Raw genomic sequence first — 100822 nt, forward strand, 5'->3', positions numbered from 1 at the left:
CCACGCCGTATACTTCTTCGGTAACACCGTGCTCAACTTGTAGGCGGGTGTTTACTTCGAGGAAATAAAACTTATCGTCTAATGAATCGTAAATAAATTCTACGGTGCCTGCGTTGCGATAATTAACCGAGGCGAGTAATTGTTCGGCTGTGCGTTGCATGGCTTCGCGTTGCGTGTCCGATAAATTAGGGGCAGGGCATTCTTCCACTACTTTTTGATTGCGGCGCTGACTGGAGCAGTCGCGCTCACCAATCGCCACCGCTGTACCTTTGCCATCACCAAAAACTTGCACTTCAATATGACGCGCCGCGGCGATAAATTTTTCCAAAAATACGCCGTCATCGGCGAAGTTATTTTTTCCCAAACGTTTTACCGAATCAAAGGCACCCATTAAATCCGCTTCGCAATTGCACAGCTGCATGCCAATGCCGCCACCACCTGCAGTACTTTTTAGCATGACAGGGTAGCCAATAGTGGCCGCCGCTCGTTTGGCATCATCTATATTAATTAATAAATCGGTGCCGGGGCAGAGTGGCACATTGGCTGCCTGTGCCAATTCGCGCGCTTTGTGTTTTAAACCAAAGGTAATCATTTGTTCCGCAGTCGGGCCGATAAACACCACGCCTGCCGCTTCACATTCCGCCACAAAGTTGGCGTTTTCGCTTAAAAAACCATAACCGGGGTGAATTGCTTGGGCGCCAGTTTGCTGCGCAATCGCGATAATTTTTTGGCGATCCAAATAAGTCTGGGCAGCAGCGCCCTCACCCAAACAATAGGCTTCATCCGCCAGGCGTACATGCAGCGAGTCCGCATCTGATTCTGCATACACCGCAACGGAAATAATATTGAGTTTTTTGAGGGTGCGAATGATGCGGGTAGCAATGGCGCCGCGGTTGGCAATAAGCACTTTGGTAAACATGATTTGCTCCGGCAGGTCGTCCTGCTGGGATTAGTTACGACAATGGTCGTCCATTGAAGATATTTGAATGTATTTATTTACTCTTTCAAAAATCTAATTTAATTCCACACAATCACTTCAATCGGTGTTGGGTTGTAACGGTTGCAAGGGTTGTTTAATTGTGGACAATTGGAAATTAGCATCACAATGTCCATTTTCGCTTGCAGCTCCACATATTTTCCCGGTGCGGAAATGCCATCGGCAAAGGTGAGGCCGCCATCACTGGTAACGGGTACATTCATAAAAAAATTAATGTTGTGGGTGATGTCGCGTTTGCCAATACCAAACTCCGGGTGTTCGGCAACGGCGAGCATCCAGCTGTCGCGACAGGCGTGCATGCAGCGTTTTTCCAAGCTGTAGCGCACGGTATTGCTTTCGGTGGCGCAAGCACCGCCGAGGGTGTCGTGGCGGCCGCAGGTGTCAGCAACAATTTCCAGTAATTCATTGTTAGCGTTGGATATGAGTTTGGTGCCTGCACTTAAATATAAATTGCCTTGGCTACGAATGGTATCCATCGCGCTGTAGCGCTCGCTTGGGTCTTTGGCGTTATAAAATAAAACGTCTGCTGCCTGGTTGCCTTCCAAATCCACAATGCGAAAGGTTTGGCCTTGTTTTATTTCACCTAAAAAATAATCACCGGCTTTGACGTGATGGCGCGCGCTGGCCGTTTCCGGGTGTAAATGACTTTGTTTGAGAGAAGCGTTGTGTTTGAGTGAAGTGCTGTGTGTGAGTGACATGCTGGGCCCCTTAATTCTTCGCTGCCAAATAATACAGTGCGTTGTTTTGGAATCCGCGTTGGTTTTCCGGGCGGAAATTTTTGCAGTAGTCGTCATCGCCCACGGGATCGGCTTCGCCCAATTCAATTTGCACTGAGGTAAAGGGGTAGCTGCTAGATTTATTGAGCGGATGTGGGCAGGCGTGCATTACCACCAGCGTATCCATTTCAAAACGCAACGTAACGCTATTGCCTGCGGCTTGGTTATTGGTGTCGAGGTGGATATTGCCATTATCATCGGCGATGACTTTGCTAAACCAATTAATGTTGGATGCCATATCCGCGCGTCCTAAACCGTATTTAGCCAACTCCACTAAAAAGGCGTCGTAACCGTTTTGCAGCCATTGATTGCGATCGGTTTGATAATCACGTTTTCCAAATTGCTGCGCAATAATCTCTGCGGTGCTATTGCCGCAAACTGTGTCGTGCCAGTTGCCTGCGCCATTCACCGAATAATCTTCAACAATCGAGGCGAAAATTCGCCCCATGTCCGAATACAAACAATTGCCGCGTTGCAATTTAAAAGTGTGTTGGCATTTGAGGGTATCGGGTGCGTTGTAGCGCTCCAATAAATTGCGTGGGTTGTAAAATAACATACCGACGTTCGCGCCGCCGGTTAGATCGGTAATTTTCATCAAGCTGCCGCGGCGCAATTCCAGTGACCAGTGGCCATTGCCGGGCAGTGTAGTGGTGTAAAGAATGTTGCTCATGCGTAAACCTTAACCTTCGTTGTGCTCTTGGGCGATTGATTTCAGTTCTGCCGGAATTTCTGTACTGCGCTTGGTGATCGGTAAATCGTAAGTGATATTTGCACCGTAGGCGGTGGGCGCTTGATTGTCGCGACGCAGCTTGTCAAATACCCACAGCCGCGTGCCTAAATAAAAACCTTCACTTAAATCGTGAGTCACCATAAATACAGTAAGCTGATGTTCCTGCCAGAGTTTTAAAATTAATTGATGCATATCGGCGCGAATGCCGGGGTCGAGTGCCCCGAATGGTTCATCCAACAACAAAATACGTGGCTTGCGAATTAAGGCTTGGGCGATGGCAAGGCGCTGTTTCATGCCACCGGATAATTCGTGCGGGTAGTGGTTCAGTGAGTGACTGAGACCGACGGAATCCAGTAATGCTTTTGCTTCGTCGATAACAACACGTTTTTGTTTGCCGAATAATTTCCCCAGCAGCGGTGAACGTTCAAATTCACGCGCGATGATGACATTCTCCAATACGCTTAAATGGGGGAAAACTGAATACTGTTGAAAGACTATACCGCGCGATTGATCCGGTTCGCTGCGAATGGTTTTACCATCCAGTAACAACTCACCCGAGCTGGGTACTTCCATGCCCAACAACATTTTTAAAAAAGTACTTTTACCGCAGCCGGAGGTGCCGACCATGGTAATAAACTCGCCAGCCTTAACACTGATATTTAAACGCTCCAGCACTACATTGTCGCCGTAGGTTTTCCACAAGTTTTTTGCCTGAATCATGGGTGCTGGCATCTGCTGGGCTCTTTTTTCTTCAAGAATGGTTTTATCAAAAGGAAGAATTGTCATAGTGCTGTTCGCCTAGTGTTTGCTGCTTGGCTTAATGTTTACTGTTTGGACTGTGCCAGGGAAAACACCAGAGATTTATTTTTGCCAGAAGCCAATCCACCAAAAAGGCGAGCAGGGTGATCCAGGCAACGTAAGGCAAAATCACATCCATCGACATATAACGACGCACCAGAAATATGCGATAACCCAAACCGTCGGTAGAGGCGATGGCTTCGGCGGCAATTAAAAATAACCAGCCAGCTCCAAGCGATAAACGTACGGCATTAATTAAACGCGGCATTAATTGTGGTGTTAGTACACGCACAATAATTTGCCAGGTAGATGCACCCAGTGTTTGTGCTTTGACGAGTTGTTCGAGTGGAATTTCCTGTGTGCAGCGCTGCATGTCGCGCGCGATAAACGGGGCAACGCCGATCACAATTAATGCAACTTTGGATAACTCGCCCAAACCAAACACAATAAATAACACTGGCAGTAACGCCATGGGCGGCACGAGTGAAATCACTGTCAACAGCGGAGCAATCGGTGAATAAATCGTGGGAATCGCACCGGTTAATAAACCGATGGTAAAACCCAAAATGGCAGCGATAAAAATTCCCAGCGCTAAACGATGCAGGCTGCTGAGTGTGTCCTGCCAAAATAAATACTCACCGCTACGTTTGCTGGGTTCAAACGCGAGGCTTTGCATGGCCGAACCCATTTGCGCAAAACTTGGCAAGAGTTTGTCATTGGCATTTTCGGCCAAGCGCGCATCGGAGGCGACCAGATAAATCACCAGCAATAACGCAAAGGGCAGAATGCCCAATAATAATTTCAGCGGTTTTGATGGTGTTAAATTAATTAATCGTTTCATGGCGCTCTTCTTTTTTGTTTGACGTCACTCCCGCGTACGCGGGAGTCCAGTATTGTCTCTGGATCCCCGCTGGCGCGAGGATGACGGCTCTCGTGGTAATTAACCCAAGGAGTTAAAGTTTTTTGTCGGCAGCCATTTGCATGTAGGTGGTATCAAAACGCAGTTTCACGTTTTGTTTGTTGCCATAAATTCCTTTGGGGCCTGCGACGCCGATGAATTCGGCATCGGGTGCACCTTCGCCTAACAGGCCGTGGTCAAAAGAAAATTCAGCGACTTTTTGCATGGTGCTCAAGAGTGCGTCGCTGTTGACGAGTTCCAGCGCGGCTTGCGGGGTGTAAAACATTTTGGTGCTGGCGAGTTGTGCTTCAAAACCGGCGAGGTCAGTGCCTGATGCCACGGCCATTGCTGTTTTGGCTTCCGTTGCGGCTTTGTCGCTACCGCTCATGGTGGTCATGATTTCATACCAGGCGCCAACGAGCGCTTTGCCCAAGGCCGGATTTTTTTGCAGGGTGGCGGTGTTCACTATCATCAAATCCATAATTTCGCCGGGGATTTGTGAGGAGTCAAATACCTTGGTGCTGTTGGGTTGTGCGAGGATTTCGCTGAGCAGCGGGTTCCAGGTGGTCACTGCAGTAACGTCTTTGGTGCCGTAAACCGCAACCATATCAGCATCGGAGGTGTTCACCACTTTCACATCGGCTTCTTTCATACCGACCGATTCCAAGGCGCGGGCGAGCAAGTAGTGCGACACACTCAACTCAACCAAATTCACTTGTTGGCCTTTGATGTCCTTGAGGGTTTTGTTGGTGCCTTTCAGCACAACACCGTCGTTGCCGTTGGAGAAGTCACCCACGATCAGCGCCGTTGAATCCACGCCGCCCGCCGCTGGAATGGTGAGCGCATCCATATTGGTCATCACGCAGCCATCAAATTGGCCGGCGGTATATTGGTTAATTGACTCGACGTAATCGTTGATTTGTACCACTTCGATTTCAATGCCGTATTTCTCGGCCCATTTATCGACAATTTTTTGCTCGGCACCATAGCCCCAAGGCATCCAGCCTACATAGATGGACCAGCAGACTTTGAAGGGTTCAGCGGCACTGGCGAGGTTGGCGGAAAGGCCAAGTGTAAGGGCGAGTAATAGTTTTTTCAGACGGGAATGACGCAACATGAACAACCTCCAAGGGTATGGGTATACATCGGCGCAAGCATTAAGAGACCACTCTGGCGATTAGGCCAATCATCTCCCGGGCTTTTGTCCCGCCGTGTAACCCATGACCTGCCAGAAGGTCTGGCGGCAGAGGTCGAAAGCTCTCGGACCAGACATCATTGGATGATTAATCGAATGACCGGAACCCTAGCTCTCTATTTAACAAATTGTGTGAATAGCCAGATCGCCCAGAGTGCGAATCAGTTATTTCGAAGTTCATATCGCAATATGAGTGCCAATTGTGGCAATTGGCGCGTGCAAGCGGTAATGGCGCGACTTGCCGCGTTTCACGCGCGGTAGAAGTTGGGTTAAGGATTGTAGTGGTGTGCTCATTTGGTGCACATGGGGTTATAGGTAAGTCTAGTTGTGCGCCTTTTTGGTGCTATTTGTTTGCTGGCAGTGGGTGATTATTTTTTGCTCGCTGAGGGGCTAAAGCCGAGCTATTCTGTGAAACATCCACTGCAAGCTGCTAAGATTGTCGTTCAGGACAACCTTTTTGCCCATAACAGCGGTGGTTTCTTGTTTGGTTTTTAGGTTCGCACAGGCCCCTGATCTGGGTCTTCACAGGCAGGGTCTAAGGAATATGAATCTCACGGACTTATTATGCAAAACTCAGGTATGCAAAACTCTGGTGTACAAGCTTCAGGTTTACCCGGTGCCGATACTCCCAAATCGTCTCAATACACGACTGTCGCTATGTCAGAGCAATTAATTATTGAACATTTAAAACATTGTCGCGATTTAACGCGCGGCTTTGCGTATCGTGTTTTCCCCAATTTTTGGCGCGAGTGGTGTAAACAGATCCTTGAAATTGCCGAGCAGGCGAAATCGAATAAAGATCAGGTTGCGCTCTATGAAATCCAGAACTTGCTGAGCGCTGTGCAACAGGCGGCGGAGCAGGAGTTTTGCCAGCACTTGGCCAATGGCTTTGTAAAGTTCAAAAACAAATCGCTTAATACCCTGACCGGCGAGGAGCGCTTTAGTGGCGACATTCTCTCGCTAGTCGAGCATTCGGATCTGGAAGAGACGATTGCCATCACCTCAATTACCCATCGCGCGGACAATTTTTTTGCCGAAAACCTCTGGGCATTGCAACAGCGTTTAGCCCTGCTCAATGACGGCGAAAAAATTGATGAGCGCACCAACCCTGCCAGCCCGGTACAGTTTTGCGAGGCGCTGCGCAAGGTATTAACGAATCTGGATGTGGATGTAAAAACCAAAATCATCGGCTACAAGCTGTTTGATCAGGACGTGATCGGCATGCTCGGCGAGCTGTATGACGAGCTTAACGACTATTTGATCCGCCAGAATTTACTGCCCAATCTGCGTTTTGTGGTAGCACAGGATAAAGCTGACGCAGCTCGTGAGGACGCCATCCAGGATGATCCTTCCGAGCGAAACAGAACGGATGCTGAGCTGCAGCAACAAACCCTGGATGCCCAACAGCATCAGCGCCGCGCTAGCGATAAACTGCTAACCGGTGCGCTCAATCCCAACGATATTCAATATCAAAACAGTTTGCTGAATGCGATTCGCTTGTTGCAAACCCATGTCACCCAATTAATGCCCGCTGTTCAGGCTAGTGGCTTTACGGGGGCGGAGCAGCAGGACAATCGCGGGGCGAATAACGTACCAGCGCCTGCCACTACAATGCCGGGCGCCACGGCGGTTGCCGCTGTGGCCAATACGCCGCCAGCGCAACTGCAGATATACAGCAGCAATCAATTGGTGAATGTGCTGGAGCAGATGCAGGGCAAGGCTTATCACCTGAGCCAGCAAGCCTTGGCTGATCGTGACGCTGGCCCGGTTGTTATTCCGGTGCAAACCGTGGCCGCTGTCAGCCAGCAAATGATGCAGCAGATTGCCAGCGAAAATGAAAATGGCGCGGTAGAAGCGGGTGATATGCAAACCATCGACCTGGTCGGCATGTTGTTTGAGTACATGCTCTCCGACGATCACTTGCCCGATTCAGTCAAAGCGCTGCTCAGTTATTTACACACGCCGTTTCTCAAAATCGCTTTTATCGATAAAGGCTTTTTTGAGCAACCGGAACACCCGGCGCGGGTGTTGCTCAACAGCCTTGCCGAAGCGGGTGTGCGTTGGGTGAGTAATGACGGTAGCGACCAATACGATATTTTCACCAAAATCAAAACCACGGTGTTCCGGCTGTTGCATGAGTTCAAGAACGATGTGCGCATTTTTGCCGAGCTGCTGATTGAATTTAATGGCTACACCAACAATGTGGCGCGCCGTCAGGAATTGATGGAGCGGCGCGCGCTGGAGAAAGCCCAGGGTGAAGAAAAGCTGCGCGAAGCCAAATTGCAGGTGAATCACGAGGTGCGTAGTCGCACCGATAACCGTGAAATGCCTTCTGCAATCCTCCTGTTATTGCTTCAGCCCTGGTCGGATTACTTGTCCTTTGTGCTACTGCGCTACGGCGAAAAATCCGAGAGCTGGACGCGTGCGCTCAAAGTAATTGACGATTTGCTCTGGTCGCTGGAACCCAAAACCAGCCAGCAGGACAAGGTCAAACAAATGGAGCTGCAGGATAATCTGCATGCGGCGCTCGAGCGCGGTTTTGAAACCATTGGCTACGAGCAAGCCAAGGGCCGCAAATTGTTGGATGCGGTAGCGTCCCTGCAGCGCATGGCGTTGCTCAGCCGTAAAGCCGAGCCAGCTCCGGCACCAATGCGCAGCAAACTGGAATTACTCGCGGCGGAAAAAGCCGGGCATGCCAACGTTCAGCAGCAGCCTGTTTCTACCGAAGAAGCCAAGATTGTCGACAGCCTGAAAATGGTGGAGTTTGGTACCTGGTTTGAGTTTGATGGCGGCAAGCGTCTGAAAGTGGCTTGGTACAACAAAAAGACCCAGCACTACATGCTGGTGGATCAGCAGGGGCGCAAAGTATCGCTGGCGGCAGGTTTACAGCTGGCGCGGGATATGATCGCCGGGCGCGCCAAAATTATTGCGGGCAGTACCAAACCCTTCTTTGAACGAGCGCTGGAAAATATTTATCACACACTCAACGAGCGTGCCGATCACCTCAAAACGGGGGCTGCATCATGACGCATAATTGTTCCAAGGAGCATGATCGCGAACTGGAGCGGCATATCATCAACGGTGATGTGGATGTTTATGACAGTTTGCGCGATATGTATGTTGGCCGCTTGGTAAATATCCATACCCAAGGATTGATGGTGATGGGGGATTTGTCACTGGAAGAGGATCGCCTTTACACCCTGGACTTGCATTTGCCCGAGCCAGTTAATGACCAAATGGTGATTCATTTGGGGGTGGATTGTTTGTGGACGCGGGAGGCTGATCTGGCAGGTAAATACTGGATTGGTTTTTCCATTATCGATGCCTCTTCACAGGCGTTGCAGTCTATTCAGGCGTTGGTGGAGCGATTGGGCGAGTCTTATTAGTTTGTGATTGCCACCCTTATCCCGTTAAAAAGGCGCCGCGTTGGTAACGCGGCGCCTTTTTGCATTTCAGGCAAGCCAGTAGGCGGCATTTAAAACAGGTCAGTAAATACTATGCCCAGCGCAAATACTTCCAGGTCGACGTTGTAGTCAATCAGGCTGTGGCCATAGCCCTTAAAGTATTTCAATTGGCCGCGCAGGTTGCTGCTGATTGGGAAACTCCAGCCCAGTTCAAGGGCGCCGCGATTGTCGCCATCCAGCGCGTTGCGCAGCATAACGCTGTAAATGTCGTCCTTACGCTGATAGGCCGCGTTAAATTCAAATTTCCCCATGTAATCAGTGATATCCGGATTATCGTCGCCATCGGGATCGCCGGGGTATTCCTGTGCGGATTCCGGCAGGCGATACCAGGGGTTGAGTGCAAAGGCAAAGTTGCCTCGCTCGAACACGCTATTGAGCATCACCCGGTTCCAGCTGCGCGATAACAGGCCGCCCTGGCCGTTGGATTGATGGTTGAGAATTACGTCGTTGAGCACATTGCGAAAACCCAAAAACTCCCAGTCATTGGTAAAACTGAGAATTAACTCTGGTTGGTGATTGGTTTCGCGAAAGGGGGCTGAGTCGGCATCGCTGTAAAGCTGCCAGAGCGAGTGGTTGGTATAACCCAGGTAGAGGTGGCCATTATCGCCAAAAATATCCTCGCGCAGCAGTATTTTGATGCTCAGCTGGAAGTCCGCTTCGGCTTTGCTTAGGTCGCTCAGGGATTCATTGTCATTGTCGCGATAGGGTGACTCGTTGGGAGTGCGGGTGTAGCTGGCGGGGAAAAAGTAATTAATTTTGTGCGGGGTGAGCATAAACCGGTTGGAGCGGTTAAGTGCCTCCAGCGTCATGCGCCGTTTGAGCAGGCGCTCACCGCTATCGCCAGTGGTGTCTTCGCGGCTGACCTGTTGCTCTTGTAATTCGCTTTCGCCCGCGCTCTGCAATTGTTGTTCATAGAGTAACTGGCACCCCTGACGCAACTCAGCGACGGTCATGGTCGCAGCCGCACTGGGGATGGAGGCTTGCAGGCAGCTATTCATCGCCTCGGTTGGCATCTCGGGCGCAGATGTGGCGGGGGTGGTCTCTGTGGGCTGCGCGCTAAGGTTAGCGCTGAGCAGGGCGGAGCAAACCGGTAACACCAAAGGCCAGACGGAACGCATGGGCAGCTTCTCTCGGGGTGAGGTTGAGCGACAGTTGGCCGTTATTCTAGGCGTTGTCGCTCAGGAGGCAAGCAGTCTACCCTGCACTGTGCGGCATCGGTAAAGTGATTCACAGATTGCCAGCACATTTGCTCGCTCAACAAGTCTCCAGCCAGAGTTCTATATCCTGTTCGTGCCAATCGGTGAGCAGGTGTACACCCTCATCAACCACTTTCAAATACATGTCGATTATGTCGGAGGCCAGCACAAACAAGCGATGGCTGTCGGCATTGATCTGGTGCGGGTTAACCACATCGCTCTCCACCATGGTAAGCAGGAAATCGAGTTTGATTTCATAGCTTTTCAGTTGCGAGAGCATAATCAGGTCTTTATCCAGCAAACCTTCCAGACGTTTGGTTTGATGGCGCAATTTTTCGTTGTTCACGCGGGTGCATTGAATGGCGTAGCGCAGTTTGCTGGTCACGTCTTTATCGCAGTAGCCCAGTGCCGAGGCGTAGGTAGACAGGGCGCGAATACGGCCAATTTGCTCCGCCACGGCGGGCATTAAGCGCGTGGAAAAGTGCAGCACCTCCAGGTATTTAAAACGATTGGGGTAGCTACTACCTTCGGTGGGCGGCGCGCTGGGTTCGGCGCTGTTGCGCTCGGTTTGGCTAAGCGCTTGCGATGTGGGCTGCTCCAGCTGTTTGCCCAGCGCGGCAACCATGCTCAGTAACTGTTCGATCAGGTGACAGTGCAGCTCATAGTTATCGACCACGGCGTCCTGTTGCCAATCGCGGCTGATGGTCAGCCAGGCGTTGCTCAGGTTTTCCCGATCCCGGGCGCTGAGCAGATTAAGGCTGCGGGCGGCAAACGCCTGCACCAACTCCAAACGGCGCTCCAGTTGTACTTGCAGTTGGGTCAATTCCGCGCGGAATAATGCATTGCCCCCCAGGGCTCCCATCGACATACCGCGGTGTCGCTGCACTGCTTTAATCATCTGGATCAATTGCTTCACCAGTGTCAGGGCATCCAGTCGCTGCTGGTACTCTTCGCAAAACAGGGCAAATTGGGGTGACCCTTTGCTACCTGATGGTGCACCAAATGAAGGGTTGTGCATGTTGATAGTGCCTGTTCCCATTTTCTCTACCGCTCTATTCGTGAAATTGCCTGTATTCCGGTGCATTTTGGCGCATCAGAAAACCTACAAATCGCTATTACCTGTCTATTGCCTAAATCTTGGCAACAGGCGTGCCAGTTACAAAATAATGGTTTTGCATGGATGATAAATATTGTGCCAATAAAAATAGGGGCTTAATATCAATCATTTGGTCTTAATGACAATAATAAGTTGGGCCACTAGCGATCGTGCTAGCAGCTTGGGAGTTGTGTTGATGTCAAACAAACCTGTTAACCATATAGTCATTGCTGGCGGCGGTACCGCCGGCTGGATGACGGCAGCCTATTTAGCGCGCTGGCTGGAACCCACCAATATCCAGGTCACGCTAGTCGAGTCTGAGTTAATTGGCACAGTGGGGGTGGGGGAGGCCACGGTGCCGGGCATCCATCAATTCATCAAACACTTAGGCGTAAAAGAGAGTGAGTTTATCGCCGCCACCCATGCCACCTTTAAGCTCGGCATCGAATTCGAAGGCTGGGTTGCACCGGAACAGACGTTTTTCCACCCGTTTGCCGGGTACGGCGTACCGATTGAGGATCGTCCCTTTCACAAGACCTGGTGGTCAGCCAAACAGCAGGGTTACAGCGCCAGTTTGGCAGAGTTTTGCCTATGCACCCAGCTGGCCGGTGCAGGCAAATTTGCGCAGCCGAGCTTTGATCCCGACAGCCGTTTAGCCTGGTACAACTACGCCTATCACTTTGACGCCTCACTGTTTGCCAAATACCTACGCGGCTACGCCGAACAGCGCCGGGTCACGCGGATAGAGGGAAAAATCCAGCAGGTTACACTCGATCCCGACAGCGGTTTTATCCAGTCATTACAGTTGGAGTCAGGGCAGGTTATTGGCGGCGATTTATTTGTGGATTGCTCGGGCATGAGTGCATTGCTCATCGAAAAAGCCTTGGGTGTGGGCTATGAGGATTGGAGCCAGTGGCTGCTGAGCGATTCGGCGCTGGCAGTGCAGACCCGAACCGTGGCCGAGCCAGATCCATTCACTCGCTCAACCGCACGTAGCGCAGGCTGGCAGTGGCATATTCCGCTGCAGCATCGGGTGGGCAATGGGTATGTCTATTCCAGCCAATTTATCAGTGAGGATCAGGCGCGCGCGGAGCTGCTAGCCAACATCGAGGGCGAAAGGCTCACCGAGCCGAGGTTGATCCGTTTTACTACCGGCATGCGCGACCATTTCTGGCATAAAAACTGTGTGGCGATTGGTCTCTCCAGTGGTTTTCTGGAGCCTTTGGAATCCACCAGTATTTCCCTTATCCAGACTGGTATCAGCAAGCTCGCCGCGTTTTTGGTGAACTTTGAGATTAATGACCAGCATGTGACTGAGGCCAACCGCCTCAATCGCCTGGAGTACGAGCGCATCCGCGATTTTATTATCCTGCACTACAAGTTAAACGGTCGCCCGGAGCCCTTGTGGCAGCATGTACAGGCGATGGATATCCCTGCCAGCCTTACGGAAAAAATTGCCCGCTTTAAGGCGACAGGCGATATCCAGTTGCTGGAGCAGGAATCCTTTGTTGAGGAGAGCTGGATCAGCATGTTTGCGGGATTTGGCCTCAGTCCAGCTGCGCTAACACCATCCCGCGACTCCGCCAAAATGCACACCGTCATGGACAAAATGCGTGCGGCGATCGTTAAAGGGCGCGAGTACGCCCCTTCTCATGCCGATTTTCTGCGGACTCTGGGTTCATAAAGTAGCCACGTTGTTTCCTTTGGTAGCATGAAAACGGTGCCATTATTGTTATAGGTGATAAAGCTTGCGCCAATAAAAACATTGCCTTAACATTGCTCCATATAGTCATATATACCATATACATCTGACCCATTCTGAGGTAAGCCGCTTGCGCTGTTATTCTTCGCTTACATCTTCCTTTTACCCCCTGCGTGGCATTTGTGCGGCGGCGGTGATGCTGGTTGGCGTTGCCTCATCAGTGCAGGCCGCTGGTGGTGAGTCTATTTGGTTTGATGCGCCGGCTGCCGATTGGGAGCGTGAAGGTCTACCGATTGGCAACGGTGCTTTGGGTGCCGTTATTGCCGGCGATGTGACGCGTGACCGTATCCAGTTCAACGAAAAAACCTTATGGACTGGCGGCCCAGGTGCGCAAGGTTACGATTTTGGTTGGCCACAACAAGCACAGGGCGATGCGGTCGCGCAGGTCAGAACGACCATCAATGAACAGGGTTCAATTACCCCGGAAGACGCCGCCAAACTGTTGGGTCACAAGATCACCGCCTACGGCGATTACCAGACTTTTGGCGATCTTATAATTGATTCGAATAAAAATGACAGCGATGTCAAAAGTGTTTTCACTAATTACCGCCGCGAGTTATCGCTCAGCGATGCGCAAATTAATGTGAGTTACGAACAGGGCGGTGTGCGCTATCGCCGCGAGTATCTCGCCAGTTACCCGGATGGCGTGATTGCAATTAAATATTCCGCCGATCAGCCGGCGAGCATTTCCTTCACCGCCAGTGTGCAAGTGCCAGACAATCGCAGTTTGGCTGTGGCCATCGACCAAGGTCGCATCACTGCCAGTGGCAAATTGCACAGCAACGGTTTGCAGTTTGAAACCCAAATCCAACTGCTCAACCAGGGTGGTGAATTAGCGGTAATCGACGGCAATAAACTTCAAGTCACCGCTGCTGACTCGGTTGTGATTCTGCTCGCGGCAGGTACTGATTACGCCCAGTCCTATCCAAAATATCGCGGTGCGCATCCCCACAAGCGTTTGCATAAACAACTTAACAAGGCGAGCAAAAAATCTTTTGAGCAATTACAGGCCACCCATCGCGCGGATTATCAAACCCTGTTCAACCGTGTTGCGCTGGATATAGGTCAAAAACCACAATCGCTCACCACACCAAAGTTGCTTGCCGGTTATAAAAAAGGTGATGCCGTATTGGATCGCACTTTGGAGGCAACCTATTTCCAATTTGGTCGCTACTTGTTGATCTCCTCGTCGCGTCCCGGTTCACTGCCCGCGAATTTGCAAGGTGTGTGGAATAACTCCATCACCCCGCCGTGGAATGCCGATTACCACGTCAATATTAATTTGCAAATGAATTACTGGCTGGCAGAGACCACCAATTTACCGGAGTTAACCGCACCACTGTTTGATTTTGTCGACAGCCTTGTGGTACCGGGCACTATTGCCGCGCAAAAAGTAGCGGGCGTAGATAAAGGTTGGACGCTTTTTCTCAACACCAATATTTGGGGCTTTACCGGTGTTATCGATTGGCCCACCGCTTTTTGGCAGCCTGAAGCGGCAGCCTGGCTCGCACAGCATTATTACGAGCACTATTTATTTTCCGGTGATAAAAAATTTCTGCGTAACCGCGCTTATCCATTAATGAAAAGCGCGAGTGAATTCTGGTTGGAGTTTTTAGTAAAAGATCCGCGCGATGGCCAGTGGATCGTATCACCCAGCTTCTCACCCGAGCACGGCCCTTTCACTCGCGCGGCTGCTATGTCACAACAAATTGTGTTTGATTTACTGCGCAATACCCACGAAGCCGCACTGCTGACGGGCGACAAAAAATTTGCCCAAGCTGTGCAAGAAAAATTGGCGAACCTGGATCGCGGAATGCGCATTGGCAAATGGGGTCAGCTACAAGAGTGGAAGGAAGATATTGACGATCCAAAAAATGAACATCGCCATATTTCCCATTTATATGCACTGCATCCGGGGCGCGATATCAACCCGCGCAATACACCGGAATTACTTGCGGCAGCACGCACCACACTTAATGCGCGTGGCGATGGCGGCACCGGTTGGTCGCAAGCCTGGAAGGTCAATATGTGGGCGCGTTTGTTAGACGGCAATCGCGCGCACAAAGTATTGGGCGAACAATTACAACGCAGCACACTTAGTAATTTGTGGGACAACCATCCACCATTTCAAATTGATGGCAATTTTGGCGCGAGCGCCGGTATTGCAGAAATGTTATTGCAAAGTCACGGCGACGAATTACATTTTTTGCCCGCATTACCTGCAAGTTGGCCAAGCGGTTCGGTGACTGGTTTGCGCGCACGCGGCGGCATTACTGTAGATCTGCAATGGCACAAGGGCGAATTAACCCAAGCGCGCATTCACACGCAACACGCACAAAAAATCAATATCAGAACTTCACGTCCTGCAGCAGAATTTACGTTGCAGGACGTAAAGCACGGGAAATCCCTTGGCATAAAAGCTGAGGGCAATTCAGGGAGTTTTGCAGCGCAAGGAACGGGGACATATCTCTTATCCAGCAGCGGGAGATAGCTCAAGGGGTAGTTTAAATAATATTAACTGGAGAAAATCATGACAACTAACAATAAGCACAACCTCGGAAAAACATTCCTAAAAAAACAATTGCCGGCTTATATCAAACTTGCATCCAGCGTATCTCTGGTTGTGGGCGCGATGGGTGTGGCACCTTATTCGTTTGCGCAAGATAGCGCAGATGCTTTGGAAGAGGTTGTAGTAACAGGTCAGCGCGCAAGTATTCAGTCTGCGCAAGACATCAAGCGAAACTCATCCACTATTGTGGATTCAATTGTTGCAGAAGATATTGGTAAGTTGCCAGACCGCAGTGTTACCGAAGCGTTGCAGCGCGTTCCCGGTGTAACCGTCGGCCGCTATACCAATAACGACGCGGAGCACCCTGCTGCAGAGGGGAGCGGTGTCGCTGTCCGTGGTTTATCGCAAGTTCGTTCAGAGCTAAATGGACGTGATGTGTTTTCGGCGGCTAGTGGTCGTGGCTTGAGCTTTGAGGATGTCCCTGCGGAATTAATGTATGCCGTTGATACTTACAAAAGCCCTTCAGCCGATATGATCGAAGGTGGTTTGGGCGGCACCGTAAACCTGCGTACCCGTATGCCATTTGATTCCGATGGTCAAATGGTTAGTGTTTCTGCAAAAGCCAACTATGGCGATCAATTAAAAGAAACTAACGGCGAATATTCTGGTTTATATAGCAATCGCTGGGAAACTGATTTAGGGGAGTTCGGCATTTTAGTGAATGCGTCAACTTCTGATCTTTCCAGTCGTTCGGATCAAGTTTACACACGTGCTTATTTGCCGCGTGAAATTAACGGCCAAGACGTATGGGTTTCCAAGGGGGTGGACTGGCGTCGTAACGATTATGAAAGCACTCGACAAGGTGGTTACCTCGCTTTGCAATGGGCGCCAAATGATAGAACAGAACTTTACTTTACTGTTTTCCAAAGTAAGCACGATACTACTTATGATGAGAATGCTTTCTTCTTGGAAGGTGCTAATGGCGATCAAGCGTTGGTTCCAACGGCAGATAATGATTGGATGTATAGCGAAAATAATGCCCTTGAATCGGGTACTGTGACTGTTAATAATCCGGCACAATGGGGACTTGATTTCGGTACTAGTACTCGTTGGGCAAATAATGTTTCAACTACTACTGATTACTCAACAGGTATTAAGTGGAGTCCAGATGATTACTGGAAATTCTCAGCCGATGTGCAATATGTAAAATCAGAGTTGACCATTAATGATTACACTCTAGGTTTAAAAGTTATTCCAGAAGAAGCCTATATGAATGGTATAGGTACAAAAACTCCATCTATTTTACTTGATCCTGAATACATGGCTAATTATGCCAACTACAGTTTAGGTCAAGAGATGACGCACTTCGAACGTAACGATGCCGATGCTAAGACAGGTCGTTTCGATGCTGAATATAATTTTGATGGTGCAGTAATTAAATCAGTAAAAGCTGGTGTGAGATATTCCGAGAAAAAAGCGGATAACATCAACACTGAGTATGATTGGAATACACGTTATGCCACTTGGTTTACTCAGCTCGACTGGAATGGCTATGATAAAAATACTTTGCCTAAGGTAACTGAAGCGCAAGCGTCACAATATTTGAATCTGTATAGCTTCGATGATTTCCAGCGTGGTGATGTTGCTGTTCCTGCAGCAGGATATTTGTATTCCAGCGCTGCAGTAAAAGACTTCAGGGCTACAACAGATGCCATTAATGGTGATCGTGCAACTACCTGTGCTCCTTATCAATCATGGATTTGTGATTCTATTTATCCTGAGTGGAATCGCCTAACTGATCCTCAATATCGTAATCAACAAAGTGAAACCAACTTTGCCGCTTACATGATGGCTAATTTTGGCTTTGATGATTTGGCGATGCCGGTAGATGGTAATGTTGGTGTTCGTGTAGTTCAAATTGATAACGAAGCTGAAGGTTATGAAGGTTGGAATAACTTAGATGCTCCGCCTGGGGTAGGTTTCGCTTCAAAAACTAACCCTTACACGACTAAACATAGTCGCAGTTATGTATTGCCAAGCTTAAATCTTCGTATACAAACAACCGATGACTTGTTTATTCGTTTTGCTGCTTCCAAAGCAATTTGGGCACCAAGCTTTTCTGATTTGCAAGCTAAACGCGTTATTGGTAACAGTAATAAGGAAGGGGTACAAACTGTAACAAGTTTGGATGATGTTGAGTTTGCTCAAGATCAATTTACCAATCCTGATTTGGCGCCGATGACTGCAAATCAGTTTGACATTACTGCTGAGTGGTATTTCGATGATAACGGCGGGATGGCTCACGCAGCATTTTTTAGTAAGCAAGTTGATGATTTTTTCCGTAGAGAAAATGTTGTTTATCAGTTGCCAAATCCAAATGGCGTTGTTGTGCCTGTCAATACAACAGTGCTGAAAAATATTGGCTCTGGTGATATTAAAGGTGCTGAAATTGGTGTCAGTAAGTTCTTTGATGCCTTGCCGGCCCCCTTTGATGGTTTAGGTATTCAGGCGAGTTATACCTACATTGATAGTAAAGCGGAAATTCCTGCAAATGCTGAGGGAGTTAGCCCAATTGATACAGACCGTTCTCCCTTCGGGCAAATGCCAATTGATCAGCTATCGAAGAATTCTTACAACCTTATTGGTATGTATGAAAAAGATGGTTTCTCTGCGCGTTTGGCTTATTCTTGGAGAAGCAAGTATCTGATTACATGGGGTGGTAATGGATTTGATCCTGATTTCAACTTTGGAGCGGAAGGTAAGGCTCGTATTCCAGTCTACAATGATGATTACGGTCAATTAGATGCTTCAATCAGTTACACCTTCCTTGATAACTATACAGTTACCGCAGAAGCAACTAATCTGCTGAAAGAGAAAACTGTTGGCATTATGGAGCAGAATGGTGCTGGCGATCATATTGCCTACTCCTACGCACAAGATGCTCGTTTTGCAGTTGGTATCCGCGCCAAGTTTTAATTAGCGCGTGTTAAAAACCTTGCCCCAACCGGGGCAAGGTTTTTTTGTTTTTGCCTTTTTAGTTTTCTGTTTTTTCCGCAAGTCTTACACCGATCTTTAGCGTGAAAAACGCATCCTCCCATAAACACATCTGCATTACCGCAAGAGGATTTATGCAAATCGCCACTTTCTTTAGTTCATATTTGTTTTGTTCGCGTTTATTGCGCTACTTGAGTGCAAGTATTTTATGCTTGGTGGCGCTGCCGCTTTGTGCCGCGCCCTTGCCCGAGCTGGTGAGTAAAAATGGCCGTCATGCATTATTAGTGGATGGTGCACCTTATTTAATGTTGGGTGCGCAAACCAATAACTCCAGCAATTACCCGGATGCATTAAAAGACGTATGGCCTTCGGTAGAAAAAATGCACGCGAATACCTTGAGTATTCCGGTGGCCTGGGAGCAGATTGAACCAACAGAAGGTGCGTTTGATTTTTCGTATGTGGATGTATTAATTAAACAAGCGCGTGAGCGCGATGTAAAAGTGGTGCTGCTGTGGTTTGCCACCTGGAAAAATAATGCACCGCACTACGCGCCAGCTTGGGTGAAGTTGGATAACCAGCGCTTCCCCCGTGTAGTGAAACAAGACGGTGATACCTTAAATTCCCTCTCTCCACTTGGCAAAAACACCTTGGCAGCCGATAAAAAAGCCTTTGTGGAGTTGATGAAGCACCTGAAAAAAATCGATAAAGATCACACCGTGATTATGGTGCAAGTGCAGAACGAAGTTGGCACCTACCAATCAGTGCGCGATTTTTCTGCGCTGGCGCAACAACACTTCACTGCGCAAGTGCCGGCAGACTTAATTCAACAATTGAAACTAAAAAGCGGTACCTGGATGCAGGTGTTTGGTAACGATGCCGATGAATTTTTTCACGCCTATTACATCGCTAAATACTGCAATGAAATTGCCCAAGCGGGTAAAGCGATAAAAAATCTGCCTATGTATGTGAACGTGGCATTGCGCAACCCATTTAATCCCGGCTTGCCCGGTCAATATTCCAGTGGTGGTGCAACCGACAATGTGTTGCATATTTGGAAAGCCGCCGCGCCCGCGATTGATTTAATTGGCCCGGATATTTATTTCCGCGATCACAAAACCGTGAGTAAAGTATTGGAGCTATACGCTCGCCCGGACAATGCATTGTTTGTGGCAGAAATTGGCAACGACCAACCCTACGCGCGCTATTTTTATTCTACGCTCGGGTTGGGCGGCATTGGCTTCTCACCCTTTGGTATGGATGATACGGGCTACACTAACTACCCCTTGGGCGCCAAAGAATATAACGCTGAAACCATCGAACATTTTGCGCAACACTATCGCGCGATTGAACCCATGATGCGCGACTGGGCAAAACTCTTATTTGAAAATAATAGCTGGGGTTTTGCTGAGCCATTGGATACCACAGGCGATACACAAAAAATCTGGAATGCCGAAGCAACTCCGGCAGAAAAAGAACAGCATGCAAAAGATAAAGCCGCTGCGCTCACACAATTAGTAGATGGAGGCTTGTGGGATATCGAAGTGACCTACGGCCGCCCCATGTTCTGGATCGCACCACCCGAAGGTAATACTCCCGCTGCTGGCGGTGCCTTGGTAGTGCAATTAAGCGATAATGAATATTTGGTAACCGCACATAAAGCGCGCGTGGAATTTAAACCTTCCACAGAGCTTGCCAGTAAAAAATTTATGATCGATCGCGTAGAAGAGGGGCGTTACGAAAACGGCAAATGGATACTGTCGCGTGTATGGAATGGTGACCAAACTGACTGGGGCTTAAATTTTAGTGACCGCCCGGTAGTGTTAAAAGTGAAAATGGCGGCTTATACAACTAATTAAAATCTATAAATAAACCGTGCAAATAAAAACCCCAGCGTTGCAAAACGGATGGGGTTTTTATTTGTATTTTTTTATTTAAATGATCTTTAGTGGATCGCTTAAAAAACAACGCTATTCACATGCGGGTTTTCTACGCACACATCCAGCTGCATTAATTCGCTTAGCACTATCAGGTGTTCGTGGCCGTCGGCGGTAATTTTTATACATTCATCGCGATTGTCATTGCGTTGCGTGTCTTGCGCTATACCCTGAATAACTGCGCCCGATTTCATGGCTAAGCGCACCGGGTAGTGATACATGCAAACAATCTCTATGTAATCGTGTTGGTTGCAGCTGATCATTTTGATATACCCTACAACAGATATTTGTGTTTATTTCACCATTATTCCCAGCAATTTCAGTACTTCGCGGTTTGGAAAACCGTCGGCGATCATACCTTGTTGCTGCTGGAATTCGCTCAGTGCGCGGCGAGTGCCGGGGCCAAAAATACCGTCGGGTGTGCCCGCATCAATGCCTTTGGTATTGAGTTGTGTTTGCAGTGCGATTACCTGGTCGCGATGTAAACGCGGTGCATTTTCCGGTGGCGATTGCAGCAGCTTTCCGCCACCCGCAATTTGATCGGCCAATTGGCCAACGGCAATGGCGTAAAACTCCGAGCGGTTCCAGCGCATAATCACGTTAAAATTGTCATACACCAAAAACGCCGGGCCTTGGTGGCCAGCGGGAACGAGTAGTGCGGCTTGCATCTCATCCGCAGGTAGCGGTGAATTGTCAGCGCGAGTTACGCCCAGCTGGCGCCATTCGCTGAGTGATTTAGTATTTTTTAAACCTGCTTCCAGAAACGGAAAATCTTTTGGCAATTTAACTTCGCGCCCCCAGCGTGCCTTGGATTGCCAACCGAGATTACGCAAAAAGTTTGCACCGGATGCCATAGCATCCGCTTTGCTTTTCCACAAATCGCGTTTGTTATCGCCATCGTAATCCACTGCGTGTTTTAAAAATGCCGAGGGCATAAATTGCACGTGGCCCATAGCACCCGCCCATGAACCGACCATCTGCGCGGGCGTAATTGAACCTTCATCCAATATGCGCAGCGCATTTATTAATTCGATGGTAAAAAACTCACTGCGGCGCGTATCACATGCCAGGGTCGCGAGTGAATCCACCACATTGATGTTGCCAAAAAAACTGCCGTAATTAGTTTCCAGCCCCCAAAATGCCAACAAGTAGGGCGCGGGCACACCGTATTCTTGCTCAACACGTTCAAGCAATGCGCGGTGCTCAACCCACAAGCTGCGCCCTTGCGCTACCCGTTGCTCAGTAACACGGCGATTAAAATAATCAGCAAAAGTGGTCGTAAATTCCGGTTGCTGTTTATCCAATTCCAATACGCGTTGGTTTAAGTTTGCTTTGGCCAAACTGTTGTTGATGGTATTGGCAGAAATGCCCTGCGTTTTGGCAAGGCTGGAAAAGTGATTAATACAGGCAGAAAAATCCGCGGCGCTCATTGTCGCGGCTACGGGTTTGGGGGCTGCTGGTTGTAGCGCTTGTCTGCCGGTGGCGGGGTTGTTGTTAATTGCCGCTGCGGGCGTTACAGCGGATTGCTCAGCGGGAGCGGGCGCCTGCGCACAGGAAAGTAAACTGCTACAGCACGCAATGGTTAAAAAGTGACGCAAGGTATTCATCATAATCCGGGGCTTCCCTTGGGGATTCGGGGGTTTAATGCCGTTATTGTAAGCGCTTTGGTCGGTAAACGTCATTGACTCATCTACCTTGTGGCAATAGCATCCGCGATAAGTTTCCCAATCGTTGCGGCACAGGCGCTGCTCCTGCGCATCCTCCCTCACCTAGGTGCAATTCATGAATAGCCTTACCCGTATTTCCCTTGCAGCATTAACCCTTGCTCTGGCTGTGAAACCCCCCGTGTTGTGCGCCCAACCGGCTGGCAATAAAACTGCGGCGGAATTTAATACCCCAGCCTATTGGTATGAATCCGGTCAGGCTGCATTGCACGCGGCAAAACAAAATACTTATGTCGGCACAAAAGCCAAAAATGTCATTTTATTTGTAGGCGATGGCATGGGCATTTCCACCGTAACCGCCGCGCGAATTCTTGAGGGGCAAATGCAACAACGCGATGGCGAAAGTAATCGCCTCGCGTTTGAAAAATTTCCCTATTTTGCATTAAGTGTTACGGCAAGCGCGAATCAACAAACATCGGATTCCGCACCCACCGCCACCGCGTTAATGACGGGAATAAAAGCCAATGATGGCGCTATAGCGGTAAACCAAACTTTGGCGCGCACCGAAAGCAATGCCGCCCTGGTTGCGGCCGCGAGTGTAAAAAGTATTTTGCAGCAAGCGGAAGAGCAGGGCTTGGCGACGGGCATTGTCACCACCGCGCGCGTGACTCACGCAACGCCCGCCACCAATTATGCCCATGTGCCCGACCGCGAATGGGAGGCAGATGTAAATTTACCAAACGGTGCAACCGTAAAAGATATTGCGCAACAATTGTTGGAGTTTTCTCATGGCGATGGAATAGAAGTCGTGATGGGCGGAGGGCGCAAACAATTTTATGCACACACCGAAGCCGACCCTGAATACGCTGGTCGCACTGGTATTCGCCGCGATGGGCGCAATTTACATAAAGAGTGGGTGGCAAAACATCCGCGCTCGACCTATGTGTGGAATAAAAAATTATTGGATGAAATCGACCCGAAAAAAACCAAACATTTACTCGCCTTATTTGAACCTTCGCATATGCGCTACGAAGCAGATCGCGCGCAAGATATTGCCGGTGAACCCTCGCTCGCGGAGATGACCACCAAAACACTGCAGATATTGCAACAAAATAAAAACGGATTTTATTTAATGGTGGAAGCAGGGCGCATAGATCACGCACACCACGCCGGTAATGCCTACCGCGCACTGACCGATGCGATTGCATTATCGGATGCAGTAAAAGCAGCGCAGGCCGCAACAGATCCACGCGACACGTTAATTATCGTCACCGCCGATCACAGCCACACTTTCACCATCGCAGGTTACCCTGAGCGCGGTAATCCTATTTTAGGTAAAACGCGCGCAGGCGGTGAATTGTTAACCGACACCATGGGTTTGCCGTACACCACTCTCGGTTACGCCAATGGCCCCGGTTTTACCGGCGGAAAAACGCGTCGCGAATTTAACGGCAAAAGTGAAAGCGCAATTGCTGCCACCTATAAAGGCACGGCTAAACGCCCTGACTTAACTGACGTGGACACCACCAGCCCGGCCTATATGCAAGAAGCTACCGTGCCGCTCGCCTCGGAAACTCATGGCGGTGAAGATGTCGGCATTTACGCGTTGGGGCCAAACGCACATTTATTTCGCGGTGTACAAGAGCAACACATTATTTATCACATCATGGCCGACGCACTCGGTCTGAATAAACAGGCTAAATAATGAAAAATTATTGTGCGGTAATTTTGTGTTGCCTGCTTGGCATTGGTTGCACCTTTCATGGCGATGAACTAAGCGAACCAGTGCCGATAATAAATACCCAAAACCTGCCACCACTCGCGGCAGAATTTGTAACCACTATTTCTGGCGATGATTCCACCGTAAATTCTGCACGCATAGTGCGCACTGCCAGCACCGTGGAATGGATTTATCTCACCACTAATACCAGCGAATTATGGACTAAAACCAGTAACGATTTATGGTTTTACAGCAAAGTTTTTCACGCGGATCGCCAAGTCATTGAATACTCACCGGTGGATATTAATTTGCTCGGCATTCAGCAGCAGTGGCAACAGCTCGCCATCAACCCGGATATTTTGCACGCCGCAACCAGCACCAAACCCGCTGCAGATTTTCGCGGTTGGCAAGGTGTGATTTATACCGGCGAAGTGGAAGGAATAACTTACGAAGTGCTATGGCTACCGCAACTCTCCATCGCGGCGCGGGTAATCGCTAAGCAGGGTAAACAAAAAACCGTAACCGAAATCCGCACGCTTTATGTCAACCAACAAGCACCATTTACCTTTTCAGATATCACTCACTATCGCACCATTGAATACACAGACTTAGGCGATATGGAACGCGACCCGTTTGTAATGAAAATCCAGCATGAGCTGCTGGATCATCATGGGCATTTGCATTGATTTTGGCTGAGGAGTAAAACTCTGAAAGCTAGTCTGCCGTCATACCCGCGAATGCGGGTATCCATAAAACTATTCGAAGTAAATTGATAGGTTGGACAGTCAAACCCAACTTAATTTTTGATCTCTTTCACGTAAGAACCAATATCTATTGAATAAAAATATCCGCCGTCAGATACGGGGGTGGGAAAGTCAATATAGATGTAAGTACGATCCGCTTCGTGCGCTGGGATAATCACCTCATAATATTTTTCTATATCCGGCTCATCTGCCTGCGAAAATATAGGTATTCCATTTGGTCTAAGCGGAATAATAGATTCAATATTCTTTGTGTTTAGGTTGTCACCCCAAAAACGTGTTCTTTGGTTTTGTTCTTTCGGCGATATTGGTTTGGGAGTCACAATTAGCCAAGCTTGCTTTGAAGGAAACGAAATGGCAGGTAGCCGAATCAAGTATGTTGTGTTTTCTTCATTTGTTGGTGAAACGTAAACATTCAAATCATACGCGTTTTCACTTTTTGGCGTTACATGCGCATATCGGCTCCAATTTGCAAGCGTATGGGCTGATAAAGTTAAAGAAATAAAAAGTAATAGAAAATTTTTCATTTTTCATGCTTTTCAAAAAAAGAATACGTTTTTAAGTTGGTAATGGGCCAAAAGTGGAAGTTAGCGTCTGCCTAGACATTTAACGAGTTAGGTAATTTGGCCGGTTTTTTTTCACACCGCTTGTTAAGATTTTTCCCTTAGTTTGATTTGCTAGGTTTTTCGTTTTTCTCAAGCAAGATAAGCATTTCTTTTGCCACTAATGCAGCAGATGGCAGGAACATCGTCGAGACAATACGATCATCAATAATTACATCATGCTTGTCGGGAATATTGTCTTTGTTTACGGTGATCGCGCCTTTTTCTTTAAGTCTCTCTTCAACTAGAAAAGGCAGTAGCCTCCCTTGTTTTGCCCAGTCCTTTTCTTTTTCTGTTGAGTTGGGGAAACCTGCAATGCGTTTACCCTTTACAAGAGGCTGACCACTGGAAAGCATCGCGTTCGCAAAGGCGCCAGCCCCATGGCCAACGCTTCCAATGACTCCGCCACTCTCGTAGATCTTCGCTATGATGCCGAGCAAATCTTTATTAGACGCCACATCAAAAACATTCCCGTAACCCCCGCCGATGAACACTGCAGAGTACTCACTTGCATTCACCTGCTTAGGCGTTAAAGAGTTATTGGCTTTACTCAAAAAGCCCTCATATTTGATGGTATAGCTGCTAATCCCCAACGGGTCTCTCATGAACGGCACGGTGCCACCCAGCGGAGAAGCAAAGTCCACGTCGTAACCATGCGAAACAAATACATGGTATGGCGGTGCGTACTCCCACAGATCGTTTCTGGCCTCGTGCTTCTCCGGGTCTCCCATATCTGTCAAGTTTGAAGCAATGATGAGAACTTTTTTTGCATTGCCTGCATGCGCTGGCATGTTGGATACAACAGTTTGAGAAAAAGCTAACGAGGAGAATAAAAGAGTGATAGCTGTAATAAATAATTTTAGCAACATATATTTCCCATTTTGGCTACTTTAAATTCCGATTTAAAAAATAACTTATCAAGTTGCGACTAGCCTTAGACACACCCAAGGTTCACTTTGGATTCACCGAGCATCACTTTTTTAAATGGCTGTTGATCCGCGTTCAACCCATATCTATTTTGGTGTTTGATGTTGACCCGCAAAAAACTACAGTGTTCGGCCAAAAAGCGGAAGTTCGCGTTTATGTAGGTTGGGCAGTAATGTCCAATCTACGGGCTATTCTTGTTCTCATACCCGCGAACGCGGGTATCTATTTTCCCCACACAACTACAATAGCTTTATTATTCAGAGCAGCATCTTTTAAAAACTCGAACATTGAATCGAAAAGCCAAAAGTCTGCCGAGCAATCAATATCATCAAGTAGTGCTTTGTAATGTGACTTGGATTTTCTTTCAATTTCGTTCACGACTGAATTGACCATTTCTTTATTAACAAAAACAACATCAGGATCGTCGAATTCATTTTCCTGCGCTCTCATTTCACCTTGAAATAACATGCACACAGGTGACCCTTCATTTTTCAACGCCAAGGCCCAAGCAGGTATTGATTCTTCAGCATCACAAGATTCATAATTTTGAATATTGATTCCATCCAAAGCCTCATACCAATCACTTTTTGTAACACATCCCTCAAAATTTGATCGCATTTTATCTTCAACTTTATAAAATACTCCAAAACTCATTTTACCCTCCAAGCGAGTTAAAGAAATCAGAACTATCTTGGTTTGGTGTTGATGGGCTCTGCAATTTTAAAGATACCCCCTCCTTTAAAATCCATCAATATGCGTACCAAAAACATACCCGTAAATAATTAAGGTATACATAATAATAAAAGCCAGTAACAAAGGAATAAAATAAATCAGCCTAACTAAAATCGATTTTTGTGTCGTATTTTTCCAAAACACCAGCGCAGCGAAAATGCCCACAACTCCATGAAGCGAAAACCATAAGGCTTCTGGCAGCCCAAGGTTGTTGGTGTGTCCGGTGTAACTTCTTAATGAAAAATCAATAACCACGATAAGTATTAATCCTACGGAAAACCAGATGATTGGAGTGAGGTGGGTTTTTTTATAGTTCATAATGAGCTCCTACTGGTTGAGCTTGACGCGCGGTTTTGATGGGCAATAGGGAAGAAAATATGTTTCAGGTATTCTGCGGTGGTGGAAAATGTCCAAACCACGCATATTTGAAGGTGCTGCTCCGCGAGCATATTTAATTGCTGATTGTGCCCAGCTGTTGCTATTAAAGCCTGCGCCCGCTGTTGGGTATTGAATGGGATCAAGGATTTGATTTGTTATATAAGCATTGATTAGCGATATTAGCTTTTTCTCTCCGTATGGGGAGATGGCCGTTCCATTAAATCTAACTATATGTAGCTCCGCGTCATAGTCAGACTCATACCACTTTTTTTCAAGTCCGCCAAAAAATTCTCTAGCAGCTAATGTATCAGCCACTTCAAATGCTTCAACGTTGAGTGATTCTCGATTCTGTGCGCCAATTACTATGCCGTAAGTTTTGGGGCCTAGTGTTCTCGCTGAAACAGCTTTTCCACCAAGAATGATTGTTTGAGGGGAATTAAAAGTGATTACAATAAACTGATGGGTTCCAACTGGCAGACCATTAAGGTCTCTTGCTCCTATATATACAGTCATAACATTTCCTTTTCAGTGCTATTTTTCCAGCGGTATGTTGCTTTTGCAGCAGCGTAACTTAAACTCCTTTGCTTTATTTTGCTAAAACCAATTCACATACTTTGTTTTAGGTGGATATCCCGGCTTAATTTTTGATGTTTTAACGGGAGGAGTTAAGTGCGTTGCCAGCTGCAAAGCAGCACTCTTTTGTGGGTCAGGTATAGCACCCAGTTTGTTGTTTGCAATCAATACCGTCGAATATGCTTGCCAATATAATAAGCTAAAAATATGCAACCTATTCCCGCTAAAATCATCCAAAACCCGTCCGCAAGTCCAAGTCGAAATGCGGCTTTAATAATAACTACCGTCCCGATTACATAAAGCCATAATTCAAATTTTTTCATTCTGTTTTTTTATTCGATTGGAGCTGGAGTCAGCCAAGAGCTGAAGTTCGCGTTTATGTAGGTTGGGCAGTAATGCCCAACATTTTTGTGATTGAATAGGGTTGTTGGGCATGGCTGCCCAACCTACCGGCTAATACTTGCAGGAGAAATATATTGCTTGCCAAGAACCAACGTTATCTAAGCAGCTATCTATTAAAACCTGTTCTCTAATAAAAGGATAAAAAAAACCCTAAAAATACTAGAAAGATAGATAACCAAAAAAGCCAACTTTTCTTCAGTTTTTCCCAGCTAAATTGAATCACAATAGCCGTTAGGCTTATTGTACATTTACACCCAGCCTTGTAAGGGTAGTTGATAATTCTTGTCGGCTTATTTTTTCAGACAACCCATATATGTGTTGAGTATTTTTAAGTGTGGTAACACTTATAATATTAAATGCTTTTCCCTTTAAATTCATGTTTCCTATGACTACCATCTTGATTTCCTTATAAGGTGTTAATGTCTTTCCAGATCCTATACCATTTTTGTTAATGTAAACCGATTGGGGTATAAAATTTAGTGCCCATGTAAGGATCAGAAAAAATAGCGACATGGCAATAGCGCCAAGAATCGTTGGAATAATGCCATGAACACTTATAAAAAGCCCTAAACTACAGAACATAAATAAGTAAAACAAAAATAGTTTTAAATAACCTTGCGGTGTAATTTTAAATTCTGATGCTCTTGCCTTAGAAAATTCAAATGTCTCTGTCCATTTTATTGTCTTCATTTTCATTTCAGTCTCACAGCATATTAAAAATCCAAAACCGTTATTATTCAGTTTTCTATTGAAGAATATCAATTCAATAGTAGGCTCGCGCCCATTTTAAATGGCTTTTTTATCGTCACACAATAAGTGATAAACGACTTCGGCCTAATTTATCTTTATATTACTTCAGCAGCCGCGTCGGGCACATCGTTGCCTTGTATCTGTTGCGGTTCGTAAACTCAATCTACGCGACCCGCCACAACCTACAGGTGCTCGCATTTCCCCAAATCAATCCAATGATTGAAGCACATATAACCTAAATAACAAATTTCGCGTGCAACGGTAATTACCGCCTATTACACAGGTAAAGAATTAATAAGCTGCTGCAGATAAAGCCATACGCTGATGGTTTAGCCGTAAAATAGCAGCATATTCGTTAGGTGAGGTGGTTATGTCTGTTGAATTCTCTTTGCTCGAACTCGCCTCGGTGCGAGTCAATGAAACTCCTTGCGATACATTTAATCACGCGGTGGCTTATGCCAAGGCGGCGGATGCGTTGGGGTTTAAACGGTTTTGGTTGGCGGAGCATCACAATATGCAGGGCATCGCCAGTTCGGCGACGGCGGTGTTGATTGGGCATATTGCGGGGAATACACAGCGCCTGCGCGTCGGTTCCGGGGGAATTATGTTGCCCAACCATTCGCCGCTGATTGTGGCGGAACAATTTGGCACGCTTGCATCACTGTATGGCGACCGTATCGATTTAGGTTTGGGGCGCGCACCGGGAACTGATCCTGTTACCAGTCGTGCATTAAAACGCGATGATTCAGCGGCAGAAAATTTTGCGCAAGAAGTGCAGGTGATTCAACAATTATTACAACCGAGTCAACCACACCAGCGTTTGCGTGCAGTGCCCGGTGAAGGTACGCAGGTGCCTATCTGGATTTTGGGTTCGAGTCTTTACAGTGCCGGACTCGCTGCGCAATTAGGTTTGCCTTATTCATTTGCGGGGCACTTTGCGCCCGCGTATATGCGCGCTGCACTCAAACGGTATCGCGCAGAATTTCGACCCTCGGCGCACTTGCAAAAACCCTATTTTATTTTGGGTTTGCCAGTGGTGTGGAGTGAGACAGAAGCGCAAGCGATGTTTAATGCAACTACCAGCTTTCAGCGTATTACAGCGTTGTTTCGCGGCGAACCTTTGTGGTTGTGCCCGCCGGTGCAGCCAGAGGAATTAAATTGGTCTGCGGGTGAAAAACACAATGTGGAAGAATTTTTAGCGCTCGCCCAAGTCGGCGATGAATTACAAATTCTGGATGGCTTGCAACAATTACGCGATGAACTCGCGATTGATGAATTTATGTTTACGATTGATGTATACGACCGCGACTTACGTATTCAAACATTGGAAACGCTGGCGCGTATTAAAGAGCACTTGCGTTAAACCTTTTTAAGGCGATGTGAAACAACAATTCCACATTCGCCCGCAATCCGTTGCACTCCTTGCGGGTTACTTGGTCGTACACATCACAGGAATAAATAATGGAAGCTGTTCAATTGTTTGGATCAAGTGTGCCGGTGGTGCCGCTGTTGTTATTGGCGGCAGGGTTGCTTATTGCACTGCTCAGTAAATTACTGCGCGCGCCGTTTGATGTGAGCGATGTTTTTTTAAAGCTGGTGCTGGCAAGTTTTGTCGTGGGGCGTGTGGTGTTTGTGCTGCTGCACCTTGATGCCTATCGCGATAATGGTTGGGCCGTGCTGGATATTCGTGATCGCGGTGTGGATATTTACGCGGCGCTGATTACGGCGGTTGTGTATCTCGCGTGGTTGGTTTATCGGCGCCCTGCACAGCGGAAGTGGTTGTTGCAAATAATATTGCCGGTCGCACTATTATCCGGTGGCAGTTATGTGTTGTTAAAAAGTTATTTGCGCCCGCCGTCTCTCTGGCCGGATTTAACCTTTGTAACATTGGCAAATGAAACCCGTTCATCACAAACCGTCAGTTTGCAAACCGATGCGCAGCGCGAGTTTACGCTAGTGAATTTGTGGGCGACCTGGTGCCCGCCGTGTCACCGCGAAATGCCGGTATTAGCAGCGGCGCAACATGAATTTCCGCAGGGGCGATTTATTTTGCTGAATCAAGGTGAATCGGCTGAAGTGGTGAGTGAATATTTGTTGGAAAATAATTTGCACTTTGATCAGGTGTGGTTGGATGCACAAAGTCAGTTCAGTCAATTTTCCGGTAATCGCGGTTTGCCACTCACGCTGATTTACGATAAGCAGGGAAAATTAGTCGACGGCCATGTTGGTCAGCTGTCGCGCGCGACCTTGATGCAAAAATTAGCGGTTTTTAAATCCAAAAAATAATCTGTCGACAAATACTATTAATCTCCCCCGGCCCCTCTTTTTCAAAGAGGGGAGTTTTATTAAAGAAGGGAGTCCAACTCCTCCCTTTGTAAAAGGGAGGCTGGGAGGGATTCAAAAATATTATGTGCGATACCGCTCTAGCCAATGGGCATAGGGTGCAGGTAAAACCCACGCGGATTTTTCTACGCCCAATTCTTTCGCCGCAAAATATGGCCAGTGCGGGTTGGCCAAATGCGGGCGACCAATCATCACGAGATCCAATTGTTTATTGGCGATGGCCTGCTCAGCCAATTGCGGTGTGCTGAAACCCCAGGCGGAGGCCACGGGCATATCGGCTTGGTTGCGCACTTGCTCGGCGATGGGCGCAAGAAACGCTGGTGCCCAAGGGATGTTGGCATTGGGTGTGGAGAAACCGACACTCACACTCAACATATCCAAACCATTTTTGCGCAATTGTTGGGTGAGTTCGATGGATTCGGCCAGAGTTTCTTCATCGCGACCATCGTATTCGATGACACCAAAACGTGCGGTGAGCGGTAAATTTTGTGGCCAGACGTTGCGTACAGCAGCGAGAGTTTCCAATAAAAAACGGCTGCGGTTTTCCAGGCTGCCGCCGTATTCATCGGTGCGTTGATTGGCGTGGGTGGAGAAAAAGCTTTGCGCCAAATAACCGTGGGCAAAATGCAATTCCAACCATTCAAAACCGGCGGCGCGTGCACGTTGTGCGGCAGCGGCAAAATCGGCAGTCACGCGCTGGATATCGGCCAGCGACATTTCCCGCGGCACTTTGTCTAAATCGCCACCAAAGGCAATTGCCGAGGGCGAAATGGTTTGCCAGCCGCGCGCATCGCCTTCGGCAATATGATCATCACCTTCCCAAGGGCGATTGGCACTGGCTTTGCGGCCAGCGTGAGCAATCTGGATTCCCGGCACTGCACCGGCTTTTTTAATGGCAGCGGCAATTTGTGCAAGGCCCGCGATATGTTCATCGCTCCACAATCCGAGGCAGTTGGGAGAGATACGCCCTTCAGGCGATACACCGGTTGCCTCCACGATCACCAAACCTGCACCGCCGCGCGCAATGCTGCTGTAGTGGGCGAGGTGCCAATCGTTGCTGAAGCCGTCGGTGGCCATGTATTGGCACATGGGCGGTACGGCGATGCGGTTGCGCAATTCAATATCTTTCAGTTTAAAACGGCTAAAAAGAGCGGACATGAGTTTCTCCAGGCTAAAACACGTTCCCCGAATCACGAGGCTTGGCGCCTAGAGTAATGGCTGGCAAGATATAAAAATAATCAGCTTTTATTATCTTCGTCATAAGCTGAGCTTATGAGTGGGGGCCGCTACCGATTTACACCGCAAACAGTTCAAACAATAAATCGCGAATCCAGCGGTGCGCCGGGTCTTTGTGGGTGCGTTCATGCCATGCGGCGACCAGTGTAAAACCTTCAACCGGCAGCGGAGTTTCTTGTGTTGCTAGTCCATCGAGGTGTTCGACCAACCGTTTCGGAACCACGGAAATCAAGTCGCTGGCGCGGACGATATTGGTCATCACCAAAAAGGATTTTACCGAGAGCATTACTTGCCGCTCGCGCCCGATTTTTGCCAAGGCTTCGTCAGTCGCGCCACTAAAGCAGCCGCCGTTGTAGGAGAAAAGCGCGTGTTCGAGGCGGCAGAATTCATCGAGAGATAAGGTTTTTTTTGCGGCGGGATGTTCATTGCGCATTACGCACACATATTCTTCGTCGAACAAGCGGCGTGCATGCAAATCCGGTGGGCTATTTGCCGGGCTCAACAGAACCAGTTGCAGATCGCCGCGTTCCAACTGCGCCTGCAAACTTTCGTTTTCAATGGGGAGTAGTGCCACGCGAATATTGGGTGCGCGCTTTTTCAGCTCCAACACAAAGGGCACAGCAACCGCTTGCAAGGCATAGTCGGTCGCGGCTATCGATAAGGTCAGCCGTGCTGTGAGCGGATCAAATTCGGTGGCTGTGAGCAATACAGCAATTTCCGCTAGCACCTTTTTGACTGGCGCGGCTAATTCCAGCGCACGTTCGGTGGGAACAACACCGCGCTGGGAGCGGACAAATAAGGGGTCATTAAAGCTCTCACGCAAGCGAGTCAGCATGCCGCTCATCGCCGGTTGGGTTAGCGACAGCCTCGCTGCCGCCCGCGTCACATTGCGCTCATCCAGCAGTGCATCCAATGCTTTTAATAAATTCAAATCAACGGTTTTTATATCGCGCATGGGGTTGGTGCTCGTGGGCGTTCGTCGGGTGTGGTTGGCGGGGAAGTGGTTTTGTTATATCCCAGCGCAGAGGTTTATGCAACGTAATAGGGTAGCTGTTGAATTGTTGCTTTGGGTGAGTTCTTGGTAAAAATGTAATTAAATTTGCAACTACGAAATTCTTCGTATATATTCTTACGAAGAGTTACGTAGTTTAATTGTTGAGGCGTTATGATGACTAATCCCACACCTGCTGAGCTGGAGGTATTGCAAGTTCTGTGGAGCCTTGGTGAAGCCAAGGTGAAAGAGGTAAATGATAAGCTCAGTGAAATAAAACCAGTTGGTTACACCACCACCTTAAAGACCATGCAAATCATGGAACAAAAGGGCATGTTAGGGCGCCGGAAGGATGGCAAAAGCCATATTTATTTTCCGCAGTCGGCACAAGCTGATACCCAAAATTCGATGTTGGATAGGCTGCTGGACACAGTGTTTGGTGGCTCCAAATCCCAATTGGTAATGCAATTGCTGGGCAATAAAAAAATATCCAAAAAGGAATTAAATGAAATTAAAGATTTTCTGAAGAAAATGGAGTGATCGCTATGACAACAATACATGAATTTATGCAACAGCCATGGGTGTTCGCCCTTGGTTGGGCGATATTACACTCGCTGTGGCAGTGCGCCCTTATCGCAGGTGGCTGCGCGCTAGTGCTATTTTCCACTCGGCAGTACAGCGCGAATTTTCGTTACTTCATCGCGTTGGTAGCTATGTTGTGTTGTGTGTTGGCGAGTGCGGTTACGTTTTATCGCTACATGTCATTAAGCAGTGAGCTTGTGCCGCTCGTGCTCGATGGTGCACTGCAAACCACTAACGCATTACACCCGGCGGTGTTTGATCCCATCGCTTTGTTGAACAGGTACATTAATACGCTGGTGCTGCTGTGGATCTTGGGATTTAGTGTTTACACGCTTAAAACCCTGCTGGCGTATCGCTACTGTCAGCAGCTCAAACGCGCACAGCTGATTGCAACGCCGGAGCGCTGGCAGCATATTTTTAGCAATTTATGCCAGCGGGTGGGAATTACTAAATCGGTGGAATTGCGCTTCTCTGAACTGGTCTCCTTCCCTTGTGTTATCGGTCATTTGAAGCCCGTAGTGCTCATGCCGGCAGGTTTATTGTTGCGTATGAATCAATTGCAATTAGAAGCGATTTTATTGCATGAGCTGGGGCATGTTCGGCGCAATGATTACGTGTTGTCGCTAATGCAAGCAATATGCAAAACCCTGTTGTTTTTTAACCCTTTCTTTTTATGGATTTCCAGCCAAATGGATAAGGAGCGTGAGCATGCGTGCGACGACATTGCTGTGAGTGTTAATCAAGATCCACTTTTATTCGCCAATACTTTAAAGGAGTTTGCAGATATGAATAACAATCTAAAACCCGCGCTTGGTATTCAGGGAGACAAATTACTGCTGAATCGCATCACCCGTCTTTTTGCCAAGCCACACAAAACCGCCAGTGTAAAAAGTACGTTTCTTGCGATGTTTCTGCTTATCGCCACCGGCGGTGTAGTGAGCGTGTGCGTTAATGCTCAGGGCGGTAGTGAGCCTGCGACACAAGTGAGCGAAGCTGCCAGCGATAAACTAGTCACCCTGGAGATGAACAATAAACCGTTGGCTGACGTTATGGCGGAGGTGAATAAGCAGTGCGGAACCGCGGCGGCCGTGGAGCAGGACGTGCAAGGTGAATTGGTTTCATTGCGATTTGAGGCGGAGTCCTGCGATAAAGTCATTCCACTTATTCAGAGTTTCCGCTGACAAATATGGCTCTGGTCATTCACTGTGGCCGGAGCCTGTTAGTCAAATTGGGCTTTAAAGAAACAGTAACAAATCCTTCATATACTTCTGTGCAACCCATCAACCTGTTTATTGCTGTATCAATTTATTGCTGTAACAATCGGCCTGGATATTGCTGCATAAATTGGGTTGGTTAAACACTATTGCAAATAAGAAGGAAAAAACGTGCCTGAACTTATCGCTCCGCCCGCGAAACATACGCTTGGTGCTTACGGTGTTTGGTTGTTTACCGACAAGCACCCGACCCTGAAGAAGATTAAAAAGCAAGTCACGCCCAGTGTGCACGGTGATCGCCATTGGGATTCCAGTTATCTGTTGATGGATTATTTTACCGAGCATCGCCCGCGCAAAAATACCCGGGTGTTGGATGTGGGCTGCGGCTGGGGGCCAACCTCGATTTTCTTTGCGCGTAAAGGCTGCAAGGTGACGGGCATGGATGTGGATAACGATGTGTTTCCGTTTTTAGAGGCCCAAGCCGATTTGAACGAGGTGAAAATTCAAAAGTTAATCTGCTCCATGAAGCAGATGAAAAAAAGGGATTTGGAAAATTACGATGTGATTGTGGGCGGCGATATTTGTTTTTGGGATGAGCTGGCCGATGAGTGGTTTGCTATGCTCAAACGTGCCGCTGCCGCCGGGGTAAAAAAACTGGTGCTGGCCGACCCTGGCCGTCAGCCATTTTTGGACTTGATTGATAAGTGCGATAAAAAATGGCCCACCGAACATTTGATTTGGCTGGCGCTGCAGCCGAAAAAATTTGAAGGCAGTTTGATGATTGTGACCTTGAACGACTGATGGGGTTACACTGGCGGGGTGGCAGTGCTGCTCCCGTCGCTGGTGAGAAAACTGCCCGCTAGTCAGTTTCTCGCCAGAGGTCATTGCAGCGCAATGCAAGAGTTTTATACCAAAGTATTTATCAGCGGCATGTGTTTGCTATTGCTCAGCCTGCTGCTTGGCTACGCTTGTGTCAGCCGCACCTACCTTTATTTGCCTTTAGTGCCCGCTGGTCAAAGCGAGTTGATCTGGCGGGCGGTTCCACGCACCGATGTGGAGGATGGCGGTGAGTCATCGGTCACTATCAACGATGAACAATTCAGCCTGAGTTTTGATTTCACCGTCGTCAAAAAAGCCCAATACCCCTACGCCGAAGTTGCCCTGGAATTTATCGATGCCGCCGGCGCGCCGACATGGGTTGATCTAACTGCTTATGATTCCCTCTCGTTCAACGTGAGATGTTCGCCCGCCAATACCATGCTGATGAGTGTGTTGACCTTTGAGGAGGGGGTGACGGTTGCCGACGATCTGGTGACTTATCGTGCGCCCTCGGCGTTTTTCTCTTGCAATCAAGCTTGGTCGCGCATTGCGGTGGATCTCACGCACCTTGAAACACCGCAATGGTGGTTTGACTTGCACAAGCTCGACCTGGCACAGCAGGCCTACCGGCTCAACCGGGTGCCGCGTATCGCCTTTGGCAGCACTTTTCAAACTCCTACCGATACCCAGGTGAGCGTGCTGTTAAACAACATCACCCTCTGTGGCCGCGATTGGCGCTACCTGTATTTCTTGGCGGTTTTTTTGCTGTTGGCATGGGGTGGTTATGGTTTCTGGTTGCTCAAGCAATACACCCGCAGTTTGGTGGCGAGCCTGGCCGATAAACAGCAGCGCGACAGACCCTTAATCGCCTATCAACAATTGTCAGTAGAGCCGCTGAGGGATAAAGAAAAAACGGCCATTTTACATTTTATGGCTACCCGCTATGCGGATGCCGAATTGGATTTGGATGCGATGGTGGAGGCAATCACGATCAGTCGCGCCAAGATCAACGATATTCTCAAAGCCGAATTGGGTTATACCTTTACCAGCTATTTGAACAAGCTGCGGTTAACCGAAGCGGCGCGCCTGCTTGCTGAAAAGCCCGAGGCCAATGTGGGCGAGATCGCCAATTCCGTGGGTTATAAAAATGTGTCTTACTTCAACAAGCTGTTCAAGGAAGAGTACGGATGTACCCCCAAAACCTTTAAGAGCGTTTGTAAAAAAACGTAAGTGAGCAGCGGCAAAATTAACAATAAAATAAAAAATATTTCTACTTTTGCTATCCGATAGCAATGTTAGGTAAAGCGTCACCACGCGCTGTAAGCGCTGATTACACTGGGTTTACCTACTGGGCAACCTGATAAGAATTGTAGTTATGCGTGAGCTGCCAGATTGCATTAAACCCCTTCTGCTTAACCATTCGGCCAATCTCTTTTTTGCCATTCGTGTCATTGATTACGAGGCGGGCAGCGTTAGCCTGAACCTGGAGTTGCGCACGGAATTTGCCAAGGCCAGTTACACCACCAGTGCGCTGGGTTGTGCATTGGATTGCATCGCTCGTATGGCCGGTCACGAGGTGCTGGGCTATTGCGCGGCCTCCGAATTTGAAGTCAGTTTTCACGATGGCTCGCTGGCGCAGCAATTTGTGGCGACGGCGACGGTGGAGTCTGTGGATAACCGATATGCCTCCTACAGCGGTCGTATCTATGCCGTGGATAAACAACACAACCGCTTGGTGGCCAATGCCAGCGGCACACTCACTCGCATGAAAAATAACATCGCCTTGATTGCGGATCACCGCGTCTTGCATGGCGCTCACGTCAGTTAAGTTTCCGCGCGCATTTCTGCTGCGCGATTGTTCATTCCGCCATTGTTTATTCCGTCATTTACAGCAATGCGCGGCTCACACCCATTCGCTACTTCTACCAATCCGCTACGCACGGGAGTTACACCATGTTTGATGCAACCCGCAGAGATATTTTCAAAGCCTGTTTGGCCGGTGCTGTGGCATCGCCTTTGGCATTGTTGACCAGTGCCCAAGCTGCTTCGCCGCAAACTACCTCATCACCCGCGCCCTGCGTTCCCTACAAACCGCAATGGGGCCGGGGGATTGAAGGCCAGCGCAAAGCGGATTTGGGCAACGGGACTTATCTCAACCCGATTATTGCGGGTGATCGCCCCGACCCTACCATCCTCAAAGATGGCAATGATTACTACATGACCTTTTCGTCGTTCAATACTTACCCTGGCATTGTGCTTTGGCATTCGACGGATTTAGTGAACTGGGCGCCCATTGGTGCAGCCTTAACGCGCAATATCGGCACCGTGTGGGCCTTGGATATCTGCAAGCATGGCGACCGCTATTACATTTATATTCCCGCGCTCACCGACGGCAAGCCCTGGTCGACCTATGTGATTTGGGCGGACGATATCAATGGCCCCTGGAGCGACCCTATCGACCTGAAGATTGAGGGGTGCATCGACCCCGGCCACATGGTGGGTGAAGACGGCAAACGATATTTGTTTGTGAATGGCATCCGCAAAATCCGCCTGACCGATGACGGCTTGGCGACCGACGGCGAGTTGCAAGCAGCCTATAGCCCTTGGGTCTACCCGGATCACTGGATTGTGGAAAACTTCGCCCCTGAAGGCCCCAAGTTGTTCAAACGCGGCGACTGGTTCTATTTGGTCACGGCGGTGGGCGGCACCGCAGGCCCAGTCACTGGCCATATGGTGATTGCCGCGCGCTCGCGTTCCATTCACGGTCCTTGGGAGCACTGCCCGCACAACCCCTTGGTGCGCAGTTTATCGGAAGCCGAACCCTGGTGGTCGCGCGGCCACGCCACTGTGATTGAAGGGCCTTCTGTGGACGGCAAGAGTGGCGATTGGTGGATGGTATACCACGGCTACGAAAACGGTTTTAGAACCCTTGGTCGCCAAGCCTTGCTTGAACCTATCGAGTGGACGGACGACGGCTGGTTTCACGCCAAAGGCGGTGACTTGTCGCAGCCCATCGCCAAACCGCGCCATGGCAAAACAAGCGCGAGTGGCGCCGCGCTCTCGGACGATTTCTCCCGCAACAAATTTGGCACCCAATGGGCATTTCACAACCCCGGCGCCAATGAATTAGCGCGGGTAGGCTACGGTAAAAAAGTGCTGGAATTAGCCGCGGCCGGTAATTCACCGGTGGATTCCTCACCACTCACTTGCGGTGTGGTAGATCGTGCTTATCAAGTGGAAGTAAGCCTGCAACTGGAAGGCGATGCCGAAGCGGGTTTACTGCTGTTTTACAACCACAAAGCGTTTGTGGGCATGGGGTTTACTGCCGAGGCAATTAAAAGTTTCCAATACGCCGAGGAGCAAAGCTGGGCGCGCATCCCAATAAAAACCCGCAGCCTGCGCATGCGCATCACCAACGATCATCAGGTCATCACCTACGAATATTCACAAGATGCAGGCCGCAGCTGGACACGTCACCCAACGCGTATGGAAGTGTCGGGTTTGAACCACAATGTGTTTGGCGGATTTTTGAGTTTGAGGGTGGGCATTTACTGCGCGGGCAGCGGAAAAGTGCAGCTGCGTGACTTTCAATATCGCGCATTGAGTGAAACCAAAACGGCCTGATTTTTTACGATAGCAAGTATGAAGCAATAACTTGACGGTATTAGGCAAGGTTGCCGCGCTCGGTAGGGATAGATTAACCGTGCAATATCGTTAAGCGCTCAATCAAAAACCAGCGATACAGTTTGCTGATTGTGGGTTGATCCGCGCCAACGAAATCAAAGAGGTATAAGCCTCTTTGGGTTCCTGACTTTGGAGATACCGATGAAAAAGCTAATTCTGTCGCTGGCATTAATGGTCAGCTCATTTACTGCAATAGGAGCTGATATGTCCCATGGTGCAAACAATTTTTATAAAAGTGACAAGGTAACCGAGCAGAAGGTGACCTTCAAAAATCAATACCAGATGACCGTCGCCGGGAATCTTTATCTTCCCAAAAATACTAATCAAAACACCAAAAGCCCCGCGATTATTGTCGGCCACCCGATGGGCGCGGTTAAAGAACAAAGTTCTAATTTGTATGCGCAAAAACTCGCGGAACAGGGCTTTGTAACCTTGTCCCTCGATTTGTCATTTTGGGGTGAAAGTGAAGGGCAGCCGCGCAATGCAGTATCACCCGATATTTACGCCGAAGATTTCAGTGCAGCGGTGGATTTTTTGGGCACCCGCGCGTTTGTTGATCGCAATCGCATTGGGGTAATTGGTATTTGCGGCAGCGGCAGTTTTGTTATCAGTGCCGCTAAAATAGACCCGCGCATGAAAGCCATTGCCACCGTCAGCATGTACGACATGGGTTCGGCCAACCGCAATGCATTAAATCACTCACAAACCCTGGCGCAGCGCAAACAGATTATTGCAGCCGCTGCCGAGCAGCGTTACGTGGAATTTACCGGCGGCGCAATGCAGTACACCGGTGGCACCGTGCTTGAATTAACAGCAGACACCCACCCCATTCAGCGCGAGTTTTATGATTTTTATCGCACACCGCGCGGTGAATTCACACCTGCAGGCGCGTCCGCGCAAACCACCACCCGCCCAACACTCACCAGTAATATCAAGTTCATGAACTTCTACCCGTTCAATGACATAGATACGATTTCACCGCGCCCGATGTTGTTCATCACCGGTGCTGAAGCGCACTCCCGTGAGTTCAGTGAAGCGGCCTATGGGTTGGCGGGTCAGCCCAAAGAGCTGGTCAAAATTCCCGGCGCTGGCCATGTAGATCTTTACGATCGTGTCGAGTTAATTCCATTTGAAAAATTAACCCGTTTCTTCCGCGAAAATTTGCAATAGGTCGGTGATGACTAACTCAACCAAACCTTCATGGAGCGCAGTGTGGGCTATGTCACTCTGCGCGATGGTATTGATCGCGGCAGAATTTTTACCGGTCAGTCTGTTAACACCCATGGCGGCTGATCTTGCGATCACCGAAGGGCAAGCGGGGCAGACTATCGCCATCTCGGGCTTTTTTGCTTTGCTAACCAGCTTGTTATTAACCTCGGTGATCGGCAATACAGATCGGCGCCGCCTGCTGTTATTTTTTACCGCGTTACTCGCCATTTCGGCAGCGCTGGTTGCACTCTCATCCAATGTCTTTTTAATTCTATGTGGGCGCGCCCTGTTGGGAATTTGTATTGGCGGATTCTGGTCGATGTCGGCGGCGGTTGTTATGCGCCTTGTTCCTGAAAATGCCATTCCTAAAGCCTTGGCTATTCTTAATGGGGGCAATGCGCTGGCGATGACCATTGCCGCACCACTGGGCAGTTTTCTCGGCGGGATCATTGGTTGGCGCGGTGCCTTTTTTTGTATTGTACCCATCGCCCTGAGTGCATTTATTTGGCAGTGGTACAGCATGCCTTCGCTGCCACCGCGTGCACAACATAAATCCGCAACTAATGTATTTATGTTGTTAACCCGGTGGCCAATGGTGCTGGGCATGTTGTCGGTGCTGTTATTTTTTATCGGGCAATTTGCGTTGTTTACGTATTTGCGCCCATTTTTGGAAATAGTGACGGGTGTTGATGTCGGGCAATTATCGCTGCTGTTATTAGTCATGGGGTTTTGTGGGCTTATAGGAACCTTGGTGGTAGGGCGGCTGTTAAAAAATCGGCTATACAGCATTTTAGTTGCCACACCTTTTTTTATGATGCTCACCGCGCTTGCATTAATTTTATTGGGCGCGTCGTTGGTGGCTACATTTATGCTGATTGCGCTCTGGGGATTTTTCGCCACCGCCGCTCCAGTCGCCTGGTGGACCTGGCTCAGTAAAACCTTACCTGATTCTGCGGAAGCAGGCGGTGGATTAATGGTGGCAGTGATTCAATTAGCGATCACCTTGGGTGCTGCAACGGGCGGTTGGGTATTTGATGCCTACGGCATTGCCAGCAGTTTTAGCCTGAGTGCAGTGATTCTTTTCAGCGCGAGCCTGATGGCTTTTATTACCTGGAAGCGTGTCACACAAAAAGACGCTCACGCACAACCGGCGCACGCATGAAATCCACTTTTTATTTTTTGTAGTTGAATAAATACAAGAGACGGTCACCTATGAATACCGACAAGACTCCCGATCTGAAGGCAATTGCCCGGCTCGCACAATTGATTGCGACTTATGCACCGCACGACGGCTGCTTTGATTTGCCGATTCCCGGCGTCAGAGTATTCCGTAGCTCAGCGGTGGATGCGGAACCGATTAATGTGATGAGTCAGGCGGGAATTTGTTTGGTTGCACAAGGAGCCAAGCGCGTTATTCTGGGTGATAAAATCTACGAGTATGATCCATCGCGCATGGTGGTTTATTCCATGGCATTACCGGTGGAGGCGCGTGTAGTGGAAGCAAGCAGGCGCGAACCTTATTTGTGTTTGGTGATGGATATGTCGCCACAAAAAATTGCTGGCCTGATGCAAAAAGTATTTCCGCGTGGCCTGCCCAAAACAAGTGATGCCAATGGCATTCACGTCGGCCACTCGGATCAACATATTGTTGCTGCCGCGATTCGCTTGATTGAATTATTGCGCACGCCCAAAGAACTGCAATTGCTGTCTGAATTAGTGTTGGATGAAATTTTTATTCGTTTACTCTGCAGCCCGCTGGGTGCATCAGTTGCGCAAATAGGCGCAGCGGAATCCAAAACCTGGAAAATTGTAAAAGCAATTTCCTGGATCAGAGAAAATTATGCCGAGCTGCTGAACATTGAAGAGCTGGCACGTTTTGTCAACATGAGTGAATCCTCCTTCCATCGCCATTTTAAATCCATCACTTCCATGAGCCCGGTGCAATTCCAAAAAGCCCTGCGCTTACAAGAAGCCAAAAGTCTGATGCTGTCTGAAATGATGGATGCAACCACCGCCAGCTTGCGCGTAGGCTACGCCAGCCCATCACAATTCAGCCGCGAATATTCACGTTATTTTGGCAAGCCGCCCGCACAAGATGTAAAAGCCAGATAAGTTTTTGGAGGCAGTATGAAACTGTTTATAGGTTGGAAAACAACAAGCCTGCTGCTATTAACAGTGCTGTTATTCAGTGTGAACGCGCGGAGTGAAACCATGAAAATTAGTATCACCATTAATGATGGAACCGTAATTAATGCAACCCTGCTCGACAATGACACAACGCGGGATTTTGTAGCGCTACTGCCACTGACTTTAACGCTCACCGATTACAACAACACCGAAAAAATCAGCGACCTCCCGAAAAAACTCAGCCGCAAAGGCACCCCATCAACCATGACACCCAAAGTGGGCGATATTGCCTATTACGCCCCGTGGGGCAACCTCGCAATTTATTACCGCGACTTCGGTGACTCGCCGGGTTTGATCAAACTGGGTGCTATCGACGGCGATGGTATAGCGGCGCTAAAAGTCGCGGGTGACCTTCAAGTTATTATCGAGCGACAACAATAAATCACCGCGGTTGCATTTTTCTGGCATCAATATTTGCATTTTGAACTCCTACTTTTTTCCTTTCCTATACTGACAGGGCTTAACTTTGCTCAGGGAAAATCCAAGTAGGAGGATGTACCGATGAAGTGCCCTGCCAAATTCCCCAATGAATCTGCACGTTTAAACGCTTTAGCTGATTACGGGTTGGATCAAGAGCAGATGCTGCAAAGCCTGGACCCGGTGGTGCGTATTGCATCGCGCATGTTTGATATGCCGGTGGCTGCCGTCAACATGATTGGTAGCGATCACGTTTTTTTCGCCGCCAGTGTGGGCGTGGGTGACGTGGATATGCGCCGCGACGTATCTTTTTGCGCCCATGCTATTACCCAGTCCGATGTGATGGTGGTGCCCGATGCCACTCTCGATGAGCGCTTTCACGATAATCCGCTGGTAGTCGGGGAGGCCAATCTGCGCTTTTATGCCGGTGTGCCCTTGCTCTCGCCCGACGGCTTGGCATTGGGGGCGCTCTGCGTGATCGATGATCGCCCCCATAGCGATTTCTCCCGGGAGGATCGGCAGCGGTTGTTGGAGCTGGCAAAAATGGCGGCGGATCGCTTGGAATTGCGGCGCATTGAAGTCTCCACAGAGCGAAGCCGGCCACCATTTCATGAATATGCGGGCAGCTCGTCCTCGGCGGTTATTTGGTTCGATGAGCAGTTGCAAATTATCGAGTGGAATAATGCGGCGGCAGAGGTGAGTGGTTATAGGTTGGAAGATAAAAATGCCCTGCAATTTGACTTGTTGTTACCCGAGCGCGATCGCGCCCATTTTCGTGCACTCATCACTCAAGCGATTGATGCCTACTCTCTCGACCAAATTAATATTCCCACTGAAGTAACCTGGCTGCGTAAAGACGGCAGCGAATTTCGTTTTAGCTTTGCGCTTTTTGGTTGGCGCGATGGCGGCCATATGAAATTTGAAGCTGTACTCAAAGACCTGAGTGCGCAGCAGCGCGAAGAGGAAGCCTTGCGCCAGCAGGCTAATATCGATGGGCTTACGGGGCTTGCGAATCGCGGAAAATTTTATCGCAGCGTAGAAGAAATATTAATTAGCCCCGCACCGGCTACCGTGCTGATGATTGACCTCGATGGATTTAAAGATGTTAACGATACGCTCGGCCACACTCTGGGCGATGCGATTTTGTGCGAAGTGGCCAACCGTTTATCGCAACTGGTGAGCAGTGAAGATCTGGTGGCGCGAATTGGTGGCGATGAATTTGCGATACTTCTGGCGAATGTGACCGATGCCGCCACTGCTATGCACGTGGCCGATGCCGTGCTTGCCGCCATTGCGCAACCAATTAATGTCGATGGCAATGAGGTTCGGGTAGCGGCGAGTTGCGGTGTAGCGCTCGCACCTACGCAGGCGCAAGAAGCGCTGGAATTGGTCGGTAATGCTGACCTTGCATTATTTAAAGCAAAGAGTAACGGGCGCGGGCGGGTATTCCTGTTTGTGCCCGCCCTGCGCATGGAGGCCATGGCGCGGCGGCTGTATGGGCTTGAATTGCATCGCGCGGTGGATAAAGGCGAATTCCTGTTGTTCTATCAACCACAAATCAATATGGCGGATGGCACCATCACCGGCGCCGAAGCCTTAATTCGCTGGCTTCACCCCGAGCGCGGTTTGTTAACTCCCGCAGCATTTTTACCTGCACTCGAAGGTGGCCCACTGGCGGCCACGGTTGGTTCATGGATTCTGGATGAAGCCTGCGCCCAAGCTGCATATTGGCGTCGCAGTGGCGCGCCGGATTTTCGCATTGGCGTCAACCTGTGCAGTGCACAATTTCGCGTGGGGGATTTAGCCGCAGAGGTGATGGAAACCTTGGCGCGCCACGGGCTGCCGGCGGAAGCGCTTGAACTGGAAGTGACCGAAAATATCGTGCTCGATAACGACGATATTGTGCTGGAAATTTTGCAGCGTTTGCATCAACAGGGGGTGGGCATTGCGTTCGATGATTTTGGAACGGGTTACGCATCCCTCAGCTTGTTAAAAACTTACCCGCTATCGCGCATTAAAATTGACCAATCATTTGTGCGAGGAATTTTAACCTCCAAGCGCGACGCCTCAGTGGTGCGCGCAATTATAGATATGGCGCGCAATTTTGATCTGGAAGTCATCGCCGAAGGTATTGAAACCCAGGCCGAATACAATTACCTGCGCCGTGAACAATGCGATGAAGGTCAGGGCTATCTTTTTGGCGCTCCCATGCCAGTGTCACAATTCGAATTGTTATTGGGGATCGGCAGTTCACTCAAGGCAATTGCCTAGCGGTTTGTAATTTTTATTGGTTAATTATTTTCTGCCAGTAACCCACATCAAGCCACTGGCCAAACTTGCGGCCCACTTCGGAAAAGTGGGCGACTTTTTTAAAGCCAAAAAATTCATGTAGTTGTTCGCTGCTTTCATTGGGTAAGGCGATACAGCCAAGAACAACATGACAATTTAATTGTTTTAACTCATCGAGCAGCGCGGCATAAAGCGCTTTCCCATAACCTTTGCGCGCCAAACCGTTTGCCAAATAAATCGTCACCTCTACGGTGTTCTTGTAGGCCGCGCGCTCTTTCCATTTGGTCGCGTAAGCATAACCCACCACCTCGCCATCGACCTCGCACACCAACCAAGGGTATTCCTGGGTGTACGCGGCTATCCGGCTCGCCATTGTGGAAGTTGTCAGCGGTGTTTCTTCAAACGTAATCACGGTATTGCTGATGTAATAGTTGTAAATCCCACAGATTTTTTCGGCGTCTTTCGGTTCATAGGGGCGAATAAGCATTTTTCTATTCCATAGGGCGACTGTTGTTGAAATCTATGCGAGGACATCTTTTTCTAGTGTTCTTTTATAAATTTTCCACCGCCATTGAAGTCACTTCAATATCTTCTTTATTGACCGCATAACTCACCCATACACGGTTATTCCACACAATACTTTTGGGGTAACTGTAACCGGTGCGTTTGTATTTTCCTGCATATAGCATGAGTGGCAATTCGGATTCGCTGCGCAGCAGGTAGGCTTTATCAAACAGTTGACCGTCGCTGCTTAAAGTAATGGTGAGAGGTGCGCGGTTTTTGGTGCCGCTGGGGTTATTAATTAAAAAAGCGCGGCCATCGGGTAGGTTGCCTGCGCTTTGTTTGGCGCGGGAGTCGGGCATGTTGGTGGCGGTGGGTTTGGTCCAGGTTTTTCCGTTGTCGTTACTGCGCGCTGCCAACAGGGTGAAGCTGCTGCCTTGATCGCGAAATACCATCACTGGTTGCTGTTGTTTTAGCTGTTTGGTTAAAAACCAACTGGGTTCTAACTCGCGGCTTATGCCCGGTTGATGTGGCAAGTTTTCCATCTCGCCTTGCGTCCAGCCACTAAGCCCTGTTGCATCATCCGTATAAAACGGTTTGGCAATTAAACCCGGTTGATGATGAATCGCGGTAAGAATTCTGCCGTTAGGTAATTGTTTTAAATCCTGCTCAATAACACCTGCCACCGGTTTACCAGCGTAATCCAGCAACGGTTTTGGTTTGGACCAATGGCTACCATCGCGGCTGGTAATGTATTCCACATAACCCGCTTTAGGCTGCAAGTCCTGTGGCCACACATTAATAAATGCCACTAATGTATCGCGATAACGCCACCAGCCACCGTTAGTCACCAACGCATCAGTGCGCGCCGCAACTAATTGTTGCGGCTCACTCCAGTCATTGCCGTTGCTACTACGGCTGTACAGAATTTTGGTTTCAGGTGCATCTTCATCCTGCTGCGAACTTTGCCACTGAATAAATAATTCGCCGTTAAATGCAAACAACACCGCGCCGTGATTATATTGCGCGCTGCCGGCTTTGGCTTTAAATACCAAGTGATGTGCTATTTGCGCCGGTTTTTGCAAACCCAAGGTATTTGGCTGGGATTGATCAAATACGTTATTTGCCACTTGCAGTACTGCAATATTTGTTTCGGTATTGTTTGTTTTTGTGTCATTCGTCGCAGTGCTGGATTGCAGTGAGCAAGCAGTAAGCAGAAAAAGTAAAAAACCGGCAACAACATAATTCATTTCGATATTTCCATTGTTTAGCATTAATCAGGCAACAATCAAAACCCCATCCACTTGCACCACCGTTTTCGCTTCTGAGCGCTCGATCATTTTTACAATCGCCGATTGAATAACTTCATCCTCACGTGCATCTATTTTGCTAGAGAAACGTTCCACTTGAGTATCGGCGCCTTCCTCCAATACAAACTCTATCACTACTTCATCGGCATGGCTGGTGGTTTTACCGTAGTAAGTTAATGATATTTTTGGGTAACCTTGAAATCCCATTTTGGCTCTTTTGGCGATACGTTTTTTTGATTTATCTAAATTCATAATCCATTCTCGGGTGATTAAAGTGGCGCAAGGCAGCGCGGGATGTTTTATCGACTAATGCATATACTTTATCTAACGTATCTTTTTCACGCGCTGGTTTATGCCCATCCAGCTTAATAAGCGTGCAGGTGCAGCGATCCATCATCCCATAAAACTGCTGGTACAGGTCGGCATTATTTAGCCGTTTACCCGAGTTTGCACAATAATCCCGCTGCTCCAAACCAGCACGTCGCGCCGGCAAACCCACTATGTTTTGTGAGTCGCTATAAATTATTACCCGCTGTGTTTGTTCGGTATTGGCTAACAGTACCTCATTGATTGCCCACAACAGGGTTTGCAACTCCAGTCTGGTGGACGAGGTATTTTCAAACGGTTTTACCTTCACCGTGGCGAGTAAATCAGAAAGTGGTGAATCGATATTCTCAACCGCAAGGTATGCCCCAAAACCAACCCGGGTTTTGGTATCCACGCTGCCATCGGTAAATAACATTAAGTTGGGCATTTGTGTTGGCTCACTGGCATCAGTAGTTGTTTATCAAGCCTTGCTCACAAATTGCGCTGCACCATTTCTTTAATTTTATGCGCTTTAACGAAGTGATCTAATTTGTGGGTTTTAATCCACCAGGTAGCCGCTTCCATTAGCAACTCAGAGTTGTCATTTTTATTGGCGAAGAACGCATAAAATGAAACACCCACCCCATCACCTTTGCTGGCGATCTTTTTGTCGCACACCTCTATAATTTTGGATCTCAGTTCTGGTCGCATGACGATAAGTTTTCTCGAAGTGGTAAGGGGGTGTTGGAGCCTAAAGGTATGCGGGCTACTTGCTAAGGGGGGCTTTAAATTAATGCATTTATAGTGCTTCTTGAGTTATTTCCATATTGACGCAGATGGTGCCGCTAGATAATACGTCTGCTCTCAATCCACCCTTTTTGACAAAAGCTCTAATAGCTTCATGTTTTTTCATGGACGGGGTTTCAAGAATCTCACCCAAAATGGAACATGGCTCGCATAACTCAATACCCCTGAAACGACATTCACCTATTATAAATGTCTTTCCAACGAGTTCATTTAAGCGAATGCCTCGGGTAATGATATTTCTACGCGTGGACGAAGATTTTATGCTTCTATTAAATGCTCGATTAAAGCTTTCTATTTCCTCAATTTCTATAAACGTAATATTTTGTCCGGGCCAGTTAGATTTATCGAAATTTCGATCACCTATAATTCCCTTTCCTTGCACTAGTTCAGCGATACTCAACTGGAGCTGATCAGCTCCACGAGATGGCGCTATATAGATTTCCTCAATCATCGTTTCCCTCTATGATGTTGTGTTCAATTGTAGTTTGTAAGTGGTATGTTGCGATAAGCTGTGTAGCGCGGGTATTGGTTTTTTACTACATTCGCTTACTATATTTGGTTGCCTTCAAAATTTAAATTAGCTGGATACCCCTTTTTGCTTCTTTCTTTAGTTTCACCTGTTGTTTCAATATCGTAACCAACTTCCTCAAACTTAAAGTCATCAAAGTAAATCTCTCCTTTACCATGTAAACTGATCCCGAAAAGGATTTCCGCACTACGGCTCTGGGGCATATCTAGCACGATAGAAAATTTTTCCCAGTCAGAGTTTTCAGTGGTTTTGTTTAAAGGTTGTATGTCAGATGTTTTATATCCATCACCGTGATCGATACTCATGAAAATATTGGCTGAACCATAGAGTGTTTTAGTGTTAATTAGGGCCGTAAGTCTAATTCTTCGCCCGAGCCATTCTTGTGGCGGGGATACATTCTGTAAAATGTTTCCCTTGCTTGCGTGTTGTGAAATTTCATTTTTTGATTTTAGATAACCGAATTTATTTTTTTGTGCGTCATCCGTTATCAGAACTCCACTTTCGTACAGCTCCAGGTTTGTTTGATACCATGGCTTGGGCAGTGGTTCTGCGCTTGCTAATGCGCAGATAAGCATGCTTGCTAACGCTAATATTATTCTCATAAATGGCTCCATGTTTATAAAATCAAAATTTATCAGACGATTCAGTCGTTTATCTTCCTGCTTCATATCATTGGTTACACATTAGTTGTTTTCTGGTTTTCCAAATTCGCCCTTAGGTTCGGGTTTAACATCCAGCTCCGCTAATACCTTCGCTTTGCTTTTTTTCCAGGAGGGTAGAGCATTTTTATTTATATATTCCATATAGGTTTTTTGCAGATCCGGCTGGGTAAATTGTTTGTGCAGTTGCGCCAGTAATACTGCTGCTTCCAGTGCGGCGGAGTATTCGCCGCTGATATTGGCTTGTTTAAAGGCAGCTTCGGCTTGGGTTTGGGCCAGAGCAAAGTTGTTTTGGTTAAAGTGAATTAAGGCTTGATAAAAAAGTTCGGCGCCCGAAAAGTGAGTTTCTTTGGCAAATACTGCAAAAGCGTCCTGCCAGCGCTGTTGCTCGATATAGAGGTCGACTAAATGCTCCTGCGCGCGCTCTTTTACCCAGGCTTCTTGCTCGGGGCTGAAGCGGTTGAGTGCCTGCCAGAAAAAATATTCCTTTTGGCTTTGGTCACTCGTGAACATGCCTGCAATATCTTCCAGCAGTGCGTAGCTTTCACTGGGGAATTGGTGTTGATCCAAAATAGCGTGCGCGCGTGCAAGATACTCATCGCGTTTGTCGGCGCGGTCTAATTTATAACTAAAAATGGATAGCAGTCGCAGTACCTGTGCTTGCTGTTCCGGTGCTTGTGCGGCCTCGGCCAAGGCCAGGGCCGTCAGTAAATTTTTCTCCATCAAATCAAAATTTTTCATCCGGTGATAAATATAGGTGTAGAACTCCAGTATCTGGCTCTCCAAAATCGGGTCGTTAAATTCTGTCGCCAGAGCGTGGGATTTATCCAGCAGGGCGATGTAGCGGGGCGCATCGATCAGATCCAAATTCGCCAGAGCCTGGGCGCGTATAGCGAGTGCTTGATAGGGCAGGTTCTGGGTAGTCAGTGCTTGCTGTTCCAGTTCCTGGGCGTGCAGGCGGGCTTGATCGACATCGCCTAAATAGAGTGAGTTGTTCATCAGCTGGTAGAGCATGGTCAGGTTGCCGGGGTTTTCGCTGTAGAGTAATTGCAGTTGGGCGTTGATCAACCGTAAATCGCGGCTCTCCCAGAGCACTTTCATAGGTGCAATTTTGTGCAACAGGCTGTGCAACTCAGTCGCTAAAGCAGTGGCATTGCTCGCCATTAAATAACCCCTCCACTGGTTTTGTTGACCCTGTATCACCAGCGACAGAATTAACTGGTTGCCTAGCTGTCGAGTGCGCCCACTCACTAATAGATTAGCGGCGATGGTTTGCTGGTACAGGTGTAAATAATGTGCAGGTTCAGCGGCAATTTGTGCGGGTGAATAATGCGCGGGGGGTAAATGCGCCACCAGCGCCGCTTGACTATTAATTTGTTCAAACACGGCGTCGTGCATTTGCTGGGCAAGGTCGGGTGCGCCGGTGTGCTGAGTGTCGAGCACAAAGGGCTGCACAATGATCGGGATGGGAACCGAGTCGTCTCCCGCCGAGGGATTTAGAAGCAGAGTAAAGAGTAAACCCGGCAGTAGCAGTGCGGTGCACAGCCCGAGCCACCATTGTGGGCGACGATGATGTTCATTGCTGATCGTCGTTGGTTCCGCTGTTGTTAGGGTCGATGCTGTTAGGGGCGATGCTGGATTAGATGTTGGACTTGTAGCTGAGGGCGCCTGCTGCACATCGATTTGCCATTGATAACCTTTTTTGGGAAAGGTTTTGATCGTCTCATCACCAAAGATGCTGCGCAGGTTGCTAATCGCCTGAAACACGGCTTGTTCAGAGACGACTTTGCCCGCCCACACACTTTCAAGAATCGCATCTTTGCTAAATACCTGCTGCGGACTGGCCAAAAAAAACGCGAGCAGTTTTGCTTCGTTATTGCGAACGGCCAGTGCTTGGCCATCTTTTAGTAGCAATAAGCTCTGGTCATTAAATTGAAACTGATTGAATTGGGCGTTAGTAAAGTAATAGTCCACGGGCAATACAACATCTTATTAGTAGGAGTTAGTGCGCGGGAGTTTACACCGGTTTTTGCGCTGGGCGCGGTAGGCGCTGGTGTTAGGCGCAGCTAAAAAATCTATAGTTTTTCTATAAAAGGACAAAATCAGGAAATTAATAGGATTTTGCGCGAGTGCCTTGCTCAAATCGCCAGCAGTGCCGCTGTGTCGGCATGGTCACGCGCTTGCTTGAATGCTTTGCGCTTTCGCAATTAATTTCCCGGTTAAGGATTCGATTTATGTCACTTGTAGGATTTTGTCTTAAACGTCTGCCCGTTTTACTTATCGCCAGCCAGAGCCATTTATTGTGGGCGGCCGATGGTTTGATTGAGCCTATTATGGTGGATATCCCCGCCGGGCAACTCACCCTGCACCCCAAGACTACCACCCAAAAAGATGGCGCGGTGGTGAGTACCGGCACACAAATAGCAACCTTGCCCATCAAACCCTTTCGCATGGGTAAGTACGAAGTCACGGTGAAAGAGTTTGGCCAGTTTATTGCCGCTACTAATTACCCCGCGCCCACCAGCTGCCAGCAAATGGACAGCCAAAAGTGGTTTGCCAAACGCCCCGGCAGCTGGGCCAAAAACAAACATTCAGCGAGTGAGTTTGAACCAGTTACTTGTATCGGTTGGGATGCCGCCCAAGCTTATGTGGAATGGTTGAGCAAAGAGACTGGTAGAAGTTATCGCTTGCCGAGTGAGGTGGAATGGGAATATGCGGCGCGTGCCGGTACAACCAGCACTTACTTCTGGGGTGAAGAGGCAACACAAGCCTGTGCGTTTGCCAATACCGCTGATCAAGCGGCCGAGGCAGCGATCAAGCGCGATTACGATGGTTTGGAATCCAAAGACCATGTGGGGGTCTTGGCCTGCGATGATAAAAGCGGTTATGCCAGTGTGGTGGGTATTTACCAGCCCAATGCCTTTGGCCTGCATGACATGATTGGCAATATCAACGAATTTACCCGCGATTGCGCCAACGAAACGTACCCCGGTGATGCGAAGGATGCCTCAGCACGTATGACGGGCGATTGCACCAAGCGCATGATTCGCGGTGGCTCCTGGCATTGGGCGCCCTTTGCAATGACCCAGCGTTCGCCCTGGAGTATCGATTTTATCGGCGCGCTGGAGGGGTTTCGTATCGCCGAAGATATGCCGAATAAAGATAGCTGCGCAAAGCCCAGCCCCGAACAGCGCAAACGTAACAAACAGTTCAAGCGCGAGCTGAGCAAGGCTCAAAAAGCCCTGCACCAAGCAGCTCGGAGTTAAACAACTACCGCTAGTGCCAGAAGTGCCAGCGCAATTACCGCTGGCACAGTTTGGATAAAAATAATTTTGCGCGCGGCGGTCAGTGCGCCGTAAATACCGGCGATGGCAATACAGAGTAAAAAGAAAATTTTAAGGTGTAGCCCAGCATCGCCCAGCCACAACCCCCAAGCTAATCCCGCCGCTAAAAAGCCGTTGTATAAACCCTGGTTCGCTGCCAGCACGCGGGTGGCGGCTGCTTTTTCGGGGCTGTTGCGAAAGGCGCGCAGGCCGGCGGGTTTTTCCCACAGAAACATTTCCAGCACCAGAATATAAATATGCAGCAGGGCGATGGCGGCGATCAGAATGTTGGCGCTGAGGGCGAGCAATGAGGTCATGGAAACGCTCCGGAACTGTGGGATTCGGGTGTGGTGGTGACTATAACCCTAGCCGATTGCTGATGAAATGCGGTGAATAAATCTGACTAATCTGGCCGCTTCGTTTTGGGGCTGAGATTGCATTCGTATTCATGGAAACCTCGATGGCTTCACATTTTTTGGCGTGATAGTTTGCGGGTTGTTTTTTAAACAAACCAATAACCATAAATTACGGCAAGAGGCTAACGAACAGTTATATGCGTAACACATCCCTTTATTCAGCTTTTATCGCGGCAAGCTTGTCGCTGATCAGCGTGGCGACTCAGGCTTATAGTATTAGCGGCCTGCAGGATGCCAGTACCAACGGCAGTGGTTGGTCGGGGGCGACGGCGGATTATCAGATCATCGCCACTCCCGGTGCGACTCCCGGTACCAATGAATGGTTTTCCCGCTACACCCTCGGCAATGGCGACAGTCGCTTTAATATCGATGAAAGCATTCTCGGGCAATTCAAAAACGCGCCCTTGCAAGACAATGTCGGTGCCGGTTTGGCGGCGGCGTCTGAATCGGTGCGGGTGACGTTTTTAGGTACTGGTGCGGCGCGCAACTCGGTATTGTTTCTGGCGCAACAGGGCAGTGATCTGTTAGATCGCACGGCGTTTTGGGACCCTATCTACGCCACTGGTGGCACCAATAACCTAGGGACTTTTAACCCGGTGAATACCAGCAATCAACTGTTTGAAACCCGTGGCGGCTGTGAATATGCCGAAGCGAAAGCGGGTAATAGCTGTGTGCCCGATAACCTTGGGCAATCGCGGGTGATCTCCGGTTTGGCGGTGGGTGACAGTTTGATTTTTGGCCTGCAGGCGCTGGTACTGCATTACAACGCGGACAATATTCACTACCCCAACACCAACTATTTTTTCAGCGGCGCTGCAGCCAATAATCAGGACAGCAAGGGCTGGAATGACGGGCAAGTGCACACCAAGGTGCTGAACCTGGGCAGCAATCGTTTTCTGGTAGGTTTTGAGGATATCTGGGGCGGTGGCGACCGTGACTTCAACGATAACGTCTTTTTGTTTGAAGGCGTGAGTGTGGATATCCCCCTCCCGCCCGTTGTGGTGAGTGAGCCGGTCAGCCTGCCCCTATTTGGCTTATTGTTGGGCGGGTTGTGGTGGCGTCGTCGTACAGTGCACCGCTTGCCGGTATAAAAGCGCGAAACATCGCAATAAGGTCTACACTAAAACCAGCACAAAAGCTGGTTTTTTTACGCCATCTTTTAGTGTTTAAAATTAAAATATAAATATGATAAATTAAGTTTTCAGGTTCAAACCACTCAACCCGGCAATGGTTTTTTTATGACTAGATTTTTTGTTCGCCAGCTGATCGCTGCCCCCTTGTTTCTTGCTGCGTTTATGGCCGCCCCCCTCAGCGCCCAATCCAATGTTATTCGCGTAAATGGCGCGGCCGACGGCAATGCCAGTTATGTCATGGAAATACTGAATTTAGCGCTGAGCAAAACGGACACCCGCTATGAACTGAAGGTGGATAACACCCCGGTAACCCAGGCACGCAATATGGATGATGTGGCCTCCGGCCGGATGGATTTACTCTGGGCTGCAACCAATATCGAGATGGAGGAAATGTTGCTGCCGATACGTATCCCGCTGTACCGCGGCTTGCTCGGGCACCGCATTTTTATTATCAAACCCGAGTCACAGGCCCGTTTTGATCAGGTGAAAACCTTTGATGACCTGAAAAAGTTTACTTTTGGGCAGGGCACTACCTGGGCGGATTCGGGCATTTTGGAGAGCAATGGCCTCAAGGTCATTCGCACCAACAAGTACCCCAGTTTGTTTTATATGCTGGATGGCGACCGGTTTGATGCCTTCCCACGTGGTGTGCAAGAGCCTTGGGCCGAGCTGGAGACCAATAAAAACCTGCCGCTGACGGTAGAGAAGCGCATCATGCTGGTCTACCGCATGCCGCTGTATTTTTTTACCAAACACGGCAATACCAAGCTGGCAGCAGATTTGGAACTGGGTTTGAATCGTGCGATTGCCGATGGCAGTTTTAACGAAGTGTTTTTCCGTCATCCGATTGTGCGCTCGGCGATCGAGCAGGCAAATTTGCACGACCGCATCGCTTTTATGATCGACAACCCGACCCTGCCCAAAGAGACACCGCTGGATCGGGCCGAGTTGTGGTTTGATATCAATACCTTAAAAAAACCAGCGCCCACGCCTGCTGATGAGGTGGTTGCTGAGCCTGACCTGACAGAATAATTCCGCTCGTTAACTGGCCTGATTCTCGGTGTGGAGTTGGGCCAGCTTTCCTTTCTGTTTGCCGCTAATTTTCCTTTCCCCACGGTTCCGGTTGTATTGATTTTGCTGCAGGCATATCATCGCGTAAAAAGCGTTATGGTTTATTTGACTCTATGCTAGTATGTTTTAAATATGAACTGTGTTTTGCTCGTAAACAGGCTTGTCCGGTTTGCAGCAAACAAACGCCATAGTCACAGTGATAGTCATAACGCGGCTCGGCGAGCCATCTCCATCCTAATAATGAATAAGTGGTTGCACTCAAGTGCCGCCAGTGGAGCAAAGATGAATACAACGCCCAAAGCGGCCCAGGTGCTGCTGCCTTTGGTATTAATTATCAGCCTCTTTTTTTTATGGGGCATGGCGAACAACCTTAACGACATACTCATCACCCATTTCAAAAAGCTGTTTACCCTCTCGGACTTTAAGGCCGGTTTAGTGCAATCCGCGTTTTATACCGGCTATTTTGTGTTTTCCATTCCCGCCGCGCTGTGGATGAAGCGCTTCGGCTACAAAGCCGCTGTCGTTTTTGGCTTGCTGCTGTACGGCATGGGCGCGTTTATGTTTTACCCGGCGGCAGAACTGCGCGAATACAGCCTGTTTTTGCTGGCGCTGTTTGTGATTGCCAGCGGCCTCGCGTTTTTGGAGACCTCCGCCAACCCCTTAATTGTGGCGATGGGCGACCCGGCCACGGCGGAGCGGCGCTTGAATTTTGCCCAGTCATTTAACCCCTTTGGTTGTATTGCGGGGATTTATATTGGCCGCGAGTTTATTTTTTCCGGCCATGAACCCACGGCCGATGAGCTAGCCGCCATGAGCGCGCTGCAGTTGGAGCAGTTTTACAGTAGCGAGGCGCAGGCAGTGCAGGGGCCTTATTTGATATTGGGAGTAGTGGTCGTGCTCTGGGCGCTGCTGGTGTTATTGGTAAAATTCCCACGCCTCGCCACCCAGCGCACGCAAGACGATATTGGCGGTTGGGCGGACTACAAAACCCTGCTGCGCAATGGCCAGTTTATGTTTGGCGTGACCGCCCAGTTTTTTTACGTGGGAGCGCAGGTGTGCATCTGGAGTTTTTTGATTCGCTACGGGCAGGAGACCATGCCCGGCACCGGTGAGAAAACCCTCGCGAATTACCTCATGGCATCGCTGGTGTTGTTTATGATTGGCCGGTTTGTGGCAACGGCGCTGATGTCGCGCTGCCGCGCCGCCTGGTTAATGTGGCTGTACGCCCTCACCAATGTGTTGCTCTGCGCCTACGCCATTTTGGCCCCCGGTTACAGCGGCTTGCTCGCACTGGTGGCGACCAGCTTTTTTATGTCGCTTATGTTCCCCACTATTTTTGCGTTGAGCGTTAAAAATCTGGGAGGATTGGCAAAAGCAGGTTCATCGCTGGTAGTGATGGCCATTATTGGCGGCGCGGTACTGACCGCCGTGATGGGGTTGATCTCAGACCTCAGCTCCATTCATCTGGCGGTGATAATCCCGCTGTTTTGTTTTGTGGTGATCGCCGCTTTTGCGCGCCAGCGCGACCGGCTGGAAGTGGCCGATCAACCCCTGGCAAAACCGGAGCTGGGCCAGTGATTGATGCCCATCATCACCTGTGGCAATTGGGCGCCTATGGCTGTGTTTGGCCAACGCCGGATTTGTCCGCGATTTATCGCGACCACCACCTGCCCGAGTTCGAGGGTATTGCCCGCACGGCAGGGGTTTCGGGGTCGGTGCTGGTGCAGTCCCAAACCTGTGATGCGGATACCGATTACCTGCTGCAACTGGCAACCGGGTCTGGCTTTATCAAGGCCGTTGTGGGCTGGGTGGATTTAGCCTCGCCCACGGCACCGGCCCGCATTGCGCAATTAATGCAGCCATCGGCGACGGGACAGGCTTCCAAATTGCGTAGCCTGCGGCCTATGTTGCAAGCGCTCGCCGAGGACAACTGGATTCTGCGCCCGGAATTGGAACCAGCGCTGGCGGCCATGAAGCAGCACCAACTGGCCCTGGATGCGCTGGTCTATACGCGCCACTTGCCCTTTGTGTACGAGTTTGCGCGGCGCCATCCGGAACTGCCGCTGGTGATAGACCACGCAGCCAAACCGCCTGTTGCGGCCAGTAATCAGCTGGCACCTGATTGGTGTGACGCCATGGCGAAGCTGGCGGCGTTACCAAATGTGTATTGCAAAGTTTCTGGCTTGCCCACCGAGGCGGGGGCTAGCCAGGAGCCTGCACTGCTTGCCCGCTACATCACCTGGCTGTATGCGCAGTTTGGAGCGCAGCGGTTGATGTGGGGCAGCGATTGGCCGGTACTGGGTGTGGCGGCCAATCCCCAATGGGCCAGCTATAGCGGCTGGTTGGCGTTGGTGCGCAGAGCTTTATCCGGTTGCGCACCGGAAGAGTTGGAAAGCATTTTTAGCAGTACCAGCTCGCGTTTTTATCGCCTCAACTAAAAACATAAATCACAAAAAACCATAAATCACTAAAACTAAAAATGGGTAAATCGCTATGACAACAACAATGAGCAACGCGGCAGACCAACTGGAGCACGAATTGGCAGAGGATGCCGAGCGTAAATATCGCGCACCAGCACTGGAAAAGGGACTGGATATTCTGGAGCTGCTGGCGCGCAGCCCGTCCCCACTCACCACTTCACAGATGGCAACCCACTTGGGCCGCTCGGTGAGCGAGCTGTTTCGCATGGTGTTGGCGCTGGAGTATCGCGGCTATATCGCGCAAATGACGGATGGGCGCGATGGCTACATGCTCACCAACAAACTATTCACCTTGGGTATTTCCCAAGGCACGGCAAAAACCCTGCTGGAAGTAGCCTTGCCCGCGATGAAAGAACTCTGCCGCGAGCTGGGGCAGTCTTGTCATTTGGTGGTTCCCTCGGGCGACCAGATTGTGGTTATCGCCCGTCAGGAAAGCCCCATGGATCTGGGGTTTTCGGTGCGTGTGGGCTATCGCCGCCGTTTGATCGATACCAATTCCGGTGCTTTGCTCTACGGTTTTGCCTCCCCCGATGCCCAGGCCAGCTGGTTGCCACAGTTGTCGGCGACAGTGGATCTGGAGCGTATCGAGCGGTTTTTGGCCAAGGCGCGTCGGGGCGTGTCTCAGGGGTATATCCAACTCAGCAGTGATTTTGTGGATGGCGTGACCGATTTCTGCGTTCCGGTGATTGGTGTGCATGGCGCGGTAGCGGTATTGATTATTCCGTTTATCAATATTAAAGCCCAAGCGGTCAGTACCGAACGTGTACTGGAGCGCCTCATGCAAGCAGCCGACAAAATCGCCCAAGCGCTCATGGATTAGTCGCCACGCCCGTTAATCAGCTTGCCAGTCAGGAGGTTGCGGGCGTTTTTACCTGTGAATTGGGTGGCTTCAGGTTGTTTTCACTAATGAATTTTGGGGGAGCGATAGCTGCTATCGCGCTCTTTTTGTTTACTCTTTTTATCAAAAAGTCAGTTTAACCATATGTGATTTTTTTAGCGTATCGGATAAGATATTTTTTATTAGCAGTTTTCATTTCAATTATAAAAATCAGACGGGCACATCTCACCATGGCATTGCCAGATAACATGAGCCAAAACCGCGATAAGCGTAGTTTCGGCAACACCAACTTGCGTCTCTCGTCCCTCGGTTTTGGCGCTGCACCTATTGGCAATCTCTATCAACCCCAGAGCGACGAACAGGCCTACGCTACGGTGGATGCTGTACTCGATTCAGGCATAGGCTACATAGATACCGCTCCCCACTATGGTTTTGGTTTGAGTGAGTCCCGTTTGGGGGCTGCACTGGCGCGTCGAGCAGGGGCTGCGGAAAGCATCATCCTCTCCACCAAAGTGGGGCGTTTGTTAGTGCCAACTAACTCCAAAGAGTCTGTAAGACATGGTTTTGCCAATGCACCTGCACTGGAGCCGGTATTCGATTACAGCTACGACGGTGTGATGCGCTCCTTCGCTGCCAGCCTGAAACGCTTGCAGCGGGAACAGGTAGATATTCTGCTCGCCCACGATTTAGGCCCGCTGACCCACGGCGCTGATCACCCGGTACGCTTCCGCGAGTTTATGGAGGGCGGCTACCGCGCCATGTGCGAGTTAAAGGCGACAGGGCAGGTGACGGCGATCGGGCTTGGCACGAACGAGTGGCAAATTTGTGAAGCGGCATTAACCCACGGCGACTTCGACGGCTTTTTACTCGCCGGGCGCTACACCTTGTTAGAGCAGGGGGCCTGCGAGACTTTTCTGCCGCTGTGCGCGCGGCGCGGTGCCTCCGTTATTCTGGGCGGCCCCTTTAACTCCGGTATTCTCGCCACAGGTGTTACCGCCCCTGCAGTTGCCTCGGGCAAACAGCCGGTTTATTACAACTACGAAACCGCGCCCCAAAGCATTATTGATCGTGTGGCACAACTTGAACGGGTAGGTGCAGAGTTCAATGTGCCGCTCGCTGCCGCCGCGCTGCAATTTCCGGCGGCGCATCCGCAAATTTGTTCTGTGCTTGCCGGGCTTGCCAACCCTGCCGAAGTACAACAGGCGAATGCCTGGATGAACACTCCAATTCCCGTTGAATATTGGCAGCAGTTGCGTCGGCAGGAGCTGATTCACCCCGCAGCCCCCATACCCATTTAATAAGCGATAAACGATTTAACCATGCCGATTTAACCATGCTGATTTAACTACGCGCAGTGAGTACCAGGTGTTATGACACAAAACCGATCAGTAACCGGCGAGAGTGTAGGTTCGCTTTCCCCCGTTATTTTGTTACACCCCAACGACAACATTCTGGTGTGTGTAAAACAAATTCACACCGGCGATGAACTGATTATCGACGGTGAAAAAATTAGCGCCGCAAGCGACATAGCGGTGGGCCATAAAATTGCACGCAATAATTTGGTCGAGGCTGAAAAAGTGTATCGCTACGGCGCACCCATCGGCTCAATGGTTACTGCGGCCGTTAAAGGTGAACATATACATATGCACAATATGAAAAGTGATTACATTCCCAGTCACACCCGCTCGCGCCAGAACAAAGACAGGAGTGAATCATGAGTATCACCCATACCACGCCCCCGGAATTTTTAGCCTGGCAGCGCAGCGATGGTCGCAAGGGTATTCGCAATGTGATTGTGGTGGCTTATCTGGTTGAGTGCGCCCATCACGTGACCCGCAAAATTGTAAATTTCGCCAACGACATGGATGTACATCTCATCGGCTTCCCCGGTTGTTATCCCAATCAATACGCCTATGAAATGATGCGTGCGGTGTGTACCCATCCGAATGTGGGCGGCGCGCTATTGGTGTCGCTCGGTTGCGAAAGTATGAATCGCGAAAAATTATTAAGTGAAATTCTTGCTAGCGGCCGCCCGGCAGAATTATTGGTGATTCAGGAAGTGGGTGGCACCAAAGCGACGATTGATGCGGGGATTGCAGCGGTAAAACGTTTACAAACTGAAGCCGCAAACGTTGCACGTGTGCCCATGCACTTACACGAATTAATTGTGGGAACTATTTGTGGCGGTTCCGATGGCACCAGCGGCATTAGTGCCAACCCTGCCGTTGGCCGTTGCTTCGATGCATTAGTCGCGGCCAATGCCACCTGTATTTTTGAAGAGACCGGTGAATTAATCGGTTGCGAAACCATCATGGCGGAGCGCGCCATTACACCGGAACTGGGTGCGGAAATTGAAGCCTGTGTCGCTAAAGCGGAACACTATTATCGCGTGATGGGGTTTGGCAGTTTTGCGCCGGGCAATGCCGATGGCGGGTTAACCACCATGGAAGAAAAATCCATGGGCGCCTATTCAAAATCCGGTTCATCACCCATTAGCGGTTTAATTAAACCGGGCGATATTCCTCCTGCAGGCGGTTTGTATTTATTGGATGTGGTACCCGATGGCGAGCCGCGTTTTGGTTTTCCGAATATTTCCGATAACGCGGAAATTATCGAATTAATTGCCTGCGGTTCCCACGTTATTTTATTCACTACCGGGCGCGGCTCTGTCGTGGGCTCTGCGATTTCACCGGTGATAAAAGTGTGTGCCAACCCGGAAACCTATCGTCGTTTAGCAGGTGATATGGATGTCAACGCCGGCCGTATTTTGGAAGGTGCAGCAACACTGGACGAGGTGGGTGAAGAAATTTTGCAAAACGTTATTGCGGTGGCGTCGGGTAAACGCAGTGTGTCGGAAGATTTAGGGCATCAGGAATTTATTCTGACTTACAAAGCCTTTGAACCCATAGGGCCGAGTTGTTTGCCTGTACGACAAATGGTGTGAGACAAATACGATGAAAAGACTGGAAGGTAAAACTGCATTAATCACCGCTGCTGCACAGGGCATTGGTCGTGCCAGCGCTGAATTATTTGCCGCCGAAGGTGCGCGCGTTATCGCCACCGATGTGAATGTTGCGGCGCTAAAAGAATTGGTTGGCTGTGAAATTTATGGTTTGGATGTGTTAAAAAAAGACGACATCCAACAGCTCAGTGAACATGTCGGTGGCATCGATATTTTGTTCAACTGCGCCGGTTATGTGCACAGCGGCACTATTTTGGATTGCGATGAAAAAGATTGGAATTTTTCTATCGATTTAAACGTGACTTCCATGTATCGCATGATCCGCACGTTTTTACCGGGCATGCTTGCGCGGGGCGGCGGTTCTATTATCAATATGTCGTCAGTGGCCAGTTCCATTAAAGGCGCACCCAATCGTTTTGCCTACGGCATGACTAAAGCGGCGGTAATTGGTTTAACCAAAGCGGTTGCCGCCGATTTTGTCACCCAGGGTGTGCGCTGTAATGCAATTTGCCCCGGCACAGTACAAACACCATCGCTCGAACAGCGTTTGCACGCGACGGGCGATTACGAAGCAGCTTATAAAAACTTTGTCGCCCGCCAGCCCATGGGACGTTTAGGCACTGCCCGTGAAATGGCAGAGCTGGCGCTTTATTTGGCGAGCGACGCATCGGCATTCACCACTGGCACCATCAATATTATTGATGGTGGTTGGAGTAATTAATTTTTTTTTGGAATTAACACAATGAAACTATTTCGTCACGGTAATCCCGGCCAGGAACAACCCGGTGTAGTTGATAACAATGGCCAACTGCGCGATTTGTCTGGCGTCGTTGCCGATATCCACGGTGCAACAATTAGCGATGCCGCGCTGCAAAAAATTGCCGCGCTGGATTTGTCGTCCCTACCGCTGGTGCCAGAGGGCACACGTTTTGGCCCTTGCGTAAATAACGTCGGTAAATTTATTTGCATCGGTTTGAACTATGCCGACCACGCGGCAGAGTCAGGTGTTGCTGTGCCATCGGAACCGGTGGTGTTTATGAAAGCAACCAGTGCGATTACCGGCCCGAATGACAATGTGATTAAACCGCGCAATTCCACCAAGCTCGATTGGGAAGTGGAGTTGGGCATCGTCATAGGTAAACACGCGAGTTATATCGAGTTGGATGAAGCGCTGGATTATATCGCCGGTTACTGCGTGATTAACGACGTCTCGGAACGCAACTTTCAATTGGAGCGTCCCGGTGGTCAGTGGGACAAGGGCAAAGGCTGCGATAGCTTCGGCCCCATCGGCCCTTATTTGGTAACACGCGATGAAGTTGCTGATCCACTAAATTTAAATCTGTGGCTCACCGTAAATGGCAAAACATTCCAAAACGGTTCCACCGACCAAATGGTATTTGGCCCACAATTTTTAGTGCACTACCTTTCACAATTTATGAGCCTGCAGCCAGGTGATGTTATCAGCACCGGTACACCACCCGGCGTGGGTCTCGGTCAAAAACCGCCCGTGTATTTAAACGCAGGCGATGTGATTGAATTGGGTATTGAAGGTATGGGTGTGCAGAAGCAGGTTGTTGTTAATGCGAAGTGATAAATCCCCCCATGCTCTTTTTTTCTATGGGGCTAAGGGGGGTCTTCTCTTCTTCAACAAATAAAAATCTAAATAAACTCTTTATTAAAAACCATGAGAGCTAATAATGAAAAAATTTCATCAACTCAGCGGCATGTTTTTATTAGTGGGCGCTATTTTTTCCACTTCTGCTAGCGCAGCCAGCGATATTTCGCTCTACAAAAATAAACCCTTAAACGGTTGGCAATTATTTATTGAAAACCCCGAGCAGCAACAAAAATTCACTGGCACCAATGCGGTTACCCCCAAGGGGGATGTGCAATTGCAAGCCGGTGAAAAAGACAAAGTAGCGGACGCACTAATTTTTAACTGGAAAGATTCCTGGCGTGCGGGTATGACGTTGGAGTCGGGTAAGCCGTTAAATCTGGCGGCGATGATGAAAACCGGTGTGCTGGCACTGGATATAAAAATTAATGAATTAGAAAAAGGCGGCGTCTCTTTCAAAATGGAATGCAAGCCGGAAAATTGTGATCGCGTGGTGCCCTTCACCATGGCCGCGCGCGAATTGCGCGGCAAAGGGTGGAGCACGGTGTATGTGCCGCTGAATTGTTTTGCACAAGAACAAGATGACTTCAGTGCAACCACTATGCCCTTTGCGTTAGAGGTCGGTGGTAAAGGTGAAGTAGCTGTTGCCAATGTACAACTGCTGGCGAAGGCCCCTAAAAAAGTTGCTTTGTATGAATGCCCCAATTACAAAACCGCATCGGTTACACCGGGTATGTTAAATGAATGGTGGTCGATTGATTGGTGGTTGCCGCGTCATGAACAAAAACTGGCAGACGCCAAAGCCATTGCCGCTAGCGACGGAAAAATTGATTTGTTGTTCATTGGCGATTCCATTACCCAAGGCTGGGAAAAAGAAGGCGCACCGGTTTGGCAAAAACATTATGCCGAACGCAACGCCTTTGCGATTGGTTTTGGTGGTGACCGCACCGAAAACGTACTCTGGCGTTTACAGCACGGTGCGGTGGAAAATATGGCACCAAAATTGGTGGTAATGATGATTGGTACCAATAATACCGGTCACCGCCATGAAAACCCTGCTTATACCGCAGCGGGCATTAAAAAAATATTAGGTGAATTGCACCAGCGTTTGCCGGAGTCAAAAGTATTGTTGCTGGCCATTTTTCCGCGCGATGAAAATCCGGATGGCAGCTTGCGTCAAATCAATAATGGCGTGAATGCAATCATTAAAGACTACGCCGATAACAAGCGTGTATTTTTTGCGGATATTAACTCGGTGTTTTTAACCAAAGACGGTGTATTGCCCAAAGACATAATGCCGGACTTGTTGCACCCCAATGAAAAAGGCTACAACCTGTGGGCTGAAGCGCTTGAACCCCACCTGCAAAAATTATTGAAATAAGTGCCACAGCGGCGCCTCAGGGCGCCGTTTTTTGTGGAAAAAAATGGTAAATAAAAATTAACAAATAAAAATAATAAATAAATTTGGTAAATAAAAATAATTATCGGCACCAGAAATAATACGACAATCAACTGTATGGGAGTATTTTATGAAGTTCCGCACGGAATGTTTTTTTATCACCCTGATTATCTTCTGTTTTAGTGGGCCAGCATTTGCGTCATCGCAATTGACTTCATCGCCCTCGGTATCACCTCATACGCTCTGGTATGAGCAAGCCGCCCAACATTGGGAGGAAGCGTTACCGCTGGGTAATGGCCGTTTGGGTGCGATGGTTTATGGTGGTGTGACCCGCGACAATATTCAAATCAATGAAAATACGTTTTGGGCCGGTGGCCCGCACAATAATGTAAACCCCAAGGCACTGGAATCGTTACCGGAGATTCGTCGCTTAATCACAGCGGGTGAATATCTCGCGGCAGAGGCGTTGGCAGAAAAAACAATTACCAGCCAAGGTTCCAACGGCATGCCCTATCAAACCGCGGGCAATTTGCATTTGGAGTTTCCTGCGCATAAACAATTCAGTCACTACTATCGCGATCTGGATATAGGCAAAGCTATTGCGACCACGCGCTATCAAGTGGGCGATGTGGTTTATACCCGCGAAGTCTTTAGTTCGTTTGTGGATCAAGTAGTGGTAGTGAAATTATCGGCCAGCAAGCCGGGCCAGCTCAGTTTTACCGCGCATTTATCTCACCCGGCGACTATGCAATTCGCGCAGGAAAATAATCACACCTTGTTAATGCAGGGTATGTCCAAAGATCACGAAGGTATTAAAGGGCAGGTCAAACTCGCAACCTTGGTGGATGTGAATACAAGCGGCGGTAGCCTGAGCCAAAACAATAATCGCATTGCGGTAAGCAATGCCGATTCAGCGTTAATTTTAATCTCCATGGCGACTAATTTTGTCAATTATAAAGACATCAGTGGCGATGCGTTGGCGCGTGCGCGCAATTATCTCGCCAGTGCCAAAAACCAATTCACCCATAATCAGTACACCGCGCGTAAGCATGTACACAGCAATTTTTATAAACAGTATTTTGATCGTGTGGCGTTGCAGTTGGGTAAGAGTGAATTTGCGCAGGAGCCAACCGATCAACGCATTCGTTTATTTGCCAGCCGCCATGATCCGGAGTTGGCAAGTTTGTATTTTCAATTTGGTCGCTACTTGCTGATCTCCGGCTCACAACCCGGCGGCCAACCCACGAACTTGCAAGGTATTTGGAATCATCGCATGGATCCGCCATGGGATAGCAAATACACGCTGAACATTAATGCGGAAATGAATTACTGGCCATCCGAAGTTACGCAATTAAATGAACTAAACGAACCGTTTATTCAAATGGTAAAAGAGTTGGCGCAGACCGGTCAGCAAACTGCAAAAGAAATGTATGGCGCACGGGGCTGGATGGCGCACCACAATACCGATATTTGGCGCATTACCGGCGGCATAGATAAAACTTGGGGCTCCTGGCCTACGAGTAATGCCTGGTTAAGCCAACACCTGTGGGAAAAATATTTGTACAGTGGCGATAAAACCTATTTGGCGGATGTCTACCCGGTAATGAAATCTGCCGTCACGTTTTTTGAGGATTTTTTAATTGAATCACCAGACAAAAAGTGGCTCATAGTCTCGCCCTCCATGTCACCGGAAAATGCACCTACCGCAACCGGCGTTAAAATCGCCGCTGGTGTGACTATGGATAATCAACTGCTGTTCGATTTGCTCTCCAATACCATTGCCGCTGCTGAAATTCTCGGGCAGGACAAAACGCAAATTCCAGTGTGGAAAAAAATCCTGTCGCGCCTGCCGCCTATGCAAATTGGTAAACATCACCAGTTGCAAGAATGGTTGGAAGACTGGGATGAACCGCAGGATAAACATCGCCATGTTTCCCATCTCTATGGGCTTTATCCGAGCAATCAAATTTCACCGCTGACAGCGCCTGAATTGTTTAGCGCGGCGCGTGTGACTATGGAGCAACGCGGGGATCCATCCACCGGTTGGTCGATGAATTGGAAAATTAATTTGTGGGCGCGGTTATTGGACGGTGATCGTGCGCTGAAATTAATGCGCGAACAAATCAGCCCAGCCATGACACTCGATGGCAGTGTGAATGAAAGTGGTGGTACTTACCCGAATATGTTTGATGCGCACCCGCCATTTCAAATTGATGGCAATTTCGGTTTTACCTCCGGCATGGCAGAAATGCTGGCGCAAAGTCACGACGGCGCGGTGCATTTATTGCCGGCGCTGCCGCAAGCCTGGCCCGAAGGTGAGGTAAAAGGGCTGCTAATGCGCGGCGGTTTTGTGGTGGATATGCGCTGGGCTAACGGCCAGATTCGCGAACTAAAAATTCATTCGCGGTTGGGCGGAAACCTGCGTTTGCGCACCCATAGCGAGCTACCTGCCGTCAGTGATTTTAAAACTAAAAAAGTACGCGGTACCAAAGCTAATCCCAATCCCTTTTATGCCCGGGCGAAAATTAAAACGCCGCTTAAAAATACCGGCAAAGTAATGCCATTATTGTCGCTGGCAAACACCTATGTGATAGACGTTCCCACTCAGGCTGGGCGGGATTATTACTGGGCGGTTAAATAACTCTTTACAGGCGCTAGCAATAGCGCCTGTTTTTTTTGGTGGACTATATAAAAAATTATAGGTAGGCGTGGAGTGGTTTTAGTTATGAATAATATATTAATTCGCTGTTTGATTTTACTGGGATTATTGTGGGCTGTTCCGCCCTTTGCCCAGCAAACCCAAATCCAGTATTTAAGTGGTACCGATAAAGACAACACCTTGCCATGGGACTTTAAAGTCAATGGCGGCCGCAACAGTGGCAGTTGGAGCCGTATTCCCGTTCCCTCCAACTGGGAAATGCAAGGTTTTGGTAGTTATCGTTATTTTATTGATTGGGGTGATAATCCAGCGCCCGATACCGAAGGGCTTTATCGCACGCGATTTTCAGTGCCTGAAAACTGGCGCGATCAGCACATTAATATTGTGTTTGGCGGTGTGATGACCGATGCGGAAGTAAAAATTAACGGCCAGCTTGCCGGGCCGGTGCATCGCGGTGGGTTTTATCAATTCAGCTATGACATAAGCCCTTCGCTAAAGCCGGGCGAGGAAAACTTGTTGGAGGTAAAAGTTAACCGTTTCTCAGCGGATGAGTCGGTGAATCGCGCTGAACGCAAAGCCGATTTTTGGTTGTTTAGCGGTATTTATCGTCCCGTATGGCTGGAGGCAAAACCCCGCGAGCATATTCAACGCCTGGCAGTAGATGCGCGCCACACTGGCGACATCCAATTGCAGCTGTGGCTAAACAACGCCGACACTGCCAATAATATTGTTGCGCAGGTTAGTGCAATTGACGGTGAAAAAAGAAAAAAAGTGGGCCAGTTCTCCGCAAAAATAGCGCCGGGTGCGCAACAGCTTAGCGTAGAAAATAAAATCAAAAAGATCATCCCCTGGTCTGCGGAAAATCCGCAGCGCTACCAGTTGCAGGTGCAATTGCGCGCTGACAAAAAAGTCATTCATCAAGTTGAACAAGTGATTGGTTTTCGCAGTGTTGAATTGCGCAAAGGCGATGGTCTGTATGTGAACGAAGTAAAAGTGCGGTTGAAAGGCGCTAATCGCCATTCGTTCTGGCCCGACTCCGGGCGCACTACCAGCAAAACGCTGAGTTATGCCGATGCTCGTTTACTGAAAGAAATGAATATGAATGCGGTGCGTGTGGCGCACTATCCACCGGATCAGCATTTTTTAGACGTGGCTGATGAGTTGGGCCTCTATGTGATTAACGAACTCACCGGTTGGCAAGAGGCTTATAGCACTGAAGCGGGCACGCCCTTGGTAAAAGAATTAATTCTGCGCGATCACAATCATCCCTCAGTAATTATCTGGGCCAATGGTAACGAGGGCGGTTGGAATACCGAGTTGGATGATGACTTTGCCCAGTGGGATACTCAGGCGCGACCGTTGATTCACCCCTGGGGTTTATTTGGTGGCATTAATACCGCCCATTACGAACCGCTGAATTGTTGTGCGGGCCGATTGTTTGACGGTGAGGATGTTTTTATGCCCACGGAATTTTTGCATGGCCTTTACGATGGCGGTGCAGGCGCGGGGTTAAATGACTGGTGGAATAAAATGCTTGCCAATCCACTCAGCGCTGGCGGATTTATTTGGGCCTTTGCCGATGAAGGCATAGTGCGCGCCGATCGCGCCGGAAAAATCGACGTGGCAGGCAATAGTGCACCCGATGGTATTGTCGGCCCTTATCGCCAAAAAGAAGGCAGTTTTTTTGCCATCAAAGAAATTTGGTCGCCAGTTTATTTCCCGCTCGCGGAACAGGAAATTTTACCCGCCAGCTTTAACGGAAAATTGATGGTAGAAAATCGCTATGAATTTACCGGGCTGGATGCGCTGACCTTTCGCTGGCAGTTAGTGGAGTTTCCACTGCCACGTATAAATGGCACCCTGCAAAACCAGGCACAAAATAAAAGTGCGCTGACTAGTGTGGCTGAAGGCGAAATAAAAGCCTCTGCTATTGCGCCGGGCGAACGCGGTTTTATCACTGCGGATTTGCCGGAAAACTGGCAGGCGGCGGATGCGTTTTATTTGACGGCTTACGATAAAACCGGCGCCGAAATTTATCGCTGGTCGTGGATGATTGCATCGCCGCAAATGGTGATTGATTCAATACTGCCTGCAAGTGTTGCCGCCGATGTTGTCGCAAATAAACCGAGTGAAATTGCACAAGCGCAAGGTAAGTTCAATCTGGTGAATGGCGATTTACAAGTGCAGATCGATAGCGCCAGCGGTTTGCTCCATCGTATTGTGCGCGGCACTAACAAATTGTCGTTTAACAATGGCCCGCGCTTGCTCAATGGCACGGGCACACTCACCGGCATTCGCGGTTATGTCGATCAGGGCGATGCCGTCGTCAGCGCAGATTTTAACGGTGAGTTGTGCAAAATAGAGTGGCGTTTGCAAGCCAATGGCTGGCTCAAACTAACCTATGCCTATCAAATGAAAGGCGGCACCAAGGCGGATTATCTGGGGGTAACTTTTGACTACCCGGAAACCCAGGTTAAATCCATGCGCTGGTTAGGCAAGGGGCCGTATCGCGTGTGGAAAAATCGTACCAAGGGTGTTGAATATGGTGTGTGGGAGAAAGCCTATAACGATACGGTTACCGGGCTGGAGTGGAATTATCCGGAATTCAAAGGCTTCCATGATCATGTCTATTGGGCGGAGCTGGCGACCACGGAGTTGCCTTTGGTGATGGTGATCAATGACCCCAACATCAACCTGCGCCTGTTAACCCCGCGCCAGGCCAGCGGCGAAAGCGAGAATCCCATGACAACCAAAGTGACGTTCCCCGAGGGTAATATCTCGCTGTTGCATGGTTTTGCGCCTATCGGCACCAAGTTCCACCAGCCTGCAAACCACGGCGCGGAGGGCGAGTTAAACCAGGTGCCGCGCCTGGGCCAGTGGTATCAAACGGAGGTGTATTTTTATATCGGTCAACCCTAAGCGCGAGGGCCAGCGACCTGCAAAGGGTTGGCTGGCCGCTCATCTATTCAGCAGAGTTAATGTTATATTCAGCACCGGCGACCTATAAGGCTTATTGAGGTTGAACTCACCACTCCAAGGAGACTGAACCATGAAACCTGTGATGAATAAAACAATGAAACCTTCAATGAAACGCGCCTTTTTGCTGGGCGCAGTGATGACATTGGCACTGCCAGCGGTCGCCGAGTCGGTCAAGGTGGATATGGCACCCGGCCTGTGGGAAAACAAAATGCAATATACCGGCGATGGTGCCGCCCAAATGCAACAAATGCAGTCGGCGCAAATGGAAACCGCCATGGCCGAAATGAAAAAACAATTTGCCGCTATGCCGCCCGAACAGCGCAAACAAATGGAAGCGCTGATGGAGCAATCGGGCATGAAAATCAGTGAAGAAGGCATGTCCTTTGAGAATAATCAGGTTAGTGTTTCTGCCGATGGCGCCACCGTAAAAAATTGCGTTACCCAGGCGCAAATCGACAGCGGTGATATGGGCATGGATGACAGTGAGGATTGCACCTCTACACTGACTCAGGTTAGCAGTAACCGTTTCAAATCCGTTCAGGTTTGCACCGGCGAAAATCCGTCGCGCAGTGAGGGCGACATAGTATTTAGTTCACCCAAACGTTACAGCGGTACCGGCATGATGACCCAAACCGTGAATGGCCAGCCGCATAAGGTAACCGTTGCGATAGACGGCACTTGGCTGGGGAGCGATTGTGGCGATATCCAACCGCAATAATCTTTAACTGCACAGTTGTACATGTCCCCATCCTTAACCAAAAGCCGCGCGAGTAGTAATTGTGATTAAACGCTGCATACTTGTCAGTTTGTTATTGCTAATGACCAGCCTTGCGGCCCACGCTCGCGAGCTGGTGGTGGTGTTTGAAAATAGTTTGCAACCTTCTACATCGCTGGATGCTATGGCGCGTTCACAAATGTTAATGCGCAACCTGGCGATGGCGGAGGTGCCGCAGGCGATGTTTTTAATAAAACCGCGCGCGCTCGACAACAAGGATAAAGCGCGTCTGCAGCTTTACAGCGATCGCGGTCATTTATTGGTTAATGCCGGTTACAACCATAGTTTGGTTAGCAAGAGTGACCTGTATGCCTATGAAGTCGGTATCCTTAAAGCCAATCGCCTGCTGTCGCCTTATTCCGGTTACCGGCAGCATTTGCATTTTTCGTATTTACACGAGCAAGGTGATAGCGCAATCCAGCGCAGTTTAATTGGGTTTGTCAAAATGCGCGGTTATCGCCCGGCGTTTACTACCTATAACCCATGGCGCGGTGTGGATGCTTATTTGAACCAGCTGTATCAAGCGCGCATTAAGCTCAATCGCCCGGTCAACATGGCGGCGCTGGAAAGTGCCTATGTGGAATTGTTAGCACAGACGTTGGTCGAGCAGGATGCACTGGCATTTAACCTGCTGGGTTATTCGCCACCGCAAACCCTGGTATTACAGGAAAATGATCTGGCGGCGTATTTTGTAGTGGCATTGCTCGATGAATTAATTGCGCGTGGCTGGCAGTTGATTAGCGCGCAGCGCTTGGTGGATGCACCCATCGCCAACCCTTTATTTAGCAGTGGTTGGGGTGCCAATAGTTTTTGGCCCGCAGTGACTGGCCTGCCCGATATTCGTGTTGCTTACCCTCGCACCCTGGGTGAGCGCAAAACCTACGTAGATAATTTTTTACAGAGCCGGGTTCCCGGTTTACTTGAACACTAATTGTTTTTCTGAGGGAGTTTTATAACTACCATGCAAACTACAGCTGCAAAAAAATGCGCACTGGGTTTTACAAAGTGGACTGCGTTGGCTTTTACCCAATGCACCGCCGTGATGGTCGCCGCGCTGCTCGCGACCAGTGTTTCTGCACAGCAAAAAACGGTTATTTTTAAAAACGGTTTTGAAGCGGGCAATGACAGTAAAAAATGGGCGCTCATGTACGGTGCAAATTTAGTGGAAACCGATGCGCGCACCGGCACAGCGGCGCTGCTGATTGATCAGGGGGAAGCCTCTGTGCGCAGCCGTGTCAGCTTGAGCGAGCAGGGTACGCTGGAGTTGTGGCTTAAAACCTCATCGCCTGCGACGCAATACAAAATTAATGTACTGGTAGCTACTACTCAAAATAGCGATAGCGGTTGGGTAAACGTTGGCAGTATTCGCGGTAATCATGACACCAACGAATATTATGCCAAGCGTGTTTCTATTGATGATCCGGGCAAAAAATTCCTGCGGTTGGATATTGAAGTCACCAACGGCCAGTTGTGGGTCGACGACTTGAGTGTGGAAAAAATTCTGCTGGATACCGCGCTGCAAAAAAATCAGGAAAAAGTTATCGCCGAAGTCTTAGGTAAATTGCGCGACGACAAAAACTATCAAGTGCAAGCAGACGCACTGCGCACGCTCGGCAAGAATTACGCCGCGCAGGTGGATGTACAGCGTCAATATTTGGAATATGCCAATGGCATATACTCCAGCGTCACCTTGGTGCTCGCCACTTCCGAGCGCGGCAAAATGGCCAATCCACTCGGCTATCAAACCTTTAAAGGTGTAGTGAACGATGTGCGCACTGTTGCATCACCCATTCAAAAAGCGCGCATGGATTCTATGCTGCGCCCACTGGGCGATATCGCCACTGCCACGCTGAATATTATGACCAACGGTACCTACGCCGCTTTTGCTGAGCCCTTTAAAACGATTGTCGCCACCGCGTTTGATCGCTCATCCTATGAGAATGCGGGCATTGATCGTAAATCCCGTAAGTTTGCGGAAAAAAATGGTTTGGAAACCTTCAATAAAACCGAAGTGTTTTTGGGTGAAATTGAAAAAGAACTTAATACCGTCACCGCGCTGGACAAAGACCTGCTGGACATCCAGCGCGAGGTGGATAAATTCCGCAAAGACCTGGACAAACATTTAAAAGAATCGCTTATTGCCGGTGGCATGGGGCGCGGGCAGGACAATTACAAACGCGTAATGAGCAAAGACGAACCAGTGCGCGCTGCCGCGCTGCAAGAGATCGACAACTATTTTATGGTGCAAGCGGAAAGCTACCAAAATTACTCCAGCTCCAACACCGAGTTTGTGCAATTTATGATGAAAGCCACCAGCACCATGGAGGGCACACAAGTGTTCAAAGAGCGCTTTAACCAAATCGCCTCCTCGGTAATCACCTTCTACGACAAATTCGACCGCTCTGTCGCCAAGGATCAAAACCCCTTCACCAACGACAAAGACCGTGCTGTGTGGGAATCCCACGCGGTAAAAGTCCGCGCCTACATTCAGGAATCCAAAGCCGCGTTCGCCAAAGCTTATATGTAATTACATGCAGCCATGTTCCACCAAAACGCCCCGCAAGCCGGGGCGTTTTTGTTTCTAAAAGTCCCAGTGTTGAAGCGGTTAGAAACGGTGGTTTATCTTGTGGGGGAAATGTCGTATAAAGTGGTAAATTGTGAGTGCCTGGGTTAATGGCTCATGAGTATTTACTTAGTTTTTGTCGACATCTTGTTTAATGCATTGCTCTTCAATCAGGATGGCATTTTTATCAAAAGAGGTTTCTATGCTGTGGGACTTATTACAACAAACACAAATTAGCAGTGCACAACGATCAGCTAATGAAGCAAGTTTAAAGGCAAGTATTACTGAGATAAATATATTGGAGCTTCAGGGGCAAGTGCAGACTTTGGCACTTGCTAGTCAAGCGATGTGGGAGCTTTTGTCTCATCAATTTGGAATAACTGAAACAGATTTGCTAAATAAAATGTCCGAGATAGATATGCGTGACGGTGTGGCTGACGGTAAGGTATCAGTCAAATCTTTATCCAGGTGTCCTGATTGTGGCAAGGATGTTAAAAAAGTTCGTCCAAACTGTTATTGGTGTGGAGCAAAGCTCTCGCTGGCAATGCCGTTCATCAAATAAAGCGACTTTTGACTCAAAGCAGTGAAGTGTTTGCTTTGTATGGAAAATCAATGCAGCTAAATTTCTTCTGCATTGCAGCATTCAGCTGTTTAAAAACCTATTCATAATAAATAGAAGTAACTTATGCGTTTATTCCTTGGGCTTTTCCGGCTTGTTATCTGTGTTAGCTGCCTTGTGTTGCTCGCACCGCGCCTGTGGGCGCAGCCGTTGGAAGAGCAGAAAATTGTCGCTTCTTACCTTTATAACTTTGCCAAAAATATTGAATGGCCGCAGGTTAAAACTCTGCGCTCTTTTGATATTGCGCTTTATGGCGATGCTGACCCTGCGCTCTTGAGTGCGCTGCAGGGCTTGCGTGAGCGAGTGAAGGTTCATGGGTTGGCGGTGAATTACCGGCAGGTGAAAACACCCGCGGAGTTGGCAGCATTTCAAATGGTTTATATGGAAAGCGCCGATAAAAAAACCATGACCGATGTGTACGATGCATTGGATGGTAAGCCGGTGTTGTTGGTGACGCGCGATTACAGCAACCAGCAATTGGTGATGATCAATTTAATCAGCACAGGGCGCAGCCTAAAGTTTGAAGTAAACAAATCCAATATTCTCAACCAAGGGTTGGGAGTACAGTCTGAATTGATTTTAAGTGGCGGCACCGAGATTGATGTGGCGCGCCTGTATCGCGAAGGGCAGGCGTCGCTGGTTGCCTTGCAAAAGCAATTGCGCAATCGTGAAAAGACATTAAAAGAATTGACCGCCTCTATTGATAACCAACAGGCGATTAACCACAACCTGCAGCAACAAATGGCGGATTTGGCCGAGAATATTGATGCCAGCGATGCATTGATTGCCCAGCAAAAGCACCAATTGCAATTGCAGCAAACGCAAATAGACGCCAGCCTGCGCGAGCGCGAAAAATTAATGCAGGAAGTGCAGTCGCGCACGGCAGAGTTGGATGAGCAGCAAGCCTATTTACAAAAAATCCTTAGTGAAATTGATGCGCGTGAAAAACGCCTTGCGGATTTGAATAAAAATACCCGCTCACTGGAAAGCACTATTCTTGAACAAAAAAATGCCATAGTGGGCCTGGATGAGATGGTGGATTCGCAGCAAGTAGCACTGCGTTACTTGTGGGGCTCGGTGGTATTGGGTGCGCTGTTAATTATCACCGTCTTTATTGCCTACATTATTAAACAGCGCGATAACCGGCGCCTCGCTGCGCGCAGTGAGGATTTGCAATTGGCGCAGGAGCGGTTGGCAATTGCCAAGCGCAAAGCAGAGGACGCGAGTCAAGCTAAAGGCGAGTTTCTTTCGCTGATGAGCCACGAATTGCGCACGCCATTACAGTCGATCATCGGTTATACCGAATTAGTAATTGAAGAATTAAAACTGGTTGAAGATGAAGCCCATGTGCAGGATTTACAGCGCGTGATTAATAACGGCGAGCGCTTGCTGAAATTAATTAATGGTGTGTTGGACATGGCCAAAATTGAAGCCGGTGGTATGGAGTTGGATTTAACCCACGTAAAACTTTCTCGGTTAGTGGATGAGGCGTTAAGTGCGGTGGTGCCACTGTTGGAAAAAAACGCCATTCGCTTGCGTGTGGATGTGGAGGACGGCGAGACGCTGCCCATTGCCGACCCTGAAAAATTGCTGCATATACTGATTAATTTACTGAGTAACGCCGTTAAATTTGCGCCCCATGGCGAGGTGGAAGTGCAGGCATTTCATCGCCCGGAGGAAATATTTATCAGTGTGGCGGACACTGGTATTGGTATTCCACTTGAACAGCAAAACAGTATTTTTGATCCCTTTAAACAAGCCGACTCCAGCGCGACACGCAAATATCAGGGCAGTGGTTTGGGCTTGTCTATTAGTCGCCAGTTGTGTGAATTAATGGGCGGCACTATTCGGGTGGAAAGTGAATTGGGCAAGGGCGCGCGTTTTATTGTGGAGCTGCCCCTGCCGATTCAAACAACCGCAGTGGGTAAGGTTGCGGCTCCAGCATAATTTCCTGTGCGGGTTTGGGAGCACCCAAGTGGTAGCCCTGCACAAAGTCCACGCCCATTTCTTGTAGAATATTTAAAATTGCTTGGCTTTCAACGTATTCAGCAACCGCTTTTTTGCCCAAGGTTTGAATTACCTGAATCATTGATTTCACCAGCGTTTGATCAATTTCATCGCAATCCAGATTTTGGATAAATGAGCCATCCAACTTAATGTAATCCGCTGGCAAATCTTTCAAGTAAGCAAAGCTGCTAAAGCCGGAACCAAAATCATCCACCGAAAAACTGCAACCCAATTTGTGCAATTCGGCAATCACGCGCTGGGTAATATGCAGGTTAAACAAACTTGCACTCTCGGTTAATTCAAAGGTGATGCGGCTCGGGTCTACACCGGTTTCGTCCAGGCTGGCGAGAATGGTGGCCATCAGCTGTTCGTCTTTAAATGCCTGTGCGGAGAGGTTGATCGCAATATGATTCAGTGCGGGGTAATCGCGCAGGTGACGAATGGCTAATTTAATAATCCAGCGATCCAGCAAATGCATTTCGCCCGACGCTTCCAGTGCGGGAATAAAACTGCAGGGGCCGATAACTTTTCCATCCAGATCGTGCAGGCGCACCAGTGCTTCGTAGTAAGAAACTTTTTTCGCTTTCACATCAAAAATGGGTTGGAAGTAGAGCATCATGCGGTCTTCCACAATCGCCTTGCGCACTTTTTGCGACATGTTGATGGAGTGACGCAACTCATCGCTTTCGCTGTCTTGTGGGTTGTACAAGTGAATCAAATTGCGCCCGCGCCCCTTGGCGACATAGAGTGCAATATCGGCGCGCATTAAATGTTCTTCCGGGTTATTGGTGCTGCCGTCAATCAGGCTCATACCAATACTGCTGCCGAGATTAATTTGTTGTTCCTGCAACGGGAAACCAAATGCGGCCACAATGGCCTGCACGCTCAGCGCAAATTCCCGCGCTTCACTGCTGCTGGTATCGCGCATTAAAATTGCAAATTCATCGCCACCCAAGCGGCATAAAATATCGGTGCTGCGCACTTGTTGGCTGAGCAGGCGCGACATATCGCGCAGTATTTCATCGCCTTTTTGATGACCAAAGGTATCGTTAATAACTTTGAAATGATCCAGGTCCATGTACACCAGCGCGTGTTGGGTATTGGTGCGCACGGAATCGGCGGTGAGTTGTGCGAGGGTCGTTTCAAAAAAGTGGCGATTGTATAAACCAGTGAGCGAGTCGTGCATTGCCAGATATTTTAATTGCGCTTGCGATTCGCGTCGCTCGGTCACATTGTCCAGACAGACTGTGAGCGTGGTTTGGTCTGCAACTTTTGTCGAGCGGCTGATTTTCAATTGCGCCCACAGGCGCTGGTGGCGACTGGTGCTAAAACAAAGTTCAATTTCCGGGAAGGTTTTTTTCTGTTGCAAGGCTTTGCGAATTTTGCTTTTGAACAGTGCAAATTGGCTGATGTCTTCCGGGGCGATAAAGTGATCCAGTTTTTTCCCAATACAATCGCCCACCGCAAAACCCAGCAGGGTTTCCCACGCGTGATTTAAATAGTGAATGCGAAAATCCAAATCCAGTTCCATCACCACCGATTGCAAATCATTGAGCAATTGGTGATGGCTTTCATAGAGCTGACGAAACGCCAGCTCGCGCGCTTCCAGTGATTTTACCCGCGCCGCAAATTGTGCGTTGCTGACGAGAAAATCCTCGCGGTGAATCGCGATGTCGCACACGCGACGCAAGTGATCGGCGCGAAAAGGTTTGGGTAAAAAATCCACTGCGCCGAGCAGCATTAATTCTTCTGCCTGATCGATAGTGGTGTGCGCAGTCATAATCACTACCGGCTGATTGGGATCAGTAGCTTGAATATCGATCAAAATATCGCGCCCGGACAATTTGGGCAGCATCACATCCAACAGCACCAGATCGTGGCGGCGCTCGCGCCAGGCATTAAGACCAGTATCACCTTGATCGGCTATTTCAATTTCAAAATTGGTGGCCAGCACCCGTTTAATCAGGTCGGCGGTATCGGGCTCATCTTCAATGACCAACAGGCGTGGTTTGCGTGTGTTCTGCGGCATAGCGTCGCTGAGCTGTGCAATCGCAGGCGCTAAACGGTGCAGGTGATCCAGAGGAATAAGTTCATTGATGCCGTATTCGCGCGCGGTGACTTCGGCAATACGCTCGCACCAGGTGTTGGCGGTGATGATAATGGGCAGGTCGGCGCGGCAGTGTAAAATGCCGCTGCGCACTAAACGCGATAAGCGCCAGCCATCTAAATCCGGGGTTTCGACATCGGCGATTAATAGATCAATGTGTTGGTGACGCAACAGACGCAAGGCTTTTTGTGCGGAGTCTACCGCATGGATTGTCTGATAATTTGCATCTTCCAGACAGGTAAGAATCGCATCCAGTGCGCTATTGTCGCTATTAACTACCAGAATACTGATGAAGGCGTGGGTATCTTGTCTTAACTTATTATCATTAAACACGCTAAGGTCTCCGCGTTACCGTGCGCGCAGCCTAGCATAAACCGTCCCTGGTTTTTACTTTTTAACGCGCTGTTGGCAGCGCGTTAAATGCCGGGTTTAGCTGAAGATTTGGTTGACGTGTTAATTGTGGCTCAGGCAACGCTTTTGGTGGGGACGGCAGCTTCTTTATCGGCGAGCTTCTCCGCGCGCTTTGCACTGATCGGTTCCACTTTGCGTTGCTTCTCGTAAAGGAAGCGCAATACCGCCGAGCGATAACCGTTGTATTCCACGTTGTCCGCCAATTCCAGGCGATTGCGCGGGCGCGGTAAATGCACATCCAGAATTTCGCCAACAGTGGCGGCAGGGCCGTTGGTCATCATCACAATACGATCAGAGAGCAGCACCGCTTCGTCCACATCGTGGGTAATCATAATTACGGTATTGCCCAGCTCGTTTTGAATTTCCATTAACGAGTCCTGCAGGTGGGCGCGGGTAAGTGCATCCAGCGCACCAAAGGGTTCATCCATCAATAATACTTGTGGCTCCATCGCCAACGCGCGCGCAATCCCCACACGCTGTTTCATACCACCGGAAAGTTCGTCGGGGCGTTTGTGCAGTGCGTGGCTCATGTGCACTAATTCGAGGTTGTGTTCAATCCATGCGCGCATTTCTGCTTTGGTTTTTTTACCTTTAAATACACGCTTAACGCCCAGCTCCACATTTTCATAGGCTGTTAACCAGGGCAGTAGTGAATGGTTTTGGAATACAACCGCGCGCTCCGGGCCTGGCTCGTTCACTTCGCGACCATTTAATACCACGCCGCCAGTAGTGGCCTGGTAAAGCCCGGCAACAATATTTAATACCGTCGATTTACCGCAGCCTGAGTGACCAATCAACGAGACAAATTCGCCTTTTTTGATTTTTAAATCCACATTTTGCAGTGCACAAAATGGACCCTTGGGCGTTGGAAATTCTATGCCGACTTTGGTTAATTCCAAGTGAACCTGGCTCATGGTGACTTCCTCAGTAATCTTTTGCTAACAATAAAAGTGTTTATCAATGTGAATAAAGCAATTCGTATGCCGTACTAATCAACACAAGGCGAATTAGCGGACTACGGCACTTTTGTCCCAATTCACATAGGTTTGAATCATCAAAATGGTGCGGTCGAGCAAGAAACCGATAATCCCGATCACCAAAATGGCGAGGCAGATACGGCTGAGTGAATCAGATGAACCGTTTTGGAATTCATCCCACACAAATTTGCCCAGCCCCGGATTTTGCGACAGCATTTCGGCAGCGATTAATACCATCCAGGCGATTCCGAGAGAGATGCGCAGGCCGGTGAACATCATCGGAATGGCGGAAGGCAATACAATTTTTGCTACGTGAGTAAACCAACCCAAACGCAGTACGCGGCTGACGTTCACCAAATCTTTACTGACACCGGCAACGCCAACAGCGGTATTAATCATGGTGGGCCAGAGTGAACAGAGGCTCACCGTTAACAGCGAAATAATGTAGGACTTGGAAAACATTGGTGAATCGGAAACGTACACCGCGCTGACCACAATGGTGACCAGTGGCAGCCAGGCGAGGGGTGATACGGGTTTGAATAATTGGATCAATGGATTGATTGCGCTGTATAGCGGTTGGCTCAAACCAATCAGTATTCCCACCGGGATGGCGATGAGTGAGGCCACCAAAAACCCGGAGAGTACGGTAAATAAACTGGTGTAGATTTTGTCAAAAAAAGTTGGGCGGCCATTAAATTCGCGCACATCAAGAGTGGCGTTAGGGTCTTTGGCCAAAAGTTCGGCATTGCGCTTTTCCTGACGCTCGTAAAATACAGCTGCGCGTTCCTGTTCTGCCTGATATTCATCCACCAGGTTGCCCCATTGCTCGTAGACTTGTTTGGGTTGGGGGAAATCACCCAGCGAGGTTTTTATATTGGGCGCTACACCGTGCCACAACATCATAAAAAAAAGTACTCCGACCAAGGGCATTAAAATGCCAATCAATACCTCGCGCCATTTAATCGCTTTAAATTGTTCAAGTTTCAGGGTGGCTAATTTATTGCTCATGATCGTTTCCTCGGGCAGCCCGCTGAATCGGTATCAGCGGGTGCACTACAGCGGTTGCCAAAAAATTAAATCGTTGGTGTTGCAGTGAATTATTGAATCCTGTCGGTATTAAATGCGGCGGGTCAGTGACCCGCACAGGCAATTAAATTTTTTCATCACCTTTCAAACCAATAGGAAACTTGGTCAGGTAGTCGTTGGGTTTTGTTGCATCAAATTGCACGCCGTCAATCCATACAGTTTCATCGGGGGTGCGAATACCGGTAAAGGTTTTGAAATCAGGGAAATCGCTAGCCGCCATTTTTCCTTCTTCAATCAAGTCAGCTGCGGCTTGTTGATAAATTTCCGGAGCAACAGATTTTTTTGCCATTTCCATATACCAGCTGTCAGGTTTGGCTTCAGGAATTTGACCCCAGCGACGCATTTGAGTCAGGTACCACACTGCATCTGATACATGTGGATAAGAGGCGTTATAGCGGAAAAATACGTTGAAGTCCGGTGTTGGGCGCACGTCTTTGCGCTCGTACTCAAACACCCCGGTCATGGAGTTGGCGATAACTTTATAATCGGCACCTACATAGTGAGCAGCGGAAATCATTTTTGCACCAGCAGAGCGATTGGCGTTGTTGTTTTCATCGAGCCACTTGGCGGCGCGAATCATTGCCTTCACTACGCGAATACTGGTGTTAGGATTTTTTTCCAGGAATTCTTTTTTCATACCAAATACTTTATCGCCAATTTTGTTGTGCACGGCCATTACCGGCACACCAATACCGCGAAATACGGCTTGTTGGTTCCAGGGTTCACCCACGGAATAACCTTGAATTGTGCCCGCTTCCATCGTGGCCGGCATTTGCGGCGGCGGGGTTACTGACAACAAAATATCGGCATCAATTTGTCCGGTGGTGTCGCCTTTGTGCGGTGCATATAAACCGGGGTTAATTCCGCCGGCGGCAAGCCAGTAGCGCAAGCCCATGTTGTGAGTGGACACTGGAAATACCACGCCCATTTGGATGGATTTACCTGCGTCTTTCATTTCATCCACAACAGGTTTTAGGGTGCTGGCGCTAATAGGATGAACTGGTTTTCCATCGGCACCCACGGGTACATTTTTTTTCATTTTTTTCCAAATTTCATTGGAAACTGTAATGGCGTAGGTGTTCTGCGTCATGGTGAATGGAAACACCAAATCCGCTTGCGTGCCGTAACCAATATTGGCGGCAACAGGTTGTGCCAGCAGCATATGAGAGCCATCCAGCTCACCGGAAATTACCCGGTCGAGTACTACTTTCCAATTCGCTTGCGCTTCCAACTCAACGGTTAAACCTTCATCGTCGAAATAACCATTTTCATAGGCAACCGCGAGGTCAGCCATGTCGGTGAGTTTAATAAATCCAAATTTCAAATCGGTTTTTTCCGCTGGGCCAGTTGCTGCTTGTGCCGCGCTGATAAGCGAAATAGTTGCTGCAAGAACAGCAGCCGTTTTTTTCAACGGTTTTAGAAAACGTGAGACTGCATGCATTTTTTTGCTCCTGACTATTGGTCTAAAAAACTAAAAAAATTATTGGGAAAATCTGGTTGTTGCTGTGCAAGTACTGCTAATCAAAAAAACGTTTGGTAATTAGCTCTATTCAAACACTGTGCCAATTCCAGTAATGCATTTTTATGGCGCATTAAATTGGATTTTGATTCGTGTTTTTTTCGCTTTTGCACGCGCGCGGAACACAAAAAAATGCACTGCTTTTTTTTGGTGCCGTGAATGCACGATTTGATGGTTGTTGGCTGGTGCTTGGTTGTTGGTGTGCCGCACTTTATTGGCGCAAAATCGCACTAGTGCGGCGCAGCAGGGGAAACAGCAAACCCGAATCGGGTGAGCGGGGAGGGCGAAGTCATTTTAAAAAGTGTTTTAAGTCAATGGGCTAGCGATGGTTAGGTGTCAGCACTCGCGCTGGGCAGCGTCTATACTGGAGTGCAGATAGAACCCATGATAAGGATAAATAATGATGAAGTTGTGGCGGTTTTTGCTGGTTTATCTCTGCGTTGGCCTCTGGGGCTGTTCCTCGGTGGTGCAAAAAGTTCCGTTTTTGGCCGAGCAGGGCCCAATTGCCAAGGCGCTCTCGGGAGAGTTGATTCTCGGGCGCCCTTATACGGCTGCAGATTTACCTGACCACGAGCTATTTGAATTGACGCCGGAGATGGAAAACTTTGCTACCAGCACCGTCGCGGGTATTAGTGCGGCCGATAAAAAAGCCGAGGCATTGCATCGTGCACTAATGACATCGGTGCAATTGGGCGGGCGCGGTATTACTTATTCGGCTTACACCACCAATACCGGCATCGATGCTTTTGAAAAGCGCCAGGCCAACTGTTTAAGTTGTACCTTGCTCTATGTGGCCATGGCGCGCCATCTAGGGCTGAAAGCAGAGGTTAATGAAGTGATATTGCCGCCCACCTGGGATATGCGCGAGGGGGATACCTATCTATTTATGCGGCATGTAAATGCCAAGGTGTTTATGCCCAGTACGCCGCGCACCTGGATCAGGGCAGTGAACACGGCGGATGTGAGCGACATAGTGGTGGATTTGGAGATGCGTCGCTTTCGTGCGCACTACAAACAAAAAGTGATTGGCAAGGATCTGGTGGCAGCGCAGTTTTATTCCAACCGCGGCATGGAGTTGGCGGCAGAGGGCGATGTCCGCGCGGGATTTCTGTATTTGCGCAAAGCCTTATTGATGAGCGAGGAGCCGAGTTATATCTGGAGTAACTTTGGCAGTTTTTATCGCCGCCAGGGTTTTATGGCGGAAGCCGAGGCGATTTATTTGCACGGGTTAAAGGTAAACCCGCGCGATTACACCATCATGCACAACCTTGCCGGCTTGTATAAGGACACGGGCAATCTGGCACAGCACCAGTATTATCAAGAGCGGGTGCGTAAACATCGCAATGCCAACCCCTATTATATTTATCGCCGTGCGCTGGAGGCGAGCGAGCAACAAGACTATGCCAAGGCATTACAGTTAATTAAAAACGCCATAAAAAAAGAGAAAGACGAAATTCGTTTTTATCGTTTGGCGGTCACTATTTATGATGCCTTGGGCGATAGTGAAAATGCGGAGCACATGCGCGATAAGGTGTATCAGCTCAATACTATTCGTTTCTGACAATCACTAGCTGGATGCTGCCCACTTTGAAACCCCATTTGCGCAGGGTGGATTCGTTGAGCAGTACCTTGTTGTCCACTTGCCACATCCAATCCTCTACCCGCAGTTGTAGTGGCGAACCCTTGTAGGCAATTTCCAGTACATAATCCAGTTGCATCGCATTGCCGCTCACCTTGGCTTTGCCGGTGCCAATCACATCGCCTGCGGTGGCGTTGTAACCGTCGCCATTGGGCGTGAGTGTCCAGTTGCGAAACTGCACTTCGCCGTCATCAAATACAAACCGCTCCTCCAGTGTACCCACGCCGTTTTTCCAGTAGGCATTGATTGTTGCATTGAAATAGCGCGTGACCTTGCCGCTGCGATCCTTGAGTACACCGTGAGCGCTCAGCGAGCCATTAAAAAAAACGCGCGGATCAAGCTGCGGAGTGTTTTGGGTGTAGTCGTCGACACTGGAGGTAGAACATGAGGAGAGCATAAGTATCAGGCCTGATAAAAACAGCAATTTCCAAGGGGCGCGCATGGAGTTGAGCCTTTCGTGAATGAGTTGTGTCCGCCGTACAAGCGGTCTTGCCATTACATACGCCGCCGTGTGCAGGGGGGATCACCGGTGCGAGTAACAGGGTAAAAGACTGTAATTGTCCATTTGCCTATATGGACTCGGGGCAACTCAGGTACTAGTCTGCCGCTGCTCTGCTATTCCCTGCAGGGCTATAACAACAAACGGCGACAACGAGGAATCACAATGAAATTATCCCTTTTGGCATGGGCAGGTCTGGCGACTGCGCTGGTGACGAGCAGTGTGCAAGCGGCCGAATGGCGCTCACTGTTTAACGGTAAGGATCTCACCGGCTGGCAGCCTTATGTGAGTTTTCAGCCTGAAACCAATGCCTATAACCTGGTTTCCAAACACACCCCGCGCGGTATTAACAACGACCCCAAAAAAGTGTTTAGCGTGGTGGATGGCCTGTTGCGGGTATCGGGTGAAGAGTGGGGTGGTTTGACCTCGCTGGAAGAGTTTGGCGCTTTTCATTTGAAGTTTGATGTGAAGTGGGGCGAGAAGAAATGGTCGCCACGCTTGGATGCCCCGCGCGATAGCGGCCTGCTGTATTTTGCCGTAGGGCCGGAAGGCGCCCAGAGCAGCCACTGGTTGCGCAGCCACGAGTTTCAGGTGCAAGAGGGCGATAGCGGCGATTATCACAGCCTGGACGGGGTGATTATTGACGTGCACGCCACCGACACCAACATTGGCGATTGGAAATTCTACGCCTATGACCCCAAAGCACCGCTGCGCAAAGATATCGCCGCGCGTGTATTGAAGCTTGGTCTCCACGAAAAACCCAGCGGTGAGTGGGACACCATGGAAGTGATTGCCGATGGTGAAACACTAATCCATAAAGTGAATGGTCATGAAGTATTTCGCGGCTTTAATTCCCGTCACAAGGTGGATGGTAAATACGTCCCGCTGGCGCGCGGCAAGTTGCAAATCCAATCCGAAGGGGCCGAGACTTTTTATCGCAATATCCAGATAAAAGCACTGGATAAACCGGCGGCGGAGTATTAAGTCGCGCTTGATTAAATAGCGGCGCGCGTGCAGTCTGGGCTCATTACCTCACGAGGATTACTTATGAGCCTCTTCTATTCTTTCTCCGCCGAATCCCTCACTGGTCAGCCTGTGCCCATGGCTGACTACCAAGGTAAAGTCGTGCTGGTGGTGAATACCGCCAGCCAGTGCGGCTTTACCCCCCAGTACGCCGGTTTGGAAAAGCTGTACCAAACCTATAAAGATCAGGGTCTGGTGATTCTCGGTTTCCCCTGCAATCAGTTTGGCGGGCAGGAGCCGGGCGATGCCGCTGAGATAGCCCAGACCTGTCAACTCAATTACGGTGTTACCTTTCCAATGTTTGCCAAGGTGGATGTAAATGGCAGCGAAGCCCATCCACTGTTTCAATGGCTCACCGATGCAGCGCCAGGTATGTTGGGCAATGCGATCAAATGGAACTTCACCAAATTTTTAATTGGCCGCGATGGCAAGGCGATCAAACGTTTTGCCCCTATCACCAAACCGGAAGCGCTTGCGGACTCCATTCGCGCGCAATTGAATCCCTGATTTTAATGAAGGCCCGGTGTTAACTTATGCGTTTTGCGCCCTCGCTGACACTGACAGTCATCGCTTTCGCAGCGGGCTTTTATGCGAGTGAATATCGCCACACAAAAGTTGCGCCCTCCGATCTTGCCCCAGCCTTAACCGAGAACCCGGCGACCAGTAGCTCCACTACCAATGCCGCGCTTTCATCACCATTATTGAATGAGTCGCTTGATAAATCGCTGGCCGCCAGTTCTGCCATCACCCAACAACCGTTTTCCAGTCTTGCCGCATTAACGCCCCTTGAGCAGGCAACGCGATGGATCGCCACCGGCAACTATGGGCAAGCGGTGCCCTTGCTTGAGCAGCTACTGCAAACTGATCCGCAATTGGCGGAAGCCATGCGTTTACTGGCGCGGGTTTATGAAGAGCAGGGGCAACATGAACAAGCTGTCGCGATCTGGTTTCGTTACTTCAGTGCAGAAATTGACGCGCAAAAAATCGAGGCGGGTTTGCAGTACCTCGCTAATTATTTGGTGCGCTTGGCATCCAACCCGGTGCTATTTGGCGAGCGTCAAGCGTGGCTAATGCAACAGCTAAATGACTTGATTCGCTTAACCCCGGACAATGGTGAGTTGCATTTGCGTTTGGCGAGCATGCATCTGGATGATAAAGAAAAAGAGTTGGCGCAGTACCATGCACTGATGGCGGCGAATCAGGTAGTTACCCGCGCGCGCGCCGATGCGTTGTTAATTCTTATTAGTGGCGATGGTTTGAATAACGCGGCGCGCGGAGAAGAGGTCACCATTGCGCTGCAGCGTTTTGGTAAACAATTTTTAGTCCCGGTCACCATCGATGGTATTTCTGCGCGTTTGTTATTGGATACCGGCGCTTCCATCAGTGGGCTTACCGCGACTTTTGTAGAGCGCCACTATAGTTTGGTGCGCAATACCAAACCTATCAAACTCAATACTGCCAGCGGCACGGTGGACAGTTATTTATTTGTGGTGAATAGCCTCAATATCGCCTCGCTGGAATTTACCCAGCACCTGCTCGCCCGCTTGCCGATGGACAATGCCAATCAATTTGATGGCCTGCTCGGCGTCGATATTCTTGGGCGCTTTGAGTTTGTCATCGATCAGGAAAAAGCCGAACTGTATTTACGTAAGCGTTGATAAGGAGTTGATTTTATGGGTAAACGTTTTGAGGCTATTTCAGAAGCCTTGCAGGAATTTATTGCACAACAGAAAATATTTTTCGTGGGTACGGCAACGGATACCAGCCGGGTAAATATTTCCCCCAAGGGTATGGATTCATTGAGAGTGCTGGATGCTAACCGGGTGATTTGGCTCAATGTCACCGGCAGTGGCAATGAAACGGCAGCGCATTTGCGAACCCACCCGCGCATGACGATTATGTTTGCAGCTTTTGAAGGTGCGCCGATGATATTGCGTTTATACGGAACCGCGCGTGCCATTCACAATGGTGACGCTGAGTGGGCAGCGCTCTATGCGCATTTCCCCGCAAATACCGGCGCGCGTCAGATTTTTGATATGCAGGTGGAGTTAGTACAAACCTCTTGTGGGATGTCGATACCATTTTTTGATTATGTAGATGAGCGTGAGCAATTGAATCAATGGGCTGTTAACAAGGGCGAGCAAGGTATTCGTGATTATTGGCAAGAAAAAAATAAACTCAGCCTGGACGGTGTGCCGACGGGAATTGATAAAGTGCTGTAAAAAAGTAAAAAAGTAAAAAAGTAAAAAAGTAAAAAAGTAAAAAAGTAAAAAAGTAAAAAAGTAAAAAAGTAAAAAAGTAAAAAAGTAAAAAACAGATAAATAAAAAGGCAGCCATGAGGGCTGCCTTTTTTAATGAGATTTTTTGTTAGAAAAAAATCCAGTAAATAAGTGCGAGATACAAACTGTATTGCACTAAATAATAAAGTGTAGTGTTGAATGCCTTGAGCTTTTTGCCGAGCAAGCGAATTTTATACAGCGTGCCAAAGGCGCGGTTTAAAAAACCTACCTTGTCGCCATCCATATTCTTGGTTGCCGAGCCAGCCACCACAATGCGCGAAAAGAGTTCATTAAACCAATCGACCAGAAAGAAATTGACCGGGCGTTTAACATCCACAAATAAAATGATTCGATTTTGATCGGTTTTATTGTGTGCGTAATGAATATAGGTTTCATCAAACATTACTGCTTCGCCATCGCGCCAAAAATAGGGTTGGCCATCCACACTAATAAAACAGTCTTCGGAATTGGGGGTGGATAAACCCAGGTGGTAGCGCAGCGAACCAGCGTAGGGGTCGCGATGTTTTACCAAGCGCGCACCCGGCGGCAACATAGTAAACATAGCGCCCTTGATATTGGGAACTTGGTTGATAAGCGCTACCGTTTGCGGGCAAAGCTGTTCGGCAGATTTAAGGTTGGCGCCATACCATTTCAGGTAAAAACGCTTCCAGCCAGTTTTGAAAAAGGAGTTAAAACCCAAGTCATCCAGCTTATCTGAGGCTCTAATTTTCGCCTCGGCATTCAAGCTTAATGCCTCGTCCCGAATGGTTTCCCAGTTGTCCTGTAAAATTTTCAGCTCAGGGAAATCAGCAGGGTTAAGGTAGGCGGTCTTTTTATCCTTGGCAAAAATATAAAACAGGCAATTAATAGGTGCTAAAAAGTTGGCGTGGTCGCTCAATTTGCGCTGCCAGCGTTCATGCTGGACAGTACCGCGATTCTGGATATAAATGGCCGAAATAATAAAAATGGCCAGTACCAAAAGTCCCATTTGTTAGATCTCCGGGGGGGCTGCTAAACAGGCCGCCAGAATACTGATGGGGTATGGCTATTTCAACGGACAAATGTAAGAAGTTTGTGCGGCTTGCAGCCTTAGCTGGTATAAAACGTCATTTCGCTGCCAGCCCTGTGGCAGCACCCCCTTCCCGCCCGGGCAAAGATGAATTGCAGAGGATTAAATGGAAAAGAAATTGGGTTTTTCGGCAGTCTTGACCAGTCAGGTCACGATCCTGCTTCTGGGGCTGGGAGCACTCCAGTTTGCCGCTATCGATTGGCAGTGGTGGGGCTTTTCAGCGGGTATGGATTTGCTCCTGGCAGTTCTGGCGGCGCTTCTCACCTATGGCACTATCTACCTCATGTATCGCCATGGCGGGCGATTTGCGGCAACCTTATTGGCAGATGTGCAGAAAATAACCGTGCATTTTGCCGACTACTCCTGGGCTAAAATTGCCTGTGTTGCACTGCTTGCTGGCGTGGGTGAGGAGTTGCTGTTTCGCATTGCCTTGCAGTCCTGGTTGGCGAATCATGTTGCTATTTACCTGGCTATTTTTGCACCGGCATTAGTATTTGGGTTGTTGCATTTTTTGTCCTGGTCTTATTTTATTGCGGCAACCGTCATGGGTTTGCTGTTTGGTATTGTTTATCATCTCACCCAAAGTGCAATGCTCGTGATTGTATGGCATGCCGTTTACGACTTGATCGCCTTGGGGGTGATGATTAAATATCCCCAACTCCTGGGGTTGCCGCCGCGCGTTACCAATAATTATTTTTTGTCCTGATTCTTATTGGAATTATCACCGTCTTTTATTAACACTCTTGAAACCCGATATGAAAATTATTGAAACCCTGGCGCCCCATCATCTGCCGCAATTGCATCAGCTATATTTGCAACAGTGGTGGTCAAATACCCGTACTCTGGAAGAAGTTAACGCCGTACTCGCCGGATCTTCCATTACTCTTGGCGTAATTGACGAACAGAATAATTTAATTGGTTTTACCCGGGTGTTAACCGACGGTATTTTTAAAGCTTTGATGTTTGATGTGATTGTGGGCGAAGGTTATCGCGGCCATAAAATTGGTTCGCAGTTGGTGGAGTATGTAAAAGCTCACGCCAAGGTCAAGCGGGTAAAACACATTGAACTGTATTGCCTGCCTGAATTACAAAGTTACTACCAGCAATTTGGTTTTGTCACCGATGTGGGTGGCATGCAGTTAATGCGCCTGACAATGCGCTGATATTGTTGGATTTATTTTTTACTAAAAGGAATCTTTTATGAGCCTACTCGCAATAAAAACCGCAGGTATTGACGATATTAATTCGGTAGCCGTTTTGTTTGATTTATATCGTCAGTTTTATCAACAAGCTCCCAGCCTTGAATTGGCGATGAGTTTTATCAAGCAGCGTATATATAATCAGGAATCAGTTATTTTATTGGCGGAAGAATACGGAGAGCCTGTTGGCTTTTGTCAGCTCTACCCCAGCTTTTGCTCAGTAATCGCCGCCCCCATTTATGTTCTTTACGATTTGTTTGTTCACCCGGCTAAACGTCGCACTGGCGCTGGTAGGGCATTGTTGCTGGCGGCGGAACAGCAGGCAGAGTTTGCTGGCGTCGCGCGTATGGATTTAACTACCGCAAGAACCAATACATCGGCGCAGGCGCTTTACGAATCACTGGGCTGGAAAAATGACACTGTGTTTATTGCCTATAACAAAAATATTATAACCAGCTAATTGCAGGTTTTTTTTGTTATGGCCTTTGATTGTGTTGCGCAAACGCCGCCGTTAATTGTTCCGCGAGGCTATTCAGGTTTCTCATTTTGCAGAGTTCAATAATGCACTCAATCGTACATAGGCCACCTTCGGGTTGATTGCGGCGCAGGGTAAAGGTTGATGGCTTTTGCGCAGTCAATACTGCCTTGGGCGCGCGTTGCAGGTAAGGGCTTTTGTTAAATATTTTTTGCGCTTCCTGCCAGGTGCTGTCGATGATAATAATGGTTTCAGCCTTATCGATAGTGCTGTGTGTGGCTTCGGTAATGGGTGAATTTTCAGCAGTGGGTGCAGCGTTATCCGCAGGGTAAAGCAGCAGCGCTTTTTCGGTAGCCAGCCAATTTAACAAGTTTTGATTGGGCTTGGTGCGCTCCCATATGACACGCTCGACGTATTCACTCGCGAGATTTAACGCAATGATTCCAGTATTGGTTTTGCGCTGAACTTCGCGTTCATGGGTTAATAAAATAATGTGGAGTGGTGTTGGCATTAACGTCAGGTCACTTGTTGGGCAGTGGTCGGTTAATGTAAATGAAGTTCACCGGCAATTACAGCAGTTAATTACAGTAGTTAATTATTGTTAAGCTAAAAGCAACAACGCCGCACAACAGCGCGACGTTGTTGTTTTAACCCTTTTTTGTTTAAGGCCTGACTGTTTAAGAAGTGGCCGTTTAAATATGGATTGTCAGTTTTTCTTTCTACGTGCGATAAGCAAACCGAATAAACCCAGACCTAAGAGTGCAATGGATGAGGATTCAGGTACGCTGCTGGTGCGGCTATCGCGAACGTACCAAGTCTCCCAAGCGTCTTCCAGTGAACCAATATCAAAACCGTTAGTGATTAACCCCATGGATGCATCGCTTAGATCAATGTGATTAAAGTTGCTCCAATATTCCGAAGCAAAGCGATACAACGAATGATCACCAAAACCAGAATCGGGGTTGATGATTGCATCGCCAATAATAAAGTCAGTCCAGTCAGGGCGCATGGCCCACTCCATTGCTGTTGCATAACGCCACCCTTCACTCGCGCGATATTCAGGCGCTTCAATATTGCCCTCGCCCCATTCACCGGTACCGATAGGGCCAGCGTAAACCCAATCCAGACCGTTAAAGTTCAATAAAATATTTGCATCGGGAATCGCGGTGGAGGCGTCGATGATTACGGCGTTTGCCTGAGTGCTGAGCAGCAAGCTGGCGGTGATTGCAAAAGTCGAAATTATTTTTTTCATCATAAATATCCATTTGTTTTCAGGTTAACCATGCCACTGCCAAGTCACTAACAAATAGCTGCGCAGTGGCATGGTGTGTTTGAGTGATTAAAATGTTGAGTAATTAAATAGTTAATTGTCAGAGTTTGGTAATGCGCAACCAGTTAATACTCCAGCCACCTTGCTGTGCATAAATACCAACATTGAATGTTCCCGCGTTGATATTCACTGTGTGGCTGATGGTGGTGAAGTTGCCCCAATCACCGGTTGCTGGAATCGCAGCGCTGCCCAATACAATCGAGCCGCCATTTAAATCCAGCGATAACATTCCACCGCTGGGGCTGGCAACGCGGTACTCCACTAAATAACTGCCGGATGATGGAAAGTTGATATTGGTAAACGCCATCCAATCGCCACTATCAATCGCGCCCACTACTTGCCCGCCGCCAACATCGGCGGTGGGAAATAATTCCAGCCCAGACATAAACGCATAGGTTTCTGCTTCAATAAATCGGCTAAAACTCGCAACCGAACTGCTGCTGGATGAGCTGCTTGCCGGTGTACTACTTGTCGATGGACTGGAAGCACCGCCGCCACTCATCACCAGTTCAACCCATACAGTATCGATGGCGCCAATGTCCTGGGCGATAGTCATAAAGTAGCGAACCGTTGCACCAGCGGGAATACCCGTTAATTCATAAAAATTTGAATTATCGCTGCTGTGTGTCATGCGGAAATTTTGTTGCGGCCCACCATTCACCGTGAAATGAATATCCGCCCAGGCAGCGTTGTTGGCAAAAAAGCGCAGGCTGTCACTACTCAATACGGTGTGACCATATTGATTGTTATTGGCTGCACTCGAACCCTGCGCGCTGCTCGATGACATTGCACTTGAGCTTGCAATGGCACTCGATGTTGTCGCTGATGTTGCTGCAGAAGTTGCAACCGACGTTGCTGCCGAGCTGCTGGCTTTTGATGAGGTCACACTGTTAGTCACCGAGCTTGCCACACTGCTGTTGCTGCTCCCGGTTGCCGGTGTACAACTGGTTGAGGTGGGCAATGCATCAGGCGTTTCACCGGTGCGTTTTATGCGAAAACTATTTGCCGGAACATTCAACGTCATGCCATCGGAAAAGCGCACGTACTGTGGGCTGCAACCAAAGTTGTAGGCGATGTAAGTCAGCAAACCATTTTTATTAAAGGCAACAGCGCTAGGGCTGGACGCGGTTAAGGCACCAGTGCCTGTGGCTAAATGACCGAGTTGTTTAAGTGTGTGCACCCAGTGATAAGTGTGTGCTTTGGTTTCGCCCGCTTCGGGTGTGTAATTAAAATTGTAGGCGAGCATATCCTCCACGGCGGCTTCGCCATTGCTCATCGCCCAAATATTCCACCAGACATCGCGCCACTGATCATCAATTAAACCGGAGGGTTTGCCATTGCTGGATTGGCTCAAACCTAATTCAACGTAGTTATCCAAATAATCTGCGTGCTGGCCAATGTGAAATACCAATGGGCTTAAGGGCAAACCTTGAATGCCTAAAATATGCGCGTAAGCACCGCTAAACCAGGTGGAGAATACATGGCCGTTGCCCCAAATAATGGAGGTGGTCATTTTGGGGTAGGCGGAATCGAAGTTGTCGTAGTCGCCACCTAAACCACGGAAGCGATCAATATTATTCCAGTATTCCCAATAGGCAGCGGTGGACGATGCATGTAAATACATACCGCGATCTGTGATGGCTTTATTGCGTGTGATTTGTCCGTAAAGCACCATCGCGCCATAAGCATTCGCTGCTTCCGAGGTGGATTCGTTATTGTTGCCCAAGACAAAATTTGCATGACCCGATGCCCAGGAAAAACCATTGGCGGGATCAAAATTGCGCAAGTAGGGAAACAAATTGTCGTCGCGGGCGGCGGCGTAATCGCGAATTAATAATTCCACCATTGGCCCGTATTGGGTTGCACTACACCAGCTGGCTTCTACGCGACAAATTTCTGCCGCAGCGCGCACAAAATAACCGTAGTGAAAGTGGTGATCGTTTAATTGCTGTTGTGAACCGAAGGATTCGTCAAAACCAAGCAGCGTGTTCCAGTTGCTGTCGTAGGCAAAATATTTGGTGGTGTCCAAACTGCCGTTGGTATTTGCACGGAACCAATCTTCCAATTCAGCTTTAAGCCACGCAATTAATTGATCGGCTTCCGCCGTCATCCCAATTGAACGCGCAATTGCAGCGAGTTCAGCAATTTTGCCGTAATTTTTCCCGGCCCAATAAGTATCGGTAAAGGTGTTCCAGCTGGCGGGATCCTGGCTAATAAATTCATTCACTAATTGGCGTAAACGGGTTTCATCATAGTCGCCAATATTTTCCGGTAAGTAGGGCAGCACACCCACAAACGGAATGGTGTAACTGAAATTTTTAGTCGCCGCAAATTTGGTAACGCCGCGTGCGCTGCGCACTTTGTAAGGTGTGAATGCTTGTTGCGTTGCATTTTTCCACGCCATAGGCAGCAGGCCCGCCATAGTCGTTACTGGCATACCATTAAATTGATAGGTGTGAGTGACGGTCACTTTATTGCTGTTGCGATTAACCGCGTAGGTGATGTTGACCCTGTCCACCCGCTGGGTCGCGTGTTGGGCGAAATCCTGAATCATTGCGGTGGATGGCATGCCGGAGGTTTGCGGAAGCAGAGTAACCGTCATGCGTTTACTGGCATTGTTCACACCAATCGTTGCCGTATTCGGGTTGCTGAAACTGGTGACATCGTGACCGGTAATTAAAAAGTTATTGTGATTACCCGCAACGTTCGTCCACACACCCAAGCTATTTCCCGCTTGATAAAACACACCCTTTTCGCCGCCGTCACCCGCTTTGGTGCGCAGTTGTAAATTACCTTTTAACGCCGTGAAATAAGCGTAAGGCGAGCCGTGTACAAAAGTGGCTTCCATCACCGCCGTGCCCGCACTTTGCCACTGCACGGTCACTGAACCATCGCTATAGTCTTTTAAATAAGCTTCAAGGTTGCTGTAATCACTGTTGCTTACGGCAATACCATCAAACACTTCATTAAACGGATCGGGAATGGAATATTGTGTAGCCGTGGGATTGGTGCGCAACCCGCCCGGTATTCCCAAAATTCGCACACCGCGATCGGTAATGCGCGCGGTAATTGGGTCTGGCGTGATATAGCCGGCACCGTTGGGGTCGCCCACTTTCATCTCGCCCATAAATGAAATAGAACCCCACCAGCGATGGGTCATGGTGTGTTTATCAGCAGCCGGTGAAACCAGTTGCGGGTAAATCGGTGTGGGTGAACCAATGGGGTTACAGCTACTCACGCCGGGTTTTACCAGCCCGGCGTTATAAATCCAGTAGCCATAATCGGTTGCGCATTTATACCCGGCGGGGTTTGGCCCATTAGCAATATTGCCCGCACCGTAGGGCGTTACATTGGCAAATGCACTCGGGGCAAGGGCGATGGGAGAAAGCGCGATAGAGGTAAAGGCAAGGGGCGCGATCACACCAGCCCCCCACGCACGTAGGGTTTGTCGTAACTGTTTCATGTTATTTCCTATTAGTAGACCGTCATTATTGTTAGAAAATGGTGCCGCTTTTATCCTGACGCGAGCGGTGTCCCAATGTAGGTAGCTGAGCCGATGAAATCGTCCCAAATTGGCGGAGGAATGAAGGTGGGACGGTTCCACTTTGCGGAAAATGTGGCGGAATTCTGGGACAGGCGCGATGATGTGCGTTGTTGCAACGCATTCGATCTGAGAAAAATTCTGCTTATTCGTAACGGCGGATTATGGTGAGAGCAAGAACGACGGAGGCTAACCATTGAAAATAATTAATTTACGCTCAGCACCTGAGCATATTCCCACCATTGCGCAGTGGCATCACGCGCAGTGGGGCTATTTAAACCCCGGCGGCACAGTCGCAACGCGCATTGAAAAAATGCAGCGTTACCTCTCGGCGACGGCGATACCAAGTATGTATATCTGTGTAGATGGCGATAAGGTATTGGGTACTGCGGCCTTGGTAGAAAGCGATATGGACAGCCACCCGGAGTTATCGCCCTGGCTGGCGAGTGTGTATGTGCATGCGGATTATCGTAAGCAGGGCATAGGCGCACTGTTGGTGAACAAGGTAGTCGCCGTCGCAAAAACGCTCGGCTATAGCCCCATCTATTTATTCACCCCCGATCAGGCGCATTTTTATGAAAGTCTGGGTTGGCAATTTATTGCACAAGAATCGTATCGCGGTGGCGAGGCGACCTTGATGAAAATTGAACCGGCTTAAAAACCTACAGGAAAATACTTAAATGCAAGGTGGCGATAAAAATGTTAGCGCTAAGGCAATTTGAAAAAACAGACGAGGATTTGCTGGTTTCATATTTGAATGACACCGCCCAAACACATTTTCTCTCCGCAAGAATCCCGCAGCCCTATACACCTGAAGCAGCACGCTGGTGGGTAGAAACAGGCAGCAAGCTTGGCATTACCCGCGCCATAGTCAGCAATGGTATTTTTGTAGGCTCAATAGGTGCCATTCCCGGTGAATTTGAAAAACAAAAAACAGCAGAAATAGGTTATTGGGGGGCAAGGCCATATTGGGGGCAAGGTATTGCCTCAGAAGCCTTGCAAAAGTTCACTCATTTACTCTTTGAAAGCACAGACCTAATTCGGCTCTATGCTGCCGTTATGGAAGGAAATGTAGCCTCTGCAACAGTTTTACAAAAAAGCGGATACAAACTAGAAGCTGTTTTGCAAAAAGCTATTTACAAAAATGGCTCTGTGTTTAATGAGCTGCATTACAGTAGGGTGCGGGATGAATAAATCTTAATTGGGTTTGCTGGTTAGAACGGGGGGCATATTTTTTTCTAGTGACATGTTGAACGCCTCTGCTCATTCTATGAGGTGTGTTATGTGGCGTAATGGATTTGTAATTGACTTCAGTGTAAGTAAGAGTTGTAGTTGTCATGAGTTCCCGTAGGTTGCAGCGGGTCGCGTAGACTGAGTTTGCGAGCAACAGATTGAAGATCGAATGTTTGCCGCTCTTGAACAATGGCACAATCAAGGTGGGTTGCCGGTGAGTTTACGAACCCCAACAGATTCAAGGTCGGCAGTTTGCCCGAAGCGGACTATCAAGCTAAAGAAGGTGAAATACGTATTCATTTGGAAGTTCCACATTTCTGAGCTAGGCGTCCAGAGGGCTTTTGACACGATCTCCGAGCTCGTCCAGCACGTGCAAATAGATTTCGGTAGTTCGAATGTCAGTGTGCCCCATCAATGTTTGAATTTGCTTTAAATCATACTTGGCTTGTAAAAGTCGGGTAGCAAAGGAGTGGCGGAATGTGTGACAGCTAGCATGTTTATGGATGCTCACTTTTTTGATTGCATGCTTTACATGAGACTGGATTGTTGTTGGATATATATGATGTCTGCGAATTAGGTTGGTTCGCGGGTCTTTACTTGGTTCATTGCCTGGGAATAAAAATTGCCAACCTAGGGAATGCCCTGCAGAAGGATACTTTTTTTCAAGCATGTTAGGCATATATACACCTGCAATACCACAGGTTTTATCGTACTCGAGCAGATTTTGAACTATATCAATCTGCTTTTTTAAGTCAGAAATTATACTTTTGGGAAGTAATGTTGTTCTATCTTTAAATCCTTTTCCATCTCGAATAACAATGTAACCCATTGCGAAATCAACATCTTTAACGCGCAATCGTAAGGCCTCAGAAACCCGAAGACCGCAACCATACATAAGCTGAGCCAACAGTTTATAGGGCATAACCATACAATCAATAACGGACATAGCTTCTTCATGAGTGAAAACTGTAGGAGTTCGAATTGGCTTTTTCGCGTACTTGAAATTGAGTTGCTCTATGGGGGTATTTAAAAAGCGGTTGTATAAAAACATCAACGCATTAAGTGCAAGCTTTTGGGTATTCGGGGAAGCATCTTTTGCTACGCTCAAGTGCGTCAAGAATGCTTCTACTTCTTGATTACCAAGGCTTTGGGGATGAGCCTTATTATTAAATAAGATAAATTGTTTAACCCAATACACATATGTATTTTCGGTTGAATAACTTTTTCCATCTGTGCGTATAAAGACACGGAATTGATCTAAAAACTTGGTTGGTGAAGCGGGTAAAGGAATGCGCACATCTTCCATAAATGCACCTGTTTGGATAACCAGTATTATTCCAGTTTAGCTATCCGAAATTAAAAATGCAATTAATTGAGATTGGTTGCGCTGTATAACTCCATAATTAATTTGTATGAATCATTAGGTCATTGATTTATAAGGGGTTGATATAATTGCAGGCGCTTCAATTTTGGGAGTTACACGGCGCAACTCCAAATTAGTTGAGATAATAATCCGTGGGTTATATAGTCAGCGCAATATAATAAACTGTTATGTGTGAGAGTGCTCCAAGATAATGAGTATCTTTATATATTTAGGCTTTCTGATTCTTTCGCCATTGAGTATTTATTTGGCGAATAAACTCCTTTATTCAGGGAAATTACGAAATTATTCTGTTGCATTAATTTCTGCTTTATTAGTCTACATATTCATTATTGTCTCTGTCGCTTATATTAATAACAAGCTCGATAATCAACTGGCAGCATTTGACTTAAACGGTGACGGAATTTTCTCGGGCATAGAAATAACACCAGACCAAGAAAAGGCAATGCAAGAAGTAATAGCCGACACAGGGAGAACCTTTGCCCCCATAACTGGCGCAATTTTCTGTTCTATATATTTTTTAGTATTGTGGTTGGTGCTGACTGTTTTCCCTCAGGTGGTTAAACTTTTCTCCCAAAAAATCACATAACAAACGGTTGCAGCACCGCTCCAGCGCTTCGCGCTTACGCTCGACAGTTTGTAAGCAGCGCATTTAGCGAATCGCTGCGCGAAGTTTATCGTAAATGCGCCGCTTACAAACTGCGGCTGAACCGAACGTTAGAAAATATTAGGAGAAAGTACCTTGGAAGATAAACTTAAGTTAAGTGCTGGAGATACTCTTGTAAAAGAAGGGCATCGCTCAAAAGGGCCAATGGCTGAAACAGATATATGGACATACTCAATTATTAACTCGAAAGGTGAAAAAGTAGGTTCAGTTGAGTACACGGACCATACTTCAATAAACGGTTTTAATAGAACCCAATCAGTTGAGCAAAGAGACATTGACGGAAATATAATAATTGACGTCTCGTGGTAATTTCTAACAAGCGGTTGCAACACCGCTCCAGCGCTTCGCGCTTGCGCTCGACAATTTATAAGCAGCGCAATTAGCGAATCGCTGCGCGAAGTTTATCGCAATGCGCCGCTTACAAATTGCGGTTGAACCGAACGTTAAGGAATCAATGAGCTTAAATCAAATTTCAACTTACATCTTCATATGTGCCGTTCTCGTTATATTTACTGGAGCGGGAATGTATTTGTTTCATGAAAAATATTATTCGGAGCAGTGGACTGAATTTTCTGGCTATATCATTGACGACGAAGAGCTGAGTGGGTTTTTCTCTTGCTCTAGTAGTCGCGGAATGAGCTTCACTGACATTGGCAATACTGGAATTTCAAAAGAGTATAGCTACAGAAAAACCCAAATTCGGGAACCTATATATGTAGAGTTTGTGGGGCGAATAGCTGGAATTGGTGGTTCTGGCTGGGGCATGGCCGGAGAACCATGGGAAAAAAATGTAGAAATAAAGAGCATCAAAAAAATTGAACGTATATTCCCAGAAAATTGCGAAGCAAAACCACCTTATGGTATTACAGTGGAGTTTGATGAAAATCCTTAACAAGGTGTTCCAACACCGTTCCGGCGCTTCGCGCCTCCACTCGACAGTTTGTAAGTAGCGCATTTAGCGAATCGCTACGCGAAGTTTTTCGCAAATGCGCTACTTACAAACTGCGGTTGAACACAACGTTAGGTTAAGAACAAGGGCGTATTGTGCCAGCCATTACTGAAGGGAAAGAAATGAATAAATCAAGGCTAATGTTCGCGGCTAGCTATTTCATCAGTATTTTTTTACTTATCGGTGTAATTGTATTCTACAACTGGCTAAATACACGGTTAGAAGCAGAATTAACGCTTTCATCTAAGCACGTTGAAAATACAGAGCTGCAAAGTAAGCTCATAGAAAGAATTCAGTCTGGAAAAATGCGCAGTGAAGAATATGTAGAAATATTTAAAGCAAAGTTCGAGCATGAAAAGGCAAACTATGAAAGTGAAAAGGCACTAATTGAGTTAAATTCATCTTTCAAAGAAATAATCGCATCAATTTTGGCATTACAATTATTTTTTCTTACGCTCTATATCATGCAAAGACCAAAAACCTAACAAAGTGCTGCAACCCGCGCACTGCGTGCGCTGGACAGTTTGTAAGTCGCGGCTTTGTGGTTTTGCTGCGCAAAAGTATTCCACAAAGCCGCGACTTACAAACTGCCGTTGAGCACGGCGTTATAGAGCCGAGTTACCCACCAACTGTAGACACCCTGTATAGTTAGAAAATC

At 48.6% G+C, this 100822-nt stretch carries 91 protein-coding genes, 1 pseudogene and 1 riboswitch (1 of these 93 running past the window's edge); of the genes and pseudogenes, 55 read left to right on the top strand and 37 right to left on the bottom strand.

The window, feature by feature from the left end; all coding sequences use genetic code 11:
• From uca to O59_RS19340, 6 genes are all read right to left on the bottom strand, one after another.
• Positions 1-919, bottom strand: the start of a protein-coding gene (gene uca, locus O59_RS19315) for an urea carboxylase (RefSeq protein WP_007645768.1). The gene continues 2690 nt to the left of window position 1, outside the view; the window shows 919 of its 3609 coding nt (coding positions 1-919); its start codon is at positions 917-919; its stop codon lies off the left edge, out of view.
• Positions 920-1017: 98 nt separating this feature from the next.
• Complete coding sequence (locus tag O59_RS19320) at positions 1018-1695, bottom strand: urea amidolyase associated protein UAAP2 (RefSeq protein ID WP_007645770.1); 678 nt, start codon at positions 1693-1695, stop codon at positions 1018-1020.
• A 10-nt stretch (positions 1696-1705) separates the two neighbouring features.
• Complete coding sequence (locus O59_RS19325; protein WP_007645772.1) at positions 1706-2443, bottom strand: urea amidolyase associated protein UAAP1; 738 nt, start codon at positions 2441-2443, stop codon at positions 1706-1708.
• Positions 2444-2452: 9 nt separating this feature from the next.
• Positions 2453-3223, bottom strand: a complete 771-nt coding sequence (locus O59_RS19330; RefSeq protein ID WP_040393670.1) for an ABC transporter ATP-binding protein — start codon at positions 3221-3223, stop codon at positions 2453-2455.
• Positions 3224-3320: 97 nt separating this feature from the next.
• Complete coding sequence (locus O59_RS19335) at positions 3321-4142, bottom strand: ABC transporter permease (RefSeq protein ID WP_007645775.1); 822 nt, start codon at positions 4140-4142, stop codon at positions 3321-3323.
• Positions 4143-4254: 112 nt separating this feature from the next.
• Positions 4255-5316 (bottom strand): putative urea ABC transporter substrate-binding protein, encoded by a 1062-nt coding sequence (locus O59_RS19340; RefSeq protein ID WP_007645777.1) that lies wholly within the window; start codon positions 5314-5316, stop codon positions 4255-4257.
• Positions 5317-5387: 71 nt separating this feature from the next.
• A riboswitch (guanidine-I (ykkC/yxkD leader) is annotated at positions 5388-5517 on the bottom strand.
• A 441-nt stretch (positions 5518-5958) separates the two neighbouring features.
• Here O59_RS19340 and O59_RS19345 point away from each other — a divergent pair.
• Both O59_RS19345 and O59_RS19350 read left to right on the top strand, forming a co-directional pair.
• Entirely contained in the window at positions 5959-8421 is a 2463-nt protein-coding gene (locus tag O59_RS19345) for a DUF1631 family protein (protein ID WP_007645783.1), read from the top strand.
• Positions 8418-8780 (top strand): PilZ domain-containing protein, encoded by a 363-nt coding sequence (locus tag O59_RS19350; protein ID WP_007645785.1) that lies wholly within the window; start codon positions 8418-8420, stop codon positions 8778-8780. Before O59_RS19345 ends, O59_RS19350 begins: the two co-directional genes overlap by 4 nt.
• Before the next feature lie 89 nt (positions 8781-8869).
• On the opposite strand, the gene O59_RS19355 is transcribed toward O59_RS19350, so the two are convergent.
• Positions 8870-9976, bottom strand: a complete 1107-nt coding sequence (locus O59_RS19355; RefSeq protein ID WP_157152656.1) for a phospholipase A — start codon at positions 9974-9976, stop codon at positions 8870-8872.
• A gap of 136 nt (positions 9977-10112) precedes the next feature.
• The gene (locus O59_RS19360) at positions 10113-11072 is read right to left on the bottom strand and encodes a hypothetical protein (protein WP_225318588.1); all 960 of its coding nucleotides are present in this window, start codon (positions 11070-11072) and stop codon (positions 10113-10115) included.
• Between O59_RS19360 and O59_RS21880 the strand changes: the two genes are divergently transcribed.
• The 5 genes from O59_RS21880 to O59_RS19380 all read left to right on the top strand — a co-directional run bounded on the left by O59_RS21880 (position 11067) and on the right by O59_RS19380 (position 20271).
• A complete protein-coding gene (locus tag O59_RS21880; RefSeq protein ID WP_007645790.1) occupies positions 11067-11270 on the top strand; it encodes a hypothetical protein in 204 nt (67 codons plus the stop codon). The genes O59_RS19360 and O59_RS21880 overlap by 6 nt on opposite strands.
• Before the next feature lie 76 nt (positions 11271-11346).
• Positions 11347-12834, top strand: coding sequence for a tryptophan halogenase family protein (locus O59_RS19365; RefSeq protein WP_040393613.1), 1488 nt, complete (start codon positions 11347-11349; stop codon positions 12832-12834).
• A 148-nt stretch (positions 12835-12982) separates the two neighbouring features.
• A complete protein-coding gene (locus tag O59_RS19370; protein WP_007645792.1) occupies positions 12983-15403 on the top strand; it encodes a glycoside hydrolase N-terminal domain-containing protein in 2421 nt (806 codons plus the stop codon).
• Positions 15404-15442: 39 nt separating this feature from the next.
• Positions 15443-18397, top strand: a complete 2955-nt coding sequence (locus O59_RS19375; RefSeq protein WP_007645793.1) for a TonB-dependent receptor — start codon at positions 15443-15445, stop codon at positions 18395-18397.
• A 152-nt stretch (positions 18398-18549) separates the two neighbouring features.
• Complete coding sequence (locus O59_RS19380) at positions 18550-20271, top strand: DUF5597 domain-containing protein (protein WP_007645794.1); 1722 nt, start codon at positions 18550-18552, stop codon at positions 20269-20271.
• 98 nt (positions 20272-20369) lie between these two features.
• Here the strand turns inward: O59_RS19380 and O59_RS19385 are convergent, their stop codons facing one another.
• A complete protein-coding gene (locus O59_RS19385) occupies positions 20370-20612 on the bottom strand; it encodes a Rho-binding antiterminator (RefSeq protein WP_040393615.1) in 243 nt (80 codons plus the stop codon).
• A 30-nt stretch (positions 20613-20642) separates the two neighbouring features.
• Positions 20643-21959, bottom strand: a complete 1317-nt coding sequence (locus O59_RS19390) for a lytic murein transglycosylase (RefSeq protein ID WP_232283120.1) — start codon at positions 21957-21959, stop codon at positions 20643-20645.
• A gap of 172 nt (positions 21960-22131) precedes the next feature.
• Here O59_RS19390 and O59_RS19395 point away from each other — a divergent pair, with 172 nt between their 5' ends.
• Positions 22132-23718, top strand: coding sequence for an alkaline phosphatase (locus tag O59_RS19395; RefSeq protein ID WP_007645798.1), 1587 nt, complete (start codon positions 22132-22134; stop codon positions 23716-23718).
• A complete protein-coding gene (locus O59_RS19400; RefSeq protein WP_007645799.1) occupies positions 23718-24419 on the top strand; it encodes a hypothetical protein in 702 nt (233 codons plus the stop codon). Before O59_RS19395 ends, O59_RS19400 begins: the two co-directional genes overlap by 1 nt.
• Positions 24420-24529: 110 nt before the next feature.
• Here the strand turns inward: O59_RS19400 and O59_RS21885 are convergent, their stop codons facing one another.
• The 6 genes from O59_RS21885 to O59_RS19430 form a co-directional block, all read right to left on the bottom strand.
• Positions 24530-25021: a hypothetical protein gene (locus O59_RS21885; protein WP_198284839.1), complete on the bottom strand. Its 492-nt coding sequence runs from the start codon at positions 25019-25021 to the stop codon at positions 24530-24532.
• 137 nt (positions 25022-25158) lie between these two features.
• The gene (locus O59_RS19410; RefSeq protein ID WP_007645802.1) at positions 25159-25965 is read right to left on the bottom strand and encodes a type 1 glutamine amidotransferase domain-containing protein; all 807 of its coding nucleotides are present in this window, start codon (positions 25963-25965) and stop codon (positions 25159-25161) included.
• A 280-nt stretch (positions 25966-26245) separates the two neighbouring features.
• Positions 26246-26677, bottom strand: a complete 432-nt coding sequence (locus tag O59_RS19415; RefSeq protein WP_007645804.1) for a hypothetical protein — start codon at positions 26675-26677, stop codon at positions 26246-26248.
• Between the two features lie 84 nt (positions 26678-26761).
• Positions 26762-27073 carry a hypothetical protein gene (locus tag O59_RS19420; protein WP_007645805.1) on the bottom strand — a complete coding sequence of 104 codons (312 nt, stop codon included), beginning with the start codon at positions 27071-27073 and terminating at the stop codon, positions 26762-26764.
• 9 nt (positions 27074-27082) lie between these two features.
• Complete coding sequence (locus O59_RS19425; protein ID WP_007645806.1) at positions 27083-27646, bottom strand: hypothetical protein; 564 nt, start codon at positions 27644-27646, stop codon at positions 27083-27085.
• Positions 27647-28345: 699 nt separating this feature from the next.
• On the bottom strand, positions 28346-28804 hold the full coding sequence (locus O59_RS19430) for a hypothetical protein (protein ID WP_157152657.1): 459 nt from the start codon (positions 28802-28804) through the stop codon (positions 28346-28348).
• 424 nt (positions 28805-29228) lie between these two features.
• Between O59_RS19430 and O59_RS19435 the strand changes: the two genes are divergently transcribed.
• Together O59_RS19435 and O59_RS19440 are read left to right on the top strand one after the other, a co-directional pair.
• A complete protein-coding gene (locus O59_RS19435; protein WP_007645809.1) occupies positions 29229-30221 on the top strand; it encodes an LLM class flavin-dependent oxidoreductase in 993 nt (330 codons plus the stop codon).
• 98 nt (positions 30222-30319) lie between these two features.
• On the top strand, positions 30320-31144 hold the full coding sequence (locus O59_RS19440; protein WP_007645810.1) for a TlpA disulfide reductase family protein: 825 nt from the start codon (positions 30320-30322) through the stop codon (positions 31142-31144).
• A 120-nt stretch (positions 31145-31264) separates the two neighbouring features.
• On the opposite strand, the gene O59_RS19445 is transcribed toward O59_RS19440, so the two are convergent.
• The gene (locus tag O59_RS19445) at positions 31265-32359 is read right to left on the bottom strand and encodes an NADH:flavin oxidoreductase/NADH oxidase (RefSeq protein ID WP_007645811.1); all 1095 of its coding nucleotides are present in this window, start codon (positions 32357-32359) and stop codon (positions 31265-31267) included.
• Between the two features lie 136 nt (positions 32360-32495).
• Positions 32496-33392 (bottom strand): LysR family transcriptional regulator, encoded by an 897-nt coding sequence (locus O59_RS19450; protein WP_007645812.1) that lies wholly within the window; start codon positions 33390-33392, stop codon positions 32496-32498.
• 210 nt (positions 33393-33602) lie between these two features.
• Between O59_RS19450 and O59_RS19455 the strand changes: the two genes are divergently transcribed.
• From O59_RS19455 to O59_RS19505, 11 genes are all read left to right on the top strand, one after another.
• Entirely contained in the window at positions 33603-33968 is a 366-nt protein-coding gene (locus O59_RS19455) for a BlaI/MecI/CopY family transcriptional regulator (protein WP_007645813.1), read from the top strand.
• A 5-nt stretch (positions 33969-33973) separates the two neighbouring features.
• A complete protein-coding gene (locus O59_RS19460; protein WP_040393620.1) occupies positions 33974-35191 on the top strand; it encodes a M56 family metallopeptidase in 1218 nt (405 codons plus the stop codon).
• A 204-nt stretch (positions 35192-35395) separates the two neighbouring features.
• On the top strand, positions 35396-36025 hold the full coding sequence (locus O59_RS19465; RefSeq protein ID WP_007645816.1) for a methyltransferase: 630 nt from the start codon (positions 35396-35398) through the stop codon (positions 36023-36025).
• A gap of 93 nt (positions 36026-36118) precedes the next feature.
• Positions 36119-37273 carry an AraC family transcriptional regulator gene (locus O59_RS19470; protein WP_007645817.1) on the top strand — a complete coding sequence of 385 codons (1155 nt, stop codon included), beginning with the start codon at positions 36119-36121 and terminating at the stop codon, positions 37271-37273.
• 145 nt (positions 37274-37418) lie between these two features.
• Complete coding sequence (locus tag O59_RS19475) at positions 37419-37871, top strand: hypothetical protein (protein ID WP_007645818.1); 453 nt, start codon at positions 37419-37421, stop codon at positions 37869-37871.
• Between the two features lie 125 nt (positions 37872-37996).
• Complete coding sequence (locus tag O59_RS19480) at positions 37997-39667, top strand: family 43 glycosylhydrolase (protein WP_007645821.1); 1671 nt, start codon at positions 37997-37999, stop codon at positions 39665-39667.
• A 201-nt stretch (positions 39668-39868) separates the two neighbouring features.
• Entirely contained in the window at positions 39869-40897 is a 1029-nt protein-coding gene (locus tag O59_RS19485) for an alpha/beta hydrolase (protein ID WP_007645823.1), read from the top strand.
• 7 nt (positions 40898-40904) lie between these two features.
• Positions 40905-42098 carry an MFS transporter gene (locus O59_RS19490; RefSeq protein WP_040393621.1) on the top strand — a complete coding sequence of 398 codons (1194 nt, stop codon included), beginning with the start codon at positions 40905-40907 and terminating at the stop codon, positions 42096-42098.
• 50 nt (positions 42099-42148) lie between these two features.
• A complete protein-coding gene (locus O59_RS19495; RefSeq protein WP_007645825.1) occupies positions 42149-43048 on the top strand; it encodes an AraC family transcriptional regulator in 900 nt (299 codons plus the stop codon).
• A 15-nt stretch (positions 43049-43063) separates the two neighbouring features.
• Positions 43064-43504 (top strand): cyclophilin-like fold protein, encoded by a 441-nt coding sequence (locus O59_RS19500; protein WP_007645826.1) that lies wholly within the window; start codon positions 43064-43066, stop codon positions 43502-43504.
• Between the two features lie 120 nt (positions 43505-43624).
• Positions 43625-45811 (top strand): bifunctional diguanylate cyclase/phosphodiesterase, encoded by a 2187-nt coding sequence (locus O59_RS19505; RefSeq protein WP_007645827.1) that lies wholly within the window; start codon positions 43625-43627, stop codon positions 45809-45811.
• Positions 45812-45824: 13 nt separating this feature from the next.
• Here O59_RS19505 and O59_RS19510 read toward each other — a convergent pair whose 3' ends face one another.
• The 8 genes from O59_RS19510 to O59_RS21195 all read right to left on the bottom strand — a co-directional run bounded on the left by O59_RS19510 (position 45825) and on the right by O59_RS21195 (position 51915).
• A complete protein-coding gene (locus O59_RS19510) occupies positions 45825-46316 on the bottom strand; it encodes an arsinothricin resistance N-acetyltransferase ArsN1 family B (protein ID WP_007645828.1) in 492 nt (163 codons plus the stop codon).
• Positions 46317-46380: 64 nt separating this feature from the next.
• A complete protein-coding gene (locus O59_RS19515; RefSeq protein ID WP_157152658.1) occupies positions 46381-47580 on the bottom strand; it encodes a sialidase family protein in 1200 nt (399 codons plus the stop codon).
• A 27-nt stretch (positions 47581-47607) separates the two neighbouring features.
• On the bottom strand, positions 47608-47892 hold the full coding sequence (locus tag O59_RS19520; RefSeq protein ID WP_007645830.1) for a hypothetical protein: 285 nt from the start codon (positions 47890-47892) through the stop codon (positions 47608-47610).
• Positions 47879-48394 carry a ribonuclease HI gene (locus tag O59_RS19525; protein ID WP_007645831.1) on the bottom strand — a complete coding sequence of 172 codons (516 nt, stop codon included), beginning with the start codon at positions 48392-48394 and terminating at the stop codon, positions 47879-47881. Before O59_RS19525 ends, O59_RS19520 begins: the two co-directional genes overlap by 14 nt.
• A gap of 44 nt (positions 48395-48438) precedes the next feature.
• The gene (locus O59_RS19530; protein WP_040393622.1) at positions 48439-48657 is read right to left on the bottom strand and encodes a DUF6500 family protein; all 219 of its coding nucleotides are present in this window, start codon (positions 48655-48657) and stop codon (positions 48439-48441) included.
• An 88-nt stretch (positions 48658-48745) separates the two neighbouring features.
• Positions 48746-49204, bottom strand: coding sequence for an MOSC domain-containing protein (locus O59_RS19535; protein WP_040393623.1), 459 nt, complete (start codon positions 49202-49204; stop codon positions 48746-48748).
• 98 nt (positions 49205-49302) lie between these two features.
• Positions 49303-49884 (bottom strand): hypothetical protein, encoded by a 582-nt coding sequence (locus tag O59_RS19540; RefSeq protein WP_157152659.1) that lies wholly within the window; start codon positions 49882-49884, stop codon positions 49303-49305.
• Positions 49885-49965: 81 nt separating this feature from the next.
• Positions 49966-51915: a winged helix-turn-helix domain-containing protein gene (locus tag O59_RS21195; RefSeq protein ID WP_007645834.1), complete on the bottom strand. Its 1950-nt coding sequence runs from the start codon at positions 51913-51915 to the stop codon at positions 49966-49968.
• Positions 51916-52175: 260 nt separating this feature from the next.
• On the opposite strand from O59_RS21195, the gene O59_RS19550 reads away from it, so the two are divergent.
• On the top strand, positions 52176-53207 hold the full coding sequence (locus O59_RS19550) for an SUMF1/EgtB/PvdO family nonheme iron enzyme (RefSeq protein WP_007645836.1): 1032 nt from the start codon (positions 52176-52178) through the stop codon (positions 53205-53207).
• On the opposite strand, the gene O59_RS19555 is transcribed toward O59_RS19550, so the two are convergent.
• Positions 53204-53581, bottom strand: coding sequence for a DUF1304 domain-containing protein (locus O59_RS19555; RefSeq protein WP_007645839.1), 378 nt, complete (start codon positions 53579-53581; stop codon positions 53204-53206). The genes O59_RS19550 and O59_RS19555 overlap by 4 nt on opposite strands.
• Before the next feature lie 236 nt (positions 53582-53817).
• On the opposite strand from O59_RS19555, the gene O59_RS19560 reads away from it, so the two are divergent.
• From O59_RS19560 to O59_RS19645, 18 genes are all read left to right on the top strand, one after another.
• Complete coding sequence (locus O59_RS19560) at positions 53818-54771, top strand: DUF4114 domain-containing protein (RefSeq protein WP_007645843.1); 954 nt, start codon at positions 53818-53820, stop codon at positions 54769-54771.
• Between the two features lie 147 nt (positions 54772-54918).
• Positions 54919-55845 (top strand): transporter substrate-binding domain-containing protein, encoded by a 927-nt coding sequence (locus tag O59_RS19565; protein WP_007645845.1) that lies wholly within the window; start codon positions 54919-54921, stop codon positions 55843-55845.
• A gap of 321 nt (positions 55846-56166) precedes the next feature.
• Positions 56167-57462: an L-fucose:H+ symporter permease gene (fucP, locus tag O59_RS19570; RefSeq protein WP_040393624.1), complete on the top strand. Its 1296-nt coding sequence runs from the start codon at positions 56167-56169 to the stop codon at positions 57460-57462.
• On the top strand, positions 57459-58322 hold the full coding sequence (locus O59_RS19575; protein WP_007645851.1) for an amidohydrolase: 864 nt from the start codon (positions 57459-57461) through the stop codon (positions 58320-58322). Before fucP ends, O59_RS19575 begins: the two co-directional genes overlap by 4 nt.
• A gap of 55 nt (positions 58323-58377) precedes the next feature.
• Positions 58378-59184: an IclR family transcriptional regulator gene (locus O59_RS19580; RefSeq protein WP_007645852.1), complete on the top strand. Its 807-nt coding sequence runs from the start codon at positions 58378-58380 to the stop codon at positions 59182-59184.
• Positions 59185-59432: 248 nt separating this feature from the next.
• Positions 59433-60500, top strand: coding sequence for an aldo/keto reductase (locus O59_RS19585; protein ID WP_007645853.1), 1068 nt, complete (start codon positions 59433-59435; stop codon positions 60498-60500).
• Between the two features lie 72 nt (positions 60501-60572).
• Complete coding sequence (locus tag O59_RS19590) at positions 60573-60920, top strand: UxaA family hydrolase (RefSeq protein ID WP_007645854.1); 348 nt, start codon at positions 60573-60575, stop codon at positions 60918-60920.
• Positions 60917-62146, top strand: coding sequence for a UxaA family hydrolase (locus tag O59_RS19595; RefSeq protein ID WP_007645855.1), 1230 nt, complete (start codon positions 60917-60919; stop codon positions 62144-62146). Before O59_RS19590 ends, O59_RS19595 begins: the two co-directional genes overlap by 4 nt.
• A 10-nt stretch (positions 62147-62156) precedes the next feature.
• Entirely contained in the window at positions 62157-62885 is a 729-nt protein-coding gene (locus O59_RS19600) for an SDR family oxidoreductase (protein ID WP_007645856.1), read from the top strand.
• Positions 62886-62906: 21 nt separating this feature from the next.
• On the top strand, positions 62907-63755 hold the full coding sequence (locus O59_RS19605) for a fumarylacetoacetate hydrolase family protein (protein WP_007645857.1): 849 nt from the start codon (positions 62907-62909) through the stop codon (positions 63753-63755).
• 106 nt (positions 63756-63861) lie between these two features.
• Positions 63862-65160 (top strand): GDSL-type esterase/lipase family protein, encoded by a 1299-nt coding sequence (locus O59_RS19610; protein ID WP_007645859.1) that lies wholly within the window; start codon positions 63862-63864, stop codon positions 65158-65160.
• A 148-nt stretch (positions 65161-65308) separates the two neighbouring features.
• Complete coding sequence (locus tag O59_RS19615) at positions 65309-67819, top strand: glycoside hydrolase N-terminal domain-containing protein (protein WP_007645861.1); 2511 nt, start codon at positions 65309-65311, stop codon at positions 67817-67819.
• An 84-nt stretch (positions 67820-67903) separates the two neighbouring features.
• Positions 67904-70756 (top strand): glycoside hydrolase family 2 protein, encoded by a 2853-nt coding sequence (locus O59_RS19620; RefSeq protein WP_007645863.1) that lies wholly within the window; start codon positions 67904-67906, stop codon positions 70754-70756.
• A 130-nt stretch (positions 70757-70886) separates the two neighbouring features.
• Entirely contained in the window at positions 70887-71534 is a 648-nt protein-coding gene (locus O59_RS19625) for a DUF3617 domain-containing protein (RefSeq protein WP_007645865.1), read from the top strand.
• Between the two features lie 61 nt (positions 71535-71595).
• Entirely contained in the window at positions 71596-72522 is a 927-nt protein-coding gene (locus O59_RS19630; RefSeq protein WP_007645867.1) for a hypothetical protein, read from the top strand.
• Positions 72523-72552: 30 nt separating this feature from the next.
• Positions 72553-74118, top strand: coding sequence for a hypothetical protein (locus O59_RS19635; RefSeq protein WP_007645869.1), 1566 nt, complete (start codon positions 72553-72555; stop codon positions 74116-74118).
• Between the two features lie 238 nt (positions 74119-74356).
• Complete coding sequence (locus O59_RS19640) at positions 74357-74716, top strand: hypothetical protein (protein ID WP_050977134.1); 360 nt, start codon at positions 74357-74359, stop codon at positions 74714-74716.
• A 123-nt stretch (positions 74717-74839) separates the two neighbouring features.
• Positions 74840-76720, top strand: coding sequence for a YfiR/HmsC family protein (locus O59_RS19645; protein ID WP_081489754.1), 1881 nt, complete (start codon positions 74840-74842; stop codon positions 76718-76720).
• Here the strand turns inward: O59_RS19645 and O59_RS19650 are convergent.
• From O59_RS19650 to O59_RS19665, 4 genes are all read right to left on the bottom strand, one after another.
• Positions 76656-79220: an EAL domain-containing protein gene (locus O59_RS19650; RefSeq protein ID WP_007645872.1), complete on the bottom strand. Its 2565-nt coding sequence runs from the start codon at positions 79218-79220 to the stop codon at positions 76656-76658. The two genes, O59_RS19645 and O59_RS19650, sit on opposite strands and share 65 nt — an antisense overlap.
• Positions 79221-79351: 131 nt before the next feature.
• Entirely contained in the window at positions 79352-80212 is an 861-nt protein-coding gene (locus tag O59_RS19655; RefSeq protein WP_007645874.1) for an ABC transporter ATP-binding protein, read from the bottom strand.
• 93 nt (positions 80213-80305) lie between these two features.
• Entirely contained in the window at positions 80306-81283 is a 978-nt protein-coding gene (locus tag O59_RS19660) for an ABC transporter permease (protein ID WP_007645876.1), read from the bottom strand.
• A 142-nt stretch (positions 81284-81425) separates the two neighbouring features.
• On the bottom strand, positions 81426-82802 hold the full coding sequence (locus O59_RS19665; RefSeq protein ID WP_040393626.1) for a CmpA/NrtA family ABC transporter substrate-binding protein: 1377 nt from the start codon (positions 82800-82802) through the stop codon (positions 81426-81428).
• 478 nt (positions 82803-83280) lie between these two features.
• Between O59_RS19665 and O59_RS19675 the strand changes: the two genes are divergently transcribed.
• Entirely contained in the window at positions 83281-84441 is a 1161-nt protein-coding gene (locus O59_RS19675) for a transglutaminase domain-containing protein (RefSeq protein WP_007645882.1), read from the top strand.
• Here O59_RS19675 and O59_RS19680 read toward each other — a convergent pair.
• Positions 84428-84916, bottom strand: coding sequence for a DUF3833 domain-containing protein (locus O59_RS19680; protein ID WP_151056439.1), 489 nt, complete (start codon positions 84914-84916; stop codon positions 84428-84430). The genes O59_RS19675 and O59_RS19680 overlap by 14 nt on opposite strands.
• Positions 84917-85183: 267 nt before the next feature.
• On the opposite strand from O59_RS19680, the gene O59_RS19685 reads away from it, so the two are divergent.
• The 4 genes from O59_RS19685 to O59_RS19700 all read left to right on the top strand — a co-directional run bounded on the left by O59_RS19685 (position 85184) and on the right by O59_RS19700 (position 88263).
• A complete protein-coding gene (locus O59_RS19685; protein WP_007645891.1) occupies positions 85184-86002 on the top strand; it encodes a DUF1080 domain-containing protein in 819 nt (272 codons plus the stop codon).
• 63 nt (positions 86003-86065) lie between these two features.
• Positions 86066-86548 carry a glutathione peroxidase gene (locus O59_RS19690; RefSeq protein WP_007645893.1) on the top strand — a complete coding sequence of 161 codons (483 nt, stop codon included), beginning with the start codon at positions 86066-86068 and terminating at the stop codon, positions 86546-86548.
• Positions 86549-86574: 26 nt separating this feature from the next.
• Positions 86575-87699, top strand: coding sequence for a retropepsin-like aspartic protease (locus tag O59_RS19695; RefSeq protein WP_007645895.1), 1125 nt, complete (start codon positions 86575-86577; stop codon positions 87697-87699).
• A 15-nt stretch (positions 87700-87714) separates the two neighbouring features.
• The gene (locus O59_RS19700; protein ID WP_007645897.1) at positions 87715-88263 is read left to right on the top strand and encodes a pyridoxamine 5'-phosphate oxidase family protein; all 549 of its coding nucleotides are present in this window, start codon (positions 87715-87717) and stop codon (positions 88261-88263) included.
• A gap of 145 nt (positions 88264-88408) precedes the next feature.
• Here O59_RS19700 and O59_RS19710 read toward each other — a convergent pair whose 3' ends face one another.
• Positions 88409-89308, bottom strand: a complete 900-nt coding sequence (locus O59_RS19710; RefSeq protein ID WP_007645899.1) for an aspartyl/asparaginyl beta-hydroxylase domain-containing protein — start codon at positions 89306-89308, stop codon at positions 88409-88411.
• Positions 89309-89495: 187 nt separating this feature from the next.
• Here O59_RS19710 and O59_RS19715 point away from each other — a divergent pair, with 187 nt between their 5' ends.
• The 3 genes from O59_RS19715 to O59_RS19725 are packed head-to-tail and all read left to right on the top strand — an operon-like array spanning position 89496 to position 91048.
• On the top strand, positions 89496-90095 hold the full coding sequence (locus O59_RS19715) for a CPBP family intramembrane glutamic endopeptidase (RefSeq protein ID WP_007645900.1): 600 nt from the start codon (positions 89496-89498) through the stop codon (positions 90093-90095).
• A 49-nt stretch (positions 90096-90144) separates the two neighbouring features.
• Positions 90145-90552, top strand: coding sequence for a GNAT family N-acetyltransferase (locus O59_RS19720; RefSeq protein WP_040393630.1), 408 nt, complete (start codon positions 90145-90147; stop codon positions 90550-90552).
• Between the two features lie 37 nt (positions 90553-90589).
• Complete coding sequence (locus O59_RS19725) at positions 90590-91048, top strand: GNAT family N-acetyltransferase (protein ID WP_007645905.1); 459 nt, start codon at positions 90590-90592, stop codon at positions 91046-91048.
• Positions 91049-91064: 16 nt separating this feature from the next.
• On the opposite strand, the pseudogene O59_RS19730 reads toward O59_RS19725, so the two are convergent.
• The 3 genes and pseudogenes from O59_RS19730 to O59_RS19740 form a co-directional block, all read right to left on the bottom strand.
• Positions 91065-91592 (bottom strand): annotated as a pseudogene (locus tag O59_RS19730) (tRNA-uridine aminocarboxypropyltransferase); the annotation flags it as partial.
• Positions 91593-91769: 177 nt separating this feature from the next.
• Positions 91770-92318 carry a PEP-CTERM sorting domain-containing protein gene (locus tag O59_RS19735; RefSeq protein WP_007645911.1) on the bottom strand — a complete coding sequence of 183 codons (549 nt, stop codon included), beginning with the start codon at positions 92316-92318 and terminating at the stop codon, positions 91770-91772.
• A 115-nt stretch (positions 92319-92433) separates the two neighbouring features.
• Entirely contained in the window at positions 92434-95856 is a 3423-nt protein-coding gene (locus O59_RS19740) for a glycosyl hydrolase (protein ID WP_157152660.1), read from the bottom strand.
• Positions 95857-96130: 274 nt separating this feature from the next.
• Here O59_RS19740 and O59_RS19745 point away from each other — a divergent pair, with 274 nt between their 5' ends.
• On the top strand, positions 96131-96592 hold the full coding sequence (locus O59_RS19745; RefSeq protein WP_007645914.1) for a GNAT family N-acetyltransferase: 462 nt from the start codon (positions 96131-96133) through the stop codon (positions 96590-96592).
• 41 nt (positions 96593-96633) lie between these two features.
• Positions 96634-97128, top strand: coding sequence for a GNAT family N-acetyltransferase (locus O59_RS19750; protein WP_040393634.1), 495 nt, complete (start codon positions 96634-96636; stop codon positions 97126-97128).
• 361 nt (positions 97129-97489) lie between these two features.
• Here the strand turns inward: O59_RS19750 and O59_RS19755 are convergent, their stop codons facing one another.
• Positions 97490-98473, bottom strand: coding sequence for an integron integrase (locus O59_RS19755; protein WP_007645926.1), 984 nt, complete (start codon positions 98471-98473; stop codon positions 97490-97492).
• Between the two features lie 268 nt (positions 98474-98741).
• Here O59_RS19755 and O59_RS19760 point away from each other — a divergent pair, with 268 nt between their 5' ends.
• The 4 genes from O59_RS19760 to O59_RS19775 all read left to right on the top strand — a co-directional run bounded on the left by O59_RS19760 (position 98742) and on the right by O59_RS19775 (position 100649).
• A complete protein-coding gene (locus tag O59_RS19760) occupies positions 98742-99137 on the top strand; it encodes a hypothetical protein (RefSeq protein ID WP_050977136.1) in 396 nt (131 codons plus the stop codon).
• Between the two features lie 153 nt (positions 99138-99290).
• Positions 99291-99524: a hypothetical protein gene (locus O59_RS19765; RefSeq protein ID WP_040393635.1), complete on the top strand. Its 234-nt coding sequence runs from the start codon at positions 99291-99293 to the stop codon at positions 99522-99524.
• A 100-nt stretch (positions 99525-99624) separates the two neighbouring features.
• Positions 99625-100107 (top strand): hypothetical protein, encoded by a 483-nt coding sequence (locus O59_RS19770; protein WP_157152661.1) that lies wholly within the window; start codon positions 99625-99627, stop codon positions 100105-100107.
• A gap of 152 nt (positions 100108-100259) precedes the next feature.
• Entirely contained in the window at positions 100260-100649 is a 390-nt protein-coding gene (locus O59_RS19775; protein ID WP_157152662.1) for a hypothetical protein, read from the top strand.
• Positions 100650-100822 lie beyond the last annotated feature (173 nt).

Source organism: Cellvibrio sp. BR (assembly GCF_000263355.1).
Lineage (GTDB): Bacteria > Pseudomonadota > Gammaproteobacteria > Pseudomonadales > Cellvibrionaceae > Cellvibrio.

Coding starts and splice junctions, on each gene's coding strand:
- O59_RS19715 (WP_007645900.1), top strand. CDS start 89,496: ATGGAAAAGAAATTGGGTTTTTCGGCAGTCTTGACCAGTCAGGTCACG.
- O59_RS19735 (WP_007645911.1), bottom strand. CDS start 92,318: ATGATGAAAAAAATAATTTCGACTTTTGCAATCACCGCCAGCTTGCTG.
- O59_RS19420 (WP_007645805.1), bottom strand. CDS start 27,073: ATGAACTATAAAAAAACCCACCTCACTCCAATCATCTGGTTTTCCGTA.
- O59_RS19445 (WP_007645811.1), bottom strand. CDS start 32,359: ATGTCCGCTCTTTTTAGCCGTTTTAAACTGAAAGATATTGAATTGCGC.
- O59_RS19340 (WP_007645777.1), bottom strand. CDS start 5,316: ATGTTGCGTCATTCCCGTCTGAAAAAACTATTACTCGCCCTTACACTT.
- O59_RS21885 (WP_198284839.1), bottom strand. CDS start 25,021: ATGAAAAATTTTCTATTACTTTTTATTTCTTTAACTTTATCAGCCCAT.
- O59_RS19450 (WP_007645812.1), bottom strand. CDS start 33,392: ATGCGCGATATAAAAACCGTTGATTTGAATTTATTAAAAGCATTGGAT.
- O59_RS19710 (WP_007645899.1), bottom strand. CDS start 89,308: ATGGGACTTTTGGTACTGGCCATTTTTATTATTTCGGCCATTTATATC.
- O59_RS19520 (WP_007645830.1), bottom strand. CDS start 47,892: ATGAATTTAGATAAATCAAAAAAACGTATCGCCAAAAGAGCCAAAATG.
- O59_RS19510 (WP_007645828.1), bottom strand. CDS start 46,316: ATGCTTATTCGCCCCTATGAACCGAAAGACGCCGAAAAAATCTGTGGG.
- O59_RS19410 (WP_007645802.1), bottom strand. CDS start 25,965: ATGTTGCTAAAATTATTTATTACAGCTATCACTCTTTTATTCTCCTCG.
- O59_RS19535 (WP_040393623.1), bottom strand. CDS start 49,204: ATGATTGAGGAAATCTATATAGCGCCATCTCGTGGAGCTGATCAGCTC.
- O59_RS19395 (WP_007645798.1), top strand. CDS start 22,132: ATGAATAGCCTTACCCGTATTTCCCTTGCAGCATTAACCCTTGCTCTG.
- O59_RS19700 (WP_007645897.1), top strand. CDS start 87,715: ATGGGTAAACGTTTTGAGGCTATTTCAGAAGCCTTGCAGGAATTTATT.
- O59_RS19615 (WP_007645861.1), top strand. CDS start 65,309: ATGAAGTTCCGCACGGAATGTTTTTTTATCACCCTGATTATCTTCTGT.
- O59_RS19665 (WP_040393626.1), bottom strand. CDS start 82,802: ATGCATGCAGTCTCACGTTTTCTAAAACCGTTGAAAAAAACGGCTGCT.
- O59_RS19550 (WP_007645836.1), top strand. CDS start 52,176: ATGTCACTTGTAGGATTTTGTCTTAAACGTCTGCCCGTTTTACTTATC.
- O59_RS19350 (WP_007645785.1), top strand. CDS start 8,418: ATGACGCATAATTGTTCCAAGGAGCATGATCGCGAACTGGAGCGGCAT.
- O59_RS19580 (WP_007645852.1), top strand. CDS start 58,378: ATGACAACAACAATGAGCAACGCGGCAGACCAACTGGAGCACGAATTG.
- O59_RS19655 (WP_007645874.1), bottom strand. CDS start 80,212: ATGAGCCAGGTTCACTTGGAATTAACCAAAGTCGGCATAGAATTTCCA.
- O59_RS19485 (WP_007645823.1), top strand. CDS start 39,869: ATGAAAAAGCTAATTCTGTCGCTGGCATTAATGGTCAGCTCATTTACT.
- O59_RS19455 (WP_007645813.1), top strand. CDS start 33,603: ATGATGACTAATCCCACACCTGCTGAGCTGGAGGTATTGCAAGTTCTG.
- fucP (WP_040393624.1), top strand. CDS start 56,167: ATGAATACAACGCCCAAAGCGGCCCAGGTGCTGCTGCCTTTGGTATTA.
- O59_RS19590 (WP_007645854.1), top strand. CDS start 60,573: ATGACACAAAACCGATCAGTAACCGGCGAGAGTGTAGGTTCGCTTTCC.
- O59_RS19565 (WP_007645845.1), top strand. CDS start 54,919: ATGACTAGATTTTTTGTTCGCCAGCTGATCGCTGCCCCCTTGTTTCTT.
- O59_RS19475 (WP_007645818.1), top strand. CDS start 37,419: ATGCGTGAGCTGCCAGATTGCATTAAACCCCTTCTGCTTAACCATTCG.
- O59_RS19760 (WP_050977136.1), top strand. CDS start 98,742: ATGAGTATCTTTATATATTTAGGCTTTCTGATTCTTTCGCCATTGAGT.
- O59_RS19365 (WP_040393613.1), top strand. CDS start 11,347: ATGTCAAACAAACCTGTTAACCATATAGTCATTGCTGGCGGCGGTACC.
- O59_RS19685 (WP_007645891.1), top strand. CDS start 85,184: ATGAAATTATCCCTTTTGGCATGGGCAGGTCTGGCGACTGCGCTGGTG.
- O59_RS19690 (WP_007645893.1), top strand. CDS start 86,066: ATGAGCCTCTTCTATTCTTTCTCCGCCGAATCCCTCACTGGTCAGCCT.
- O59_RS19680 (WP_151056439.1), bottom strand. CDS start 84,916: ATGCTCTCCTCATGTTCTACCTCCAGTGTCGACGACTACACCCAAAAC.
- O59_RS19490 (WP_040393621.1), top strand. CDS start 40,905: ATGACTAACTCAACCAAACCTTCATGGAGCGCAGTGTGGGCTATGTCA.
- O59_RS19320 (WP_007645770.1), bottom strand. CDS start 1,695: ATGTCACTCACACACAGCACTTCACTCAAACACAACGCTTCTCTCAAA.
- O59_RS19635 (WP_007645869.1), top strand. CDS start 72,553: ATGCAAACTACAGCTGCAAAAAAATGCGCACTGGGTTTTACAAAGTGG.
- O59_RS19540 (WP_157152659.1), bottom strand. CDS start 49,884: ATGAGAATAATATTAGCGTTAGCAAGCATGCTTATCTGCGCATTAGCA.
- O59_RS19560 (WP_007645843.1), top strand. CDS start 53,818: ATGCGTAACACATCCCTTTATTCAGCTTTTATCGCGGCAAGCTTGTCG.
- O59_RS19610 (WP_007645859.1), top strand. CDS start 63,862: ATGAAAAAATTTCATCAACTCAGCGGCATGTTTTTATTAGTGGGCGCT.
- O59_RS19390 (WP_232283120.1), bottom strand. CDS start 21,959: ATGATGAATACCTTGCGTCACTTTTTAACCATTGCGTGCTGTAGCAGT.
- O59_RS19675 (WP_007645882.1), top strand. CDS start 83,281: ATGATGAAGTTGTGGCGGTTTTTGCTGGTTTATCTCTGCGTTGGCCTC.
- O59_RS19440 (WP_007645810.1), top strand. CDS start 30,320: ATGGAAGCTGTTCAATTGTTTGGATCAAGTGTGCCGGTGGTGCCGCTG.
- O59_RS19770 (WP_157152661.1), top strand. CDS start 99,625: ATGCGCCGCTTACAAATTGCGGTTGAACCGAACGTTAAGGAATCAATG.
- O59_RS19360 (WP_225318588.1), bottom strand. CDS start 11,072: ATGCACAACCCTTCATTTGGTGCACCATCAGGTAGCAAAGGGTCACCC.
- O59_RS19750 (WP_040393634.1), top strand. CDS start 96,634: ATGTTAGCGCTAAGGCAATTTGAAAAAACAGACGAGGATTTGCTGGTT.
- O59_RS19325 (WP_007645772.1), bottom strand. CDS start 2,443: ATGAGCAACATTCTTTACACCACTACACTGCCCGGCAATGGCCACTGG.
- O59_RS19740 (WP_157152660.1), bottom strand. CDS start 95,856: ATGAAACAGTTACGACAAACCCTACGTGCGTGGGGGGCTGGTGTGATC.
- O59_RS19620 (WP_007645863.1), top strand. CDS start 67,904: ATGAATAATATATTAATTCGCTGTTTGATTTTACTGGGATTATTGTGG.
- O59_RS19695 (WP_007645895.1), top strand. CDS start 86,575: ATGCGTTTTGCGCCCTCGCTGACACTGACAGTCATCGCTTTCGCAGCG.
- O59_RS19645 (WP_081489754.1), top strand. CDS start 74,840: ATGCGTTTATTCCTTGGGCTTTTCCGGCTTGTTATCTGTGTTAGCTGC.
- O59_RS19755 (WP_007645926.1), bottom strand. CDS start 98,473: ATGGAAGATGTGCGCATTCCTTTACCCGCTTCACCAACCAAGTTTTTA.
- O59_RS19555 (WP_007645839.1), bottom strand. CDS start 53,581: ATGACCTCATTGCTCGCCCTCAGCGCCAACATTCTGATCGCCGCCATC.
- O59_RS19375 (WP_007645793.1), top strand. CDS start 15,443: ATGACAACTAACAATAAGCACAACCTCGGAAAAACATTCCTAAAAAAA.
- O59_RS19480 (WP_007645821.1), top strand. CDS start 37,997: ATGTTTGATGCAACCCGCAGAGATATTTTCAAAGCCTGTTTGGCCGGT.
- O59_RS19725 (WP_007645905.1), top strand. CDS start 90,590: ATGAGCCTACTCGCAATAAAAACCGCAGGTATTGACGATATTAATTCG.
- O59_RS19525 (WP_007645831.1), bottom strand. CDS start 48,394: ATGCCCAACTTAATGTTATTTACCGATGGCAGCGTGGATACCAAAACC.
- O59_RS19505 (WP_007645827.1), top strand. CDS start 43,625: ATGAAGTGCCCTGCCAAATTCCCCAATGAATCTGCACGTTTAAACGCT.
- O59_RS19495 (WP_007645825.1), top strand. CDS start 42,149: ATGAATACCGACAAGACTCCCGATCTGAAGGCAATTGCCCGGCTCGCA.
- O59_RS19470 (WP_007645817.1), top strand. CDS start 36,119: ATGCAAGAGTTTTATACCAAAGTATTTATCAGCGGCATGTGTTTGCTA.
- O59_RS19585 (WP_007645853.1), top strand. CDS start 59,433: ATGGCATTGCCAGATAACATGAGCCAAAACCGCGATAAGCGTAGTTTC.
- O59_RS19415 (WP_007645804.1), bottom strand. CDS start 26,677: ATGAGTTTTGGAGTATTTTATAAAGTTGAAGATAAAATGCGATCAAAT.
- O59_RS19500 (WP_007645826.1), top strand. CDS start 43,064: ATGAAACTGTTTATAGGTTGGAAAACAACAAGCCTGCTGCTATTAACA.
- O59_RS19345 (WP_007645783.1), top strand. CDS start 5,959: ATGCAAAACTCAGGTATGCAAAACTCTGGTGTACAAGCTTCAGGTTTA.
- O59_RS19425 (WP_007645806.1), bottom strand. CDS start 27,646: ATGACTGTATATATAGGAGCAAGAGACCTTAATGGTCTGCCAGTTGGA.
- O59_RS19400 (WP_007645799.1), top strand. CDS start 23,718: ATGAAAAATTATTGTGCGGTAATTTTGTGTTGCCTGCTTGGCATTGGT.
- O59_RS19335 (WP_007645775.1), bottom strand. CDS start 4,142: ATGAAACGATTAATTAATTTAACACCATCAAAACCGCTGAAATTATTA.
- O59_RS19380 (WP_007645794.1), top strand. CDS start 18,550: ATGCAAATCGCCACTTTCTTTAGTTCATATTTGTTTTGTTCGCGTTTA.
- O59_RS19385 (WP_040393615.1), bottom strand. CDS start 20,612: ATGATCAGCTGCAACCAACACGATTACATAGAGATTGTTTGCATGTAT.
- O59_RS19625 (WP_007645865.1), top strand. CDS start 70,887: ATGAAACCTGTGATGAATAAAACAATGAAACCTTCAATGAAACGCGCC.
- O59_RS19720 (WP_040393630.1), top strand. CDS start 90,145: ATGAAAATTATTGAAACCCTGGCGCCCCATCATCTGCCGCAATTGCAT.
- O59_RS19430 (WP_157152657.1), bottom strand. CDS start 28,804: ATGAAAATGAAGACAATAAAATGGACAGAGACATTTGAATTTTCTAAG.
- O59_RS19460 (WP_040393620.1), top strand. CDS start 33,974: ATGACAACAATACATGAATTTATGCAACAGCCATGGGTGTTCGCCCTT.
- O59_RS19600 (WP_007645856.1), top strand. CDS start 62,157: ATGAAAAGACTGGAAGGTAAAACTGCATTAATCACCGCTGCTGCACAG.
- O59_RS19330 (WP_040393670.1), bottom strand. CDS start 3,223: ATGATTCAGGCAAAAAACTTGTGGAAAACCTACGGCGACAATGTAGTG.
- O59_RS19640 (WP_050977134.1), top strand. CDS start 74,357: ATGCTGTGGGACTTATTACAACAAACACAAATTAGCAGTGCACAACGA.
- O59_RS19435 (WP_007645809.1), top strand. CDS start 29,229: ATGTCTGTTGAATTCTCTTTGCTCGAACTCGCCTCGGTGCGAGTCAAT.
- O59_RS19515 (WP_157152658.1), bottom strand. CDS start 47,580: ATGAATTATGTTGTTGCCGGTTTTTTACTTTTTCTGCTTACTGCTTGC.
- O59_RS19660 (WP_007645876.1), bottom strand. CDS start 81,283: ATGAGCAATAAATTAGCCACCCTGAAACTTGAACAATTTAAAGCGATT.
- O59_RS19530 (WP_040393622.1), bottom strand. CDS start 48,657: ATGCGACCAGAACTGAGATCCAAAATTATAGAGGTGTGCGACAAAAAG.
- O59_RS19355 (WP_157152656.1), bottom strand. CDS start 9,976: ATGCGTTCCGTCTGGCCTTTGGTGTTACCGGTTTGCTCCGCCCTGCTC.
- O59_RS19595 (WP_007645855.1), top strand. CDS start 60,917: ATGAGTATCACCCATACCACGCCCCCGGAATTTTTAGCCTGGCAGCGC.
- O59_RS19605 (WP_007645857.1), top strand. CDS start 62,907: ATGAAACTATTTCGTCACGGTAATCCCGGCCAGGAACAACCCGGTGTA.